105 protein-coding genes (2 of these 105 cut by a window edge) are annotated in these 115,343 nt (G+C 42.8%); 66 read left to right on the top strand and 39 right to left on the bottom strand.

Going from position 1 to position 115,343, the window contains the following annotated elements:
* Window positions 1-483 carry the final stretch of a cell division protein FtsZ gene (gene ftsZ, locus JFC08_RS01785; protein WP_045454113.1) on the top strand. The gene continues 723 nt to the left of window position 1, outside the view, so only the last 483 of its 1,206 coding nucleotides appear in the window; the start codon falls outside the window, past its left edge; its stop codon occupies window positions 481-483.
* A gap of 372 nt (window positions 484-855) precedes the next feature.
* Window positions 856-1,773, top strand: a complete 918-nt coding sequence (gene lpxC, locus JFC08_RS01780; protein ID WP_055124715.1) for a UDP-3-O-acyl-N-acetylglucosamine deacetylase — start codon at window positions 856-858, stop codon at window positions 1,771-1,773.
* Window positions 1,774-2,071: 298 nt separating this feature from the next.
* Here the strand turns inward: lpxC and JFC08_RS01775 are convergent, their stop codons facing one another.
* The gene (locus JFC08_RS01775) at window positions 2,072-2,587 is read right to left on the bottom strand and encodes a hypothetical protein (RefSeq protein WP_045454117.1); all 516 of its coding nucleotides are present in this window, start codon (window positions 2,585-2,587) and stop codon (window positions 2,072-2,074) included.
* Between the two features lie 262 nt (window positions 2,588-2,849).
* On the opposite strand from JFC08_RS01775, the gene JFC08_RS01770 reads away from it, so the two are divergent.
* On the top strand, window positions 2,850-3,578 hold the full coding sequence (locus tag JFC08_RS01770; protein ID WP_045444182.1) for a CHAP domain-containing protein: 729 nt from the start codon (window positions 2,850-2,852) through the stop codon (window positions 3,576-3,578).
* Between the two features lie 114 nt (window positions 3,579-3,692).
* Here the strand turns inward: JFC08_RS01770 and JFC08_RS01765 are convergent, their stop codons facing one another.
* Both JFC08_RS01765 and JFC08_RS01760 read right to left on the bottom strand, forming a co-directional pair.
* Window positions 3,693-4,421, bottom strand: a complete 729-nt coding sequence (locus JFC08_RS01765) for a DOMON domain-containing protein (protein WP_198329469.1) — start codon at window positions 4,419-4,421, stop codon at window positions 3,693-3,695.
* A 230-nt stretch (window positions 4,422-4,651) separates the two neighbouring features.
* A complete protein-coding gene (locus JFC08_RS01760) occupies window positions 4,652-4,963 on the bottom strand; it encodes a YhbY family RNA-binding protein (RefSeq protein WP_193012510.1) in 312 nt (103 codons plus the stop codon).
* A gap of 343 nt (window positions 4,964-5,306) precedes the next feature.
* Here JFC08_RS01760 and JFC08_RS01755 point away from each other — a divergent pair, with 343 nt between their 5' ends.
* The 7 genes from JFC08_RS01755 (at window position 5,307) to JFC08_RS01725 (ending at window position 13,010) form a co-directional block, all read left to right on the top strand.
* Window positions 5,307-5,939 carry an RlmE family RNA methyltransferase gene (locus JFC08_RS01755; RefSeq protein WP_045444188.1) on the top strand — a complete coding sequence of 211 codons (633 nt, stop codon included), beginning with the start codon at window positions 5,307-5,309 and terminating at the stop codon, window positions 5,937-5,939.
* A gap of 401 nt (window positions 5,940-6,340) precedes the next feature.
* Complete coding sequence (gene ftsH, locus JFC08_RS01750) at window positions 6,341-8,236, top strand: ATP-dependent zinc metalloprotease FtsH (protein WP_055124711.1); 1,896 nt, start codon at window positions 6,341-6,343, stop codon at window positions 8,234-8,236.
* Between the two features lie 220 nt (window positions 8,237-8,456).
* Entirely contained in the window at window positions 8,457-9,353 is an 897-nt protein-coding gene (gene folP, locus JFC08_RS01745) for a dihydropteroate synthase (protein ID WP_198329468.1), read from the top strand.
* A 29-nt stretch (window positions 9,354-9,382) separates the two neighbouring features.
* On the top strand, window positions 9,383-9,664 hold the full coding sequence (locus tag JFC08_RS01740) for an FAD assembly factor SdhE (RefSeq protein ID WP_045444191.1): 282 nt from the start codon (window positions 9,383-9,385) through the stop codon (window positions 9,662-9,664).
* A 92-nt stretch (window positions 9,665-9,756) separates the two neighbouring features.
* Complete coding sequence (locus tag JFC08_RS01735) at window positions 9,757-10,200, top strand: hypothetical protein (protein ID WP_198329467.1); 444 nt, start codon at window positions 9,757-9,759, stop codon at window positions 10,198-10,200.
* Window positions 10,201-10,501: 301 nt separating this feature from the next.
* A complete protein-coding gene (locus tag JFC08_RS01730) occupies window positions 10,502-11,245 on the top strand; it encodes a YidB family protein (RefSeq protein ID WP_198329466.1) in 744 nt (247 codons plus the stop codon).
* A 307-nt stretch (window positions 11,246-11,552) separates the two neighbouring features.
* Window positions 11,553-13,010, top strand: coding sequence for an anion permease (locus tag JFC08_RS01725; protein WP_198329465.1), 1,458 nt, complete (start codon window positions 11,553-11,555; stop codon window positions 13,008-13,010).
* A gap of 63 nt (window positions 13,011-13,073) precedes the next feature.
* Here JFC08_RS01725 and JFC08_RS01720 read toward each other — a convergent pair whose 3' ends face one another.
* The 3 genes from JFC08_RS01720 to trmB all read right to left on the bottom strand — a co-directional run bounded on the left by JFC08_RS01720 (window position 13,074) and on the right by trmB (window position 17,200).
* Window positions 13,074-14,192 carry a regulatory protein RecX gene (locus JFC08_RS01720; RefSeq protein WP_198329464.1) on the bottom strand — a complete coding sequence of 373 codons (1,119 nt, stop codon included), beginning with the start codon at window positions 14,190-14,192 and terminating at the stop codon, window positions 13,074-13,076.
* 74 nt (window positions 14,193-14,266) lie between these two features.
* The gene (recA, locus tag JFC08_RS01715) at window positions 14,267-15,319 is read right to left on the bottom strand and encodes a recombinase RecA (RefSeq protein WP_055124705.1); all 1,053 of its coding nucleotides are present in this window, start codon (window positions 15,317-15,319) and stop codon (window positions 14,267-14,269) included.
* Between the two features lie 1,029 nt (window positions 15,320-16,348).
* Window positions 16,349-17,200 (bottom strand): tRNA (guanosine(46)-N7)-methyltransferase TrmB, encoded by an 852-nt coding sequence (trmB, locus tag JFC08_RS01710; RefSeq protein WP_198329463.1) that lies wholly within the window; start codon window positions 17,198-17,200, stop codon window positions 16,349-16,351.
* A 298-nt stretch (window positions 17,201-17,498) separates the two neighbouring features.
* Here trmB and JFC08_RS01705 point away from each other — a divergent pair, with 298 nt between their 5' ends.
* Window positions 17,499-18,428 (top strand): pilin, encoded by a 930-nt coding sequence (locus tag JFC08_RS01705; RefSeq protein WP_045444200.1) that lies wholly within the window; start codon window positions 17,499-17,501, stop codon window positions 18,426-18,428.
* A 73-nt stretch (window positions 18,429-18,501) separates the two neighbouring features.
* On the opposite strand, the gene JFC08_RS01700 is transcribed toward JFC08_RS01705, so the two are convergent.
* The 8 genes from JFC08_RS01700 to gmk form a co-directional block, all read right to left on the bottom strand.
* Entirely contained in the window at window positions 18,502-20,388 is a 1,887-nt protein-coding gene (locus JFC08_RS01700) for a monovalent cation:proton antiporter-2 (CPA2) family protein (protein WP_193008574.1), read from the bottom strand.
* 75 nt (window positions 20,389-20,463) lie between these two features.
* Complete coding sequence (locus JFC08_RS01695; RefSeq protein WP_109591703.1) at window positions 20,464-21,168, bottom strand: hypothetical protein; 705 nt, start codon at window positions 21,166-21,168, stop codon at window positions 20,464-20,466.
* A 580-nt stretch (window positions 21,169-21,748) separates the two neighbouring features.
* Window positions 21,749-22,939 carry a cation diffusion facilitator family transporter gene (locus JFC08_RS01690; RefSeq protein ID WP_198329462.1) on the bottom strand — a complete coding sequence of 397 codons (1,191 nt, stop codon included), beginning with the start codon at window positions 22,937-22,939 and terminating at the stop codon, window positions 21,749-21,751.
* A 267-nt stretch (window positions 22,940-23,206) separates the two neighbouring features.
* Complete coding sequence (locus tag JFC08_RS01685; protein WP_198329461.1) at window positions 23,207-25,492, bottom strand: primosomal protein N'; 2,286 nt, start codon at window positions 25,490-25,492, stop codon at window positions 23,207-23,209.
* Window positions 25,493-25,741: 249 nt separating this feature from the next.
* Entirely contained in the window at window positions 25,742-26,122 is a 381-nt protein-coding gene (locus JFC08_RS01680; protein ID WP_198329460.1) for a RidA family protein, read from the bottom strand.
* 238 nt (window positions 26,123-26,360) lie between these two features.
* Complete coding sequence (locus tag JFC08_RS01675) at window positions 26,361-28,559, bottom strand: RelA/SpoT family protein (protein WP_198329459.1); 2,199 nt, start codon at window positions 28,557-28,559, stop codon at window positions 26,361-26,363.
* Between the two features lie 432 nt (window positions 28,560-28,991).
* On the bottom strand, window positions 28,992-29,252 hold the full coding sequence (rpoZ, locus tag JFC08_RS01670; protein WP_045444217.1) for a DNA-directed RNA polymerase subunit omega: 261 nt from the start codon (window positions 29,250-29,252) through the stop codon (window positions 28,992-28,994).
* A gap of 197 nt (window positions 29,253-29,449) precedes the next feature.
* Window positions 29,450-30,076, bottom strand: a complete 627-nt coding sequence (gene gmk, locus JFC08_RS01665) for a guanylate kinase (RefSeq protein ID WP_055124697.1) — start codon at window positions 30,074-30,076, stop codon at window positions 29,450-29,452.
* Between the two features lie 482 nt (window positions 30,077-30,558).
* Between gmk and ispH the strand changes: the two genes are divergently transcribed.
* The 12 genes from ispH to JFC08_RS01605 all read left to right on the top strand — a co-directional run bounded on the left by ispH (window position 30,559) and on the right by JFC08_RS01605 (window position 42,610).
* On the top strand, window positions 30,559-31,515 hold the full coding sequence (gene ispH, locus JFC08_RS01660; RefSeq protein WP_045444223.1) for a 4-hydroxy-3-methylbut-2-enyl diphosphate reductase: 957 nt from the start codon (window positions 30,559-30,561) through the stop codon (window positions 31,513-31,515).
* A 52-nt stretch (window positions 31,516-31,567) separates the two neighbouring features.
* Window positions 31,568-31,813, top strand: coding sequence for a hypothetical protein (locus JFC08_RS01655; RefSeq protein WP_045454149.1), 246 nt, complete (start codon window positions 31,568-31,570; stop codon window positions 31,811-31,813).
* A 14-nt stretch (window positions 31,814-31,827) separates the two neighbouring features.
* Window positions 31,828-32,646, top strand: a complete 819-nt coding sequence (locus tag JFC08_RS01650) for a thioesterase family protein (RefSeq protein WP_198329458.1) — start codon at window positions 31,828-31,830, stop codon at window positions 32,644-32,646.
* A 387-nt stretch (window positions 32,647-33,033) separates the two neighbouring features.
* Window positions 33,034-34,566 carry a catalase gene (locus JFC08_RS01645; protein WP_276509888.1) on the top strand — a complete coding sequence of 511 codons (1,533 nt, stop codon included), beginning with the start codon at window positions 33,034-33,036 and terminating at the stop codon, window positions 34,564-34,566.
* A 270-nt stretch (window positions 34,567-34,836) separates the two neighbouring features.
* Window positions 34,837-36,840: a molecular chaperone HtpG gene (gene htpG, locus JFC08_RS01640; RefSeq protein WP_227697580.1), complete on the top strand. Its 2,004-nt coding sequence runs from the start codon at window positions 34,837-34,839 to the stop codon at window positions 36,838-36,840.
* A gap of 346 nt (window positions 36,841-37,186) precedes the next feature.
* Window positions 37,187-38,668 (top strand): C13 family peptidase, encoded by a 1,482-nt coding sequence (locus JFC08_RS01635; protein ID WP_045444236.1) that lies wholly within the window; start codon window positions 37,187-37,189, stop codon window positions 38,666-38,668.
* Between the two features lie 221 nt (window positions 38,669-38,889).
* Complete coding sequence (gene fghA, locus JFC08_RS01630) at window positions 38,890-39,780, top strand: S-formylglutathione hydrolase (RefSeq protein WP_198329457.1); 891 nt, start codon at window positions 38,890-38,892, stop codon at window positions 39,778-39,780.
* 318 nt (window positions 39,781-40,098) lie between these two features.
* Entirely contained in the window at window positions 40,099-40,380 is a 282-nt protein-coding gene (locus JFC08_RS13980) for a TIGR03643 family protein (protein WP_420825202.1), read from the top strand.
* A 110-nt stretch (window positions 40,381-40,490) separates the two neighbouring features.
* On the top strand, window positions 40,491-41,183 hold the full coding sequence (gene rpe, locus JFC08_RS01620) for a ribulose-phosphate 3-epimerase (protein WP_055124691.1): 693 nt from the start codon (window positions 40,491-40,493) through the stop codon (window positions 41,181-41,183).
* Window positions 41,184-41,303: 120 nt separating this feature from the next.
* Window positions 41,304-41,681, top strand: a complete 378-nt coding sequence (locus JFC08_RS01615) for a hypothetical protein (RefSeq protein WP_227697579.1) — start codon at window positions 41,304-41,306, stop codon at window positions 41,679-41,681.
* Between the two features lie 120 nt (window positions 41,682-41,801).
* Window positions 41,802-42,113, top strand: coding sequence for a hypothetical protein (locus JFC08_RS01610; protein WP_045444243.1), 312 nt, complete (start codon window positions 41,802-41,804; stop codon window positions 42,111-42,113).
* A 185-nt stretch (window positions 42,114-42,298) separates the two neighbouring features.
* Window positions 42,299-42,610: a hypothetical protein gene (locus tag JFC08_RS01605; protein ID WP_045444246.1), complete on the top strand. Its 312-nt coding sequence runs from the start codon at window positions 42,299-42,301 to the stop codon at window positions 42,608-42,610.
* A 165-nt stretch (window positions 42,611-42,775) separates the two neighbouring features.
* On the opposite strand, the gene rpmG is transcribed toward JFC08_RS01605, so the two are convergent.
* Both rpmG and rpmB read right to left on the bottom strand, forming a co-directional pair.
* Window positions 42,776-42,931, bottom strand: coding sequence for a 50S ribosomal protein L33 (gene rpmG, locus JFC08_RS01600; RefSeq protein WP_045444249.1), 156 nt, complete (start codon window positions 42,929-42,931; stop codon window positions 42,776-42,778).
* Window positions 42,932-43,064: 133 nt separating this feature from the next.
* Window positions 43,065-43,301 (bottom strand): 50S ribosomal protein L28, encoded by a 237-nt coding sequence (gene rpmB, locus JFC08_RS01595; RefSeq protein ID WP_010201401.1) that lies wholly within the window; start codon window positions 43,299-43,301, stop codon window positions 43,065-43,067.
* A gap of 485 nt (window positions 43,302-43,786) precedes the next feature.
* Between rpmB and JFC08_RS01590 the strand changes: the two genes are divergently transcribed.
* Together JFC08_RS01590 and purU are read left to right on the top strand one after the other, a co-directional pair.
* The gene (locus JFC08_RS01590; protein ID WP_198329455.1) at window positions 43,787-46,186 is read left to right on the top strand and encodes an Ig-like domain-containing protein; all 2,400 of its coding nucleotides are present in this window, start codon (window positions 43,787-43,789) and stop codon (window positions 46,184-46,186) included.
* Between the two features lie 184 nt (window positions 46,187-46,370).
* Complete coding sequence (gene purU / locus JFC08_RS01585) at window positions 46,371-47,300, top strand: formyltetrahydrofolate deformylase (protein ID WP_227697578.1); 930 nt, start codon at window positions 46,371-46,373, stop codon at window positions 47,298-47,300.
* Between the two features lie 123 nt (window positions 47,301-47,423).
* Here purU and JFC08_RS01580 read toward each other — a convergent pair whose 3' ends face one another.
* The gene (locus tag JFC08_RS01580) at window positions 47,424-48,215 is read right to left on the bottom strand and encodes a cytochrome C assembly family protein (protein ID WP_055124689.1); all 792 of its coding nucleotides are present in this window, start codon (window positions 48,213-48,215) and stop codon (window positions 47,424-47,426) included.
* Between the two features lie 488 nt (window positions 48,216-48,703).
* On the opposite strand from JFC08_RS01580, the gene ffh reads away from it, so the two are divergent.
* From ffh to JFC08_RS01545, 7 genes are all read left to right on the top strand, one after another.
* Window positions 48,704-50,254, top strand: coding sequence for a signal recognition particle protein (gene ffh / locus JFC08_RS01575; protein WP_055124688.1), 1,551 nt, complete (start codon window positions 48,704-48,706; stop codon window positions 50,252-50,254).
* A gap of 204 nt (window positions 50,255-50,458) precedes the next feature.
* Window positions 50,459-51,142 (top strand): tRNA (adenosine(37)-N6)-threonylcarbamoyltransferase complex dimerization subunit type 1 TsaB, encoded by a 684-nt coding sequence (gene tsaB / locus JFC08_RS01570; protein ID WP_198329518.1) that lies wholly within the window; start codon window positions 50,459-50,461, stop codon window positions 51,140-51,142.
* 96 nt (window positions 51,143-51,238) lie between these two features.
* Window positions 51,239-52,081 carry an undecaprenyl-diphosphate phosphatase gene (locus JFC08_RS01565; RefSeq protein WP_198329454.1) on the top strand — a complete coding sequence of 281 codons (843 nt, stop codon included), beginning with the start codon at window positions 51,239-51,241 and terminating at the stop codon, window positions 52,079-52,081.
* A gap of 46 nt (window positions 52,082-52,127) precedes the next feature.
* Window positions 52,128-53,039, top strand: a complete 912-nt coding sequence (locus JFC08_RS01560; protein WP_227697577.1) for a class I SAM-dependent methyltransferase — start codon at window positions 52,128-52,130, stop codon at window positions 53,037-53,039.
* A gap of 77 nt (window positions 53,040-53,116) precedes the next feature.
* On the top strand, window positions 53,117-53,359 hold the full coding sequence (locus tag JFC08_RS01555) for a hypothetical protein (protein WP_198329453.1): 243 nt from the start codon (window positions 53,117-53,119) through the stop codon (window positions 53,357-53,359).
* Between the two features lie 121 nt (window positions 53,360-53,480).
* Window positions 53,481-54,398 carry a 4-hydroxybenzoate octaprenyltransferase gene (gene ubiA / locus JFC08_RS01550; protein ID WP_198329452.1) on the top strand — a complete coding sequence of 306 codons (918 nt, stop codon included), beginning with the start codon at window positions 53,481-53,483 and terminating at the stop codon, window positions 54,396-54,398.
* On the top strand, window positions 54,391-55,065 hold the full coding sequence (locus JFC08_RS01545; RefSeq protein ID WP_227697576.1) for a DUF4112 domain-containing protein: 675 nt from the start codon (window positions 54,391-54,393) through the stop codon (window positions 55,063-55,065). The genes ubiA and JFC08_RS01545 overlap by 8 nt, the downstream gene beginning before the upstream one ends.
* Before the next feature lie 119 nt (window positions 55,066-55,184).
* Here the strand turns inward: JFC08_RS01545 and JFC08_RS01540 are convergent, their stop codons facing one another.
* Together JFC08_RS01540 and JFC08_RS01535 are read right to left on the bottom strand one after the other, a co-directional pair.
* Window positions 55,185-55,814 (bottom strand): hypothetical protein, encoded by a 630-nt coding sequence (locus JFC08_RS01540; RefSeq protein WP_227697575.1) that lies wholly within the window; start codon window positions 55,812-55,814, stop codon window positions 55,185-55,187.
* A gap of 136 nt (window positions 55,815-55,950) precedes the next feature.
* On the bottom strand, window positions 55,951-56,583 hold the full coding sequence (locus tag JFC08_RS01535; RefSeq protein WP_198329450.1) for a hypothetical protein: 633 nt from the start codon (window positions 56,581-56,583) through the stop codon (window positions 55,951-55,953).
* A 195-nt stretch (window positions 56,584-56,778) separates the two neighbouring features.
* On the opposite strand from JFC08_RS01535, the gene yiaA reads away from it, so the two are divergent.
* Window positions 56,779-57,336: an inner membrane protein YiaA gene (yiaA, locus tag JFC08_RS01530; protein ID WP_198329449.1), complete on the top strand. Its 558-nt coding sequence runs from the start codon at window positions 56,779-56,781 to the stop codon at window positions 57,334-57,336.
* 17 nt (window positions 57,337-57,353) lie between these two features.
* Here yiaA and mnmC2 read toward each other — a convergent pair whose 3' ends face one another.
* From mnmC2 to ispZ, 4 genes are all read right to left on the bottom strand, one after another.
* Window positions 57,354-59,507 carry a tRNA (5-methylaminomethyl-2-thiouridine)(34)-methyltransferase MnmC2 gene (mnmC2, locus tag JFC08_RS01525; RefSeq protein ID WP_227697573.1) on the bottom strand — a complete coding sequence of 718 codons (2,154 nt, stop codon included), beginning with the start codon at window positions 59,505-59,507 and terminating at the stop codon, window positions 57,354-57,356.
* 56 nt (window positions 59,508-59,563) lie between these two features.
* The gene (locus tag JFC08_RS01520; protein WP_227676030.1) at window positions 59,564-59,938 is read right to left on the bottom strand and encodes an SH3 domain-containing protein; all 375 of its coding nucleotides are present in this window, start codon (window positions 59,936-59,938) and stop codon (window positions 59,564-59,566) included.
* A 62-nt stretch (window positions 59,939-60,000) separates the two neighbouring features.
* Window positions 60,001-60,330 carry a YciI family protein gene (locus JFC08_RS01515; RefSeq protein ID WP_109589571.1) on the bottom strand — a complete coding sequence of 110 codons (330 nt, stop codon included), beginning with the start codon at window positions 60,328-60,330 and terminating at the stop codon, window positions 60,001-60,003.
* Between the two features lie 138 nt (window positions 60,331-60,468).
* Complete coding sequence (ispZ, locus tag JFC08_RS01510; protein WP_198329447.1) at window positions 60,469-61,020, bottom strand: septation protein IspZ; 552 nt, start codon at window positions 61,018-61,020, stop codon at window positions 60,469-60,471.
* A gap of 222 nt (window positions 61,021-61,242) precedes the next feature.
* On the opposite strand from ispZ, the gene JFC08_RS01505 reads away from it, so the two are divergent.
* Both JFC08_RS01505 and JFC08_RS01500 read left to right on the top strand, forming a co-directional pair.
* The gene (locus JFC08_RS01505) at window positions 61,243-62,124 is read left to right on the top strand and encodes a PHP domain-containing protein (protein ID WP_193008596.1); all 882 of its coding nucleotides are present in this window, start codon (window positions 61,243-61,245) and stop codon (window positions 62,122-62,124) included.
* Between the two features lie 362 nt (window positions 62,125-62,486).
* On the top strand, window positions 62,487-63,944 hold the full coding sequence (locus JFC08_RS01500; protein ID WP_193008597.1) for a GGDEF domain-containing protein: 1,458 nt from the start codon (window positions 62,487-62,489) through the stop codon (window positions 63,942-63,944).
* 32 nt (window positions 63,945-63,976) lie between these two features.
* Here the strand turns inward: JFC08_RS01500 and truD are convergent, their stop codons facing one another.
* Window positions 63,977-65,146, bottom strand: coding sequence for a tRNA pseudouridine(13) synthase TruD (gene truD, locus JFC08_RS01495; RefSeq protein WP_227697595.1), 1,170 nt, complete (start codon window positions 65,144-65,146; stop codon window positions 63,977-63,979).
* A 384-nt stretch (window positions 65,147-65,530) separates the two neighbouring features.
* Between truD and JFC08_RS01490 the strand changes: the two genes are divergently transcribed.
* Together JFC08_RS01490 and JFC08_RS01485 are read left to right on the top strand one after the other, a co-directional pair.
* Window positions 65,531-67,183: an FAD-dependent oxidoreductase gene (locus tag JFC08_RS01490; RefSeq protein WP_198329445.1), complete on the top strand. Its 1,653-nt coding sequence runs from the start codon at window positions 65,531-65,533 to the stop codon at window positions 67,181-67,183.
* A gap of 91 nt (window positions 67,184-67,274) precedes the next feature.
* Complete coding sequence (locus JFC08_RS01485) at window positions 67,275-67,898, top strand: GNAT family N-acetyltransferase (protein ID WP_198329444.1); 624 nt, start codon at window positions 67,275-67,277, stop codon at window positions 67,896-67,898.
* Between the two features lie 30 nt (window positions 67,899-67,928).
* Here JFC08_RS01485 and JFC08_RS01480 read toward each other — a convergent pair whose 3' ends face one another.
* Entirely contained in the window at window positions 67,929-68,090 is a 162-nt protein-coding gene (locus JFC08_RS01480; RefSeq protein ID WP_227676031.1) for a hypothetical protein, read from the bottom strand.
* Between the two features lie 247 nt (window positions 68,091-68,337).
* Between JFC08_RS01480 and JFC08_RS01475 the strand changes: the two genes are divergently transcribed.
* Together JFC08_RS01475 and JFC08_RS01470 are read left to right on the top strand one after the other, a co-directional pair.
* Window positions 68,338-68,706: a hypothetical protein gene (locus tag JFC08_RS01475; protein WP_227697572.1), complete on the top strand. Its 369-nt coding sequence runs from the start codon at window positions 68,338-68,340 to the stop codon at window positions 68,704-68,706.
* 84 nt (window positions 68,707-68,790) lie between these two features.
* Window positions 68,791-69,252: a DUF2846 domain-containing protein gene (locus JFC08_RS01470; RefSeq protein ID WP_060491730.1), complete on the top strand. Its 462-nt coding sequence runs from the start codon at window positions 68,791-68,793 to the stop codon at window positions 69,250-69,252.
* Between the two features lie 79 nt (window positions 69,253-69,331).
* Here JFC08_RS01470 and gorA read toward each other — a convergent pair whose 3' ends face one another.
* The 3 genes from gorA to JFC08_RS01455 all read right to left on the bottom strand — a co-directional run bounded on the left by gorA (window position 69,332) and on the right by JFC08_RS01455 (window position 72,118).
* On the bottom strand, window positions 69,332-70,687 hold the full coding sequence (gene gorA, locus JFC08_RS01465; RefSeq protein ID WP_198329443.1) for a glutathione-disulfide reductase: 1,356 nt from the start codon (window positions 70,685-70,687) through the stop codon (window positions 69,332-69,334).
* Between the two features lie 188 nt (window positions 70,688-70,875).
* Window positions 70,876-71,328: a threonine/serine exporter family protein gene (locus JFC08_RS01460; RefSeq protein ID WP_198329442.1), complete on the bottom strand. Its 453-nt coding sequence runs from the start codon at window positions 71,326-71,328 to the stop codon at window positions 70,876-70,878.
* Window position 71,329: 1 nt separating this feature from the next.
* Entirely contained in the window at window positions 71,330-72,118 is a 789-nt protein-coding gene (locus JFC08_RS01455; protein ID WP_198329441.1) for a threonine/serine exporter family protein, read from the bottom strand.
* Between the two features lie 541 nt (window positions 72,119-72,659).
* Here JFC08_RS01455 and JFC08_RS01450 point away from each other — a divergent pair.
* Window positions 72,660-73,514: a M48 family metallopeptidase gene (locus JFC08_RS01450; RefSeq protein ID WP_198329440.1), complete on the top strand. Its 855-nt coding sequence runs from the start codon at window positions 72,660-72,662 to the stop codon at window positions 73,512-73,514.
* Between the two features lie 153 nt (window positions 73,515-73,667).
* On the opposite strand, the gene JFC08_RS14025 is transcribed toward JFC08_RS01450, so the two are convergent.
* The 6 genes from JFC08_RS14025 to uvrA form a co-directional block, all read right to left on the bottom strand.
* A complete protein-coding gene (locus tag JFC08_RS14025) occupies window positions 73,668-74,120 on the bottom strand; it encodes a TM2 domain-containing protein (RefSeq protein ID WP_227697571.1) in 453 nt (150 codons plus the stop codon).
* Between the two features lie 85 nt (window positions 74,121-74,205).
* On the bottom strand, window positions 74,206-74,574 hold the full coding sequence (locus JFC08_RS01440) for a double zinc ribbon domain-containing protein (protein ID WP_198329439.1): 369 nt from the start codon (window positions 74,572-74,574) through the stop codon (window positions 74,206-74,208).
* 133 nt (window positions 74,575-74,707) lie between these two features.
* Complete coding sequence (locus JFC08_RS01435) at window positions 74,708-75,724, bottom strand: hypothetical protein (RefSeq protein WP_198329438.1); 1,017 nt, start codon at window positions 75,722-75,724, stop codon at window positions 74,708-74,710.
* 33 nt (window positions 75,725-75,757) lie between these two features.
* Window positions 75,758-76,078 carry a hypothetical protein gene (locus tag JFC08_RS01430; protein WP_198329437.1) on the bottom strand — a complete coding sequence of 107 codons (321 nt, stop codon included), beginning with the start codon at window positions 76,076-76,078 and terminating at the stop codon, window positions 75,758-75,760.
* A 316-nt stretch (window positions 76,079-76,394) separates the two neighbouring features.
* Window positions 76,395-76,661, bottom strand: a complete 267-nt coding sequence (locus JFC08_RS01425) for a hypothetical protein (RefSeq protein ID WP_198329436.1) — start codon at window positions 76,659-76,661, stop codon at window positions 76,395-76,397.
* Window positions 76,662-76,979: 318 nt separating this feature from the next.
* The gene (uvrA, locus tag JFC08_RS01420) at window positions 76,980-79,886 is read right to left on the bottom strand and encodes an excinuclease ABC subunit UvrA (RefSeq protein ID WP_198329435.1); all 2,907 of its coding nucleotides are present in this window, start codon (window positions 79,884-79,886) and stop codon (window positions 76,980-76,982) included.
* A gap of 708 nt (window positions 79,887-80,594) precedes the next feature.
* On the opposite strand from uvrA, the gene JFC08_RS01415 reads away from it, so the two are divergent.
* From JFC08_RS01415 to JFC08_RS01350, 14 genes are all read left to right on the top strand, one after another.
* Window positions 80,595-81,959 (top strand): MFS transporter, encoded by a 1,365-nt coding sequence (locus JFC08_RS01415; protein ID WP_198329434.1) that lies wholly within the window; start codon window positions 80,595-80,597, stop codon window positions 81,957-81,959.
* A gap of 136 nt (window positions 81,960-82,095) precedes the next feature.
* A complete protein-coding gene (locus tag JFC08_RS01410) occupies window positions 82,096-82,695 on the top strand; it encodes a DUF3833 domain-containing protein (protein WP_198329433.1) in 600 nt (199 codons plus the stop codon).
* Between the two features lie 263 nt (window positions 82,696-82,958).
* A complete protein-coding gene (ssb, locus tag JFC08_RS01405; protein ID WP_198329432.1) occupies window positions 82,959-83,582 on the top strand; it encodes a single-stranded DNA-binding protein in 624 nt (207 codons plus the stop codon).
* Between the two features lie 698 nt (window positions 83,583-84,280).
* A complete protein-coding gene (locus JFC08_RS01400; protein ID WP_198329431.1) occupies window positions 84,281-84,892 on the top strand; it encodes a hypothetical protein in 612 nt (203 codons plus the stop codon).
* Between the two features lie 114 nt (window positions 84,893-85,006).
* The gene (locus tag JFC08_RS01395) at window positions 85,007-85,525 is read left to right on the top strand and encodes a BLUF domain-containing protein (protein ID WP_198329430.1); all 519 of its coding nucleotides are present in this window, start codon (window positions 85,007-85,009) and stop codon (window positions 85,523-85,525) included.
* Between the two features lie 62 nt (window positions 85,526-85,587).
* Window positions 85,588-86,025, top strand: a complete 438-nt coding sequence (locus JFC08_RS01390) for a BLUF domain-containing protein (protein ID WP_198329429.1) — start codon at window positions 85,588-85,590, stop codon at window positions 86,023-86,025.
* A 435-nt stretch (window positions 86,026-86,460) separates the two neighbouring features.
* The gene (locus tag JFC08_RS01385; protein ID WP_045453321.1) at window positions 86,461-86,784 is read left to right on the top strand and encodes an H-NS histone family protein; all 324 of its coding nucleotides are present in this window, start codon (window positions 86,461-86,463) and stop codon (window positions 86,782-86,784) included.
* Window positions 86,785-87,129: 345 nt separating this feature from the next.
* Window positions 87,130-87,957, top strand: coding sequence for a type II secretion system protein N (gene gspN / locus JFC08_RS01380; protein WP_198329428.1), 828 nt, complete (start codon window positions 87,130-87,132; stop codon window positions 87,955-87,957).
* Entirely contained in the window at window positions 87,958-88,854 is an 897-nt protein-coding gene (locus JFC08_RS01375; RefSeq protein WP_198329427.1) for a type II secretion system protein N, read from the top strand.
* Between the two features lie 183 nt (window positions 88,855-89,037).
* A complete protein-coding gene (gene gspD, locus JFC08_RS01370) occupies window positions 89,038-91,284 on the top strand; it encodes a type II secretion system secretin GspD (protein ID WP_198329426.1) in 2,247 nt (748 codons plus the stop codon).
* A gap of 237 nt (window positions 91,285-91,521) precedes the next feature.
* On the top strand, window positions 91,522-91,698 hold the full coding sequence (locus JFC08_RS01365) for a hypothetical protein (RefSeq protein WP_198329425.1): 177 nt from the start codon (window positions 91,522-91,524) through the stop codon (window positions 91,696-91,698).
* A 188-nt stretch (window positions 91,699-91,886) separates the two neighbouring features.
* Entirely contained in the window at window positions 91,887-92,873 is a 987-nt protein-coding gene (locus JFC08_RS01360) for a TatD family hydrolase (protein WP_198329424.1), read from the top strand.
* A gap of 168 nt (window positions 92,874-93,041) precedes the next feature.
* Window positions 93,042-93,893 carry a tRNA threonylcarbamoyladenosine dehydratase gene (locus JFC08_RS01355; RefSeq protein ID WP_227697591.1) on the top strand — a complete coding sequence of 284 codons (852 nt, stop codon included), beginning with the start codon at window positions 93,042-93,044 and terminating at the stop codon, window positions 93,891-93,893.
* A 21-nt stretch (window positions 93,894-93,914) separates the two neighbouring features.
* On the top strand, window positions 93,915-95,732 hold the full coding sequence (locus JFC08_RS01350) for a GAF domain-containing hybrid sensor histidine kinase/response regulator (protein ID WP_227697570.1): 1,818 nt from the start codon (window positions 93,915-93,917) through the stop codon (window positions 95,730-95,732).
* Window positions 95,733-96,026: 294 nt separating this feature from the next.
* Here the strand turns inward: JFC08_RS01350 and efp are convergent, their stop codons facing one another.
* A complete protein-coding gene (efp, locus tag JFC08_RS01345; protein WP_045444336.1) occupies window positions 96,027-96,602 on the bottom strand; it encodes an elongation factor P in 576 nt (191 codons plus the stop codon).
* Between the two features lie 167 nt (window positions 96,603-96,769).
* On the opposite strand from efp, the gene epmB reads away from it, so the two are divergent.
* The 8 genes from epmB to JFC08_RS01305 all read left to right on the top strand — a co-directional run bounded on the left by epmB (window position 96,770) and on the right by JFC08_RS01305 (window position 107,863).
* The gene (gene epmB, locus JFC08_RS01340) at window positions 96,770-97,777 is read left to right on the top strand and encodes an EF-P beta-lysylation protein EpmB (RefSeq protein ID WP_198329421.1); all 1,008 of its coding nucleotides are present in this window, start codon (window positions 96,770-96,772) and stop codon (window positions 97,775-97,777) included.
* Between the two features lie 220 nt (window positions 97,778-97,997).
* Window positions 97,998-99,773, top strand: coding sequence for a hypothetical protein (locus JFC08_RS01335; protein ID WP_198329420.1), 1,776 nt, complete (start codon window positions 97,998-98,000; stop codon window positions 99,771-99,773).
* Between the two features lie 325 nt (window positions 99,774-100,098).
* On the top strand, window positions 100,099-102,186 hold the full coding sequence (locus tag JFC08_RS01330) for an EAL domain-containing protein (protein WP_198329419.1): 2,088 nt from the start codon (window positions 100,099-100,101) through the stop codon (window positions 102,184-102,186).
* 289 nt (window positions 102,187-102,475) lie between these two features.
* Window positions 102,476-102,934: a c-type cytochrome gene (locus JFC08_RS01325; protein WP_198329418.1), complete on the top strand. Its 459-nt coding sequence runs from the start codon at window positions 102,476-102,478 to the stop codon at window positions 102,932-102,934.
* Window positions 102,935-102,990: 56 nt separating this feature from the next.
* On the top strand, window positions 102,991-104,031 hold the full coding sequence (locus JFC08_RS01320) for an AAA family ATPase (protein ID WP_198329513.1): 1,041 nt from the start codon (window positions 102,991-102,993) through the stop codon (window positions 104,029-104,031).
* A gap of 84 nt (window positions 104,032-104,115) precedes the next feature.
* Window positions 104,116-105,177, top strand: coding sequence for a hypothetical protein (locus tag JFC08_RS01315; RefSeq protein WP_198329417.1), 1,062 nt, complete (start codon window positions 104,116-104,118; stop codon window positions 105,175-105,177).
* 5 nt (window positions 105,178-105,182) lie between these two features.
* The gene (locus JFC08_RS01310) at window positions 105,183-107,516 is read left to right on the top strand and encodes a transglutaminase TgpA family protein (RefSeq protein ID WP_198329416.1); all 2,334 of its coding nucleotides are present in this window, start codon (window positions 105,183-105,185) and stop codon (window positions 107,514-107,516) included.
* A 68-nt stretch (window positions 107,517-107,584) separates the two neighbouring features.
* On the top strand, window positions 107,585-107,863 hold the full coding sequence (locus JFC08_RS01305; protein ID WP_198329415.1) for a DUF4031 domain-containing protein: 279 nt from the start codon (window positions 107,585-107,587) through the stop codon (window positions 107,861-107,863).
* A 230-nt stretch (window positions 107,864-108,093) separates the two neighbouring features.
* Here JFC08_RS01305 and JFC08_RS01300 read toward each other — a convergent pair whose 3' ends face one another.
* Both JFC08_RS01300 and JFC08_RS01295 read right to left on the bottom strand, forming a co-directional pair.
* Entirely contained in the window at window positions 108,094-108,612 is a 519-nt protein-coding gene (locus JFC08_RS01300; protein ID WP_198329414.1) for a DUF302 domain-containing protein, read from the bottom strand.
* Between the two features lie 173 nt (window positions 108,613-108,785).
* Window positions 108,786-109,679: a LysR family transcriptional regulator gene (locus tag JFC08_RS01295; protein ID WP_045453282.1), complete on the bottom strand. Its 894-nt coding sequence runs from the start codon at window positions 109,677-109,679 to the stop codon at window positions 108,786-108,788.
* 191 nt (window positions 109,680-109,870) lie between these two features.
* Between JFC08_RS01295 and JFC08_RS01290 the strand changes: the two genes are divergently transcribed.
* The gene (locus JFC08_RS01290) at window positions 109,871-110,995 is read left to right on the top strand and encodes an S-(hydroxymethyl)glutathione dehydrogenase/class III alcohol dehydrogenase (protein WP_045453279.1); all 1,125 of its coding nucleotides are present in this window, start codon (window positions 109,871-109,873) and stop codon (window positions 110,993-110,995) included.
* 74 nt (window positions 110,996-111,069) lie between these two features.
* Here JFC08_RS01290 and JFC08_RS01285 read toward each other — a convergent pair whose 3' ends face one another.
* Both JFC08_RS01285 and JFC08_RS01280 read right to left on the bottom strand, forming a co-directional pair.
* Window positions 111,070-111,798 (bottom strand): haloacid dehalogenase type II, encoded by a 729-nt coding sequence (locus JFC08_RS01285; protein ID WP_198329413.1) that lies wholly within the window; start codon window positions 111,796-111,798, stop codon window positions 111,070-111,072.
* Between the two features lie 57 nt (window positions 111,799-111,855).
* Entirely contained in the window at window positions 111,856-112,524 is a 669-nt protein-coding gene (locus JFC08_RS01280) for a DsbA family oxidoreductase (RefSeq protein WP_198329412.1), read from the bottom strand.
* Between the two features lie 326 nt (window positions 112,525-112,850).
* Here JFC08_RS01280 and nfsB point away from each other — a divergent pair, with 326 nt between their 5' ends.
* From nfsB to JFC08_RS01265, 3 genes are all read left to right on the top strand, one after another.
* Window positions 112,851-113,507, top strand: coding sequence for an oxygen-insensitive NAD(P)H nitroreductase (gene nfsB, locus JFC08_RS01275; protein WP_198329411.1), 657 nt, complete (start codon window positions 112,851-112,853; stop codon window positions 113,505-113,507).
* 298 nt (window positions 113,508-113,805) lie between these two features.
* Window positions 113,806-114,453, top strand: a complete 648-nt coding sequence (locus JFC08_RS01270; protein WP_198329410.1) for a 2Fe-2S iron-sulfur cluster-binding protein — start codon at window positions 113,806-113,808, stop codon at window positions 114,451-114,453.
* Window positions 114,450-115,343, top strand: partial view of an FAD binding domain-containing protein gene (locus tag JFC08_RS01265; RefSeq protein WP_198329409.1) — the 5' portion only. 99 nt of this gene lie beyond the right edge of the window; the window shows 894 of its 993 coding nt (coding positions 1-894); it begins with the start codon at window positions 114,450-114,452; its stop codon lies beyond the right edge, outside the window. Before JFC08_RS01270 ends, JFC08_RS01265 begins: the two co-directional genes overlap by 4 nt.

The raw sequence follows: 115,343 nt of genomic DNA, 5'->3' as shown, positions 1-115,343 counted from the left end.
GCGCGTCAAGCAACTGAGAAAGCCATCAGATCACCCTTACTTGATGACTTGCGTTTAGAAAATGCAAAAGGTCTGTTAGTTAACGTAATTTCTTCTGAATCACTCTCATTGGATGAGATGAGCAAAATCAGTGTTATTGTCGAAGAAATTACAGATATTGACGATGCACATATTTTCTATGGTTCAGTGATTGATGAGAAAATGGGTGATGACTTACATGTCACTGTTATTGCAACGGGTCTGACGTTAGATGAAAACGCTGGGCAAGAGCCAGAAGTAGTCGAGGCACCAGTTCCTTCTGTCAATAGCACTCAGCCTGTTGACCCTAACGTGCATACCAGTGCTTTAAACAGCCAGAAGCAATCGCAAGCTCAGATGTATCAAGAAACGGCTAGTGCTACTCGCTCAAGCGCGCCTCAAGAGCAGGCGAAAACCAAAACCAATAGCATTCAAGACTATCTAAAACGTCAACAAAATAAATAATATTTTCAGATGTTTGGGATAAAAAAAGCCAGTACTAAGTTGCTGGCTTTTTTGTGTGTATAGAAAATGTCCATATATTAGCAAACTGATTCAGCTATGAGCGCGCGCTATTTATAAGAATCGCTTCTCAATGCGAAAATCATCATTAATAAATTGGCGCATAAAACAATTTATGATTGTAACATTTGGCTGTTATTTCCCTGTGTTAACAGGGGAAATGTGATCAATAAGACATGACAACCATCAAAATTTATTGACGATAAGTGTTATCAATCAAGGAGATAAGGAAATTAGCGAGTTTTAACTATGGCGAACTAGGGGCGGGTAATGATACACTATGGCAATTGTAACAAAATATGTGAGAAGACAGCCATGAACCAAAGAACCATAAAAACTGCGATTGCTGTTACAGGTATTGGTCTCCATAGTGGTCAGCCTGTTGACTTAGAGTTTCATCCGCAACCTATTGATACAGGTATTGTTTTCGAGCGTTCTGATATCGAAGGCAGCCAGCCGATTCCAGCCAGTGCTTTTTTAGTACAAGACACTATGATGTCGTCAAACCTAGTGTTTGGTGGCACACGTGTGGGGACGGTCGAGCATTTACTTAGTGCCATTGCAGGACTTGGCGTGGATAACCTTTTAATCCGTGTATCGGCCTCAGAGATACCGATTATGGATGGTAGTGCCGCTCCTTTTGTAGCGTTACTGCTTGACGCAGGATTCTGCGAGCAAGACGCTTTAAAGAAGTTTATAAAAATCGTCAGACCTGTAAGAGTAAAAGTGGATGATAAATGGGCAGAACTGCGTCCTTATGAAGGGTTTGAGCTGAATTTTGAGATTGATTTTGATCATCCTGCTATCGACAAAGATTTTCAGCATGCACAGTTGCAGTTTTCGACGCAAAACTTCATTGAGCAATTGAGTTCAGCCCGTACTTTTGGATTTTTACGAGATATAGAAGCCTTACGTCAGAATAATTTGGCGTTAGGAGGCAGTATGGATAATGCTATTGTTATTGATGAGGCAAATATTCTTAACGAAGAAGGTCTGCGTTTTAATGATGAGTTCGTTCGCCATAAAATTTTGGATGCTTTAGGTGATTTATATTTGATTGGCTATCCGATTTTGGGTCGATTTAATGCTTATAAATCTGGTCACGCGTTAAACAATTTATTGGTACGTGAGATACTATCTGACCATAATAATTTTGAAATTGTAACTTTTGATGACAATGTAACATGCCCAATTCAGTATTTACCTCTCGAAGGTTTGACTGTTGAAGGATGAATACAGGAATATACACGAAGTATCGAAACATTTACGCAATATTACATAATCCGGCTGTAATTACATTCTAATAATATTCGTTTTTTTGAATGTATTGTTTAGATTATTTTAACAATTCTGCTCTAGAGTAGAGAATATCAAAGCTGTGGATAGTTTTTCAATCATCTGTTGGTGACGTTCATAATGTGAACGGAGCTAGCAGGTGATTTTTTTTGTTTGCACCATTACAAAATCGCAGCGTTATCAGCTGATTTTTACGGTTTTGTTTACACAACTTTACATAGTAACATTAATAATTTCAATGATTTGCCAGACGTAAAAGTGCTTTTTTGAGATTTTCATCAGTGGTGACATGCTCTGCGGCCTGTGATATAGTCCGCTTTGTGTTTTGGCTAAGCGCCTGATTTTCATTGGCTTTACTAGATTTTGACAAAGTTGCTGATACTGCTAATAGTTGTTTAGATGAATGATTATCAGCTGAATTTTTAGCGACGACGACGCGAATTTGCTTGAGTTGTTTAAATGTAATTGACTGCTCTGTTAAGACTTGCAAATAAGCGCTCTGCAAATAGCGAATATGATTGGCAGCAGTCATTGAGCCCACACTGAGTATTAATTGCTCGGAGGTGAGGCCTACGACCCAACAGGTATTAAGAATTTCTTCAGGTAGACAATCTACCAATAGCTCTTTTACCTCGTTGGTTGCTTCTATGTATAGCCGCATATTGTCAGCAAGCGTTCGGGGTAGTGCGCTACCAGCAAAAGCTTGATGGTCGATAAGTTGGGCAAGCCGATTTGGCTGTTTTTTTGACATCGTGATGACTCATCTAATAGGTGACAAAATCGATATTCATAATTGACATGCTAAAGGCAATTGATACTGAACGATTTGCGAGACAGTGAACTAAGCGGAATATGGTATTAACTGATAATACCAGCATTAGTCACTACAGAAGAAATAGCGGGCTGTTTTAACAAGGATTTTATCATGTTTTGTAATGATCATCTCCTCTAAACTAATTGATGCTTTGTCACGGATGACGAGCGGTCTTGTATTAACAATAGGTAGTAAATTTATGAAACAAGCTTTATTAATTTTGTCAGTATTGGGAATGGGTATAGCACAGACAAGTGGTGCTGTCGAAACAACCTTTCAACCAAATAATACCTTGAGTCATACCATCACTAACATCTCTGCTTCTGCGAACTACGGTTCTAGCCGCAATATCTATAGCACTAACAGTGGTGCTCATGTATATAGCAATGATGAGATCAGTCAAGCCATTGATAATTTAAGTGCGCATGCCAAGCAAAAAGAATACCAGCTTGCTTCGCTTACCAGCCGTTTGTCTTATGAGCAGCGTCAGCAGCAATCAAGCCGCGCTCCTGATCGCAATTCTGCTCCTGCTATCGCAGCGGCAAGTGCATCGCGAGTAGCGTTATCTAGAAGCTCTGGCTACTGTGCTCGCTATGTACGTAAAGCGCTACAATCAGCAGGTTACGAATTTACGCCTAACCCTTCAGCTTATCAGTATGCCTCTCGCGGCACACTTGCTCAAGCAGGTTTTACCAAGATCAGTAATGATATGCAGCCACAAGTGGGTGACGTCGTTGTTTATAATCGTACGTCAAACCGTCCACATGGTCATATCCAGATCTTTGATGGTAACGATTGGGTATCTGATTTCCGCCAAAACAGCATTAGCCCATACAGTGGCACTTACAGCTATACGACATGGCGTGATTCGCAATATGTCGATGATGCATCAGACCGTGGTATTTACCTCGCGATGGCTGACAAATAATAGCCAGTTAGATGTAACCTAAGTTAAAAGTTTTCTCCAAATCCAGTAATGCTCTTTATAGCGTTGCTGGTTTTTTTTGCGCTTTGAGTTGTGATGCTTAAGTTAAAAGTAGAGTTAAAGCTCAAATTTCGACCAGTGGCTACGATTGTGAAAGTCAGGCGGGGAGGCGTGGTTTGGGGCAAAATATAAAGCAATCTCACCAAACCATAAAATAACGCAAGGATGTATTTGCTCAATCACAGTATTTGCGATGGTGTATTGCTTATTGGATCGTTGGATTACTGGTACATTAAAGCTGCGCTCATAATGATGAGGTTTATTTGCTAGTGATGGATCATTAAATAAAGGATTCTCAACGTACCTTAATGTTGGCTTTACATTATTTATCCAATTAATAGACGCGCGCGCCTGTCCATCAGCTGCATATAAGGGTGTTGGCGGTAAGGTCGCAGGATTACGATAGCTTGCAAATTGATATAGCGCGTAACGACCGTCTGGATTGGCATTAATCTCGATATAGGGCGTTGCCTTTTGAGCATCCGTTAGATTTTCATCATTTGTCAGACGACCAGCGATAAAACACTCAAGGCAAGTCTCTTCCCACAAGTAATTATCGAATCTTACTTGCGCTTGCTGCCACATTGACCAGTTTAGCTGCTTTGCTAGCAGTTGGTTGGGCAGGGTGAGTTGATAGGTTAGCTGTAAGTATAGTGATGGCTGTCGAATAATCTGAGCACGCACATTTATACAGATGCGCTGCAACTCATCCACCGTTACACCCAGTTGCTGCGCATCGTTTACTATGGTTTCGGTGGCCACATAGAGATTGAATGATTGATTCATAAGTTAAGACCCGACAATGAAAATATAGAAGTAACTATAAGAAAAATGGTACCGACTAAGCGAGCTAATATTACACGCTAAGTAAATCTAAAACGAGCAGACAACATAAAAGCCGCGAGCAAGATGCATCGCGGCTTTTATGTCTATCGTCACCATGTGGCTATGATTTGAGTTGATATGGCATACCATACCATACCATCACATCACTCAAACCAGCTAGTCATCACATATTATTGTGCATGACGCGCTAAGTTAGACAATTTTGGGTTGGCGTTTGGATTTTTACGTAGTAACAATGCCATACGACCAATAGAATGAACCAAAGACGCGTTAGCCGCTTTGGCAAGTTCCGCACCGATGACATCGCGCTCTTCTTTTGTGCCAGCAGGCAGCTTTACTTTGATGAGCTCATGATCTGATAGCGCGCGATCAATCTCTTCAGTAATGGTTGGGGTAATACCTTTGTTGCCAATCATGACGATAGGTTTGAGGTCGTGACCAATGCCTCTTAGGCGTTTGATGGTAGCGTTATCGAGTTGCATAGAATTCCTAGGTGTTGGTAAAAATAAAAGACAGTGCTATTAAGAGCAGTTGATGACCATTATAGATAATCTGTGGTCATCTTGCATGAGATCAGCAGGATTTTGCACGATTTTACGTGATGAAAATGTTAAACTGAATGTTTGGGCACATTATAAACGCTACTGTCTGATAAATCAGTGTTTTAACCAATAGAATTTCGCCAGTTTAAGACTGCAAATGTAGAAAAATCTTGATTGATAGCATATTCGAATGAATTTAACCCATATCGAAAGTGCTTCATAAATCTTTTAGCTAATTCAGTAATATGTATGAATGTTTTGCAAAGCAATAGGAGCAGGTATTTTGGCCACGCGTATCGAAAATAAAAAACTGTCAAAGAGTAGTAGCGCTTGGATGAAAGAGCATATTGACGATCATTATGTGCAAAAAGCGCAAAAAGATGGCTATCGTGCCCGTGCCGCCTATAAACTATTAGAAATTAATGAAAAAACCAATATTATTAAAAAAGGCATGACGGTTGTAGATTTGGGCAGTGCTCCAGGCAGTTGGTCTCAAGTGGCAGGTCAGCTAGTAGGCGAAAAAGGCATTTTGATTGCCTCTGATATTCTGCCGATGGATACATTGCCTGATGTGACCTTTATTCAAGGCGACTTTCGCGAAGCAGAAGTGTTTGATGCGATCATGGCAGAGGTTGGTGATAGGCAGGTCGATGTAGTGCTGTCCGATATGGCACCAAATACGGCAGGAAACAGCGCAATCGATCAGCCACGTATGATGTATTTATGCGAGCTGGCAGTGGACTTCGCGCTTGCAACCTTACCAGAAGGTGGCGCACTTATTATGAAAGTGTTTCAAGGTGAAGGCACACAAGAATTACGCAAGCAGATGCAGCAGGATTTTAGTAAAATCCGTAGTATCAAGCCAGGTGCATCACGACCACGGTCAAAAGAGATGTTTTGGATAGCGATTAAATAATCATAACGTCGTTATGTTATAGCCATTGTAAGCGAGATAATGTGTCACCATAACATAGTCTCATGAGCGTATTGAACCCGCTACAATCGTTAACTGAATAATAGCGAAACCTGCTTGAATTATGCAGGTTAGCACCACATATCATGGTATATTAACTTTGTTTCAAGCATATGTTTTAGGCAAAGTCGTCTGACAATAAGCGCCTGATGTGCTCATCTACGATAGATATATAGGTCATTGATATTTATAACTTGTGAAAACAGTCCCCATGCAGCATTTGAGTTGTATGAGTCTGACTTATAAATTTTGGCTATGAATATATTTACTAAAAAATGAGCGATACGTTTATAGACGTCACGTGTTTAATAAACACACCAATAAGTAAGGGATGGGAATAACTAGTGAGCGACATGGTAAAAAATACCTTATTGTGGCTGGTGGTAATCGGCGTTTTGGTGCTGGTGTTTAGCGGCTTTGACCAATCATCCGAGCCGGATAGCCTTAACTACTCTGAGTTTGTGACCGCCGTGTCAGAAAACCAAGTAGCCAGCGTTGAAATCGATGGCGAGCAAATCACCGGCGAAAAGAAAAATGGTTCATCATTTGAGACCATTAGACCAGCTGTGTCAGATGATGAGCTCATGCCATTGCTGCGTGAGAACCAAGTCGAAGTCCAAGGGACTGCCCCAAAACGCCAAAGCGTCTTGATGCAATTACTGATAGCCAGTTTCCCAATTCTATTGATTATTGGTCTGTTTTTATTCTTCATGCGTAACATGCAAGGCGGCGCTGGCGGTAAGGGCGGCGGCCCTATGAGCTTTGGTAAGTCAAAAGCTAAAATGCTGACTGAAGACCAAATCAAGGTGAACTTTGAAGATGTGGCTGGTTGTGAAGAGGCCAAAGAAGAAGTGGTTGAAGTGGTCGAGTTTTTACGCGACCCTGATAAATTTACCAAGCTTGGTGCGACGATTCCACGTGGTATCTTAATGGTAGGCCCTCCAGGTACTGGTAAGACGCTACTAGCAAGAGCCATTGCTGGTGAAGCTAAAGTGCCATTCTTCTCAATCTCAGGTTCTGATTTTGTTGAAATGTTTGTCGGTGTCGGTGCCTCACGTGTACGCGATATGTTCGAACAGGCTAAAAAGAGCGCGCCTTGTATCATCTTTATTGATGAAATTGATGCGGTCGGTCGTCATCGTGGCTCTGGTATGGGTGGCGGTAATGATGAGCGTGAGCAGACACTGAACCAATTATTGGTCGAAATGGATGGTTTTGAAGGCAATGAAGGCGTAATCGTCATTGCCGCGACCAACCGTGCGGATGTGCTTGATAAAGCGCTATTGCGTCCAGGTCGTTTTGACCGTCAGGTACAAGTGGGCTTGCCAGATATCAAAGGCCGTGAACAAATTCTTAAAGTGCATTTGAGAAAGCTGCCGAATACTATCGGTGTGGATGCCAATGCATTGGCTCGCGGTACACCAGGTTTCAGTGGTGCGCAGCTGGCCAACCTTGTCAACGAAGCGGCATTGTTTGCAGCACGTCGCAACAAGACCAGCGTTGATATGAATGACTTTGAAGATGCAAAAGACAAGCTATATATGGGTCCTGAGCGTAAATCAATGGTCATCCGTGAAGAGGAGCGCCGTGCGACCGCTTATCATGAAGCAGGTCATGCCTTAGTCGCTGAGCTACTACCAGGTACCGATCCTGTGCATAAAGTAACGATCATGCCGCGTGGTTTTGCGCTTGGGGTTACTTGGCAGTTGCCAGAGCATGACCAAACCAGTATGTATAAATCAAAAATGCTGAGCGATATTGCTATCTTATTCGGCGGTCGTATCGCTGAAGAAGTCTTTATCAATCAAATGTCGACGGGTGCTTCTAACGACTTCGAACGTGCAACCAAGATGGCTCGCGCCATGGTGACGAAGTACGGTATGTCTGACGCACTTGGTATTATGGTTTATGAAGACGAAGACAGCTCGCAAGGCTATTTTGGCTCTAGCAGTCGTACGATTTCAGAAGCCACGCAGCAAAAGGTCGATGAAGAAGTTCGCCGTATGTTAGAGGAGCAATATGATATCGCGCGCGAATTGATTGAAGGCAATCAAGAAAAAATGCATGCGATGGTAGATGCTCTAATGAAGTGGGAAACGATTGACCGTGATCAGTTGCAAGATATCTTAGCAGGTGAAGACCCTCGTCCACCTAGAGTTTATCAGCACAATGAAGTCAACTTATCGAAAAATGATATTAAAACAACCAACTCAACACCGCCACCGTTACCAGCGATGTAGTTGTCAGTTGATTCATATCCAATAGGAGAAGCCCTTTATCATAAAGGGCTTTTTTTGTTGTCCATATTTCGTGAAGGGTTTAGTACAAAATAGAGTTTACTGGTATCATGAGCACAGCGCATAACAAGCACAGCGCATAACAAGCACAGTGCATAACAAGCACAGTGCATAACAAGCAGTCTGCAATAATTAGAATGTTTTGATGAGAGATAATTTGGTTATGTCCTTATTTCAGCCCTTACCCAGCTATAAGATATCAAGTCGTGATAAAACACTAGATCTATCGCAGCCTCATATTATGGGTATTCTTAATGTCACACCCGATTCGTTTTCAGACGGTGGACAGTTCAATGTGATAGATAAGGCTGTTGCGCATTGTCAGCAAATGATAGAAGAAGGTGCGACTATTATCGACATTGGCGGTGAGTCTACTCGCCCCAATGCGGATGCTGTGGGCACTTCTGAAGAGATGCAACGTGTTGTGCCAGTGGTTCGAGCCATTAGGCAGCAATGCGGGGAGGATATTTGGCTATCCATTGATACCAGTAATCCAGAGGTTATGAAAGCGGCTTTTGACGCTGGTGCTGATATTTGGAATGATGTACGCGCACTCAAACGCGAGGGTGCAGCAGTACTAGCGGCTGAGCTTGATATACCCATCATGCTGATGCACATGCGCGGTGAGCCAACAACGATGAATAATTTGGCACAATATGACGACATCATTAGTGACGTAAGGGCTGAGCTATTATCGCGTATTGACGAAGTAACAAGAATTGGTGTTAAGCGTGAGAAAATTATTATCGATCCAGGCTTTGGTTTTGCTAAAAATTATGAGCATCATTGTGCACTATTAAGCCAGCTTGGCAGGCTACAAGCGCTTGGTTTACCGATGATGTTTGGCATTTCACGCAAGCGTTTTTTAGCGGAAGTATTGAGTAAGAGTGGCGTCGAAGTCGTTGCTACTACTAACGCGGTAGATCGTGATGTGGTAGGTACGGCAGCTAGTATCTTTGCCCTACAGCAAGGCGCTGGCATTATACGCACCCATAATGTGGCGATGATGCAGCAAGCGGTCGCCTTGTGGCGTCAATTATCTGCGCATAATTATCCTTAATCCCAATTTAAAATAATGAGAGTACTTTTATGACCACCCCGATTCAGCCAGAACCAACCAATGAACAGCGCCGCATTATCTATCAAGCACGCCGCGGATTAAAAGAGTTAGACTTTTATATTGACCTTTATGTCAAAGAGATTTACTTAACGGCAGAGCCTGCTGAACAAGAGACGTTTGCAGAAATGCTGACTCATGAAGACCCTGATTTGTTGGATTATTTCACCAATCAAAATCGTCCAGAAAATGAAGAGATATGGGCGTTAGTCAATAAAATTAAAACATGGCGTCATACCAAAGATTTGACTTAAAGACTGATTTAGATATAAAAAATGGTTGTTCAGAGCTGGCATAGCTGGGTCTAAGTAACATAATAGTCTGCCGTTTTTTTTGGTGATAAAATATGACCTTGGCAAATTCGTTGCGTATTGATACGGCTATTCGGCCTGCCAGCTATTTGCGTTTGCTGCTTTATAGTGGGTTGACCGCCGTCATGGTTGTACTGGCATGGCTTGCTTCTTTACTGTTATGGCAATATGTGCTTATTTTAATCGTTACCGCCGCGGTGATTATTTATTTAACATTATCACGACCCATACTGCTGCACCTTAGCCAGCCACCACTTAGCCATCGTGTTGATCAATATTGGCAGCTGCTGCTCCGTACGGGTCGCGGTGATGAGCTATGGCAGGCACAATTAATCGCTGTCTCTGGATATCGATGGGCGATAAGCTTTGAATTCAATGTTATAGAGCCTTATCAGCGCTCTTTATCAGTAACCATCTTTCGAGATCAAGTGAGCCCTGAACAATGGCGAGAGTTGAATATTTTGGCTAGATTGTATTGAGTACTTATAAATAGTGCTTATCAGTGCCATGGTTGAATGTTCAATATGCCTAACATAAACGCCGAAAATACGAGTTAAGACAGCATTTTTTATAGCGCCCAATGAGCAGTTTTTTCCACGAATTTACGAACGCCTACATGTCATAACAAAACACCTATCTGGATAGCGAAAGAGATTTGTTATATTGCAAGAGAATTGTGAATCGCATAAGTAAATCGAGCTGTTGATTAATATATTAAATTAGCAGCGAAGTTTTTAGCGGTTTATAGATAATAAATAATATGACAAAAAGGAATCGAGAATGAGCTTATTAGGGAATTTGGTTAGTCAGGTGGCCCGTCGTGCGATGGATCCTGAAGATGTGCAGCGTAATCCTGTAAATCAACGCATTGATCCACGTCGTACAGGTGGTCTTGGGGATATATTGGGTAGCGTGCTCGGCGGTGGTAGTCAAACTGGTGGCTACAATCCACGCCAGTATGATCGTCAGCCAGACAATGGTTTTGGCTTAGATGATATTCTCGGTGGGTTAACAGGCGGTGGACTCACTGGTGGCAATCAAAGTGGCGGCGTTAATTCTAATGCTGGAGGTCTTGGAGACATATTAGGCAGTGTGCTAGGTGGTCAAGCCATGGGTAGTCAAACGAGAAAATCTGGATTCGGTGGTAAAGGTATGCTAATCGCTGCACTTATGCCAATGGTACTAAGCTGGATCAAACGCAATGGCGGCTTGAGTGGTGCATTATCAAAAATCACAGGTATGGGTTATGAAAACCAAGCGCGTTCTTGGATGAGTAACCAGCAAGACAATGACAACCTTGATCCAAATGATATCAGTCAGTTGTTCGATGAAAATGAGATTCAGCAGGTTGCAGCACATACTGGTGCTAATGACGTAGAAGTCCGTCAAGGTCTTGCTGAATTGCTGCCAGAAGTAATGAATCAGCTGACACCAAGTGGCAATTTGGATAATGAATCTGAAGCCAATGAAGAGATTGATCAAATCATTAATCAACTATCTAGTCGACTAGGTGCGCTAAAATAAATTTATTTTTTAAAGAAAGTCGCAATCGTTAATGCCACAAAGTTAATACTATGAAAAAGAGTACGTTATCCAACGTGCTCTTTTTTATGGCTGTTAGTTTAACCCTACTATTGGTACTCAATTACTGAATATTTACTCTTTGTTCTAAATAGATATGTTAAAAATGGTGAATAATAGAAAAATAATTCTATAAATCTTATAAGATGGTCATATGATTCATTGAGTCTTTTGTCGCAGTGGCTACTTTGATGATCCTTTATATAATATGACTGCGTGATGGTATAAGCATTTATAAGGATACTTAATCATGCCATTTAAGCCTATTCAAGCAGCGGTTGCCATTTTGGTCGGCTTGATCATTTGGTTTGTGATACCAGTGCCTACTGGCGTTACCCCTGCAGCATGGCACATGCTGGCGTTATTCATCGCCACTATTGTCGCCATCATCGGCAAAGTATTACCCATTGGTGCCATTGCTATCATTGCAGTCACCCTAGTCGCACTGACAGGCGTGACTAGTGATAGCCCAGCACAAGCCATTAGTGATGCATTATCAAGCTACTCAAGTCCGTTGATTTGGCTAATTGGTATTGCAGTCATGATATCGCGTGGCTTGATAAAAACGGGTTTGGGTCGACGTATTGCCTATTATTTTATTTCTATTTTTGGTAAAAAAACCATCGGCGTGGCTTATTCTTTGATTGCAGCTGAATTGATGATAGCACCTATTACGCCTTCTAATACGGCACGTGGCGGCGGTATTATTCATCCTATTATGAAGTCTATCGCGCAAAGCTTTCATTCGACGCCAGAAGAAGGCACTCAAAACAAAATTGGTCGCTATTTGGCGATGGTGAACTACCACGCCAATCCTATTACCTCTGGGATGTTTATCACGGCTACTGCGCCCAACCCTCTGGTTGTAGATTTAGTGAATAAAGCCACAGGCGGTGATATTCAGCTGTCATGGACCACTTGGGCAGTGGCGATGTTTGTACCTGGTATGCTATGCCTGCTTGTGATGCCGTTAGTCATTTATATAATTTATCCACCTGATGTTAAAATCACGCCCGATGCAAAAGGTTTTGCCAAGGAAAATTTGGCAGAAATGGGAAAAATAAGTAGCCAAGAAAAAATCATGCTCGGGGTATTTGCTCTGATGCTGTTATTGTGGGCGAATATTCCCGCATTGATGTTAGGTGAGCAATATAGCGTTGATGCTACAACCACAGCATTTATTGGTTTGACGACCTTAATATTGACTGGGGTACTGACTTGGGACGATATTTTAAAAGAGAAGTCAGCATGGGATACCATTATTTGGTTTGGCGCCCTTATTATGATGGCCGCTTATCTTAATAAGCTTGGACTGATAAGCTGGTTCTCTGGCAATATCGAATCGATGATTGGCACGACTGGGCTTGGCTGGATAGGGGCTGTGACTATTTTGACCCTAGTATACTTATATATCCATTACTTCTTTGCTAGTACCACGGCTCATATTACTGCATTATTTGCAGCATTTTATGCGGTGGGTTTAAGCTTGGGCGCACCGCCGATGTTATATGCCCTTATTTTAGCCGCAGCGGGCAACATCATGATGACGCTTACGCATTATGCAACTGGTACTGCGCCAGTCATTTTTAACTCTGGCTATGTGACGTTAAGAGAGTGGTGGAGTATTGGCGCGATTATGAGTGTGGTCAATTTGGTCATCTGGATCGGTGCTGGTTTGATTTGGTGGAAAGTGCTCGGCTATTATTAATAGATCGCTCAAGTCATATTGTCTTATGTACAGATAGGTGTTCTTAAAAAAGGTGAGGGTGGCTTAAAAGCGCTCATCTAATGTGTCTAATGTATAATTGAGCGCGGCAAAACAGATATCGCTCTGAAAGCCTCGATATTGCAAAAACCGTAGCTGCTTTGCTTTGTCTTTTTGTTCAGTGGGGATGTCATCGCCGTACTTCTTAGTGCGCGCTGTGACTGCCAGTTTGAGCCAATCGACACCATCTACCAGATTATCTGCACTATCATCTACAAACTCCCTAAACTCTTCTGACTCTGCATTTGCCATATCGATTAACTCATCGATATTACTGGGCATGGCAATCTTTTTACGATAAAACTCCTGCTTGATACGCCCACGTCCCCGACCTTTACGGATATTTTCACGAATGAGCATGAGCGTCGTGCGATAATCACTTTGGTAGCCTTTTTCTTCAAACTCATCGAGTAGCGCATCAATTTTATCTGGGGCTTGCTCTTTATCAATAAGCTTTTGCTTCAGCTCAGCCTTGCCGTACTCACGGCGCGATAAATAATAAAAAGCTAACCAACGTAAACGACTTTCGGCTTTGACCTCATCTATTTCTGCTTGTCGTTGTTCAGGCGTGCGCAAATAGGCTTTGAGAGCAGCAGGTAGGTTATCCATCTGACTGTCGACTGTGCCATACACAGAAGTGTTGGTAATGGCAGCATCGGTTGTATACTGTGATTCTTTGTTAAATTCATTATCAGTAGCCGCGCTATCGTCTGGTTCACCATGAATATTTTGTTTAACTTCAGCCAGCATCTCTTTGATACTTTGCGCTTCTGGTTGCTGATAAGCAGGCACGTCACTAGGCTCAGGGCTAAAGTTAGCCGCTGGGTGAAAACGTTTTTTACGTTTCTTGGTTTGAGCAGAATTTTTATTGGTAGAAGAGTGAGCCTCAACGGATTCTACTGAAAAGTCAGCATCGTCAGATAATGAGTGGTCTTCATGATAGTAAGTTGAATGTTTGCGCGTCTTAGTTGTTTTTTTAGGATCGCCTTGATAGGAATGCTGAGAAAATTTGGAGGATTCAGAGTGTTTGGAAGATTTGGACGGTTTTTTTGATTTGATAGTAGGACTACTCGCTGAATCGGCATCGGATTCAGCGAGTATTTCAGCTAAGGTTTTAATGTTCATAACAATTTAATTTTCATAACAATTTAATTTTCATAACAAGTCATGATTATTGATAACGATTAATCATTGTGCCGTTATTGTACAGGGTCAGAGACCAACGCTTCATTGGCTTTATCTTCAGCTTTGGTCTCTTTCTTTGATCCAAGCTTTTCTTCACGGATTTTAGCTTCGATTTCCTGCGCAATCGCAGGGTTTTCTTTTAAGAACAGCACAGAATTGGCTTTACCTTGACCGATTTTTTCGTCGCCATAGCTATACCAAGAGCCTGCTTTACCAACCGCACCAATTTCAACACCCAAGTCAATCACTTCGGCTAAGTGGTTGGTACCTTCACCATAAGTAATTTCAAACTCTGCTTGGCGGAAAGGCGGTGCCATTTTGTTTTTGATGACTTTGACACGGGTTTGGTTACCGATGATTTCATCACCATTTTTGACCGCACCGATACGGCGAATGTCCATACGCACTGAGGCGTAGAATTTGAGCGCGTTACCACCAGTCGTGGTCTCAGGGCTACCAAACATCACACCAATTTTCATACGAATTTGGTTGATAAATACCACCATACAGTTAGAGCGTTTGGCGTTACCAGTGATTTTACGTAGTGCTTGGCTCATGAGCCGTGCTTGCAAACCCATATGTGAGTCGCCCATCTCGCCTTCAATCTCTGCGCGCGGCGTCAAGGCAGCGACTGAGTCAATGACAATCATATCGATAGCACCAGAGCGCACCAACATGTCGGTGATTTCAAGTGCTTGCTCACCATTATCAGGCTGAGACAGCAATAGCTCGTCAGTATTCACGCCAAGCTTACGCGCATAAACAGGGTCAAGCGCATGCTCAGCATCGATAAAGGCGCAGGTACCGCCTTGTTTTTGACATTCTGCAATCGCCTGTAGCGTCATGGTCGTTTTACCTGAGCTTTCTGGGCCATAAATCTCTACGATACGGCCTTTTGGTAGACCACCAATGCCAAGTGCAATATCCAGACCCAACGAACCTGTTGATACTACATCGACATCCATAATAGCTGAGTCGTCACCTAAATGCATGATGGTATTCTTACCAAACTGCTTTTCAATTTGACCGAGTGCTGCTTTAAGGGCTTTGGCTTTATTGTCGTCCATACTGGATTCCTTGTCTTCAATCATTGGTTAAAACTATAAATTTGGTATGATAAATAAAATGTTTGTAGCTATGAAGGTTAACGGCTCAATAGTGCTGATGGCTATCTAAATAATAGGCAGCGTTCGTTCAATGTCTATCTATGATGAATGGGTTAGGGTATCGATGATGTAAACAGTAATATAGGATATATCACTCTACTATACAGTAAAATCAAATAACGATAAAAGTAAAATTAAGTTCATAATCAGCGGCAACAGATGTAATTTGTAGGTAAAATTATGCTCGTTAAGCCTTAACTGTTTTCTAAAGTGCGGTTGATTAGATAAGGTGATTATAACAAAAACCAAGGAGCATATAGAGGATTCAATGATGCTAAACGACACTAACTGTCGCATTGTATATAAGTGATAACTTGTGTAGTCTAGTTGCTGAATACATCCTAATTTTGGATAGGATAATGTCGCCCTTTGTCAATAGCATTAAAAGTTGTCCACAAGAAATAAAGCGTCTAAATTTAGCTTTTGTGAAACATCAGTGAGGATTAATTTAATTTAAAAATATATTAAAAATAAATTACAGTATTATGAAATACCGTTTAACTTACTGATTTAAAAGGTTTTTTAAATTGTATAAAAAATGAACGATTTTACCTCATCCTTTGAGCTATCTAGGGAAATTGTTGTCAAGTGCGTACTTATGCACAGGGTTATCCACAGCTTATGGGGAGAACTCATGAATCCCTTATACTATCAATGTTTGAGTAGGTAGGTGACCTGTGAGTGTGGCGCTGGAATATATTTTTTACCGCTATATGTAGCGTTATTTATTTAAAAATTCTATGAAAATAGACGATGTTTCACGTATTAAAAAAAATTATTATTTTTAATGAAAATACTTATAGCTTGTCTATTAAGGGTTGTAGCTGAAAAAAATCAAGTAATGTTGTCATTAGATAATTTGCAAGCACAAAAAAGCGGCTAAATAATTTAGCCGCTATGCAGAAGTCACCGAAGATAAGTGAGCCAAATCTAGTCTTTAATATAGATTAAATCCCAAACGCCATGTCCACTATTTATACCGCGGCGCTCAAATTTGGTCATTGGACGAAAGTCAGGGCGGTCGGTGAAGTGACCTGCGCCTGCTTGATTGGTTAAACCAGTAAAACCGTCTAAAACTTCAACCATCCAGAAGGCATAATGTTCCCAGTCGGTTGCGGTATGGAACCAGCCGCCTTGCTTTAGACTACGAGTCACAATCGCCATGCGTTCAGCACTGACGAAGCGGCGTTTGTGATGGCGCTTTTTTTGCCATGGGTCAGGGAAGTAAAGCTGGATACGATCAATATGGTTTTCTGGTAGTTGCTTGAGCAATTGGATGGCGTCACCGTTGATGATTTTGACATTAGTCAAATTTTGAGTACCTGCCATATAGGCGCATTTACCGATACCTGGCTCGTGCACTTCGATACCAACGAAATTGCGGCTAGGTTCTGCTGCTGCCATCTCAATGAACGAATCACCCAGTCCAAAACCGATCTCTAAGGTAAGCGGTGCTTCACTACCGTTAGGGCTATCAGCGAATAGCGTTCGTAGATTGTCAATACCATCAAGATTGCCATCACCGAAACTGTTATTAACCAGATACTCAGCAAATTCTGGCGCGGTCAGTGCCAGTTCGGCATTTTTATTCATGTGCGTACGTCGTTTCATAAAAGTATTGACGATACGTAGATGTTTGCTTTCTTCAGGCTCACTCTCATTACTAATACGGGATTCAATGTCAGTATGAGTAAGGCTTTCGGTGTTAGTACTGAGGACTTTTTGCTCATCAGTAGTACTCGTACTATCGATGTTATCATTAATATCAGGATGTGGAATCATAGGATTGACAAGGCTTCATAAAATGGGTGATGTATGCTCATTATAAGTTAAATCTATACAGCTGTGAACGGACAATACTTTTTTAATATTGTTATCGTTCATTCAGCATAAAAAAGTAAAAGCGCTGACCTTGTTTGACGTATCACATATAGATTGGCATTCGGTTACCTTGACTTTCTTTTACATTGAATTAACGGTATTTATCTGTCGTTTTACTATTCTGCACATCGGTTTTGGCGTTATCATATAAAGTGAGTAATGGATTTAAATTTTTCTTCATCGTTAATAGGGGTAATCTATGCTATTTATCGAGACGGATTCGCCGCCCCCTTTTTATCAAGAACAGCTGACTCCTGCTAAGCGTACACAACTTGATAAATGGTTCATCGGTCACCGTAGCCAGCATTATTATCTGAAACGTTTTGAGCAGTTCGATGCGCAAGGTTATCTGTCGCCAAAATGGCATTGGGCAGCATTTTTTGTGACGTTTCCTTGGCTCCTCTATCGCAAACGCTATATGGATGCGATTGTCTATAGCGTGGCTGGCTGGTCGTTTATTCAGCTCAATGTGGCACTGGTATTGGTTGCGTTTGAATTTTTGGCAATGTCCTTCATCCCTGATGCTTACCAGATGGCGACACGCATAGGTATTGCCGCGATCATTTGGTTATTTTGGTCGTTCATGGTGGCGCGTTGGACGGATGCGTACTATTACCGCATGGCGCGACGTGAGATTGCAGATGCTATCGATGATTATCCGCGTGATGAAGCAGCGCAAAAGGTGCATCTGCGCCGAGAAGGTGGGGTCAGTTTATTTGGGTTAGGATTGGGGTTTGGTATTTTTGCTTTTGCTTTAATGGTCATTAAGATACAGTTTCTGCCAATTATTGCCAAGCCAAAAGCCAATGAAGTGCTGTTCGATGCGTATGATATAGCCAAAACGGCACAAAATCGTGTGGCACTGATTTATCAACAGACAGGGCAATGTCCAATGGATTTGCCTATCGATACAGGCACTCAGCAGATACGAATTGATATCGATAAAGAGGCCGCTGGCGTAGTAGAAACAGATTGTGCAGTCATTGCGACCATACAAAATGTTCAGTTCCCTATCCGCTATCTAAATCAGCAGACACTGGTTTTTTACCATGTGCCAGACAGCGATAGTTGGAACTGTACAAGTTCACTAAATAAGAAACTGGCACCAGCAAGCTGTATGCCCGATTAGGGCATGTTTGATGATTTAACCATGACACTGACTATTTGTGAATCATCAAACACGCTTTAAAATATATAAATATTTAGGTGTTAGAGTCAGTTGCAACATCGTCCTTTTTATCAACGGGTGTTGCTTTACTTTTTAGCGCGTCATAAAAATCTGTTAAGTCCATTTTTCGGGCTTTATCAATGTCTTCATCAAACAAGCTTTCTAGCTCTGCCATCGCTGATTGTGCGGATTCAATCATGCTGGCTTCATCATCGTAGATCGCTTGCTGACGTTCAATCAGGTCATCGTCGTAATCGCGGAAAGTTTGCACCGTCTCGCGCGCTTTTTCTGGTGAGATGCCAAGCAGTTGTAGCGACTCACGCGACATATCCAAGGACGATAGGTAAGTCTCACGCCAAATATGACGCACACCGACCTCACGTAACCGATAATAATGCTGACGGTCACGTGCCCGTGCCAAGACAATCAAGTCTGGATAGTTTTTACGTAAGTATTGAGCCGTGGTGATAGAGCGTTCTAAATCATCAATGGCCAAAATAAACACACGGGCTTTTTTAATACCAGCCGCGCGCAATATCTCAGGGTTTTTTGGGTCGCCGTAATAGACTTGGTTACCAAATTTACGAACGAAATCGACGCGATTCGCTGAGCGTTCGATGGCGGTAAATTCGATGTTATGCATGCGTAGTACACGACCGATAATCTGACCGACGCGCCCAAAGCCAGCAATAATGACTTGATGTTCATGATCGGGAATGGCATCGTATTCGCGGCTGGGTTTGCTTTTGGCAAATAAAGGCTCACCGATTTTCTCAAGTAACAAAAATGCCAGCGGTGTGAGTGCCATGGAGATAGTGACGATAAGGTTCAGGGTATTGGCAAGCTCAGGTCGTAAGACATTTTGAGCAGTAGCGACACTGAATAAAACAAAAGCAAATTCACCACCTTGAGCGAGCGTCACACCCAGTCTGATACTGGTTGGCCAGCGATTGCCTGATATCTTTGCAATGGCGGTAATGACACCAAATTTGATAGCCATCAATGCCATTGCACAGCCAATGATAAACATAGGTTTTGCCAAGATAAGTTTGACATCAGTCAGCATACCGACCGACATAAAAAATAAGCCAAGTAGCAACCCTTTAAATGGCTCAATACTGGCTTCTAGCTCATGACGATACTCAGAATCTGCGAGCAGTACCCCTGTCAAAAAAGCACCCAATGCCATGGATAAACCAATTTGACCCATCAAAATAGACACACCCATCACGATAAATAGCGCAACGGCGGTCAGCAATTCTGATGCACCACTAGACGCTACAAACTTAAAGAAGGGACGAACGACATAACGACTAGCAAAAATCAGTCCAGCAAAAACCGCAAAAACTTTGCCAAAATAAATCAAATCATAACTTTGTTCGCGCACCCCTGATAGGAAAGGAATGACGGCTAACAATGGGATGACCGCAATATCTTGGAATAATAAAATCGTGAACGCTTCACGACCGTGGGTGCTAGAAAGCTGCTGTTTTTCCGTCAGTATTTGTAGTACAAAAGCTGTGGACGACAAGGCAAGGCCAAAACCGACGATAAAAGCAGTATCGAGCTGTAAGCCAAAAATTTGATGTAACAGCCCCATTAATAATGTGCCAGTCAGACCGACTTGCAAACCACCGAGGACAAATATCGAACGCCGCAGTGCCCATAATCGTGAGGGTTGCAGCTCAAGCCCGATAATGAACAGTAGCATGACCACGCCAAACTCAGAGAAGTGCAACAAGCTCTCAGCATCGCCTGCGACGTCCAGACCACTGGGCCCCAATATCAATCCTGTAATGAGATAACCTAAGACCGTCGCAATGCCAAAACGTTTACCAAGGGGTACAAAGAGCAGGGCTGCTCCTAAGAAGATTGTAGCTTGTAACATTAAATTTGGTGAGCCGGTGGCGGCAGCGAACATCTGGAATCCTTAGCAATCATGATAAAATAAGCAATACAATATGGGCATGGCAAAAATAAAAAATCTTAGCATACGTTATTTTTTACGATAAATCTTCCACACACCATTATCGGCAAGTGGATTGTTATAAGCATCGTTACGGCGCTTACGCGGGGTCTGGCGACTGTCTACGATTTTGAAATCGGGCAGCGCATGGACGATAAGCCCCGTTCGATAAAAACGCACGCGTTCAGGCTCCAGCATCTCGCCCTTGCTATCACGGCAAAATACATAGGCGCGCAAATCAATAAATTCACGATGCGCCACCAAACGCGCCTCATCATCATTATCAAATACTGCACTCATACGCGCAATTTCATCAGCACTATAATCACCACACTTATCAGTAAGCGCACCGACCGAACCGAAGCTTTTGGATTCTTTTGCACGAGTCTTGGTCAAATGTAGCCTTTGAACATGATAGATAAATTGCGGTATCTCAAGGCTGGCTGGTAGCGGCAGATGATCTGGCGGTAGGTTGGCCGCAGGATAAAACGCCATGGCGCGCTCAAGCAGATTATGCCAACGCTGCTGATAGGCTTGGACTTCGGCGATATTGCCTTCATAAATTGGCATGTCACGAACTTGACGCAAAATATCAGGCGGAAACTGCTCATCTCGAAAGCTAGCAATGTCTTCTTGCAATGTTGATAACAATGCTTTGGCATGCTTTTTACCCTCTGCTGAGATAGGGTCATCAATGTGGCTTGGAGCAACAAAAGGAGCTGAGCGTCTCGACATGACAGAAAATAATCCATTAGTGGTAAATTGGGTGCTTCAGCTTTAAGTATACAGAATTTATATGAAAAATATGGCGGCGAGGCTAAATTTCCCATCATTTTTAACATGCCATTACAATGCTAAAAATCGGTGTGATATCAGCTTATTTAAAATAAAGCCTATTTATGTTGGCGCATAATAAGTTATGTTCATGCATGATGATTCATCCGCTGATAGTAAGTTGCGCGGATTATTTAAGACTTTTAGCAAAATAATTTTAAGGGTTTTCGGGGCAGGACTGGCGCTATTATTTGAATTTTAGTTGCTAGTTGCGTCATATATGGCATCTGATTATTTGACATCTGATTATGTAACGCACATCAGGACTGACGTATGAGATTTTTGGATTCGAATCATATTCTTATCGTTGTGGTTAGGTATTTGGTTAATAACAGCGCTTTGGCTAATGTGGTGCATATGGCGTTATGATTGCCACCACTTGATAAAACGTCGCTAATCAATCATAGACGACGTTTAAATTGATATTTAAATGAAGAATGGTCTTTTCAATGTTTAATATCTGACTTTTAATGTCTCATGCTTAATGGTTGTGACCAATATGATTATTACCCTCTGTTTGTTGTTCTGAGATATCGCAGACCAGCGCATCGCTATGTGCCTCAGTCTGCGGATGTGATGCGCTTTCTACCTGAATGGTCGCATGATGGATACCAAGCGTAAGCAAGCTTTGTTCTAAACTGGCAATCAATATGCTTGATTCATGAATACTCATCTCGCCATCGACAACGACGTGACAGGATAAGGCATTTAGACCACTGGTAATACTCCAAACATGCAAATCATGGACTTCTTGTACTTGTGGATGGGTAAGCAGTTTTTTTTCGACATCCACTAAGGATATGCCTTCTGGCGTGCCTTCCATCAAAATATGTACGGAATCACGCACGACGCGATAACCACTAAATAATATCAGTATCGCGACAATCACCGAGGCTGCTGCATCCGCCCAAACCCAGCCGAAGCTCATCATCAAAAGCGCGGCAATGATAGCGGCAACCGAACCCATTAAGTCACTCAATACATGCAGGTAAGCGCTTTGCATATTAAGATTGACTGGTTTTTTACCCGCATTTTTTCCTTGAGTGTCTTCAAGACTGTCTTTATGACTACCAGCATGACTGTGACCATGTGCATCTTCGCCGCGACTGCCTCGATGCATCAGCCAAGCGACCAGAATATTGACCAACATACCGATAGTAGCAACGATAAGCATGCCTTGGGTAGCAATTTCAGGCGGTGTATTGAAGCGCTTAATCGCCTCATAAAAAATCATTAGCGCAATAATGACCAGCGTCGCACCATTGACTGTTGCGACTAAAATCTCAAAGCGTTTATAACCAAACGTCTTTTGATGAGTGGCTGCTTTTTCTCCAATTTTAAATGCCATTAACGTCGCGCCAAGTGCGATTGCATCACTGAGCATGTGACCTGCATCAGATAATAGCGCCAAACTGCCAGTCAGCCAGCCACCGATGGCTTCAATAAACATATAGCCTGTGATAATGATAAAGCTGAACAGCAAGGTGCGCTGATAGCCCTTGGTATCTCGCGGGGCTGTTGTTTGCTCTAAGTGTTCATCGTGATCGTGAGTGGCTTGATTGTTATGAGTGTAGTTGCTCTCATCATCTTTATGCAGATGGTTAGCCACATTAACAGTATCATTCTGATGAGAATGGTTGCCTTGTTCAGCGTTTGATTTATTTTGACTCATAACAACACTCAGAATGACAGAAGAGGAAATTTGATTGCTTATAAGGCTGGGCTTGCTGTACGCGGACTAGCCAGATATAAAGAATTTAGCATATTTAATAAATGCTTGCTGTATCTAGGCAGTAAACCATTGGTTACTATTTCGAATAGCGTTCTTTATGGTGTGTCCTCAATTCAATCAACTATCCTCTAAATGGGCACAAGTCCTAGTAGCGGACAGCGATAAAGTGATAATCCGAATTGAAGAGTGATGGTTAGGCGTTGGCGGCTACCAACCAACAGGGTCGATATCCAAAGTGAGTTTAAGGTACTTGGCACTTGGCAGAGCAAGTACGGGCTGCCACCAGTGCTGTAATACCCGATGTAGTTGCTGTCTGTCTTTGCCTAACAGCAGCAATTGCACATGGTAGCGACTGTTCTTTTTACTCATTGGTGCATCGATAGGTCCTAGTACGGCGAGATTATGTCCATTTGGCAGAATGGCAATGGTATCTTTAAGGGCTTGGGTAGTGGCAGCAAGGGTTTTACCCTCACAGCGTATCAAGGCAGCATAACTATGCGGCGGCAAGCCCATCATTTTACGCTCTTGCAATAGCTCGCGAGCAAAAGACAAATAACCGTCTTTGACCAGTTTTAATAGTAATTCATTATCTGGTTGCAGCGTTTGAATGAGTACACGACCAGATTTATCACCACGACCGGCACGCCCTGCGACTTGAATCATGAGCTGCGCGGTATGTTCCGGCGAGCGAAAGTCGGCGGATAAAAAACCACGATCGGCGTTTGGCAAGCAGACAAGCGTAACATTGGGGAAATGATGACCTTTGGCGACCATCTGCGTGCCAACCAAGATGGCAGGATTGCCTTGATTGATACGCTGATAGATATTCTCCCAGCTGTCTTTACGTCTGGTGGTATCGCGATCAATTTGGATAATGGGATACAACTGTTTGCTGGTTTGCGGATTGGCAAAAATTGCATGCAGGTTTTCGCTGAGCCTTGTCGTGCCCATCCCTTTGGCATCCAAATTTTGACTGCCACAATCAGGGCAAACTGTTGGAATATAGGCTTGCCAATCACAGTGATGGCATTTTAAATAGGAGCTACTATAAGCGTTGTGTTGGGACTGGCTATTGTAATGAACGGTTAAATGGGCGTCGCAGCGCGGGCAATCAGCCTGCCAGCCGCAAGCTTCGCAGAGCAAAACTGGCGCATAGCCGCGGCGGTTTAAAAATATCAATACTTGATCACCCGCTTCTAGTGTTTGCCGTATTGCCCCAATAAGCGCATCGGTCAGCCCAGTATCATAACGCGCGCCGTCGTCCGTTGTTTGTTGATGAGTACTTTGCAGGCGCGCATCAATCAGCTGCATGGTCGCAAGCTTCGCATTACTGGGTCGAGTTTGCAGTTGGCGCTCCACCAGCTTACCGTCATCGACCAGTTTTAGATGCTCAAGAGATGGCGTGGCCGTACCCAATACGACAGGAATATTGGCTTGTAGTCCACGATACAGCGCGACGTCAGCGGCATGATAGCGCAAGGTATCTTGCTGCTTATAAGAACCATCATGCGCTTCATCAACGACAATTAAGCCCAAATCTACAAAGGGATAGAGCACTGCTGAGCGCGTGCCAATAATGATTTGAGCGTGACCGGTACGGCAATCTTGCCAACCTTGTAAGCGATGGGTGTTATTCATACCTGAATGTAGCAAGACGATATGCGCAGCGAAGCGACTGGCGAAACGCGCGCGCGTTTGTGGTGTCAATCCAATCTCTGGTACCAAAATCAACACCTGCTTGCCAGCTTCCAATACGGCTTGCATCGCTTGCAGATAGACTTCTGTCTTGCCACTACCAGTGATGCCATTTAATAAAAATCCCGTGTAGCGATTGGCTTCATGAGCCGCAATAATGGCGGTAACGGCGAGTTGTTGCTCGTCATTGAGATCAAGGGGCATTTTTGCTAATTTAACAGGCGCAGGTGATTGTTTGGGCTGAATATAGCGCTCGATTAAACCTTTGTCTTCGAGCGCCTTTAAAAAAATCCTCTCCATGCCCTCTAGCAATAAAACATCTTCACTCGCGCCGCGCTCGCCATGCAGCTTAAGCATATCAAATTGTTGTTTTTGTTTTTTGGCGTTGGCACGAAAGTCATCGTCGCTTACCTGCGGCAAAATTCGCCAATGGGTAATCAGTAAATCCAGCGGCTTACCTTGACGAACGAGCGTTGGCAGCATGACTGCTAAAACGTCACCAAGCGGGTAGTGATAATAACGCGCCAGCCAATGTGCCAGCTTTAGCATACTGGTCTCTAAAATAGGCTCAGCATCTAAGCATTTATTGATAGGTTTTAGCTTATTAAGTGGCACGCTGCTATTTGCTTCTGGAATATGAGCGACGACGATACCGATTAAAGTTTGACGACCAAAGGATACTTCGACACGGCAGCCAATATGGGGTAAAGGAGGGCTTGATAAGGTGTTTATATCTGCTGGTACGCTATAGTCAAATACCCGATAAAGGGGCACGGGTAGAGCAACTTGTACCAACATAGAATGCGTTCCCAGTTTTCAGGTAAATGTTTTTTGGATAAACAGTTTTTAGGTAAATGGACTTTAGATAACCAGCTTTTAGATAACTAGATCGTAATATTGATAAGAATAATAGCAGTAAGCCCAAATAGTGATATTTGGGCTTACTCTGGCATGCGTTTTTAGCAGTTGCTTTTTTGACGTAACGACTTGAGAATTAAGTATGTCTATGTATTAAGCCTTACCATTTACATGATGATATGGCTTAAGTTACTTAATATATAAAATTGACTCAATCTCGACCACACCGCCTTTAGGTAACGCCGCTACTTGGACGGCTGCACGGGCAGGATATGGCTCGCTCAAATTGGCAACGAACACGTCGTTTAGTGCCGCAAAATCATTTAAATCCGTTAATGACACGTTAAATTTAACCACGTCATTTAAGCTGCCACCAGCCGCTTCACAGATGGCTTTGATGTTTTCGAACACTTGCTCAGCCTGTGCTTTAAAACCTTCTTTTAATTCCATGGTATCAGGGTCAAAACCCAATTGTCCTGAAATATAGACGGTGTTACCGACTTTGACGGCTTGTGAATAAGTACCAACGGCAGCAGGGGCTTTATCAGTTTGAATGGTTTGACGAGTCATATTATATATCCTTTTTATCTTTTTCTGGTTTGGTAGGTAAGGGCGCATTATTCATCATTTACATTTCATTTTTCACCGTGCAAATGATGACACGCTCTACGTTTATTTGCTAAAAATCAAAAAACACAGTTTATCATTATTTCAGGTCTTTCTAAAATTTTCTAAATCCATTATTCAGTGTTCTATTGAGTGAGTGTTGGTGGCGATGTATCACGCGCACTACACCTTGTTACCACCACTACAGCTGATACAGCCTGATGATGTTTGGGAAACCTAGCAAGGAGCGTAGCTCGCGAATGCCTTGAGCTAGATGATTGCGACTGCGAACGATGATATGGATGATGGTGTCACTACTGCGCACGTCTACTTTTTCTACCCCGATATTTAATTGGCGTAAATGATAGATTACTTCAGTAATCTGTTCGTCGCTGAGGGCTATAGATAGTTTTAAATAGGCTGGAAAGCGAATCTTTCCGGTATTTTTTATGTCATGCTCGCCAGCGTCACCTTGTTTTACGGCCTTGTCATTACGCCAGCGCAGTTGTATAACCTGATAAGGATTGTCTTTACGAATATCGTCAAGTGAAAAGCACTTGTGTCGATGAACAACCAGACCGTGACGGGACAAGTGACCGACGATAGGATCACCATAAATAGGATGACAACAATTGGCAAAATCAAGCTCAACCCCAGACGCATTGACTATCAGCTGCTGTGGTTGGGTCATATCATCGCTGTGTTCTTGTGCTTGTAAATCATTGACTTCATCGCTAAACAAGCGAGTTACCACCAGCTGTGGTAATAACGTACCAGAGCTTATTTGCTCAAATAGTTCGGATTTTTCGGTCAAGCCACGCCATTCAGTGAGGTTTTTCCAATCACTATCGGTTAAGTCATCGAGACTTTTTTGATAGGTTTTTAGCGCCCGATCTAAAGCTTGTTGACCATGGTGTTGCTTATCAGCAGGAGACAAATCTTTAAACCAACGCAAAATCTCTTCACGTGCTTTATTGGTCACGACAAATCCTAGCCATTCTGCTTTTGGTTCTGAGTGGCTATTGACTTCTATTTCAACCAGCTGCCCATTCTTAACGACTGTGCCAAGTTTGGCTTTTTTGCCATCGATATTGGCGCCAACGGCTACATTGCCGACCATCGGTCCGACAGCGTAAGCAAAGTCTAGCGCGGTTGCGCCTTGTGGTAGCTCATAAGCGCGACCCTTTGGACTATAACAGATGATTTTACTGGAGTGTAGGTAATCCATCAGCTCATTAATGGTAGAGACTGCCGCTGAAAAGTCTGGGCTATTTTCATCTAAGCTGTCTTCATCGACCAAGTCTTTCATATTGCGTAATGAGGCTTGGATAACCGATTGGCTAACGTCTGAGGCATGCTCTGCGCCGATGACACCAAGCCGCGCTGCGCTTTGCATTTGCTTGGTCAAAATCGTCACTTTGACGACATCGTTATCGCGCTCATAGATAAGCGTGAGTGATTGATTGCCACCCGGTAGCGGACGACGAATATTATCAGCGATATGAGAGTCATCAATCTGGTATTTTTTAATTAAGTAATAGGCCAATTTGTCACAGGCTTCGACATTATCGAGGACAATCTCAAAGGCATAATGACGGAGCAGAGCGTTGATTTCACCGCGATTGCGGAAAAACTGACGGTAGATGACCACGCGATTGTCTAAAACTTTGACCAGACCATTCAACCCCAAATTATTGAGGACAATACTCAAATAGCGATGTATGGCCTCTCTTTGAAAGTTACGCCCAAGCCCGTGCTGTAGTAGCTTGTCAGAAAGTTTGTTGTACATGTCAGAATCAAGGTTACGGTAACAGAGCACCTCAATATAATCGGCAATATCATTAAGCCCCATCAGCCGTGCAAACGGTACATAAAAATCCAACGTTTCTTGTGCTGTGGTGCGTTGTTTTTCTGGGCGTACTGCATCTAGTGTCGACATATTATGTAAGCGGTCAGCAAGCTTAATAATCAATACGCGTGGGTCAGCAAGGGTGGCTGTCAAAATTTTATGAAAGGTGGCTGCTTTGTTTTGCTGTTTATTGTGTGAGGATGATTTTAGCTTAGTCACACCGTCGACCAGTCTCGCCACTATTTTGCCATAGCGCTGCTCAATCTGCTCATCGCTCACCTCGGTGTCTTCGACTGTATCATGCAAAATCGCTGCAATAATCGTATCTCGATCCAAACGAAAACCTGCCAGTATCTCGGCCACCGCAATCGGGTGGGTGATATAAGGCTCTCCTGATTTACGCTTATCTTTGATGTGCGCAAGATCACCGAACTCACAGGCATCAATAATATCACGGCGTTCAGCAGCAGTGAGGTAACCTACTGAGCGCAGTAAATTGTATTGAGCCTCATCGACTAAATGATGGCTGAGTTTGGGTAAGGTTTGACTCATAAAGTAACGATCCTATTTTCCATTACCTGTTTGCCTGACTGTCTATCTATCGGGTAAATGGTGACTGAATGAATGCTGGAATACTATCAATATAAAAAATTTCGAGAAAAAAGATAAAAATAGGTAGACCATCCTCTAATTAATCGTAAATCGCATTCAATGTCAACTGCTAAGCGAACAGGTGCTATAAAAATTTAGAAATTCTAACTCAATGGTAGGTTTTCAGGTATAAATGGTGACTAAAACAGTCAAAGCAATATCACAGCAATTAGCCATTACAACCAAAAAACCACAGCCTATGCTGTGGTCTCTCGTCAATATGTCATCACTGTGTGGATTTGTCTTATAAGGCAGTGATTAGCTTTATAGGCTTCATACGACAAATCTTCAATGCTGTATCTTAATAATACGGTATCTTAATAATACAGTGTCTTAAAAACCATGATCGCCTGACAGTGCCAAATCTAATGAACTGGTGGCAAAGTTGTGCTCTGGCTGATTTAGGATATCGCGAGTGATTTTACCAGCAGCGATTTCACGTAATGCCAATACCGTAGGCTTGTCATTATCCACATCAACCAATGGTTCAGCGATACCTTTAGCCAATTGACGTGCACGTTTGCTTGCCACTAAAATCAGTTCAAAGCGATTATCAACATTATCCAAACAATCTTCAATCGTCACTCGTGCCATATGTAGCTACCTCGGTTGTTTTTATTAGTCACGGAGCTTGCCCGCCACTCAATAAAAATAATATCAAAATATAAAGGGGGATAGCGAGACATTATAGCATTTTTTGCCCAGCCGCGTAGTTGCTTTTTGCGTGTCTATTAACGTATCTATTAATAAGCGCTCATCGACTGAGTTGACAGTAGTATTTCGCTCTTGCTTTACTCTTCTACTTTATTACTAAGTAAATTGCTGATGGTGCGATGATACCGCTGCTGTTGACGCTTAAGCGTCTGCCTGTCCGCCACGATAATGGCTTTTAGCTCAGTCAAAGCGACCTCAAAATTGTCATTAATAATCACAAAATCAAAATGGACATATTGCGCCATCTCAGTCACTGCGCCGGCTAGGCGTTGCTCTATTACCTCCATAGTATCTTGCCCACGCGTCGATAAGCGCTGACGTAAAGTGGCAATGCTTGGCGGTAAAATGAAAATCATAATGGCGTCAGTAAAGATTTTTTTGACTTGTAGTGCGCCCTGCCAATCAATCTCTAAAATAACATCGACGCCTGCTTCTAATTGCGTCCGCACGCTTTGCTCCGAGGTGCCATAGTAATTACCAAAGACCTCAGCATGTTCTAAAAACTTGTTTTCACCGATGGCAGTTACAAATTTTTCGACATCGGTAAAATGATAATGGTGACCATCAATCTCGCCGGGACGCGGCGTGCGCGTGGTGTGTGATACGCTGACGGTTAAGTCATTAGTCGTGGCAAGTAGCTGCTTTACCAGTGAGGTTTTGCCCGTACCTGAGGCAGCGGTAATAATAAATAATGAACCTGTCATACAATTTGTCCTAATGGAGTGTGTGCTAGTCAAATCTGTGCGAGTAAAAGAGCCAAAGCTGTTTTAGTAAACAATTCAAAACTGGTAAAAAGAAAAATCGCCATCATGTATGGCGATAGACATTGTCATCGATGCACTATTATAAACTGCTTTTGTGGCTTTTATTTTAATTAAAGCCGCCTTTGACCAGTCGTTATCATCGAAGCGATCTAAAGATGGCATAGGGCAACTTATTATAAATCACATTTTTAGTGCATTAAGTGCAGTTAACGCTGCCACTATGGATAAATACTTTGAACGTATGAATATGTGTGTGCTTCTAGTTAAAACAGCCTCTAGTACCGTGCTATTTTCAAAGGCAATAAAAGTAAATTATGCTAAAGTAGCGTAATGAATTCATCCCAATTTTTGAGTTAAAGCTTTTGACAGTAATGTCGTGTATTTAAGCTTTAATAATAAATTATCTAATGATAGGCCCTCTTATGCAAATTTATCTTGCCAATCCACGTGGATTTTGTGCTGGTGTGGATCGCGCGATTGCGATTGTGAACGAAGCATTGACACGTTTTGAACCGCCCATTTATGTTCGTCACGAGGTGGTACATAATAAATTTGTCGTCTCTGATTTGGCCAATCGCGGTGCGGTCTTTGTGGAAGAACTTCATGAAGTGCCAGATGGCTCTATCGTTATTTTTTCTGCTCATGGCGTATCAAAAGCTGTCGAAGATGAGGCTGAGCGCCGCGATTTGACCGTATTTGATGCCACTTGTCCGCTGGTCACTAAGGTACATATCGAAGTCGCTAAATTTGCGCAAGAGGGTATGGATGCGGTATTGATTGGGCATGCTGGACATCCTGAAGTGGAAGGCACGATGGGGCGCTTTAACCGTCGCCACGGCGGTCACATTCATTTGGTTGAAAACGAAGCCGATGTGGCAGCATTGAGCGTACAAAATGCCGAGCGTTTGGCATTTGTTACCCAAACGACCTTATCTATGGATGACACAGCGCGCGTCATCGATGCACTGCGTGAAAAATTCCCTAGTATCCAAGGTCCGCGTAAAGACGATATCTGTTATGCCACGCAAAACCGCCAAGATGCGGTAAAAGACTTAGCCAGTCGCTGTGAGGTGGTCTTGGTGGTCGGCTCGCCCAATTCATCAAACTCTAATCGTCTGCGTGAGCTGGCTGAGCGGATGAATTGCCGTGCGTATTTAATCGATAATGCCAGTGAGATGGATAAAAGCTGGTTGGATGGTGTGCAGAGTATCGGCGTCACCGCTGGCGCATCAGCACCCGAAGTATTGATTCAAGAAGTGCTACAGCAGCTGCAAGATTGGGGTGGCGATTTACCGAGTGAGCTATCAGGCATCGAAGAAAATGTCACTTTCAGTCTCCCTAAAGCCTTGCGTATCCCAGTTACCCAAGTGGGTAAATAGATAAGGCTTTGTACAAGACATCTAATAGGTAACGTATAGTAGGGAACGCAAAATGAAAAAGCAAAAAAAAGGATTTGTATTGGCAGAAGCCACTCTCGGTGAGGTTAACAAACAATTGAAAGTGAATTTGTTTGTCATCGTGGTGGTGGGATTCGTGTTAGGTAGTAATATTCTGCATTTTATGCGAGAAAAGAGTGTTTTTTATGGTGTATTAATTGCCGCGATGGTCGTTGCATTATTTTTTGTCATTAAGAGTCGACAGGTTCTTAAACTAAAACAACAAGAGCTTATCAAATAAATCATAGGACAGTCATGTCAGCTTATTATAACTTTATCAAACGCGAACAGCGAGAAGACGGCGTCAACGTCGCACATTATCAGCCAACCAAACATGCCCAAGGGGCTTGGAATGAGCATGAACAGCATATGGCACCAGCGACAGGATTGCTCACGGCTGAGCTCAACGGTTATGCGCCGCAAGAAAACATGCGTATCGCTCGTATCAGTCTAGATATTTTAGGATTGATTCCACTGGATGACTTTACCATTACCACGCGTTGTATTCGTCCGGGCAAGACCATTGAGCTGATTGAATCAGTCATGAGCAGTCGCGGTCGTGATGCGATTATTGCGCGGGCATGGCGTCTAATGACCCAAGATACCAGCGAGATTGCAGGCATTGAAGACCAAAAAGCGGCACATAAGCCCGAAGAGTTGCCCATTTGGGAAGACATGAAAGGCTGGCCGGGCGGGTTTATTGAAAGTGTGCGTTTGGTCGCTGATGATACACAGCGTCGCCCAGGACGCGGTATGGTCTGGATTACTAATGATGTGGAAATGATCGAGGGCAAGCCGACTGATGACTTGGTGCATCTATTGGGCATGGTCGATACGGCCAATGGCGTTGTGCCTCGGCTTGGGCTTGGCTTGTCAGAATTAGAATGGATGTTTCCCAATACGGATTTGCAAATTCATATGCACCGCGCGCCGCAAGGTCGCTGGCTTGGCATCGAAGCGGTGCAGCAGTATGGCAATGATGGCATTGGTTTAACGAGCGCTGTGTTGCATGACGTTCATGGCCCTTTTGGTCGTAGTGAGCAAATTTTGACCATTCGTCCGATGCCGCGTTAATTGCTCGGTGGTATTTAATTAAGCTCTATTTAATATGGTCGATTCGCTTTAAAAAAGTAATAGCAAGACTGATAGAGAGTGCTTGCACTGTTAATATTTATCGATGTTAATAACAACCATCCTAAGGAGTAAAGTATTTGGATGAGTAAAAACAAGTTAAGTGGTTCTGAAAAACAAAACGAAAGCATGTAATTAATTAATTATACAAATCAATGGTAATGGGTTGTAATAGTATCTAACCACAGAACATGACTGTCATTAGACATTACTATGAAAAAAACAAACCATTTTTCGAACAAGCTGACAACTATTCTGGAACTATTAATAGAAGCGTATTCAGAATAGGTTTTGTACTTTAATCCATTTACTATTCACAGGAGTATGACTATGAGCAACGATATGAGCGATAAAAAATGTCCTTATGCACCGACCCAATTGACCATGGGCAATGGTGCACCAGTGGCAGACAATCAAAACAGCATGACCGCCGGCAAACGCGGTCCATTATTGGCGCAAGATGTTTGGCTCAATGAAAAGTTAGGGAATTTCGTCCGTGAAGTGATTCCAGAGCGTCGTATGCATGCCAAAGGTTCTGGTGCGTTCGGTACCTTTACCGTCACTCACGACATCACTAAATATACTCGCGCTGATATCTTTAACGAAGTGGGTAAACAGACTGAAATGTTTGCGCGCTTTAGTACCGTCGCAGGAGAGCGCGGCGCCGCTGATGCCGAGCGTGATATTCGCGGCTTTGCGCTAAAGTTTTATACTGAAGAAGGTAACTGGGACATGGTGGGTAATAATACGCCTGTGTTCTTCTTACGTGATCCGCGCAAATTCCCAGACTTGAATAAAGCGGTCAAACGTGACCCACGCACCAATATGCGTTCGGCGACCAACAACTGGGACTTTTGGACTTTATTACCTGAAGCCTTACATCAAGTTACTATCGTTATGAGTGATCGCGGTCTGCCAGCATCGTATAGAAATATGCATGGTTTTGGCTCGCACACGTATAGTTTTTGGAATGAAGCTAAAGAACGTTTTTGGGTCAAATTCCATTTCCGCACGCAACAAGGTATTAAGAACTTAACCGATGCAGAAGCAGCAGAGGTGGTTGGTTCAGATCGCGAAAGTCATCAAAAAGATTTATATGATGCCATCGAAAATGGTGATTTTCCAAAGTGGAAAATGTATGTGCAAATCATGCCGGAAGCTGAGGCGGATACTGTTCCTTATCATCCGTTTGACTTGACCAAAGTATGGCCAAAAGGGGATTATCCGCTGATTGAAGTGGGTGAGTTTGAGTTAAATAAAAACTCTGACAACTACTTTGTCGATGTGGAACAAGCCGCATTTGCCCCAAGTAATTTAGTACCGGGTATCAGCGTTTCACCAGATAAAATGCTACAAAACCGCTTGGTTAACTATGCTGATGCTCAGCGTTATCGTGTCGGTGTCAATCATCAGCAAATTCCGGTAAATAAGCCGCGTTGCCCTGTGATGAGCAATCATCGTGATGGTCAAGGCCGTGTCGATGATAACTATGGCAGTCGCCCGCATTATGAGCCAAACAGCTTTAGCCAGTGGCAAGAGCAGCCTGATTATGCTGAGCCACCATTAAAAATTGACGGCTATGCGGCGCATTATGACTTCCGTGAAGACGATAGCGATTATTTTAGCCAACCTCGCGCATTGTTTAATTTGATGAGTGCTGAGCAACAACAAGTGCTATTTGAAAACACAGCGAATAATATGGCTGGTGTGCCGGACTTTATTCAGTATCGCCACATTCGCAACTGTAACTGGTGTGATGCTGCTTATGGCGCAGGCGTTGCCAAAGCACTAGGCTTAACGGTTGAAGATGCGATGAATGCTCGTGAGTCAGATCCAGCGCTGCATTTGCCTAGCTGCTTATAGTTGATAGGTCTATCTAAAAACGTATTACTAAATCTATTTGCTGAATATACTTGCTAAACCTATTATCGATATAACGACACCGCCTTAGGAAACTAGGGCGGTGTTTTTGTTGAATTGTGCTTTTTAGCTTGAAATTTTCTGCTGCGCCCCTATTAGTATAAACAGCTTAGCGATATTCGAAATTGAACTGCTTAATTTGTAGCTGAGTAGAGACAGTCAAATGATTGCTATTTTATGATACGTTTTTGACATAAATTAAAGGAGTTTTTTATGAGTGAACAGACCCCAGTTGATAACCAAAAAGTTGATAGCATCAATGTTAATAAAAGCAGCCCAGAATTAAAAAAACATACCTTTGAGGCGGAAGTAGCGCAACTGCTGCATCTAGTCACACATTCGCTTTACTCTAATTCTGATATCTTTGTGCGTGAGCTGGTTTCAAACGCCTCTGATGCTTGTGATAAATTGCGCTTTGAAGCGACCAATGATGGCAGTCTTTATGAAGACGATGGCGAGCTAAAAATTCGCATTGCTGTCGACGAAGACGCCAAAACCATCACCTTTACCGATAATGGTATTGGCATGAATGAAGCCGATGCCATCGAAAACTTGGGTACGATTGCCAAGTCCGGTACTAAAGCATTTTTAGACAAGCTGTCTGAATCACAAAAGCAAGATGGTCAATTAATCGGACAGTTTGGGGTTGGCTTCTATTCAGGTTTTATCGTTGCCGATACGATTAGCGTCGAATCACGCAAAGCGGGCGAACCTGCGGATAAGGGCGTGCGCTGGGTATCAGATGGTACGGGTAGCTTTACTGTTGAACCTATCACGAAAGAAACTCGTGGCACCGCCATTACTTTGCATTTAAAAGAGCAATATAGTGAGGGTGAAGACAGCTATTTAGACCGTGGCAAAATTAAGCAGTTGGTTAATAAATACTCAGACCATATCAGCTTGCCGATTCAGATGCGTAAAGAAGTTTGGCAAGAAGATGTCAAAGAAGATGAGAACGACGACGCACCTGCTGGTGGCGAGATGGTATTGACTGATGAATGGGAAACTATCAACAAAGCCAGCGCGCTATGGACACGTACGGCATCTGAGATTGAAGATGAAGAGTATATCGATTTTTATAAAAATATCACCTATGACATGGACGCGCCACTAGCATGGACGCATAACCGTGTCGAAGGTCGTGTTCAGTATACTCAGCTACTATATATTCCGAAAAAAGCCCCTGTCGATTTATATACTCGTGACCAGCAGCATGGACTAAAGCTATACGTGAAGCGCGTCTTTATTATGGATGAAGCTGAGCAATTATTGCCAATGTACCTGCGTTTCGTCAAAGGGGTCATTGATTCAGCCGACTTGCCATTGAACGTCAGCCGCGAGCTATTACAAGAGTCGCGTGATGTGAAGTCTATCCGCGATGGTAACGCCCGTCGTATTTTGACGTTGCTGGCCAGTCTAGCCAACAGTGAAGACAGTGATAAGCAAGAAAAATTCGCGCAGTTCTACGCTGAATTTGGTGATGTTATCAAAGAAGGCGTTGGCGAAGACATGGGCAATCAAGAACGTATTGCCAAATTGCTACGTTATGCGACCAGTACTCAGGATAGTGTGACCACCAGCTTTGAAGACTATAAAGCGCGTATGAAGGAGGGTCAAAAAGCCATCTATTATCTAACGGCTGACAATCTAGCGGCTGCTAAAAATAGCCCACAGTTAGAGCTGTTTAAAAAGAAAGGCATCGAAGTTATCTTGATGACTAGCCGTGTTGATGAATGGGCAATGAACTTCTTGACCTCATTTGATGAGACACCGCTACAAAACATCGCCAAAGGTGCCGTTGATTTGGGCGACTTGCAAGACGAAGCCGAAAAAGCGGAAGCTGAAAAAGCGCAAGAAACCATGAAGCCAGTCGTTGATAAACTTAAAGCAGCGTTAGGCGAACGTGCCAAAGACGTTAAAGTATCGACGCGTTTGGTTGATAGTCCTGCCTGCCTAGTCGTTGGGGAAGGTGAGCTATCACCACAAATGATTCAGATGCTGAAGCAAATGGGTCAAGATGTGCCAGAGAGCAAGCCGACGTTAGAGGTCAACCCTGATCATCCATTGATTAAAAAGTTAGAGACTAGCGAGCAATCTGACGTCGATTTTGATAAATTGGCGCAAGTAATTTTTGACCAAGCATTGTTAGCAGATGGCGGTCAGTTAGATGATCCAGCCGCTTATCTAAAACGTGTGAATGAGCTTTTGATGAGATAGTAGTGAGTCTTTGATACAGTCATTATTGAGAAAAAAGGAGGTCTTGGATTCAAGATCTCCTTTTTTATATGTTCTTAGCCAAATTTAAGCGAATTTTACAAATCAGCCTTATCCTCTTGACCGACAATCCGTTACAATCGCGTTATATTAGCGAGCTAAACTGTTTAGTCATATTTTTAGTCTTTGCTATTCGTCTCTTAAAATCATCTCATTGTGAATTGCATGTAATCTTGATGTCCATATGCTATATAAAAAATGTGAATTAATGACATTTCGTAGGTAGCTGCCACACCAAAAATCATCATCAACTCACTTTCTTTTCTCGACTGGCTAGAGGTTTAAGTCTTTGTCACTTGCGTCGTTAAAAACCGTATCGCTTCAGCGTTTTTCGCTCAATTTCGCTGCCAATATTATTGCAACCTTGTGGATGCTAGTGGGGTCGACGCGCGCGTTTTCTTGGGTAAAACCTACCTTTATCCAGTTTGCCGTATTTGCACTATTGGCACTCGGTAGTAATGTACTGTTTTCTTGGTTAGCCGCGGAAAATGGCAGTATCTTTAATGAGCAAGGGTTGGTCAGCTACTTGATTTGGCCGATGATAATTTTATTGGGCGGCATCATTTTGGCACGGCGTTCTGGCAATCAAACGTTGGTGTTTGTGCCCGTGGTATTGTGGTTAGTGGCTGATACCTTATCTGCATTATTACAAAGTTTGGTGCAGTTTTTGGGCAGTTATGGTTGGTTGCCAGATTGGAGCTATTCACTTTTACCCATACTGTTTTTGGTGCTGTTTTTATGGCAGACCTTGGCGTTATTATGGATTTTTTCTCGTCGTCTACGCATACCGTGGTGGGAGCGGGTCATTGTATTGGTAGGTGCAGTCGCACTGTTGACGATTTGGCAGCGTAATGTCGCGGATCAGCCTATATTTAAGCAGATTCCTGTAGAGCCTGTTTTAGCCGAAGCGGCATTATATGAGCAGCCTCGTTTGTTACAGCAAGCATTAAATAGTATCGATCCTAGCACTTCGGGCAAGACCGACTGGTATTTTATGGGTGTGGCAGGATTCTCTGGTCAAGACGTTTTTCGCTCTGAGATTAATAAAGTGCGTGAGCTATTCGATGTGCGTTTTGGCACTAGTGGACATTCACTCTCGTTGATCAACAATACTTATAGTTGGCTTGATGAGCCAATCGCTACCAAAACCAGTATTCTGCGTGGATTAAAGAAAATTGGTCAGCAGATGAATGCCGATGAGGATGTGTTATTCCTAACCTTGTCTTCACACGGCAACGAAAATATCATTCAATTAGCAAATCCACCATTAGCAATGGAGAATCTAGACGCCGCATGGTTACGGGAGGCGCTAGACGCTTCAGGTATTCGCTGGCGGGTGATTGTGGTATCTGCCTGCTATTCAGGCTCATTTATCGATGAATTGGCCTCCCCAACCACGGTAGTGATTACTGCATCAGCCGCTGACAAAGCATCGTTTGGCTGCACCAACACAGCTGAGATGACCTATTTTGGGCAAGCGTTTTTTGCTGAAAGCCTGCGTGGTAATACCAGTTTTGAATCTGCCTTTAAAGATGCCCGTTTGCGTGTGAATGAGCGTGAAAGTGCGATGGGTTTTGAACCCTCAGAGCCGCAGATGGTGATTGGTAGTCTGATGGAGACTGCTTTGCCAGCGTTCGAACAAGTATTGTTTGATAAAACCCGACCACCAGTCGCCAGTATTATTAATGACAGTGATCCTATCGCCATTAATGTCGTAGAGGATAGTGCTTCTGGTCAGCCAGTGGCTAATACTGCGATCACTGCCAATTAACAGTAAACCCAAAACCCGCAACCCAAAAATCACGATGAGCCGTATTAAGCTCGTTCAGTCTAGAATCTGTAATACTGACACTCGCTTTCCTTACTACTTTAATTCTTGTGAATGGTATAATGATTGAGTACTAAGTGAGTTTGGAGAAGTACTAGTATTACTTTACCAATGCTTTTTATAAGTCATCGTGTACTTTACTTTGGATAAAAAGGATGTCGCTTATGAACAACTCTTATAAACACAGTTTATCTACCAACTCAAAAATCACGCAGATCAGCGTCAACCGCTGTTTCGATGGTGAGCAGCATTACTATAGCCATCAATCATCATCGACCAAAACGCCGATGACCTTTAGCATTTATCTGCCAGATGAAGCGCTTGCTGGTCGCCGTTGTCCAGCGATTCTATATTTATCAGGTCTCACTTGCAATGCTGATAACGTCACCCACAAAGCGCACTTTCAGCAAAAATGCAGCGAGCTTGGTATGATACTTATCGCGCCTGATACATCACCTCGAAGTAGTGATGACAGCGATGTGCCAAACGACGACCGCTATTTTGTTGGTCAGGGTGCCAGCTATTATGTCGATGCGACGCAAGCACCTTGGTCAGAGCATTTTAATATGCAAAGCTATATTGTTGATGAGTTATATGACTTGTTACGCTCAGAATTTCCTATTGATAGTATCGGCGTGACAGGGCATTCGATGGGCGGTCACGGAGCATTACTATTGGGCTTTAAGTTTCCAGGCAAGTTTGTGAGTGTCTCAGCATTATCGCCTGTGTGCGCGGCCAGTGAGTCGGCATGGGGGCAAGCCGCTTATACAGAATACTTCGGCGATGATAAATCACCATGGGCGCAGGCAGATGCTGTGCAGATGATTGAAAAATCGGGGCAGCAGTATGCAAGTATCTTGGTAGATCAAGGCGCGGCTGATAATTTTTTAGCAGAGGGTCAATTACAAACCACCAAATTACAACGCGCTTGTGACAAAGCCAATCAGCCCTTAACCTTGCGTTATCAAGCGGGTCACGATCATAGCTACTATTTTATCCAAACGGTGATTAACGATCATATTGAGCATCACTGGCGTATGGCACAAATGAGCTAAGTCCAGTATTAGAATGATGATCTGATCGATAAATTGACAGACAGTTACGCTGATTATTTAGTCAAGCGTACTTATTGATATAAAATAGATTCATATAAAATAGAAGTTGGCTGAATATCTGTTAAGCCTCTTTAAAGGTAAGGTTTTATGGCAAGTAATCTGACAGCATTAGTAGCCGATGGTTTGGCTTGTAAGCAGCAAACCGTTCAGTCATCGCTTGCGACCATGCAAGCCGATATGACCGCGGCTCTAAAAAATAATCAGCATGCTGATATTAGTACTGAATCAAATGACAGACAGACACGTTCAGATGAGCTTATCGCAACTGTAGTCAATGAGTCGGGTGATAAAGTGCTAGATGACGCGCAAGTCTCACGAGTAATAGAAATGGCGTGGGAGGACAGAACACCGTTTGCGGCGATAGAGCATAGCTATGGTCTCAATGAAGCAGGCGTGATTAAGCTGATGCGCCAAACGCTAAAGCCGTCATCTTTTCGCTTATGGCGTCAGCGTGTCAGTAATCGCGCGACCAAATATCAAGCTAAGCGAGGCTTCGAGGTCGGTCGTGCTTATTGCAAAACCCAGTATAAGCAGCGCTAGTGGTTTGAGTTCTTAATATTATTGCTTTAAAGGCTCAGTTTTTTAAGCCAGTCCTTAGTTTCTTTTTATTTTATTCGTATTTTATTTCAACAGAATCAGGTAGCTTAACTATGATTATTCCTTCTAAACCTTATCTTATCGCTCCATCAATACTCTCAGCTGATTTTGCACGTCTAGGTGAAGAAGTTGAAAGGGTGTTGGAATCAGGTGCTGATGTGATTCATTTTGATGTAATGGACAACCATTATGTACCCAATCTCACCTTTGGCAGTATGATTTGTAAGGCGCTGCGTGATTATGGGATTGATGCACCAATCGATGTGCATTTGATGGTCTCGCCAGTTGACGGCATGATTGAGCAGTTTTTGGAAGCAGGTGCGAGTGTTATCACTTTTCATCCAGAAGCCAGTGGGCATATTGATCGCTCTTTACAACTGATCAAAGATGGCGGTGCTGAATGTGGTTTAGTATTGAATCCAGCAACGCCATTACATTATTTAGACTATGTGATGGACAAGGTAGATCAAATTTTATTGATGAGCGTCAACCCAGGTTTTGGCGGTCAGTCATTTATTGAAGGGACGTTAGAAAAAGTGCGCCAAGTTCGTCAGCGCATCATCACCAGCGGTCGTGATATCAGATTAGAAGTAGATGGCGGTATCAAAGCCAGTAATATCCGAGCCATTGCCGAAGCGGGTGCTGATATGTTTGTGGCAGGGTCGGCGATCTTTAACCAAGATGACTATAAAGTGGCTATTGATGCTATGCGTGCTGAGCTAGCTTTGGCTAATGGTAACGAATAACCACGGTCTTATGTGACTGGTAAATACGTTCGTCAGTCATTTTCGTCATAAAAGAATAGTAGAAAAATGTGCTGTATAACGGATAACGATGCATAACGGCAAGTTACGTAAAGGTGAAATATGGACACAAAAAACTCAATCAATTCGTCAGAATCACCTGAGTCAGAGCAAAGCACTGAGCAGCCAATTCAGAATGAGATACAGCAACGCAGTCTGGTGCCAAAGGGTATTACTATTGGCTTGGCTGTATTTGCCTTGGTTCTAAGTTTGGCAGGTTACGGCTTTCGGCTAATGGTGGGTGATGATACTGGTGAAGTATTACGTCATGCTGCGATCATTGTGCCTGCATTTATGCTGGGCATTCCCCTGTTTTTTTGGCTAGGTTCGAAGATACTTAACAAAGTCAAAGGCATGCATATAGAGAGCTGGAATGCCATTAGCTTGGGTTATTTAACCTCTTGTATATCGATGCTTTGGTTAATGGGTACTTACAGTTAGAGTCTTATGAGCAGAGATAAAGCTGTTTGGTAAATAGTGCACTGCAATATTTATGATAGGCTGTTTTTATACAATTTTTAATTATTAAGTCACGCGCTGCAAGCGTGACTGGAATTTTACATGAGAATCATACCGACCAAGATTGCCAATATCATCTATCCAAAAGACCTACCCAATGGCTTATTCACCAGCTTAATTATCGCCTGTTTGCTGCTAGGGCTGGCATCATTACGTAACGGTACTGATTTACAAGGCTGGCTCAATGTCATCGAAAACTGGCTGCTTATGCTGTTGATATTTCCGACCGCCACCGCCACTGTAGCCTTACCGTTTAAATATCGAGATCCGACATTAGAGTTAAAGCTCATGTATTATCTCGGCATGTTTGTTGCCTTCTTATTTACTGTGGCAAAATTACGCTACTGGCGCTAATACTATCAGTGATAGCACACCCAAAGAGCCTTTATGTAGAAGACTTATGTGACAAGCCTTGAATTTCAAGACCAAAGCGTCCATTGTATGACTAAGATAGTTTTACCCGTATTACTGTAAAACAATAATGTTGCGGTGCGCGATTTTTCTTGCAAGTATTAGACGGGACAATGAGGAAGCAATTCATGCCATACGATATCGATAATGATATAGAAGTAGATAACGAAAGTACGGATCAATTTGCAGGATTTGCCAAAGAGACTACCCTTGAGTTGGTAGAGGCAGAAGATGGTCGCTTATTGTTACGTGACGCGGAACAAGACGAAGCGCCGCTGATGACCATTGATTTTTCTGAAAAGCTTAAAGAGCTGCTCGGTAGTGACACCCAAGCGATAGGTCAGCATATGATTCATGCCGCGATTCAGGTCATTATGCAAAAGCAGATGAGCCAATGGCATGCGCATGTTTATGACAAAGAGCCGACGCACTATAGTTAGTGATGAGATGGGTTGCTGTTAAGTTGGCTAGTAGTCGTTAATTAAAATAATCATCATTAAAAGTAGCAAGCGTAAAAAAGGGTATATCAATTGATATACCCTTTTTTTTCAAGTAACTTATATATAGAACGTATTTATAAAAATATATTCTATAAATTATAGCAATTATTTGATTTTAGCTTCTTTAAACATCACGTGCTGACGAATTTTTGGATCGAATTTCTTCATTTCCATTTTGCCAGGCATAGTGCGTTTGTTTTTAGTAGTGGTGTAGTAATACCCAGTACCAGCTGTTGATACTAATTTAATTTTATCTCTCATGATAGCTTTCCTGTAAATGAGGGGTCTTCAAACGATAGGTACGGATCTAAAATATTAAGTAACTACATAAGATGTAGCAGAAAAGCAGCTTAAATCACGAAAATTATCGAAATATTAAGCTGCTATTCTTAACTTATACTTTTTGACCTTGTGCGCGCATATCTGCTAACACTTTATCGATACCAAGTTTGTCAATAGTGCGCATACCTTTGGTAGACACACGTAGACGTACAAAACGATTTTCAGACTCTACCCAAAAACGATGGTTATGAAGGTTTGGTAGAAAGCGACGACGGGTTTTGTTGTTTGCGTGCGAAACATTATTACCCACCATAGGGCGCTTTCCAGTCACTTGGCAAACTCGAGACATGGCGAACTCCTAATCTATGAGGTATGAGTTTTTCTCATACCAGTCTGGGCAAGTTGCACGTTTTTGCGGCATGGACACAGCAAGCGGCAGCTTTGCACCAAACAAAACTATATGAATGTTGAGTTGATATTGCTGTTATCTAAAGGCAAATAACAAGCGTACCAATTCAGAAAATTTTAAAGCCGACATTTATACCATAAAAGAGATGAATACTCAAATATTTTTATGATTATTGTCGATCTAAAGGATGGCTATTATACCCTGAAATTCACTGGCTATGTTGTTGATTATTTAATAGTAAAAATTAATTTTTAGTTGTAAGTTATGACAAAAGTCAGTAAAGTTGCTGTTATATATTTAATACAATCTGTTAATACAACGGGTGTTAATGTAAATCTATGTATCATTACCAATCTGTTATGATTCTGTGTAATGATTTTTGTTTATTTGCTCGAATAAATTACTGCTGACGCGGAGTCCAAAACATGTCATATAGCTCATTACCTTTTACCTCTAAATTATTTCAGCTTACGGCGTTAACAATATCACTAACTCTAGCTGGATGTGGTGGTGGCGGTGGCGGTGATACTGTAGATTCTATTGCACCCACTCCTGATACAGGTTTGGTGCAGGTAACCCCTGATGGTCAAATTCCAGGTGATTCTGCTACTAAAGCAAGTGAAATATATATATCTTCCAATTATAGTGGGATTAAAATGACTAAGGGAGCTTCTATAGAAGTGACTGCCTTAGTGTTAGATGCAAACAATGGTAATCTAGCAGAGCAACCTGTAACTTTTAAAATTACTGACCCTAAAGCTACAGGTGTATTTAGTAACTCTCAATCCAAGATTACTACGGATGAAAATGGCAAAGCAGTAATCAGATTAGAGGTGCTAAATCAATTATCTACAGAGCAAAGTGATTATCTTATAAACAATGGATTGATAGTAGAAGCTAGTATTGGTAATGTAACAAAATCTATTAAACTATATGGCTCGAATGACAACGCTGATATTGAAAAACAAAATGTATATGATGTTTTTATCTCCTCTGATAAAAATCAGCTATTGACTGGCCAAGATAAGACAACAGTTAGTATTAGAGTAACTGATAAAAAAGGCGGTATTATTGCAGGAGTGCCTGTCATCGTCAGTATTGCTGATGCTGCATTATATGGCTTGTCATTGAATGGAACTTCTCGGCAGCTCACAGATAATGAAGGGCTAGTCGAAATCGAGCTGATACAAAGTAGAGTAAGTGTTGATGCTCAACTGAACCACGAGAGTGTATTGAACGTTGTTGTTGATGATGGCAAAAACAGTATTGTTGAACAAAACTTACCAATCATAGCTTCAGGTACTCGTGTAAGTAACGTGGTATCTTCTAAGAATGCAGTAAATGCAGGAGATAATTTTAGAGTATCTGGGCAACTCTTAGATGGCGCAGCAAAACCAGTTGCGAATGCTAATTTTATTATTTATAGCAACGATACGGAAGCTGGGGTTGGAAAGTCTGACAATAATGGTAATTTTGCAGTTGACTTAAATGCTTCTAGTTTAAAACCAGTAGATGATAACTATTTATTCGGTCTTGAGGTAAAAGGCGTTGAAGTTAGCCAGCGTATTCCTGATATTTTAACGGTAGTATCTACGAGTAGCTCAAACATAGGGTTTTCTCCAACTACAGATATTATTGTCGGTGATCGACAGAAAGTCATCTTGAGTGTGCCAGATGCTGTTGATGGAGATAGCGTTAATGTCTCAACAAATAAGGGCAAAATATTTGCATCAGTGAATGACGTTCAAGGAAGCTCGCGTCGTACATTGACTGTTACGGGTAAAAAAGTTGAGTTTTATGTAGAATCTAATGTACCTGGAACTGCAACTGTAAGAGCGGAATATGGCAATGATAGTAAAGAGACAGTATTGAGTTTTGTCTCTATCGAGCCGAAAAAATTGATTCTACAGATTGAGCGTGCAGTCTTAAGTGTGGGCGGCTCTACCTCTGTAATGGCTAGAGTTTTGGACAAGGATGATGCTCCTGTCAAAAATGCTATTGTACAGTTTACGACGACCAGAGATGCATCTGGTGGAAGTTTAAGCCAAGCGGTGGCGTATACTGATGATAATGGTCGAGCTGTAACGACTTATAATGCAGGCCAAAACTCAACAAGTACAGATGGTGTTGTCATTGAAGCACAGGTTCAGTCAATTAGATTACCAGATGGTAAGGAAAAAGCAGTAAACACACTCTTAGATAATTCAGCAATCACAGTCCAAACAAAGTCGACCTATATTAGTTTTGCATTTGCAGACAAAGTTTCTGCAGGTAGCAATCAAGTATATTACTTCCAGAAAGGATCAATTAGTGTGCTCAATAGTGCTGGTAAGCCAGCTATTAATCAACCAGTCTCTATTAATTTGATTCCTGATAGTTATTTAAAAGGTGAGTTTAGTATCATTAAGGATATATTTGGCAGGACTGTCTGGTTCCAAGATTCGGTTTCTTGTGGCAAAGAAGATAAAAATAATAATGGCATTTTAGATCCTAATGAAGATTTCAACAATAACGGTCAATTAGATCCTGTTAACGTGGCGGCAGTTATCAATGAGAATGGTCAAGAAGTAACTTCTAGCCAGAATTTTAATTTTATAACAGATGATACTGGTAGAGTAGATTTCTCTATACGTTACCCTAAAGAGTATGCAAACTGGTACAAAGCTAGTGTTACAGTCAATACTAGTGTAGATGGTAGTGAGTCACAGCAATCTCGTGTGATAGGTTTCCCTACTCTAGTAACTGACGTGAATATTGGCATACCAATTCGACCAAACTGGACAAGTCCATTTGGTACTGATTTAAGTTGCTCTAGTTCTAAATAGAATCCATTATAAATACAAAAACCCCCAACCACGCGTTGGGGGTTTTTGTATTTATAATCTCAATAACGAAATACAACCAACTCAATCAGCAAAGTTAGGTAAAAGCGATTAGAATAGTCGGTTTCCTATGCTAATGACCGTATTGAAAGTCAGTAGCAAGTTTAATTTTTTGATTGGGCGCACTATGTCAGACACTGTAACGATTACTTCAGCAAAAAACTCATCTCATAAACTATCTAATAACCTGCCTAACAAGACGGCAATCGATACTGCCACGCTATTGATTAAATGCCGTGACCAAGCCGGTATCGTGCAAGCGGTATCTGAGTTTATTCATCGCTATGGTGCTAATATTATCACTCTCGATCAGTATTCAACTGCTCATGAGGGTGGTCAATATTTTATGCGTTTAGAGTTTGCTTTGGCAGGATTGAGCGAGATCATTGAGAATTTTGAAGCCAGTTTTTCGCATACGGTAGCCAAGCGCCATAACATGGCTTGGCGTTTACATGATAATGCGATTAAGACGAAAGTTGGTATTTTAGTATCAAAGTTTGATCATGCATTGTTGGATTTGTTATGGCGGCATCAGCGAGGTTTACTTGACTGCGAGATTACCTCTGTCGTTAGTAATCACGAAGACTTGCGCCAATCGGTAGAGAACTTCGGTATTACTTTCCATCATGTGCCAGTGACCAAAGACAATAAATCAGAGGCAGAAGAGCAAATTCATGAGTTGATGGCAGGCAATGATTTGCTAGTGTTGGCGCGTTATATGCAGATATTATCGTCTGATTTTGTCAAGCGATGGCCGATGCAAGTCATTAATATTCACCATTCATTTTTGCCTGCATTTGTGGGAGCTGACCCTTATCGTCAGGCTTATGATAAAGGTGTGAAACTCATTGGCGCGACCGCGCATTACGTCACCGCTGAGCTTGATCAAGGCCCTATCATTGAGCAAGATGTACACCGAGTCACTCACCGTCAAGGTGTGACGGAGCTGCGCGCTATTGGTCGTGATATCGAGCGTAATGTCTTGGCACGCGCTGTGAACTGGCATGTACAAAACCGCGTGATTGTAGCGGGTAATAAAACCGTGGTTTTTAATTAGCATTTAATTAGAGCGAGTTCAAATTGAGAAGTGCTGGTTAACAGAAGGTTAAAAAAAGCCGTGAGTATTATTCATTAATACTCACGGCTTTTTTCTGGACCTATTGCTATTGCAGCGCTGATTTTATATCAGCATCTCTAACACAAACTTGCTGCCCACAAAGCCGATGGCTAATAGGATAAAAGCATAGATAGTCATATTGGCGGCACGTTTGCCCCGCCATCCAGCACGCCAGTTACCGACCAGTAGCGCCCCAAACAATAACCAAGACAGCAGGCTAAATACGGTCTTATGCACAATATGCTGCGCCATCAAATCCTCTACATAGATAAAGCCAATGCCCAATGCGATACTTAGTAGGACAAAACCGACCAATAGCATATCGAATAATAGACTCTCCATACTTTGTAGTGATGGTAGTTTATTGACCCAAAAACGATGAATAGAGTGGTGCTTGAGTTCGCGTATTTGTAGGCGCAAAAATAGCGCTTGCACCGCTGCCATCAGCAGCACACAATAGGCGGCAAGTGATAGTAATATATGAGCTTCAAGCCCAATACTGATATTCGTAATGGGTTGATAAGGCGCACGGCCAATATAGCCAATTGTCAACCCTACCAATGCTGTTGGCGCTGCTAGTATGCCCAGACTAACAATGGGGCGATACAAACAAAATAAAAAATAGAAGAACAAAAAGAATAAGCTGATTAAGCTAATGATATTAAAAAGATTGAAGTTTAGCCCGTAAAGCGTCACAACATAAGGATAAAGTAGCGCCGCATGCGCGAGCATGCCGACCATCAATAATCCCAAACTGATGCCTTTATGGATAGGCTTATCCCGAGTCAGTGCCCAACTAAGGTAAGCGCTGACTAAGATATAGGCTAGGCTAGCAAGTAAGAATGCAAAGTGCACAGATATAATGCCTCATCTCATACTGAGCGCAAAATAGCCGCTCAATTTAATGCTAAAGTGGTATTATCGGAATGATTAGAATAATCGTCCAATTTATCATAAAATGGGTGCCAATTGAGCACCAACTTGCTTATTCCTTATAAATGCTTGGCCAAGTTTGCTTGAATGAGCGCTCATATGCCTAGCTTATAAAGCGATTGTCTATAAGTCATAAAGCGCCGCGCCAAGCTTTGGTAATGCTGTATTTGCAAAACCGATATAATTTTGGCATTGTCTTGGTGCTATAGTGTTGATAATAGACTGTTTTTTATCATTGTTTTTATGAAGATACGATTAAATACTTTACAGTATTCCCTAATAATATTTATCCGCTATTTAAGCTGAAGCCAGTTTCACTAAGTATTGTTTTAAGTAAGTATTATTTTAAGTAAGTATTATTTTAAGTAAATATTGTTTTCACCAAGAATTATTTTAACTGAGAGTTATTTATGTTTGATACCTTAACAGAACGTTTATCGTCGAGCCTGCGCAATATCGTCGGTACTGGGCAGTTGACCGAAGACAACATCAAAGATACCCTGCGTGAAGTGCGTATGGCGCTACTAGAAGCCGACGTCGCGCTACCCGTCACCCGTGACTTTGTAAAGCGCGTCAAAGAGCAAGCGCTTGGTGCAGAAGTACTTAAAGAGTTGGCACCGGGGCAAGCCTTTGTCAAAATCGTCCATGACGAGCTGACCGAAATGATGGGCAGTGCCAATCAGCAGCTTGAGATGACGGGTAAGCCACCAGTTGTTTATTTACTGGCTGGTTTGCAAGGGGCAGGTAAAACCACGACTGCCGGTAAATTGGCGAAGTTTTTACAAGAGCGTCATAAGAAAAAAGTGATGCTGGTATCCGCTGACGTCTATCGTCCAGCGGCGATTGCTCAGCTTGAGCAAGTGGCAGGTCAAGTGAATGCCAAGTTTGTTAATTCAAGTAGCGACGAAAACCCGATTGATATTGCGCTGCGTGCTATCGAAGAAGCAAAGATTCAGTACCAAGATATTTTGATTATTGATACCGCTGGTCGTCTGGCTATCGATGAGACTATGATGGCTGAAATTAAGGCGTTAACTGCAGCGGTCAATCCGTCTGAAACGTTATTTGTCGTCGATGCGATGACGGGTCAGGATGCGGCAAATACTGCCAAAGCCTTTAATGATGCGCTGCCATTAACGGGTGTGATTTTAACTAAGACTGATGGTGATGCGCGCGGTGGTGCGGCACTTTCTGTACGTGCGATTACTGGCAAACCAATTAAGTTTTTAGGTCGCGGTGAAAAATTAGACGCGTTAGAGCTGTTCCATCCTGAACGTATCGCTCAACGTATTCTTGGTATGGGTGACGTACTGAGTTTGGTCGAAGAAGTTGAACAAAAAATCGACCGTGATAAAGCCGAAAAAATGGCGAAAAAGATGCAAAAGGGCGGTGATTTCGACCTTGAGGATCTATTGACCCAGTTCCAACAAATGAAAAGCATGGGCGGCATGGCAGGCTTCTTAGATAAGATGCCAGGTATGGGCGGCTCGGATATGCAAAAAGCGGTCGAGGATGCCAAGCCAGAAGAAAAAGTACGTGAGATGGAAGCGTTGATTAATTCGATGACGCCATTTGAGCGCAAAAATCCCGATAAAATTAATCCAAGCCGTAAGCGCCGTATTGCCGCAGGTTCTGGACGTGAGATTCAAGACGTCAATCGTTTGCTTAAACAACACAAGCAAATGGCAAAAATGATGAAAATGATCTCCAAGCCTGAAGGCATCAGTAAAATGATGAAGTCGATGCAAGGGCTAATGGGTGGCGGTGCTGCAGGTGGCGGCGGTGGCGGTCCTTTATTTGGTGGCGGCGGTCAGCAAGGCGGCGTCAAAGATGTGAATCCACAACAAATGGCTAAGCAGATGGGTCTGGATCCAAACAACATGCCAAGCACCGAAGAGATGCAAAAACAAATGCAGGAAATGCAGAATCAAGCGCCAAAAAAGTTTAAAACCCGTTTTTAATTGATAGATGCTTAGATTGCTATAGTATTGAATTCTTAATGAAAACCCCAAGGTGCAAGTCGCTTTGGGGTTTTTTATGTCTGTCATGTTCCCATAAATATTGATGGATTAAATATGAAAATTTATAAATTAATAAAATTTGCCTATCCTAAATGCTATGATAGGCGCTGTTTTATAATGCTAAGTCAATAGGTCGAGGTTATGATGTTTTTAGCAATGGATACCGTGTTTGATCAGTGTTCGATCGCGATTTTAGATGTCAGTGGTCAAGTGCTATCGAGTCATACGGAGACGGGTAAACGCCAGCAAACCCAGCAAATTCTGCCAATGATTGACGCCGCTTTGTCCGAGGCTAAGCTCAACCTTGCTGATTTACAAGCCTTGATATTTAACCGTGGTCCTGGTGCCTTTAGTGGCATACGGATTAATACGGCAGTAGTACAAGCATTGTCTGTCGCCCATGATATTCCTTGTGTCGGAGTCTCAAGCTTACAAGCGATTGCGCAAGCAGCGTATCAAAAATATGGTGTGACCGAAGTGTATAGCGCCCTTGATGCGCGTATGCAGCAAGTGTATTTTGGGCAATATGTGCTAATAGACAACCTTATGCAGGCGGTTAATCAAGAAAATGGCGAAGATACCGAGCAGTTGCTCGATTATGACAGCCAGACGGTGCTCAATATTCCCATTGCTGGCAATGGTGCGCCGTTATTAACATTACATGATGGTCAGATCATTCAGGTAGATATTCACCCTGATGCTACTGTGATAGGGCAGCTTGGTATTGCTCAATTTAGGGCGACAGGCGGCACAGAAGCCTCGCAAGCGTTGCCAAAGTATCTGCGCAATCAAGCGTGGAAAACGCTAAAAGAGCAAGGTAAGGCGTAACCATCATATTAATGCCAGCCATTATCAGCGCTATATAAAATATAAAAATACTCTAAAACACTATTAGCCAATAGATCCATATTTAGGAAAGCCATCGTGGATATCATTTTATTAATTCAAGCTGTTATCATGGGTATCGTTGAAGGTATCACTGAATTTTTACCCATCTCTAGCACTGGCTACTTGATTTTATCAGCGGATTTGCTGGGCTTTTGGACCAAAGAAAAAGTCGATTTATTTGTGGTAGTGGTGCAGCTTGGCGCTATCTTAGCGGTCATTTATGATTACTGGGACAGACTATGGCAAGCGCTGATGGGTCTGCTGACAGGCAAAGCTGAAGGCATGAGTAATCCACGCCAGCTAGGACTTAGCTTGATTGTGGCGACTATTCCGGTGATGATCGTTGGTTTTACCTTCGCTGATGAGATTAAATCATATTTATTTAATCCCATCGTCGTGGCAATTATGCTGATTATCGGTGGTTTATTGATATTCTATGTAGAAAATCGCCCTAAAACGATTATTGCGCAAGAAGCAGAAGACGTCAATCTAAAAACCGCGTTGATGATTGGTCTGCTGCAATGTCTGGCATTGATACCGGGAACATCACGCTCAGGCGCGACAATTATCGGCGCGCTATGGCTCGGCGTCTCACGTAAAGCTTCCGCTGAATTTTCTTTCTTTTTGGGTATTCCAGTCATCGTGGGCGCGGCATTATTAGATTTGCTGAAGCATCATGATGTATTGACTAATAGCGAGGATTGGCTGGTATTAGGTATAGGTACGGTGGTGTCATTTATCGTCGCCTTACTCTGTATCCGTTTGCTAGTAGAATGGGTCAGTCGTCGTGATTTTAAAATCTTTGCGTGGTTACGCATTATTACTGGCATCATTGTATTAATAGCGGCTTGGGGTTTTGGTTATCAAATGGCAGGCTAGAGCCGATTGTAGGATGAGTCTATAAGCCGCGAATAGGAAAGTAGAGATGACCGCTTCACGCCAAGGGTGCAAAGAGAGTAGTAACATTATGCACTGCCAACTATACTATGTCAGCGAGTCGCAGCATAGTCAGGTTGCAGATATACAAGCGCTGATAATCGCACATCAGCTGCCCATTATTTTACACCTTGAGCTGTTTACCGATAAGCTTAGTCAAAAACGTCGCCAGCAGTTAAGCCAGACAGCTACCCAACCTATATTGTTGTTGGATGAAAAAAATAAGCTATCATGGCTGAGCGATGGGTTAAGCGTTGCACCAGAATGGGATAAGCTGCAACGCCGTGTGGTGAGTGCGGGGCGTAAGTCTGAGTTATTATTACAAGCAGTCAAAATCACATCTGACAGTCATGTTATCGATGCTACAGCAGGCTTTGGTCATGACAGTCTGATATTAGCCAGTACGGGCGCACAGGTCATTATGCTCGAGCAGCAGCCCTTGATGGCATTGTTATTGTTAGTAGAGCAGCAGCGTATGAGTGGGCTAGCAAATTGGCAAAAGCTGATGAGCCGTCTGCATATTATCAATACCGATGCGCTTGGCTATTTTGCAACTCTAGCAGCAGATGCGATAGATGACACTAAAGAAATCGATATGAAAGCAGTCGATGTGGTGTATCTGGATCCTATGTTTCCGGAAGACAGTTATCAAGATAGCAAAACGGGTAAAGGCGCTAAAGTAGGCAAGCACATGCAAGCCTTACACCAATTGGCTAGCCCACCAACGCTAGAACAGGAAGAACAGTTGCTACAAAGTGCGCAAGCAGTCGTCCGTCAAAATGCTCAAACGTCTGGCCGCGTGGTCGTTAAGCGTCCGCAATTTGCGCCGTTACTTGCGCATCAACAACCAAGTGAGAGCTGGCATAACGAAGCCGTACGCTTTGATGGTTATTTTGTTTAATAGCCATTTTTTATGATAATTACTGTGCTCAGTTAACAAGTTTGTATTTTTAGAATTAGGGAATTTAGGAGCAGGGAATGTCGACGTTAATTATTTGGATCATGGGTGCAGGATTATTATTAATCAACATTATTTTGCGCACCCGAATATTAAGGCTAGAAGCTCGTTTAAAAGAGCTCAGTCGTCCTGAAGATTATGTGGCATTTTTGCGTCAACAAGCCGCACAAAAAGACAAAATCCCTGCTATTAAAGCTTTACGTAAACAATATCCTGAGCTGTCGCTCATCGAGGCAAATAAACTGTGGCAGCAAATTCAGTAGCTCGCCAATCTATTAGCTTAATCTATTGGCTTAATCTATTGGCTTAATCTATTGGCTTTCAGACAGTTATATAAATACAAATAGGCATACAGAATATTCTATCAGTGATAATTAAAATACCATGACATTCGATGACAAACTACAAGCTTACCTGCAGCTGACGCGCTTTGATAAACCAGTAGGTATTGAGCTATTATTATGGCCAACGCTATGGGGCGTAATGCTGGCGGCGATGGGTCAAGCGCAACAGCAAGGTGCAAGTGCAGGTCTACCAAGTCTTAAGATGTTGGTGATTTTTGCGCTGGGCGCGATTTTTATGCGGGCGGCAGGTTGCGCGATCAATGATTTTGCCGATCGTAAGGTCGATGGTCATGTGACCCGCACCAAAGGCCGTCCATTAGCTGATGGGCGTCTGTCTGCTAAAGAAGCAATCGCTGCTTTTTTAGTATTGGTATTACTCAGTGCCAGTTTGCTATTCTTTTTGCCGATAGCCGTATTTTACTGGTCGCTTGGCGCAGTGTTATTGGCATTCATTTATCCATTTATGAAGCGTTTTACCCATTTGCCGCAGGTGTTTTTAGCAGCGGCTTTTGGTTGGGCGATACCGATGGCGTATGTGGCGATACAAGGCGCGCCTGATATATGGTGTTGGCTGTTATTTGTCGCTTATATGTGTTGGACTGTGGCTTATGATACCCAATATGCTATGGCTGACCGTGAAGATGATTTAAAAATTGGGGTCAAATCAACGGCAATATTATTTGGTCGCTATGATGTGATTATCATCTCGCTGCTACAAACATTGTTTTTGCTTATTATGGGCGCGGTCATTTGGCATTACTTTGCACCGACAAGCTTAGGCCTGACGCCAGTATTTGGCTTGGCGTTAGTGGCGATGATGTTTGCTAAGCAAAATAGCGCTTGTGCTACTCGTAATGCAAGAGCCTGTTTCCAAGCGTTTTTAGCCAATATATGGGTAGGGCGTTACGTCTTTGCTCTCATTGCAATCGCTTGTCTATGGACGACTTTTAATGGATAACTTCAAAAAGCTCTCAAAGTCAAAAGCGAAAAAATCTTCTGATGCCAATGCACCTGTCATCGATTATCAATCAAAGCTAGCTGAGCATGGGCTAACACGCGAACAAGTGATCGCCACCGAGCGTAAATTGGCTAAGTTTGCTAATACGATGGATTCGCTGGTACGTGTGCCTTTTACCAAACAAGGCATGGGTGCAGATGCAGCGCTTTCGACGATTCCGCTGGCAGGAGATTTAGCGGGACTGGCTTTAACCAGCTATGCTTTTGTATTAGGGCGTCAGCTGGGTGTGCCAGCGCATAAAATGACGCCTGCTGTCAGACTGGCACTCATTGATATGGTCGTTGGTATCGTACCGGGTATTGGGACGCTGCTTGATATTTTTATTCGACCCAGTCGTAAGACTTTGGGCATCGTGCATGAGCATCTGCACGATGAGTATGGTATCACCGAAACCATGCATATGGATCGACCATTTTTGCATCAATCGCTAGAAGACAAACAGCGTAGCCGTTTTGGCGCTTTTTGGCATAACCCTATCATTGCATGGCTGTATTTGCACATTCCTGATCTATTGGGATTAATCGTTATTGTAGTGATTGGTTGGGGACTGTGGGCAGTAATCAGTTGGCTGGTCAGTCTGTTTGGCAAAGTAACTGGATTTGGCTAGAGAAAAGTTAATAGCATTAAAAAGGCGGCAAATATCATAAATATTTGCTGCCTTTTTAATGCTCAAGAGATTTCTTTTATGTAAATTTTTAAAGGTGCTAAGCTGTATTTTTTAATCAATTACTCAGTGATGACTTCTGCTTCGGCACTGACTGCATCAAAGCTAGTAATTTTGTTATTTTGGACAAGATCGATAGTACCACCACCAGCATGACTGACCAGTTGGATGCTGCCATCGCTTGATCGATAAGTTGGGTTATTGCCTTGGCCTTCTGGCGCACTTAGTGTCATTTTTGGTTTGTTCGGTAGGCTAATGATAGCGTTGAGTACGCCTGCTGCTGAGGTTTCAAAAACGACCGAGAGTGATTCACCAGCCGCATTTTTATAACGGACATCAGTAATTTGCGCGCCTTTAATGGCTTGTTCTGGATTTGGTGCTGGTGCTGGTGCAGTATTGTTTACTGCCGAGTCTGTTGCACCAAGGTCATTCTCTAGCTCAGTTAAGCTTACATCTTGTTCTGAACCTACTTCAGGATTTGCGATATCATCACCATTATTAGCGGTCGTATCAACATTAATATTGGTAGTCACGGGTGTGGTTTGTACTGCCGCTTCAGAGATTGTTTCGTTATCTGTCTCAGGCTCTGGTGCTTTTTGGCAAGCACTCAATAGTGAAAGACTTAAAAAAATAGCAGAAATCGCCTGAAAAAAGGGTTTTGATTTTGCAATTGTAAGAGCATCGATTTTCATGATAATACGGCTATCCATTGGCAGAGTTTTTGTTTAAAGTATAGTGAACGACGTAGACTTATTTATCCCTCAAAGTCAAATATGATCGTCATTTGCTATTATTATCAATTTCTTGCTTACTATCTACAGGCATTACTTATTTCAGTTTTAGGTTGTCGGCTGCCATACCGCTTTCTTTATACACGTCATCTAAGTATCGACGGCTGGCAAGTAGCTTGTCTACAACGCCACTTTGGCTTTGAATATTGAGCTTTTGAGAAAAATCTAAAATCGAGTTTAATTGATCTAATACCATGTCATAGCTGGTATTTTGTTTGTCGGTATCGATAATGACTGTTTTGGCATAATGTTGATCAAGGCTAAGGTAGTCGCCCATCAATTCTGGAACACGTGTGGTGATGAGTTTATTGAGGGTAAATAGCTGTGATTCAGTGATTTCTTCATGATGGGTGGACTCATATTGTTGTCCAATATCATCCATCACAGATCGAAACGCCTTAGGTACTTGCTCGTCATAAAGTAGCTTGATAAAAGGATGTCGAGCTGAAAAATTAATCATGCTGAGCCCGTTAGCTCGCTCATGATTTACTTCGTTGTTCACAGTCATATCTGCTTTAGACTGGGTAGCGACAAGATTCGCAGAAGCCAAGTATTCTTGATGCCGCTGTATAGAAGCAATCTGTGTGTGCTTAGATTTTTCTTTCATCACAAAAAATATGGGCACAATAACAATTAGGCTAAGCAAAATGAGTAAGGTAAAAAAAGACATGTCGGGACTCTGTCATAAAAAATGCTATTTATTAAAAAAAATTTTTTAGATTACAATATAACATGCTTGTGTTATGTTAAGGCAAAATAGCGGTCGATAAAAGTTGTATCTTGCTACTGTTTATCTCGCTATTATGTATCTTACCACTATATCTTTTACGACTAAGTGCTTGCCTATTTCTAATTAAGGAAGATGATGAATAATGACACGATTACTAAGAGTCAGCTAGCCGCTTATAAACCAACTACTGCTTATGTCGGTACTTCTTGGGCGGTGATGTTGGTGGGTGTCCTAGCGTATTTACTTGGCTTATGGAATGCACAGAGTATGTTATTAAATGAAAAAGGCTATTATATAGCGGTGCTGGCGCTAGGTCTTTATTCAGCAATTAGTTTGCAAAAAACCCTTCGTGATCGTAGTGAAGGTATTCCAACAACCAATATGTATTATCTAATCAGCTGGGCGGCTCTTGGATTATCCATTGCGCTAATCGCTATTGGTTTGATGAATGCGGGAAGTTTAAGCTTAAGTGAAAAGGGCTTTTATATGATGGCATTTACCATGAGTTTATTTGCTGCAGTGACCATCCAAAAAAACACCCGTGACGAAGCACAGATTCGCACTTTAACTGCACCAATGATTATGACTGATACTCAAAGTAGTACTAAAATTGGTCATCAAGAGTCCCGCGACTCTGACACTGGAAAATCACTTTTTGGCGCGGTTAAATCTAGAATGGAAGGCAGTGATTAAACCTTTGACTAAAAATCTCAAGTAAGCGGTGTTTGTAAACGCGTACGATTTGGCGACAGGCGCGCAAGCATCGCTATTGATAAGGGGGCAAATGCTCCTAACATCATATCTGTTAGCGCTTCAGCACATATTGGTGCGATGGCATACCCCTTAGCTCCCATGGCACTCATGACCCAAGTTCGTTTACTGTCTGCTAACGCTCCAACGATAGGATGGTAATCAGGCGTTTGCGTACGAATCCCCACCCGTCCTTGCCACAAACTAATATCTGTTGGAATAATCGAGTCCATCTCAGGAATGGCAGTCACTAGTTTGTCGCGGCTAATCTGATGCTCTTCTGTGCGGATATCTATGTCGGTATCATTACGTATAAAGCTTGCGCCTAATAAAAACTGAGATTGCTGTTCTACAACATCGTTCAATTGTGCATCGCCTGTTTGCGCGGTAAATAACGCACAGTAACCGCTGTATTTAAGCGGTATTTTGGGCAATATGGTGAGCTGCTCGGTTGTGGGCGTAAACCAAGAAAGCTGACCACGAATTTTACGACAATCAAAAATACGCTTGTCCAGGTGATGACTCTCAAAAGCTGCGCAAATGACCACATTATCAGCGCTAATGGATATCGTCTGCTTATCCTGATTATTGCCTTCGATACAAACACTTTCTTCTGTTTCGCTAATACTCTTAACGTCTACTTGCTGAAAGTGGATGAGCGGATGCATTAGGATAGTATCTTTTAATGCTTGCGGATTGACCAAGCCAGACTGCGGTAAATACAAATTCTCTGATAAATCTTGTGTTTTTAACCCGCTGACAGTTTGCGCCTGCTCATGGGGTAGTGTGGTGGCCATCTCATCGGGATAATCAGCGATTTGCTCTGTGCCAATATTGGCTTTCATAAGCAGATCAAGAGCGCCCGTTGGTTCAAGTATTGGCACTAATCCTGATTTTTCAACACCTACATTTAAGCATCGATATAGCCTGCTGCTATAGAGATAGCCTATGGTATGCAAATGTTCATCGACATGATGAATGGGCGTCATCTTGGGAGCGAGCAGAGCACGAGGGTTGCCTGATGCGCCTGCCAAAGGTGCTGATTTATCTAGCAAAGTCACTTGAATACCACGATTGGCCAATGACCAAGCCGTTAATAGCCCTGAAACGCCAGCGCCAATGACAATGCTATGGGCGGGCAGGTTGTCAGTGGGTTTGGCAGATTGGCTATCGTTGTCGGGCGCGGCGATGCTAGCATTATTGTAAAAGGTGATGTCTTTACTATTTATGTCTTTACTATTGTTGCCATTATTATTGTCAGTTAAATTTATGGTATCTAGCATGACCGCCGTTAGCATTTCGTTCTTACGACCAAAGCCTTTCACTTTTTTAATCTGAAAGCCACAATCTTGCAGCGCACGTTTGACGATACCGGCACAGCTATAGGTGGCGGCAGTTGTATTGGGTCGTGATAAACGCTGTATTTGTGCAAAAATACTATCCGCCCACAAGGTACTATTGCAAGAGGGCGCAAAACCATCTAAAAACCAAGCGTCAACATAAGGTGCATGCGAGCTAGAAGAGTTATTTGCCAGTTTGGCTAAGCTCTCAGCTGCGTCACCCAACCATATATCAACGGTCAAATTATCATCAAAGAAACTCAAACGATGACAGCCCGCGATAGGAGGCGGATAGGCCGCTAATAATAGCTCAATCAGTGTTGTCAATTCAGGCGCGCGCTGTCCCCATAAGGCAAGTATTTGGGTAAGGTCGGTAAGGGGTATCGGGAACTTTTCAGTGGTAATAAAATGCAGTTTTGCAGTTGCTAATTGAGGGTGTATATCTCGCAGCTGTCGCCATAGCTGCCAAGTCGCTAAGAGGTTCAACCCAGTACCAAAGCCCAATTCAGCAATCGTAAAGCATTGCTTTGGTGCAAGATTGGTCAGTCGTTCAGGCAATTGATTGTGCGTCAAAAACACATGACGCGATTCCGCTAAACCATCAGCATTTGAGAAGTAAACATCACCAAACTCACCCGATACAGGCACTTTATTACCCGTATCATCCATCTGCCAATTAATCTTGGCAGGGGTGATATTTGATGAGTGAATGCTTAGTGACTGAGTGTTTTTGGAGGGTGTCGACGATGTATCAGTATCTTTTGATTCGAACATGGATTTAGACATAGACAGTCACATAAGATAAATCAATAAAAAGCGCGTGGTATTAGTTACCAGCGTTCACGGCGGACAAACACCAACCAAGAAATAAAAATACCGACCAGTAAGCTAATTAAGACAGTAAATGCACCGTATAAAAAAAGCTGACCTTTGCTCTCGTAGACCAAAACATTCACTTGAGTTTGCAAGTCATTCAACTCGCGCTGCAACTGTGCATTACGGCTTAATAACTGCTGATTGGCATCGGATAACGCCTTATCAGATGGTTGTAATTGCGCCGCCAATGTATCGCTGATATTCATCACTGAGTTTTTCGTTGGTTGAGCGGTCGATATTGGTTGAGCTGGCACGGGTGTCGTGAGTGTTGGATCAGCCACATCGATAGCTGTCACCGTCGGCGCAGCCTGTGCTGAAACAGTAGCCATAAAAATCATACTAACAATGCTACGCTGATAAGAGCGACTTTTTAACAAAGATAGGCACTGAATCACGATTTTGCTACTTTAACTGATGCGCTGTCATCCGCTTTTGGCAATGTATGGATAAAGGGTTTGATATCTACGTGACTGTACACGCCATCACGTAAGTAAGGCTCATCATTCGCCCATGATTGCGCTGCTTCTGCAGAGTCAAAGTCAGCAATAATTAAGCTGCCTGACATCTCGCCTTTGCCATGCTCGATAGGTGTTGGACCAGCGATAATCAGTCGATTGTCATGATCTAAAGCTTGCAAGCGTTCGACATGTTCAGCGCGGGTAATCTGACGTTGTGCACTGCTATTGGCCACGTCATGACCAATAATGGCAAATAAGGACATGAGACTTCCTTGATTAATAAAAATTATGATTAATTTAAAGCGTTTTGCTTAATGCGCCCGAGCTAATTGCGATTAATGATTGTCGCTATCGGCATTTAGAAATAGCATTGGCTTTATTATAAAATGATAAATTGAGTATTATTTGACGGTTTTATCCGTGAGCGCAGGGTTGAGGTGCTTTTTTAATATGGCAAACTGGGCGATGACGAATACCAACATAATCGGAATCCAGCCATAAGTTTTAAAGTTAATCCATGCCTCATCTGACATCGTAAACGCTGTGATATAATGCAGTATGCCCATAAAGGCGAAGAATAGTGCCCAAGCGAGAGTGAGTTTTTTCCAACCACTCATCGTCAGCAAAAAAACATCTTTCATTGCCAGTTGCATCAGTGGCTTATTAATCGCAGCACTGACTAAAAGTGTTAGTGCAAAGATACCGTTGATAATGGGTGACTTCCAACGCAGATAGATATCATCACGCAATAATAAAGTACCACCACAAAACAAAATGGTTAATAGTAAGACAACCCATTGCTGTTTATCAAAAGTGCCTTTTTGGCGAATAAAATGAATGGCATAAACAATGATAGTGGCGATGAGTAATGCACCTGCCCCCGCTAGGATACCACTGTAGCGAGCAGCAATAAAAAAGGCAATTAAGGGAATAAAGTCTAATAAAGCTTTCATAGCAAAGGGGATGTCCGACAAAAACGTATGGGGTAGTTTACACGTCTACTGCGCCAAAAAAAAGCAATCAACACGATAATCATGCTATATCACGGGCCTGCGTAGCAATACCTGATGATTATGACTCATAATCATGACAACTGCCAAATATAACGGCTTATTGCCAATGTGCTCATTTTTTTATTTTCTACACTTTTAATTTTTAATGCTAAGGCTTCTCTTATGAAATTCGATTTACATTGTCACAGCACTTGCTCTGATGGTACTTATGCACCAACGGAAGTAGTGCAGCGCGCCCATGCGGCCGGCGTCAATGTATTGGCATTGACCGATCACGATACGCTGGCAGGAATTGATGAGGCGCGTGCGGCTGCCATTGCCTGCGATATGCAGCTGATTAATGGGGTCGAGATAAGCTGTGAGCATACACTTATTGGTGGTTATGGCAAAAATAAATCAACCAATAAAATCATCCATGTGCTGGGGCTGGATTTTACCGATCGCGAAAAAATGCATGCAACGCTGCAACAATTACAGGATAGCCGTGCCACGCGTGGTCAACGAATCACTGAAAAGCTCAGTGTGCTATTAGATATTAACTATGACGAGCTGTGGCAAGCCGTACTTGATAAAGCAGGCGGCAATCCACAAGCGGTCGGGCGCGCGCATATTGGTCAAGTATTGTTTGAGCGCGGTGAAGTCAAGACGGTACAAAAAGCCTTTGATAAGTATTTAGCAGACAATAAGCCTGCTTATGTGGCGATTGATGCACTGAGCATGGCTGACGGTATTGAGCTGATTCAGGCTTGTGGTGGCAAGGCGGTGTTGGCGCATCCCACACGTTATCAGCTTTCAGCAACACGAGTCCGTAAACTGATTGAAGAGTTTGCTGGTCTTGGTGGCGATGCTTGTGAGCTGCCGTCGAATAGCGAACCGGTTAGTACTCGCAGAATGGTCGATCGCAGTATCGCTGCTCACAATCTTGTCGCCTCGATCGGTAGTGACTTTCATGGTAGCAATATGCCGTGGCGTCGTTTGGGTGATGTACCGACAATGAACCCTGATCAGCAGGGAGTTTGGCAGTCTTTTGCAATGTTTTCTTAGCCGAAAATTTATTGCTGAATACAGTTTTGAATGTTAACTCAGCTGAAATATCAATTGACAGGTTATCCAAAAACCATGCGTCATATATTGACGCATGAAGGCACTAAATAGATTGATAACTGCGACAGAAATTGCCACACTAGATAAGTGGGATTTATTTTTAAAAATGAAATTGTCGGGGTTAACTCCCATTTAGTTTACAAAATGTAGTACCGACACTCGCATTCTTATCTACTTAAGTTTTTGGGAATGGTATAAGGTAAAAATTCATATCATTTATTATTATTGATTCAGGCTTTTGATTTTTATTTAATGGTTTTAATGTCGACTTAATAACTTTCAATATTTGCGGTAGCCCTACTATGGCTGTATCGATATCTCATCTAGGCTACACCAAGCTATCTCAAGCAATTTTTGAGTGGCAAGCTGCTGATAAAACGTCATTACTGGCTTTATTTATGGTGATGGAGGTATCTTTACACTGGCTATGGTGTTTGTTTGTTTGGTGGCGCCGCGATGTTTATGACACCTATGTCGATATAGCCCTGTTGTATCCACTATGGTTCGGCGTGACACTGGTAGCTTTGTTTTTATTATGGATGACCAGTCGTTTTTCACCTGTCAAAAAAGCCAATAGCAATTTGTATAAATGGCAAGGCATACTAATTACGGTTTATAGTGCCTATATTGCAATGGTTATTTTAGTTTTAGGACATAGTAGCTTGGTCGCGGGCGTCTCTTTAGTCGGCGGTGCGATACTGGGGATGATGCTTATACGTCGGCGCTATGTATGGAGAGCGTTTTTAGGGCACGCAGCCGTCATTCTGGCAGTCACATTTATTCCTTATCTTGGCGTTACTTTACCCAATCTGCGTCAAATGACGCTCACGGTCATTCCTCTTGATACCTATTATAGTTATATCAATTATAGTGAAATTACGACAATCGAAAACGCCATCTCTGCCTCTATTTTTCAAAATGGCACGCTAAATTGGGACAGTGTTGATCAATTGCGCCGATCTTCCGCTTTTTTTTGGCGTTCTACACATATTTATATGGCGCTACCAAAAGCTATTTTTATTATCTATATGTTTCGTACTTTGTTACTAATATTAGATGACAGTAAAAAGGAAATTCTGCAGCATGCCAATCAAGATGAGCTAACCCAACTCAAAAGTCGCCGTTACGGGATGATGCAAATGAAGCAGGTGCTGAAGTCAGTAGAAGACCATCAAGATATCAGCGTTATTTTATTGGATTTGGATTGGTTTAAAGAGGTCAATGACAGTTACGGTCATGAGATCGGGGATCGAGTATTGGTGGAGGTCGCGCAGACGCTCTTGCAGTCTTTAACTGATGAAACAATCGTGAGTCGCTATGGCGGTGAGGAGTTTTTGATTGTATTGCCAGATACGAAGCACGACACAGCTATGATAATAGCTGAACAATTACGGCGCGTTATCGCCAAACACGTCATCATTCTCGATGACGATACAGCCTTTAGTGTGACTGCCAGCTTGGGGCTATATACACTGACCCATGGTGAGCGTAATTGTATAAAACAAGCCTGCGAAACTCTGAATAAAAAGGATGCCTCGCAGTCGCTTGCTAAACCGCAGAGAATCCCCTCGTATAGTAGCAAACGCGTGAATCGTAAAATTCCCGCAGTGCAGCTACCTCATGATATTTGCCAGCGCTTAATTTGTATGGCAGATAAGGCTTTGTATGAAGCCAAAGGCCGTGGCCGTGATCAAGTGGTGAGTGCCAACGAGATGTTGGCAGCAAAAAATAATAATATTGAAGCGCTTTATGGCACATAGCTGGCTGCCATAGTCGAAGGGTCAACTACGTTTTAGTGTATTAATTGTTTTACTAAGCTTGCCAAGACACTGGTGGCAAAGCTACCTGTCGTTAACGTAAAGCTCAGCACCAATGTCTGTTCATTATCTTTATCCTGCCATTCCCAAGACAGCGCTTCAATAGGTAGGCGCAGCGCGCGTCGCTGTGCTTTTACATCGCGCTGCTCTAAGCCATTGGCTAAGCGAGCCAGTAGCGGATTTTGCTGAATCACATTTTTCTCAGTACTTGCCGCCATGCCGCTGACTTTATCATTATCCTTGCCCCATAATGCAGCAGTGGGATGGATATCACCCGTCTCAAGGCGTTCACGCAACGTGTCGTCTATGGCTTCGCTAGTAAATATTGACCCTGAACCCTCTAAGTTAAACACTTCGCCTGCCAGCCCAGTATTCCAGCTGCCATCACGTACACGTAACGCCAATATCTCATTGAAAATTAAGCTACGTGCGGCAGACAGCTCCATTGTATTCTGCTCACGTGGCGCGTGCTTGCGTTTGCTCTTTTTGGGTTGTGGTCGACTTTGCTGTAGTGGGCGGGCAAACAGCGATAATGCTTCTCTAATATTATTGCCATTACGTCCAAAACGCTGAGGGCCGAAATAATTGGGCACGCCATTTATAGCGATGCTTGCTAAATGCTGCTCGACATCTTGCTTCGCCGACAATAATTGCTCAGGTGCTGGCAATGCTGTATCAAAATCAGCAAATTGGATATCACGCAAGGTGATGATAAATTGATTGGCGCGATGCGTGCCGCGATTGAGCTTTTTGTTGTGCCATTTCTGGTCGATGATCGTGACCGATTCATCGGCTCCGATATCGACTGGTGCAAACTCAGCAGCAGGCAGTTGTTTTTTTGGGATTCGCAAGCTAAACCACTGGGTTGTCAATGCATGGCGATCCTTAAGACCTGAATAACCAACATCGCGCAGAGGAATCTCTGCCCACTCTGATAGAAGTTTGGCAAGATAAGCGGTATTCATCCCTGATTTTTGGATATGCAGCCATAAATGCTCACCTTCACCGATGAATTCGAGCGGCAATAGCTCATTAACGATAAAGTCTGTTGCGTGGGCTTTATAGGTTGCTTGCTGTACAGGTGGTTGAAGAGGCTGCGGTAACTGCGCAGTATCCGTCGCTACGGTAATATCGATACTTGCCATATCAAACTGCTCATTATTAAACGACCCATTAGCAGGTAACTCGTTATCAGGTTGAGTACTTTCAAGAGCGGATTGAGGGCTAGCATTAATATCGGTCATGTCATCACGAGAAGTCATAAAGTCGTCTTTTATGTTGAGGATAAGATTTAAAAAGAATAGGTAAGCATAGGGATTAACAGTTAACGATTACGTTTTGCAACGCAGGAAACATACAAAAAAACAGCGTGTGCGAAAGTGTCTTGTTACTATCAATGGATAGCGTTTTAAAAAAACATTTAAATAAACGTATCGGGAATGGTGTTTTTCGTTGAAACTGGCTGATGCGATAGAGTTATTTTCAACACGTTTGATTCAGGGAACCATTATAACTGTTAAGGAAGACTTATGACCAATGCAACGATTGACACAGTGACTATTAATAAGGCTGATATTGCCAGTGGCGGCATGAAATCTTACAAGCAAGATGATGATAGTATCATTTTAATCACCCGCGACGACGATGAGTTTCAGGCGTTCGATGGCAAATGCCCGCACGCAGGCGCAGATTTAGGCACAGGATTACGTTGTGGCAATCGCGTGGTCTGTCCTTGGCATCATGCAACTTTTGATAGCCGCGATGGGACGCTATTAGAGCCAGTCGCGACAGCAGGATTGACTCAATATGAAGTGACCGATAATGGCGACAGCTTGACGGTGAATACTTCAGCGAAGAGAGATAAACAGATTGCAAATGATAAGCTTATCGATACGCATACTCTCATCGTGGGCGGCGGCGCAGCAGGTTTTATGACAGCGCATCAGCTGCGTAACACTGGCTATGGCGGCAAAATCACCTTGATTAGTGCTGATGATAAAGCTCCTTATAACCGTCCATTATTGTCCAAAGCATTTTTAGCGGGCAATATGCCTGAAGAGAAGCTTCTACTAGGGGGTGCAGATTGGGCGAGCAAACACGATATTAATTTACGCTTGAATCAAACTGTCAGCGAAGTATTGCCCAATGAACGTACCATTATCATTAAAGATAAAAAGGGTCGTAGTGACAGACAAACTGCTGATTTTTTAGTGGTTGCAACAGGCGCTGAGCCAAAGATACCGCCTTTTAAAGGGGCTGAGCTTGATGGCGTTTATACGCTGCGTAGTATGGATGATGCCAAATTGATAAAAGCGGCCAGTCATGACCAGCGTGTGGTTATTATCGGTACTGGCTTTATCGGTATGGAGGTCGCTTCCGCATTGGCACAAGCAGGCACGACGGCTTCTATTACCGTCATCGGACAAGATCATCGGGTAATGGGAAATATCGTCTCCGAAACCGTCAGTAATGCGCTGATCAAGCTGCATGAAGAAAATGGGATTCAATTTGTCTTTGATGCCAGGGTCAATGAAATCACTGAGGTCAAAAGGGTTGTTAACCAGTCTGAGAATGAAGAAGAAAAACAAACCTTTTCACAAGTGGGCGGCGTCACGCTGGCGAGTGGTGAGCAAGTTGATGCAGATATCGTTATTTTAGGGACTGGCGTAGCACCACGTATAGAGCTGTTCGAAGAAGTAAACGCGCCAGATGGCGTGCAAGTGGATGAGCATTTACAGCTGCGTGAAAGGGTTTATGCATTGGGTGATATTGCAAAAGCTTCTGGGCAAATGGGGCGCATGCGCATCGAACATTGGCGCGTGGCCTTGCAACATGGCTTAGTGACTGCGTCTGCGATATTAAATGATGATAGTGTCAGCTCGCTCGCCGCGCGCATCCCTTTCTTTTGGACGATGCAATATGGCAAAAGCCTACGCTATAGTGGACATGTCGCGACACCCGATCATAATATCTTGTTTGGTTCGCCAGATACATTAGATTATATCGAATACTACTTTGATGATGACGGGGAAGACACACGTGCTAGTGCGGCTAGCACTTTAGGGCGTGATAAAGAATTGGTTGCCTTTTCTGAACTGCTCCGCCGTGGTCATGCGCCAACGCGTGCACAGCTTAAGGCAGGATTTAATATTATCGACCAAGCACAGGCGTTATCGCCCTAGTACTCAAGATGGATACATATTACTATTAAGGCTGACCTATCGATTTGGGTCAGTTTTTTTTAATACAAACAAGGAAAGGAAAAATTATAATATGAATAAAAACATTATAGATAAAAATAACTCGGAGAGAGAGTCCGTGTTTTTGCGACAAGCGCAAGCCGATGATATTAGTGCACTTGAGCAATTATTAAATCGCTGTTATCGCGAGACCGCAGGTTGGACCAATGAGGCAGATTTAATTGGCGGTATTCGAACCACGTCAGCCGAGCTCGCTGCCGTGATTAATGACCCTAATCACTATTACTTCGTTTATCCAAAAACGACAACGGGTGACCGTGATGGAGAGGAAACGGGTGAGATACTCGGTTGTATCGCTGTCGATATCAAAACCGATGCTGACTCAAATAACAAAGCCTACATCGGCATGTTTGCGGTAGATCCAGAGCTGCAGGGGCAGGGCGTTGGCAATGTAATTTTGCAAGCAGCAGAAACCTTTGCGACTCGTCATCTACAGTCAGATGAGCAAGCCGCTGATAAAAGTCCCGCTCGTTTGACCATGTCTATTTTGAGTCATCGTCCTGAGCTGTTGGCTTACTATCAGCGCCGAGGTTATGAGCTAAATGGTAATAAAATGCCATTTCCAAATGACGGCAATAATGGTGAGCCAAAACGTGAGGATTTGGAATTGTTAGAATTAGAAAAAATGGTTCATTGAAAAATCTTGAATGTTTAAAGGCTGATTTTATTAACCCCAAAAATGACCAAAGGTCATAAACAGCCCAACACTTAGCAAGATAAATGCCACGATAATTAAGCGCTTGAACCAGTTAAAAGCGGGCAAGCGCGTGGCATTGTCATCAGACATCAGATAAGCAAACAAAAACAACAAACTTGCTGCCAAGGTCATAATTCCCAGACCAATCGGTAATATAAAAAAGTACACCTGCCACACAGTTATCTCGCAACGGTTTTGAATACCACATCATAGCAGTATCGTGAATGTACTGTCAGTATGCACCGCCCGTTAATTCCTTCATCTCATTAAATTATTAAATCTATTCATCATAAATCTAACCTTTTATTCTAAAATTAAGTTGGGTATTTATAAGTAATTCTGTATAGTGAAGTAACATTATAGGTACATTGAGATTGAGATGACTAATCTGAAAAAACTGGCAGTCATGGCATTACTAACACCGCTATTTGTCGCATGCTCTAATGCACCTTCTGAAAGCACAGTTGAAGCGTTAATCGAGGCACAATACGAGCAAGCCAATAGTATGATGGACGATGCGATGGCGAACGCAGGCAATGATGAGATGGCAAAGGCGATGAGCGGCATGATGGAGGGTATGATGCCAAAGCTTGAACGCGTCGAGAATATCAACTGTGATACTGTTGAGGGCGACAATACTTATATGTGTACCGCTGATATCACTCAGACAATCGCGGGGGAGAGCCGCACTAACAAGACCAATTTCAAGGTTTATCAAGTGAACGATGAATGGGTATTAGGTAATTAAAGCAGAGCTATGTTTTTTAAAGTTACTCATAACAAAATCATCAGAATTTTCAAGTCACATTCACTTTATTCTTAGAGAGATAAAATGCTAAAAAAAATCGCTTTTCTAACGATTACATCAATACTATTTGCCGGTTGTGCTTCTGTACCCACTGAAAATATCGAAGTATCTAGCGTACTCAAGCAAGTGAAAGCACCTAGTGCCAACAATGCTGGTCTATATATTTATCGTAGCAATAGTGTGGTGGGTGGAGCTCTAAAGAAAGATGTGTGGGTAGATGATGAATGTATTGGTGAAACTGCACGAGGCACTTTTTTCTATCATGAAGTACTGGGCAATATGCAGCACAAAGTTTCTACCGAATCTGAATTTTCTCCTAACGATTTAATGATTGATACTACAGCGGGTAATAACTACTTTGTAAAGCAATATATTAAGCCAGGTTTAATTGTTGGTGGTGCGGGTGTTAAACTGGTACCTGAAAGTGAAGGCAGGGAAGCAATCGCTGACCTCAAACTCGGCATAAAAGGGACTTGTAGCAAGTAGTGCAAGTCATTATCTATAAAGAAAGGCTACCTCATTAAGGGTAGCCTTTCTACTAATTTAGCCCGGTCTTTCTATCAAACTAGCGCATTGTCACAAACTCTTCTGAGCCAGTTGGGTGAATGGCAACCGTATTGTCAAAGTCCGCTTTAGTCGCGCCCATTTTGATGGCGACGGCAAAGCCCTGAATCATCTCATCGACACCAAAGCCAAGACCGTGTAGACCAATGACTTTTTCCTCATCGCCCAAGCACACCAGTTTCATCATACACTTCTGACGATGCTGGGTCACCGCGCTATACATAGAGGTAAAGGTCGATTTATAACATTTGATATTTTCTTTGCCATAGCGCTCAACCGCGTCGATTTCAGACAAGCCAATCGTTCCGATGGCAGGGTGGGTAAAGATAACCGTCGGTATTAACGTATAGTTCAAATGCTCATTAGGCTTGTTGTTAAACAAGCGCTCTGAAAGACGACGACCTGCTGCAATAGCTACTGGCGTCAAATCCACACTGTTTTCGATAATATCGCCGACCGCATAGATGTTCTTAACATTGGTATTTTGAAACTTATCGACTTTAATTTTGCCAAACTTGGTCGTCTCTACACCCGTCACTTGCAGGTTGATATTGTCTGTCGATGGCGCACGACCAATCGCCCAAATCAAGCAATCTGTCGTGTCTAGGCTGCCATTTTCGGTACACAAAGTCAGGCTGCCATCTTCGTTTTTATTGACTTCCGTGAGCGTGGTATTGGTATGCAACTGAATACCGTCTTGCTCCATCTCTATGAGCAATGCCTCTACTACACTGTGGTCAAATGAGCGCAGCGGCGAGTGCTGGCGTACATACAAATGTACCTCAGCGCCTAAACTGTTCAATACGCCTGCGATTTCAACAGCGATATATCCAGCTCCTACAATTGCCACGCGTTTTGGCAAATGATTCAACGCAAAAAAGCCGTCAGAATCGATGCCGTATCCTGCGCCCTTGATATCTGGCTGAATCGGGTGACCGCCGGTGGCAATTAAAATATGGTCAGCGGTAATCAGTTCGCCATTCACTTCTACAGTATTGGTATCGACAAATTTGGCAAAGCCTTTGATCACTTCTACGCCATTTTTGGCTAAGTTATTGTCATAAGAGCGATGGATATTTTCGATATATTGTTGACGGCTCTGTACCAGTTTTTGAAAGTCAAAACCTTTAATATCCACATCAAAGCCATAGTCTGGCGCATATTTATGAATCGCCTCGGCAACTTGTGCGCCATACCACATTACTTTCTTAGGTACACAGCCCAAATTCACACAAGTGCCGCCCAGCTGGTTAGCTTCGATAATGGCGCATTTTTTGCCATAGCTCGCCGCACGGTTGATTGAAGCAATGCCACCGCTGCCGCCGCCAATGGCGATATAGTCATAATGTTTTGTCATGGTTAAGTCTCTTTAGTCAATGCATGTTGGTGCAATTTTGCCGTCTATTATTTTTTAATTCTGTTGTTTTGAACTCTATTGTAATGGGTATCATTATTAATCTTACAAGGTTTTGCTTATGAGGATGTACCAGCTAGCATCAGAATATAAAAGCATTTAGGCAGAAATAGCCCACCATTTAAACTTACTTAAACAATGGCACGTCGTCTATAAAATAACAGCCCTGGAATAGACAAGCCAAGTACCAATCCTGAGGTCACAAATAGTGCCTCAAACAAATACACCATCATTTGGCTAAATAACTCGTCTGAAAAACCGAAATAACCAATCTGCACCATACTAACCATTGCTTTATAGGCGGCGATACCAGGCATCATACAGATGACACTGGGCGAGATGAGCGCTTTAGGTGGCAGAGTATATTTCTTAGAAAAGTATACACCCAAAAAGCTAGCAAGCATCGCGCCAAAAAAACTAGCAACCACGATATGGATGTGTTGATAAACGAGCGCTGTCTTTAACCCAAAGCCAAATGCGGTCATCAGTAAACACGGCAAGATATAGCGTTTGGGTACGCTAAACATTAGCGTCCAACCAAGGGTGATGATACAAGACAGTATGACGGTTTTGATAAACCACATTTTAAAACCCCCAATGCTGTATGCGAAGTAAAACCAGCGCCATTACGATACCGACGCACGCGGACAGGGTCAGCATATAGGTAAAGACCGCACGCCCAACGCCAATATTGACATAGCCTTTGAGGATATCGGATAAGGAGTTAATCAACGGAAAGCTGGGCACCAGTAGCAATACGCTGGAGGCAACAGCGATATCGGCGTTATTACCAATATCAAAATAATAGGTCGTCGCCCCAATCAATGAGGCGATAAATGCGGTCACAATGACCGTGATAAAAGAGTTAAAGTGGTGCTTGGATAAATAAATACGGGTGAGCATCGCCACCATACCCGCAATAAATGTCACGGCGGTAATCGACCAACTGCCACCATTCAGATAAGCAAACGCTGCGCAAGACGCACCAACAAATATGCCCACCAGCCACGTTGGGTATACGGTCTTATCTAACTCATCAAAGGCAAGGGTAGTGCGGTCAATCAAATCGGTACTGTCTACGATGGCTTCGGTTTTATTGATAATTTGCTGAATTTGTACCAATAAATTGACATTGATGCTTTGATTGATCGTGTCTCTGGTGGTGGTGATACAGCGCTCGTCACAGATGGTCGTCAGGGTGATGGCGTTAAAATTCAGTGAACATTCGACGCTGTTCATCCCCAAGGCAAGCCCCAAGCGTTTGGACAAGTCCACCACCACGGCAGACTCAGCGCCATACTGCATAAGGAGTAAGCCGCAGCGCACGCATAGTCGAGTAATGCGCTGCTGCTTTACGTAGCTGATAGAAGTCATGGGTGAGATACGCAGGTTGGTTGGTATTGATACGCTATTATAAAGGGTCTGGGAGCTGACGCGCAGACATTATCGGATATTATGTTTGATGCTACGATAAATTATAAACTTTTCTGGCAAAGAAAAAATAGAACGTACGGTAGCTGCGTGAGTGATCAATGTGATACGAGCGTTTATTTAGTGGGATCTATTGCAGGCTGCTCTCTGAGCAGCGATTCTAATTAAAAGAATAAAGTTGTAGGATTCAAATGGAGGTTGGCTGGGGCTTGTCATATCAAACAAATAATATCAAACAAATAATAGATTATAAAATTAATAGACTTTTGTTTTCTATAGTGATAATCTCTTTCTCGATAATTTAGACACATTACTTACATGATAATTACATATTGATTGAATTTTAGTTACGTTATCAATTATATGTCGCTCTCAATTAATGTGTTGCAAGACATGAATTTCGATAGTGGAATGTTAAGTCTATCAATTCATTGCCTTTAGCTCAGTTATTTAACTCAATTGCATCTCTCAACCAGGACGTCTAATGACCACTTTTAATAACATAAAAAATGCTTTACTGCTGACTACTATTACTACTTTAGCAGGGTGTACTACGGTCGCCGATATGGCAGGGTACGATACGGCTACATTAAATACCGATGCGGCTAAAAGTTACTCTCAAGTGGTCTCTAAAGCCAGTAGTCAAGGCGCGGTAGATAATACTTCTGCTACCGCCATTCGAGTTAAAAACGTCTTTAATCGTATGAAGCCCTACGCCGTTCGCGCTAATACAACAGGCGTTCCTTTTGATTGGCAGGTCACGGTTATACGTTCACCTGAATTAAACGCTTGGGCAATGCCGGGTGGTAAGATGGCTTTTTATACCGGTATTGTAGAAAAATTACAGTTAACAGATGCAGAGATCGCTGCAATCATGGGACACGAAATGACTCATGCGTTATCTGAGCACAGTAAAAAAGATGCTGGGCAAAAAATTCTGACAGGCTTAGCGCTGCAGTTAGGTGGTGCTGAACTACAGTCAAGAACAGGGTTAAGTGATGATGCGTTGGGTTTGATTAGTGACTACGGACTTGATAAGCCATTTTCTCGTAGTCAAGAGTCACAAGCCGATGCGGGTGGTTTACGCTTAATGGCGCAGGCAGGCTACAATCCAGAAGCTGCCGTTGCAGTATGGCAAAAAATGGAGGCTGCCAATGGTCGTAGCAACACCATAGCTACTTTAATGTCTACCCATCCAAACTCTGGGCAGCGTATCGCTAAAATTCAGGCACTCTTACCTGAGGTTACGCCAGTTTATCAAGCGGCTGCTAAAGCACCTGCTAACGCAACTAGTGGGGCAACGACTGGAGTAACTACTAGAACCATTAAACGTAAATAACTCAGTAAATGCTATCAAATCAGTAAATACTAACAAAAAAGGTAAGTCAAACGACTTGCCTTTTTTTTGCGAAGAAATATCGAAAAGTGGTTGGTTTGGACTTTATCTGACGTCTGGATATTGGGTGTTGTACATCCAGCTAGCCTACGCTGGCTAACCAAAACGTCTATTGAACTCAGACTCATTCATAAACAATAGTATGATTACTTCGAAAAGAGAAATTACTGCTGGTATAAATGTCCAACAGAACAATAGATATAAGATACCCCAAAAGACCTGATTTAAATAAAATTTATGTATCCCAAAACCTCCTAAGAATAAAGCTAACAATATTGCAACACCTTTACTTTTTCTACTACTGTTTAGTCGTACGATAGTAGTAGAATTTTGAGTCGGCAAAGGAGGTGGGACAGTTTTAAACGGTGCAGGTTTAGCAATAGGAAAGCCACAATTAGTACAAGAGGCGCTTTGATTACTAATAGACTCAGAGCATTCAGGGCATTTAATTAAAAACTTCATTTTAGAAGTTGGGAGCCCACAGTTAGTACAAGAGACGCTTTGGTCGCTAATTTTGTGTGTGCATTCAGGACAATCAATAATGGCCATATATTTTCCGTTTCTTACAATTTTTTAGTTATAGTTTTAATATCAATTGTTACTTATGCTGTGTTTCTTCAATTTGAGAATAGACCTAAAAACTTTGTAAAATATAGTGAATCTCTTCTTTAGCTAGAAAGTAAATGATGATGCAGCTAATGATAAAAATATTTGCATGATTGAAAAATCCGTAATCGTCAGGTTCCCCAACTTCTTCGAGCTCTTTAAGAAGTTTAAGCTCTTTAAGTTCCTCAGATGAATGTTGAATATTTTTGAACGGTGCAGGTTTAGCAATAGGAAAGCCGCAATGATTACAAGAGGCGCTTTGATTAATAATCGACTCAGAGCATTCAGGACATTTAATTAAAAAATTCATTTTAGAAGTTGGGAGTCCACAATTAGTACAAGATACGCTTTGGTCGCTAATTTTATGTGTGCATTCAGGACAATTAATAATTGCCATATTTATTCCTGTATTTAGCTAATAGATGGCTTATTCCCACAGCCAAAATTGACTATATTCGTTCTGTCTAATTCGCTTCTGGACTTATTTTGATACATCACTTACAAATAACACCGATTTGTATCCACTAATTTTACTCATATAGTTTATCTTGCATACAATTGGCACGCTCAATTGCCTTCCACTGACTATATTCCGGTTCGTCCTTCCCTAGGTAAGCACTGTTTACTTTTATAGCTTGTTCACATATTGCTCGATCATCACTTTTTCTGCGTTCTATATCACTCTCTTTTTTATAGTCCGCTGCTTTATTAACTACTTTTTCGTTGTAAGATTCTTTTGTTTTTATTGGTGTTTCGCGTACTTCATATTCTTTCTCACTACCCGAAGGGGCATTTGATAATAAAACTTCCCTCGATCTTGCTTCTACTGACATGACCGGCTCTGGCTTGAATTGCTCCAATGTTACCTTTTCAACTACTTCGTTCTTTGGAGCTTCTAGCGTTACTACTTTCTCAACTACTTCATGATGTTCTATGTTTTTTGACACTACTCTTTTGGTTTGACATATGAAGTTAACAATATCTTGATCTGTCCAATCTGGTGTTGGCGTATACCAATCCCCTAGGTCTGCTGATATTAAGGCCTCAAGATTATCTGATGAGGTTTTTCTTATCTTATCGTTTGCGCAGTCAATTTGCATTTCTCCATAAGCATCACTCTCGTTCCCTCTACGTGCATACTTAACATTTTCAATGCCATAAGATGCAAAGTGAGAGATGAGGAAATAGCGCCCATTTTCACCTGAACCAGAAAGTAACATTGGTATCTGTGTTAATGGAGAATTAAATACTGATTCTTGGACTTGTGGTGATTCTTTATCAGGTTCTGACTGCTCTTCATCATATTGTCTTGCTTTTTCTGTATAGCCATCATAAGCACTTACAAGCCAAAAGCCGATAAGAATTATAATAATGATTAGGAAGATAGTTGCGCCAGAACAGCCACTATTCTTTTGTCTTTGACGAGTGCTTGCTAGCGAATTATTGTTATCTATCTGTTTTGAAGGAGTAGGGAAACCGCAACTAGGGCAAGAAGTACTTTGATCACTAATACTTTTAGAACATTCAGGACAGTTAATTAGAGCCATGATTTTTCTTCTTTCAATCACATTTTTAATAGTTTAACTACATTGACTGACTGCTGTTTCAACAGCTGACACATAAGTTCCAAAATCATCTTCTTCCATAGCTTTCGTGCTCCAATTACTACCTACTGAGCTAGAAAGTACTGGATCCATTACATCAAACTGACAACTACAAAAGCTCTCATCAGATGTCTCTATACAAGACTGTACATAGTTTTGTTTTTCTACTGAGTAAGGTTTAGGGTCTGAGACTTCACTTGTAGGTGCTGAACTATCATCATAAACAGCTGTCTCGTTAGAAGATGAACAGGCAACTAGAAAAACTGGAACAAGTAACAGTGATAACTTCCATTTCATAAATTTTGTCCTATATGAGGCCTATGCGAGAATCGGAAATTCTCGATTATAGTTTATTTTTTTTATGGATTTATAAGGAAAGGATTGTAACTTTTTAGCAATATTTCAGCAATAAATGTTAAGTTTGTGCATTTGCTAAAATACAACTAGCTAGTTTTGATTTATCGGAAAATAATTAGGCTGGTATCTAAAATAAGAATTCTATCTGGTTGTCGTTGCATAGAGTGTACCCTAAATCTAAATCCCACCCAACAAAAAAAAGACCACTCCCTAAAGAGTAGCCTTTTATCAATGATCATCTAACAAATACCAGTTATTAGTGACGACCTTGGCCTGCAGGCTTCTCAAACCCTTTTGCACTCATGCATGAATCTATTTTCTTCATATCGCTTTTACTTGGACGACTGTCTTTATTCATTTTTACGCCAACTCGTTGAGCACAATCATTCATGGCTTGTTTCATGTCTGCTGACATCGCAGGTCTTTGATGGTTGCGATCGCTTGAGCCATTTGATGTGCCGTTTGACGCACAGGCACTAATGCCAACAGTAGATGCTAAGACAATGAACAGTAATTTTTTCATAAAAAGTCCTTGAGAGTTTTAGGGATAGGATAGGGGTTAGCTGTGTCAATGTGTACGTGCTATTGCTTGCTACACAGTTTTTAACCAGATATTTCTATATCGTATGCGTCTACGCATCATATCTAACCCTTTAAATATTAATATAATCAACGTTTAAGTATCTTTAATAAAGATTAAGAAAGGTAACGCAACGCGCTATATGTCTTGATATATATTAATCAAAACATATAGCGTGCAGGCTAGACAAAGCCTTATTTCACCCAATAAAAAGACCGCCCTATAAAGAGTGGCCTTTTATCAATTATTCACTAACTTGTATTAGCTGACTTCTTTCATGCCTTGCTCTAGCATCGGCTTTAAGAATATACCCGTGTATGATTCTTTGACTTCCGCCACTTCTTCAGGCGTACCTTCAGCGATAATCATGCCGCCACCTTTACCACCTTCAGGACCTAGATCAATCACCCAATCCGCCGTTTTGATGACATCCAAGTTATGCTCGATGACGACGATAGTGTTACCTTTATCACGTAGGGCATGCAAGATATGCAGCAGCTTATCGATATCATGGAAATGCAAACCAGTGGTTGGCTCATCCAAGATATAGAGCGTCTGTCCCGTATCGCGCTTGGCAAGCTCACGCGCCAACTTCACCCGTTGTGCCTCACCACCTGATAGCGTCGGTGCAGACTGACCAAGACGGATATAGCTAAGTCCAACATCCATCAGTGCTTGCAGACGACGATAAATCGCTGGAATCGCTGAGAAGAATTCAGTGGCATCTTCTACAGTCATATCTAGGACATCGGCAATATTTTTACCTTTATAATGAATCTCTAGGGTCTCGCGGTTGTAGCGCTTGCCCTCACAGGTATCACACGGCACATACATATCAGGCAAGAAATGCATCTCAACTTTGATTAGACCATCACCTTGGCACATCTCGCAGCGTCCGCCTTTTACGTTGAAGCTAAAGCGACCCGGTTTATAACCGCGAGCACGCGCTTCTTGCGTTTGCGCAAACATCTCACGTACCGGCGTAAACACACCGGTATAAGTCGCTGGGTTTGAGCGCGGCGTACGACCAATCGGGCTTTGATCGATATCGACCATTTTATCCAAATGCTCAAGACCACTAATGCTGTCATGCTTATCCGCGATGAGTGTTGAGGCATTGTTTAACTGAGTCGCTGCCAATGGCATAAGGGTACGGTTGATCAAAGTTGATTTGCCCGAACCTGAGACACCAGTCACACAAGTCATAATACCAATGGGAATGGTCAAATCTACATCATGCAAGTTATTGCCTGAGGCACCTTTGAGCTCAATCGTCATCGGAAATTTTTGAGCTTTGGCCTTACCTGTGATTTCAACATCCATCGTCTTGGCTTTATGACGAATGCTTGGAATCTCGATTCTCTTCTTACCAGACATATATTGTCCAGTCAGCGATTCTTTGTTTGCCATAATGTCATCGACGGTACCTTGAGCGATAATATGACCGCCATGTACACCTGCACCAATACCGATATCGATGACGTGATCTGCTTGGCGAATGGCATCTTCATCATGCTCAACGACCAGTACGGTATTACCCAAATCACGTAAGCGCGTTAGAGTTTTTAGCAGACGATCATTGTCGCGCTGATGTAGACCAATCGATGGCTCATCAAGCACATACATCACGCCCATCAGTCCTGCGCCAATTTGGCTAGCCAAGCGAATACGCTGCGCCTCACCGCCTGATAATGTTTCAGCAGAGCGGGCGAGTGATAGATAATCAAGTCCGACACTGACGAGGAAGTTCAGACGCTCATTAATCTCTTTAAAGATTTTCTCCGCGACTTCACCTTTATGACCGCTAATTTTAATAGTCTTATAATATTCAGCTGCATCACCGATAGACAGCTTCACGATTTGAGCAATGGTTTGATCATCAACACGCACGTTACGTGAAATCTCATTAAGACGCGCACCATCGCAAACGTTACAAGTGGTATCCGCCAAATATTTAGCCAGCTCATCACGCACAAGATTGCTTTGGGTTTTGGCATAACGGCGCTCTAAATAAGGCAGTACGCCTTCAAACGGTACAGTCTTATTAGTTTTACGACCACGCTCATCAGTAAAGTTAAAGGTGAGCTTTTCTTTACCAGAGCCCTGCATGATGAGGTCTTGCTGCTCTTTAGCAAGATCTTGCCATGGGGCATCCATATCAATTTTGAAATGATTGCAGACCGTGCTAAGCAAGCCGAAATAGTACGCATGACGCTTATCCCAACCATTAATCGCCCCTTGATTAAGCGATTTTTCATGATGGGTAATCAGTTTCTCAGCAGAGAAATACTGACGTTTACCGAGACCATCACAGCTTGGGCAAGCACCATACGGATTGTTAAAACTGAACATACGTGGCTCAAGCTCAGGCACGGCACGGTCACAGACAGGGCAAGAGTGCTTAGCTGACATGACTTGATTGTCATCGCCGCCTTCTTTTGGATTGCCATCCATAAAGTGTAGCGTCACCAGCCCTTGACCCAAACGCAGAGCGGTTTCTAAGCTTTCAGCGACGCGATTGCCTAAGTCATCACGGACTTTAAAGCGGTCAACCACCACTTCGATGGTATGTTTTTTCTTTTTATCGAGTGTCGGTAGCTCATCGGTATCGTAGACATCACCATCGACGCGCACACGTACAAAGCCTTGACCAATTAATTGCTCAAGCAACACCGTATGCTCACCTTTACGTTCACGAATCACTGGAGCTAAGATCATGATTTTGGTGTCATCTGGCAACGCCATGACTTGATCGACCATTTCAGTGACTGACTGCGCGACCATTGGCTCGCCATGCTCAGGGCAAAAGGGCGTACCGATACGCGCATAAAGTAGGCGCAGATAGTCATAAATTTCGGTAATCGTCCCGACCGTTGAGCGCGGGTTATGGTTGGTGGATTTTTGCTCGATAGCAATCGCAGGGGATAAGCCCTCGATACTATCGACGTCTGGCTTCTCCATCTGTGAGAGGAATTGACGCGCATACGCCGATAAGCTCTCGACATAACGGCGTTGCCCTTCAGCATACAAAGTATCGAATGCCAATGATGATTTACCAGAGCCTGATAAACCTGTAATTACTACGAACTTGTCGCGTGGAATGTCTAAATCGATATTTTTTAGATTATGAGTGCGTGCGCCGCGAACCTTAATATACTCGTGTGCCATCGGTGTTAGGTTTCCTATTTGCTAAAAGGGGATTGAAAATATCTCAAATTAAAAGCTAAATACAGATCAATAGAATGGTTGGTTAAAAACGTGAATATTTCGTAAGTTTATAATGTGGTTATAAATAGTTTTATTATCAAAGATTTTGTTATAAATAATATTTTTATAAAGTGTTCATACGTTGATGAAGTGAGAGCTATAGATGCCTAATTTACTGTTTTAATTTTTATAATTGCTGAGCAGTATGCTGCTTGGCGTTCATTTTGCTGTTTTCTTATTCTACAGCCTTTGAGGTGATTGGTTTTCGTATGACTAAGCAAATCTAAATCAAATCAATGTTAAGTAGTAGTCATCTTTTGTCATGGTTTTGACCAAAATGTCATTTTATAGAGGAGTTTGTCATCTAAGCGATCGCTCTAGCTGACGAGTAATAATGTTTATGACGCCTTACTTTATTGTCATGGCGACCGCATTATTCAAGGTGTGATTGCGCATCCGATGCAGTTGGTAACAAAATAATCGCGTAATATGAATGGCTTGGGTTGAGACGGTATAGGAGGCTGCACCAATAAGACAAAAGTCTCGGCAAGCAAACGGCTAATGTCTTATACTAGTGGGCTTAATTTGTAGCTAAAGTCTTGATAGCATCACAATAGTATAAGCAGCGCAGTAGTGATAAATCAGCAATGACGAACCAGTGAGGCAAGTATGAATAGCGTAGAGAAACGGGCAATCCTCGGGGTCGGTGGTATATTTGCTTTGCGGATGATTGGTCTGTTTATGATTGTGCCTGTGTTTTCTGTATATGGTGACAATTATGCGCACGCGACGCCGTTTTTGATTGGTTTGGCGGTCGGTATTTATGGGCTAGGGCAGGCGATATTTCAGATTCCCATGAGTTTGGCTGCGGATAAATTCCCGCGTAAGCCGATTATCTTTTTAGGACTGATCTTATTTGCTCTCGGCGGTATCATTGCCGCCAATGCGACTGATATTTACGAGGTTATCATTGGTCGGGCGCTGGCGGGTAGTGGCGCGGTATCTGCGGTATTGATGGCATTATTGGCTGATGTAACGCGCGAAGAGATGCGTACCAAAGCGATGGCAACGATGGGCTTGACCATTGCGACTTCTATCATGCTCGCTTTTGCCTTTGGTCCGTTATTGGTTGGCTCACTAGGTATCTCTGGTTTATTTTGGTTGACATCAGGCTTTGCTATTTTGGCGATGCTATTACTGTTGTTTGTGCCGACACCGCTACGAGTGCTTAAACACAATTTAGACAATAAATCGATTGGTCAACAATTAGCAACCGTCCTCAAAATCGGCGATTTAAACCGCCTACATATCGGTATCTTTGCTCTGCATCTGACCATGACGGCGATATTTGTGATATTGCCGCATCAGCTTAATGAAGTGATGGGTTTATCGGTACGTCAGCAAGGCTTGGTTTATTTGCCGCTGTTATTCATTGGTTTTGCCGTCGCCATTCCTTTTATTATCATCGCTGAAAAGAAACGCAAAATGCGCCAAGTATTCTTAGGTGCGATTGCGCTAATGACCGCTGCTTTAGCGATATTGGCTATTGGCAGTCAGGTTGGCATTGGTATTATATTAGGTCTGTTATTGTACTTTATGGGCTTTAACTTACTTGAGGCAACGATTCCCTCATGGATATCTAAGCGCGCCCCAGTCGCCAATAAAGCCACTGCTATGGGGCTTAACTCATCCAGCCAGTTCTTTGGTGCGTTTGTCGGTGGTGCGATGGGTGGTTTGTTATTAAGTCAGCCGAATTTTCTGGCGTGGGGTATTTTAGCCGTCATTATGGGCGTGGCACTACTCATTATCATTCCGATTGCTCAGCCGCCTTATCTATCGAGTACTACTGTGACCATCCCTAAAGATATTAATATCCAAGACTGGTCACGCCAAATGCTGGCGGTAGATGGCGTGGATGAGCTGGTCGTGATGGCGAAAGAGCAAGTCGCCTATCTCAAGCTAGACAAGACACAACTGACAGATGACTCGCGGCTGCAGCTATCGAGTTTGGCACAGAGTCCACTAGATATTTAACAAAGGGTATAGACAACGTACTTAGGCGAGTAGAGATAAGGTTGAATAGGCAAAAACTGAGTAGACAACGACTAGATAGACAGCCATTATTAATAAGTAAACGCTAAATCTTTATCTCTATTTAAAAGGAATTAATATGAGTAAGTTTACGATGTTGTCGCACGGTGTTGCGCCTCGAGTAATGGCCAAGCTGGCAATAGGTGCTGGTCTATCAGCCACGTTACTACTCTCAGGTTGCGCCACACAAAATATCCAAGCCTATCAGAACAGCACGCCGACGCTCGATATGCATGAATTCTTCTCGGGTCAAATCGATGGTTGGGGCATGTTTCAAGGTCGCAATGGCGAGGTCAAAAAACGCTTTTACGTCGATATTGATGCCACTCACGAAGGCGATAACGTCATCGTTTTAGATGAGAAGTTCGCATGGGCAGATGGGTCAAAATCACAGCATATATGGCGATTGACCAAGCAAGCTGATGGTAGCTGGAAAGGCACAGCAGGCGATGTCATTGGCGAGGCAACAGGGAAAGTGGTTGGCAATACCTTGCTTTGGAATTACTTGTTAGAGCTACCCGTTGAGGATAAAACCTACAAAGTGCATTTTGATGACTGGATGTATCTGGTCGATAAAGACGTCATGCTCAATCGCTCAGTGATGAAAAAATTTGGCGTAGAGCTGGGTAGCGTCACCTTGAGTATGCATCGCAATAACGAGAGCAATGATTCTAAATAAGTTTATAAAAGACAGAGTGAGTTTATGAGTCAGTAACTGGTAATAGTATTAATTCGCTTAATAAAATGGCAAAATAGCAATATCATGGTTTTTAAACCCAAAAATTATAATATATATCTAAACGACATAGATTGTCGTCTTTAATAGATAGCTTGTAGATATTCCAATAAAAATTGATTACAGTAAAATCATTAATGAATGCGCTTAGCTGCACAGTCATTAAAGCGATTCATAAAATTATTCATAAGTAAAAGGACGGTATCATGCGCGGAGTTAATAAAGTTATCATCATCGGTAACCTTGGAGCAGACCCTGAGGCACGTCAATTTAATAACGGCGGTAGCGTGACCAATATCTCGGTTGCAACGTCAGAGCAGTGGACCGACAAGCAAAGTGGCGAAAAAAGAGAAGCGACGGAATGGCATCGTATTTCTCTATTTAATCGTTTGGGTGAAATTGCCGCGCAGTATTTGCGTAAAGGCAGTAAAGTTTATATCGAAGGCAGTTTGCGTACTCGTAAATATCAAGATCCCAATGGTCAAGACCGTTATATTACTGAGATTCGTGCTGAGCAAATGCAAATGCTAGATGGTGCGACTGGTGGTCAAAGTGATAATAGCTTTGGCGGTCAAAATCAGGGTCAAGGTGGTGGCTATGGCAATCAAGGTAGTCAAAGCAATCAAAACAACTTTGGTCAGCAAGCAAACAATCAGCTAGCACAGCAAGGCGGTTACAACCAGTCAGCTGCTCAAGGTGGTCAAAACAGCTTTAACAATCAAGGCGCACCTGCTCAGCAGAATCAGTTCAATCAACCTGCGCAAAAGCCTGCACAGTCAAAGCCAACAGCAATGCCTGACGGTCCTGTCGATGATGATATTCCGTTCTAGGATGCACCTTAGAGTTATCTGTTAAGAATAATCTATAGAAGACCCTGCAATTGCAGGGTTTTTTTATGGCTAGGGATAAATGACTTAAAAAAATAAATTTTCTATAGTGCCCATAAAGGTCGTATGAGAGTGAGCGCGTTTAGAAAGATATACTTTATCAATTGCTATATTATCTCGCTAAAAAAGTAAAACGTTTGTCGGTTTTTATAGTTGTAACCTGATAGTTATTTGAAAGAATAGAAAATTAATTATTGGTCGGCAAACGATTTAGTAAGAAGATAAAGCGGATAAACAGTAGCCTGATTCATTGATTTTATCGATTTTTTTATTCTCATTATTTTATCAAATTTTATATTGAAATTTATGAAAACTACCTTTCATATCCTATATAGACCGTCTGTTCTATTGGATTTAATTAGTGCTAACGGTTCATTAAATGGGTTGATATAATCCACTCGAATCAATAATTCAAACAATATTAAATGTGGGGCTTTGATTTAAAGTGATTTTTATTAACCAATAAAAAGTCAAAATTTGACTGTTCAATAGTCGAAATAATAAAAATTCATTTGGTCGACCGCTTACGATAGGGTTGGTTCAATGTGAAAGGTTAAAGCTGTCACGCTTTTATAATCAATTGACTATAAAAGTGCCCACCTTACTGCTAGTGCTGAGTACAAAGAATGAAAGATAGTGATGTGTTTCAAAAAACTGATTTGGGCAGAGAAGAGATTAAATCTCAGAGTCTCGGCATATTGCCGCGTGAAGCGAGAACATTGCTCATTATGATCGATGGCAAACGCACGTATCAAAGCTATCTTGATACGCTTGACCGTAGCAAAATGTTTGCCGATTTTGGCGGTGTTGCACCACTATTTGAGTTGCTGTTAGGGCTTGAGTGCATAGAGATAGTGGGCGCTGATAATGCTGCCTCCCAAAAATTCACTGCGCCGCAAGCATCGACGGCTTATCAGTCTCAAGCATCGTCGTCTGAAAGAAATATTGAGACAGAGTTTGATCGCACCTTTAATGATAAAGGTCTCAATAAAATGGCAGCATTAGGCAAGAAATCAATCACTAGTATTTTCAAGGCTAGGTTGTCTAGTGCGAGCTACGAAACGATAAAGTCAGAGTTGGCCAACTATATTGAGAAAAACGCACCACCAGTAGAAGCTTGGGGTTACTTGTTGAGTTTAGAACAATGCACGGATAGCTCGCAATTATTGAGCTTGGTCAAAGAAATACAGAGTACCAGTAGTAGTAATTTATCGCGTGGCATGAATGATTTTATAAAAAAAATTCAACGTTAATATATACGCGACTTATGTTATAAAAAAATGACTTATACCACAAATACTTGGTTATAAAAGACAGTAGCTGGGTAGTGATAGGTGAAAAATTTAGCAAACTAATTGGAGTGTTTTGTGGAATCAGCTGAGCTTTCAGAATTAAATCGTCTAAAACTGCATCACGGCGAGCATATTATTCTACGTTTAACTTATATTAGCCGTTATAACACCGACAATCCTAAAGGTGAAGTAACGCGCATCCTGACACAAGCTCAGCAAAACAATGAGCGCAATGGTATTACGGGTGCTTTGGTGTTCAATCACAATTATTTTTTGCAAAGTATTGAAGGGGCGAGACCCATCATCAATGAATTGCTCAGAAAACTGGTTAAAGATAATCGGCATCATGGCTTACAAATCATCGAATGCCGTGAAGTAGAGCTGCGCCATTGGAGTAAATGGTCAATGAAGTATTTGATTCCGAGCGATGAAAACAAAGGACTTGCGCTTAAATTTTCAACAGGTACTCAGTTTAATCCTTATTTGATGAACACCAATCAAATCATGATGTTAATTGAGACGTTATCAGATCTTCAAGAGCAAGAAGCAGTGAGCGCCGCCAAAAAGAAGAAACCATGGTTTTCTATTGGCTAATTGACTGACGTTTATAAACGCTAAGAACCATCACACCCATGACATTTTACAAGAGATAAGATATGACATCAGCAATGGAAGATGCACACATTTTGATGAGCATGACATACGCTAGCCGTGCCAACCCAGATGTATCGGCCAACGACTTCAACGAAATCTTGCAGCAAGCACAAGTAAATAATGCCGCCAATGGCATCACTGGTATGCTGACGTTTAATAAAGATTATTTTTTGCAAATCATTGAAGGGCCAAGAGCACAGATCAATCGTCTGTTATATAGTTTAATTGCTGATCCGCGTCATCATGACTTACAGGTTATTGAAACACGTGAGTTAAAGCATCGAGCATGGTCTAAATGGTCTATGAATTATGCTTCCCCGACTGAAAAAAATGCGGCGATTTATTTAAAATATTCGACAACGATTGATTTTAATCCCTATTTATTGAGCGCCGAAGCAGTCTATAATTTGATGAATGAGCTTAGCGATCAGCATGATTAATGAATGGCGCTTTTAACTAATTGGTAGGTATATATATGGAAACAATCGGTTGCTATTTTTTATGGATTTATGTTTGCTGAGTTATTCGTTTAACCGTTTTTAGGACATTGTTTATAAAGACTGGTTTTATCTTAAAATTAATAACTGTTTACGAATAACTATTAAATAAATAGTAGTTTTTCATTTACCCGATTTTACTATTCACTGACTTTTGTTATAGAAGATATAATAATCTACTGTTGTGATAGCAAGGTTTTTTGTTTATATTATCTATGCCCTTAGGTAGTATTGTGTCTAACAATATTTTATTTGGTTGAAAAAATATCGATTTTTGACATTCATCGTTGTATTTAATGATGAATAAGTCATTCTTAGTTCTTAATAGTGAATAATATCTATTAAGGTTATATTTTTTATCTTACAGTTGGATTTATTATGAGCAAAAATACCGCCATTGATTTAGAAAACCTGAACGTTGATGAGCTACGTGCCATCACTGAAAATGCCCAGCAGCTTATTGCCAAAAAACAACATCAGCGTTTGTATGACGCTTATATGCAGTTTGAGAAAATTGCAGAAGACAGTAATGCCTCTATCGAAGAGATTCTAAAAGCTGGTGAAACGCTAGAGAAAAAACGTAGCATCAAGTATCGCAATACTGACAATAACGAAGAAACATGGACTGGCCGTGGTCGTAAGCCAACGTGGTTGGTTGAAGCGCTAGCAGCAGGTCGTAGTATCGAAGATTTTGCTATCTAATAGTGTGGTGGCTAACAAGATGATGTCGGTTTAGATTTAGCAAGGTGCAATTTTTACCAAAGGCTATTTAAAATAAGCGCTCGTCTAAATAAGAGCTTGTTTAAATAAGTCCTGTTTTAAAAAAGCGCTATGTTACATCTACTCTGATCATCGGGCTTGTTTCTCATGATTTGTGTGCAATCATAGCGTTTGATCGTGATAGTCCCTTCGTCTTAGAAGCTGATAAAAGCCAGTATCTTTATTGCCATTATTTTGGTAAAAAGATACTGGCTTTTTTTCTGTCATCTGTATGCCATTGTTTGTTATGATAATGACGTTTTTGTCTTATATAAGAGTTATGCAACCGTGCCCCAAGTATCTGCGTCGTCTCATAAGCGCCCTCGTAAGCTGTGGTGGCTGGTTGGGTTTGTATTATTTGCATTATTTGCTGTATTGCAAATGCCAGCGGCGTGGCTGCTTGAAAAGTATGCTCCCAAAACGCCTTATGTACAGCATGTGTCGGGTAATTTATGGCAAGGCTCCGTTATCTGGCAGATGCCTTTAGCAGCGACACCGCTCACAGGTACGGCAGAATGGTCGTGGCAGCCATGGCATTTGTTATTGGGTAAGATAAGTGCAGAGGTCGATATCAATTCAGCACAAACCCGCCTCAATGGACAAGTAAAAATAGGCACCAACTCATGGCAAGTGGATAATATGAGCGGCAAGATAGCACCTGAGACGTTGGCAAGTTTGGTTGATTGGCAATTGCCCAATACACCGATTCAGGTCAATAACGTTTCGCTCAGCCGTCAGTCTGGCTCAAGTGCTGCCGCAGAAAACGCTTCAACAAAAGATCCATCTGGTTTTACTCAAGCCGATGGTCAGCTGACATGGGTCGGCGGTGAGATAGGCTATCCTAGCGGTGGCAAGGTTTTTTATCTGACCATGCCTGCGATGCGTGCTGAGTTAAGTGCCGAGCAAAAAAACAATAAAAACCTGCTCCATATCAATTTATTAAACAATCAAGATAAGCGCTTGGGCGACTTATATATCGATGGCGATAATATGTTGGATGTCAGTTTGACGCAGCGTTTATTAGAAAGTATGCCTGAGTATAAAGGGCAAGCACCCCAAGATACCCCAGTTGTCAGTGTGCGTCAGCCGCTATTAAATGGGCTGGGGACACGCTAGATGATGAATGTTTCTACAACTTTAAAACCTGTGCTTAACACCCTTAATCGATTCTCAGGTTGGGTATTGTTATTGGCTGTTGCTTGGTTATGTTGGACAGCGGTTCGATTACTATGGTTGTTGCTCGCAGCACCATTGGCACCGATGTTGCCACCAGCAGCTTTGCAAAACACATCGGCATCTGGCAAGGACTATAGTGGATTATTTGCTATTTTTGCAGACCCTGATCCTATTGCAGCAGCAGTGCAGCCACCGCCCAATGTCAATCTAAAAGGCGTTCTGTTAGCAATGCCAGAGAGCATGTCCTCGGCACTACTGGATGTCAATGGTGAAGTGAAAAACTATCGAATCGGTGACGCGCTAAAAGACAGTGGCTATACCCTTGTCGCTGTCGACTGGAACTCGGTTGTCATCGCTGATGCCAGTGACAAGCAAACCGTCATTAGCATGCCAGCCGCGATGCCATTAGACCAAAGTGACATGATCGCAGGTGCCGTGAGTAATCAGCGCTTGCCAGAGAACAGCATGTTGCCTAACGCTCCTCAGCCTACACAAAATACTGAGGAAGAGTCCGCTGCGACAGGCAGTGACAGTAGCCCGCAATCTGCTATCGATGAAGCGGTGACAGAATTGCAAGAAAACCCCGCCAGTTATTTGAGTAGGATGGGGGTTATGGCAGCAGGGGAAAGCTATCAAGTAACGCCTGCAATGCCAGCAAAGCTGCGTAATCGACTAGGGCTTGAGCCAGGCGATAAAGTGCTAACGGTTAATGGTCAAAGCGTGGGTAGTAATCCTGCCCAAGATGCTAGTGTGCTGCAACAGGTACAGCAATCAGGTGAGGCGCAAATAGAGGTACAACGCGGCGATCAAGTCATTACCATTCGTCAGCAGTTTTGAGCACAATAAATGGGTGAAAACTCTTATTTTAAGCAAATAAGTTTTAAGTAAATAAGTATTTAGATAGTGCCACTTAAATAATGCCATTGTGGGCAGAACGTTAAGTGAGCAAAGCAATCATTGAGCACAGCACACAATAAATCCAGTACATACTAAGCGACATCACTGTAGGTAATCATCAATATGGTAAGTTTTCATAATTTTTCAGTCACGCCTCTGTACCATGTTTTGCAGCGCCTGATGCGCCTGTGTCGTCCTCTTTGCCTCACCGTACCATTATGGGCTGCCAGTACGGGTCTTGCGAGTGCTGAGAGCTGGAAAGTCAACTTACAAGATGCCGATATCAAAGCCTTTATTAATGAGGTGGCAACCATCACTGACCAAAACTTTGTCCTTGATCCACGTATTAATGGCAATGTGACGGTGATTTCTAACAAAGCCTTGTCGCGTGACGAAATCTATCAGCTGTTCTTGAGTGTGATGCAAGTCAACGGTATTGCAGCGATTGACTCGGGAACGACCATTAAATTGGTGCCAGATAATGTCGCCAAACAATCTGGCGTGGCTGTTGATTTACGTGGTGACAGTGTTGGTGAGGCATTAGCTACTCGTGTTATTTATTTAACCAATACTCAAGCTGCAGAAGTGCTGGGTGTCATCCGTCCGCTTATGCCTCAATCGGCTCATGCCGCTGCCGTGCCTGGTGTCAATGCCTTGGTATTGTCCGATCGTGCAGATAGTCTTAATCAGCTGACGTCGCTTATCCGCGATTTAGATAGCAACGTCAATGACAGTTTGCAAGTGATACCACTACGTCACGTCGATGCTGAGCGTATGATGGAATTGATTAGCGCCTTGGTTGCAAGCGCTGGTAGCGGGCAAGCACAAGGTGATAATAACCAGCTTAAAGTCATCGCTGATACCTCTAGTGATAGATTGTTGGTGAAAGGCAGTCCGGAGATGATTGCTAAAGTCAAAGAGATGGTCAATCAATTGGACACCACGCCTACAAGGCGTTTGAGTGGCCTGCGCGTCTTTCGATTAAAATACGCCAGTGCAGGTCATATTGCAGATATGCTACGCGGGTTGCTCGCCAATCAATCTATTAATAGCGCTGGAGCAACGTCCTCGTTAGAGTCGGCATCATTGAACGATTCCAGTAGCACGGGCGCTACTTTGACTAATGAGTCTAGTGGTAGCACGACTAACAATGCGACGACCTCAGCGACCTCTGGTGCCAATTCGAGTAGTACTGGTACAGGTGTTGGCGGGCGACCTTTTAGTATTATCGCTGATGAAACCCAAAATGCCGTTATCGTCAATGCGGCACCTGAGCTAATGTTTGAGATTGAAGATGCGGTCAATCAGTTGGACAGTCGCCGCGCGCAAGTATTGATTCAAGCGGCTATTGTAGAAGTGTCAGGTGATGATGCGACCCAGCTTGGTGTGCAATGGGCGCTTGGCAATGCCAATAGCGGCTACGGAGTCGTAAACTTCAATAACGTAGGCGCGAGTGCTACAGCACTTGCTGCCGCGGCGTTGGGTGGCGGTGCCGCCAGTATCAGTGCAGCAGCAGGCTCGATAGCTGGTGCTTTGATTGGTATTGGTGATAGCAGCAAAGACAGTCAGGGAAACACCCAGTTTTATGGGGCTATCTTGCAAGCGCTTGATTCTTCTACCAGTGCCAATCTGCTGTCTATGCCATCAATTTTGACATTGGATAACGAAAAAGCCAGTATTTTAGTGGGTCAAAACGTGCCTTTTGTGACAGGTTCCTTTACCACCAGTGGCAACGATTCTAGCAACCCCTTTCAAACCATTGATCGTCAGGATATTGGTATCAACCTAAATGTCATTCCTCATATTGGCGACAATGGCACCGTACGCTTGGAAGTCTCACAAGAAGTCTCATCCGTCGTGCCTGGTAGCACTGGAAATGCTACTGGTTTGGTGACCAATAAAAGTCTGATTAACACAACGATTCTGGCTGATGATCAGCAGACCATTGCTCTCGGTGGCTTGATGCGTGAAAACAGCACCACGCGCCAACAAAAAGTCCCTGGCTTGGGTAATGTACCAGTCATTGGTCGACTGTTCCGCTCCGACAATGACACGACGCAAAAAAGCAACTTAATCATATTTTTACAGCCAACCATTTTACGTGATGGTAGGGCAGTCGCCAGTGTCACCGAGCGCAAATTTAACCAAATGCGCGTCCTGCAGTTGGTCATTGATAAAAACGGTACCATCAAACAGCTGCCATTGAGCGGTACGGAAGGTTGGAATGGCGATGTTAGCGCAGATTATGAGTTGATGCCGCTCAATCCCCTTGTTCCTAAGCGCGATCAGACACCAAAGTCTCAGTCTCAAGGTTTTACCAAAGTAGACAGTCCTAATAATGGTATGACAACTTACCCTTTAAATCGTTAAGCACTCAAAAAAGCGCTTTATTAATGATAGGTTAATAAAGCGCTCGCCTCCTATTCTTATAGCATTTAGAGACACGGTGTAATAAATAAACTACGCCGTACATTAGCTTGCGTATTCATAACACAGATAAACATAGCAGTTTTTATATCGCAGTATACTAATGAGTAATTGAGTAGTAAGTATGAACACTTGCTGATAAATATAGTAGATAATGATATAAAGGTAGGGGTGGAAGCAATGACACATCATAGAAATGCTAAAAAGTGGTTTTTATTAGCAGTCGCTGCCACCGCCTTATTGGTGATTCCTCGGCGTAGCAGTCGACAGGCTGATACCAGAGCGTTAGATGAGCACAATGTATCAGATGAGTACAATGTAAAAGCCAATCATGATAATACTAATAGGGCGTGTTGAAGGTCTACTTACTTATCAAAAGCTCTTTTGTTGATTGGCATGTTTTTAACTGTCGAAATCATTTTAAATAAAGTTGCCATCCTAAAGTGTTCATTGACGTAGTTCTTGCTACAAAATGACAAATAATGTCTATTGAATGACAAATCACGGAATGCCTCACTGAAAACTATTAATTTTGGAGTCTATCAATGACCCCTATCGATTCACCTAAGATGATTAAACAGCCCTTATCTACTATTTATCCTCTCATTGACACGCATACTCATTTTGATGCCCCAATATTTGATGATGATAGAGAAATACTGACGCAGCAGGCTCACAATCAGGGAGTACGCCATCTGGTATTAGTGGGTTATCTATATCAGCATTTTGAGCGGATGTATGAGACTGAGCGCCTGTTAAATACGCTGTCATTACCTACGACAGCCAATGTCGATAGACAAAAAGTGTCAAATTTTAGTAGCCATATTGCGGTCGGTTTGCATCCTTTTTATATTAAACAACATACTGACGATCATTTAATCGCCATGGCAAAAAGGATTGCTGATAAACGCCCATTAGCAATCGGCGAGATTGGTTTGGACACCTTTACTGAGGCGATGAAAGCGCCTGACATATTTGCCAAACAAGTACGATTTTTTAAGGCACAATTGGACATGGCGGTGACTCACCAGCTGCCAGTGATGCTGCATATTCGTAAAGCCCATGCAGAAGCGTTGGCCATACTAAAAGCGCATGACTACGATGCACACAAACTTGGCGGTATCGCGCATAGTTTTAGTGGTGGGACGCAAGAAGCCAAAGCATTTGTTAAGTTGGGATTTAAGCTTGGGGTTACCGGTCAAATCACTAATCCCAATGCTAAGAAACTGCGCCGTGCCATTCAAGCAGCGGTTGATAGCTATGGTGTTGAATGTTTGGTGATAGAAACGGATTGCCCTGATATGACGCCTATCATGTGTCAAATATCTGACCATGATTCATCAGTGCCAACTCAAAACTCAGACAGTGCACGGAGGAGTACAGCCGTACATAATAGAAATGTACCTGCCAATCTGCCATGGGTATTGCTAAGCTTGAGTGAGTTGCTTAATGTACCACCCGCCAGTTTTGCTAAGCAATTGTGGCACAACAGTTGCAGTGCTTTGCAAACAAAATGGGATTATCCGTCGTAGTAGTGCCACATATTTTAGTCAATGACGGTTTATTGTATGGCTAGCCATTGATATGATAGTGAATGAGATAGCCGTGAATAAAGAAATTAACGTAATATAAGCGTCACCAAAATAATTTAAAAGAGCATTTAATCTGTTATGAGTGAAATACAACCATTTGAGCAAACAATGACAGAGTCCATTGGCATAGAAGACGTTACAAAGACAGAAGAGCTGAGCGAAGACAATGTGCAATATGAACGCCGTTTTCAAGGTACGCGCACTCTTTATGGTACGACAGCTGTCACTACTTTTGCCGATGCGCATGTATACGTTATTGGCGTTGGAGGCGTTGGTTCTTGGGCAGCTGAGGCTTTGGCAAGAACGGCAGTGGGCACTATTACGTTGATCGATTTGGACGTTTTGGTTGCGTCCAATGTCAATCGGCAGTTGCCTGCACTAGACAGCACCTTTGGTGAGAGTAAAATTGCAGCGATGGCCAACCGTATTCGTGAAATTAATCCCAAAGTAACGCTAAACTTGATCGATGATTTTTTAACTGTAGAAAATGTCGCCACTTTATTGCCAAGTCGCGATGAAGCAAAAGCCGCTATCGCTCAAGGCAGACCTATGGTTATTTTGGACTGCGTAGATGATATGAATGCCAAGCTTGCCATCGCGCTACATTGTCGTTTTAATAAATTAAAACTGGTTTGTGCAGGCGGCGCAGGTGGCAAGATAGACCCTAGTCAGATTAGGGTGAGCGACTTGCGTGACAGTTACCAAGATCCTTTACTTGCCAAATTACGCAATAAGCTGCGCCACGAAAAAGGCATTAATAGTACACTAAAAGAAAAGTTCGGTATCAAATGTGTCTACTCTACAGAGCCACCACGGGTAGATAAGAGTTGTCAGACAGGCGGTTTGCAGTGTGGTGGTTACGGCTCAGCAGTAGTGGTCACATCGGTGGTTGCGATGATTATGGTGAGTGAAGCATTACAATTATTAATAAAACAGGCGGGCATCAAGCCGAGCGTCTGATCTTATTTAATGGAGTCTATCTTGTCTATATTGAACGCACCTAAACACAGCTACCCAGTGGCGGCAGATGAAGTAGAACGCATCAATAAGCTTAGGAAGTATCAGGTGCTCAATGACAATGATGAGCCTGCATTTAAGCGCCTAATTGATCTGGCGAAGCTATTTTTTGATGTGCCAGTTGTGACCATTACTTTCATGGATGAAGAAACACAGTATCTAAAATCTGTCCAAGGACTGGGCGGTGTTTGCCGAACGACGCGTGAAGTAGCTATTTGCAATTATACTGTGCTTTCTAACGACGTCTTTGTAGTATCGGACTTAACTAAAGACAGCCGCTTTAGCCACAATCCCCTAGTGACAGAATCGCCATACCTACAGTTTTATGCTGGTGCGCCAATTATCTTGCATGAGGACAATAAAAGCTATCGTTTGGGCTCGCTGTGTGTGATGGATATGAAGCCCAATCATGACTTTGATGAGCAAAAAGCAAAGGTGTTGGCTCAATTTGCGATGATGGCGGCAGATGCCTTGCAGCTACAGGATAAGCAGCGTGATGCCAAACATGCCAATGAGATGAAATCAGACTTTTTGGCCAATATGAGTCATGAAATTCGTACACCGATGAATGGCATTATTGGTATGGTGGAGATGCTCGGTGAGACCAAACTTAGCAGTGAACAACAAGAATACGTGGACAATATCAAAGTTTCCAATGAGCATTTGATGGCGATCATTAACGGGATTTTAGATTTATCGAAAGTAGAATCTGGGAAAATGACCATTGATTCTATTCCTGTTAACTTATCCGCATTATGTAATGAGGTGGTCAGCCTCTTTGCTGTCAAAGCACGTCAGCGAGGGCTTATTTTAGACTACCATTATACCGAGTCGTTATCGCCCTATGTACAAGGCGATCCGGTACGCCTCAAACAAATTTTAGCAAACCTTGTTAATAATGCGATTAAATTTACTCGTGAGGGCGGGCGAGTCACTATTGATGTCAAACATGTACCCAATTGTCATTGTGATGGTTTTGACGATGACAGCGCTGACCAATATCGCGCTCAAGGTATTTCGGCAAGTGATCTCAGCAAAATAACGGCTCAAGAAGCTATCAGTAATACCATCTATCATGAAGTCATGACCTTATGCATTGAAGTCACAGATACGGGTGTCGGCATCAAAGCTGAGTCATTGGATGCGATATTTGATGCTTATGACCAAGCAAATAAATTCACCCACCGTCTTTATGGTGGCACAGGTCTAGGGCTCTCGGTTTGTAAGTCTTTGGTTGATTTGATGGGTGGTTATATCGATGTGGATAGCGAAGTGGGTGTGGGCACTACGTTCAGTGTTTTATTGCCGCTACCGACTATCGATGAAAACCAGTATGAGATGTGGCAAGAGTCAAATGACTTTACGATGATTGAGCCGACCCATGAGCGTGCTGGTCATATATTGTTAGTTGAAGACGATACCGTCAATGCCATCATCGCTAAAAAAGCCCTGAATAATAGTGGTCATACGGTCACGCATGTCACTGATGGGCAGCAGGCTATTGAGATTTTTGCGCTCTCACCTGAGCGTTATGATGTCATTTTAATGGACCATCACATGCCTATTTTAGATGGCGTACAGGCCACTATTAAATTGCATGAACTCTATGATCCTCAATCATTACCACCTATTATTGCGTTGACCGCCAATGCAATGGATGGTGAGCGTGAAAAGTATTTAAAAGTTGGAATGCAAGATTACTGTACCAAGCCTTTTAAACAAGAGCAGTTGAATGCATTGGTACAATATTGGCTGATACAGAAACACTCATCAGCAGAGTAGTGGTTTGGTAGATATCTATAGAAGGTTATTTATCATCGCTGTCATCAATAGCGACAGTTCATCCACTATAAAAAAACCGCAGCGCTGACCTTGTTTGACATACTCCATATGAATTTTACTCGGTTGCGTTGGAATACTTTTCAATCAAATTAACTACAGAGACAATATTCATAAATAAAAAAAGCTGAACCGCTTTATCAGTGGTTCAGCTTTTTTGTGGAATAACAGCTAGAGGCTAACTGTTAAGTTCTATTATATAAGTCCTATTATGTCGAGCGCTATGACTTTTACATACTATTGGCTAACGCGAGTTTGATAGTCACCTGTGCGAGTATCAACACGTACGACTTCTTCTTGTTGTACAAACAATGGCACACGGACGACAGCACCTGTCTCTAACTTGGCAGGTTTGCCGCCACCACCTGAAGTATCACCACGCACACCAGGATCTGTTTCAGTGATTTGCAACTCAACAAAGTTAGGCGGTGTTACTGAAAGAGGAGTACCGTTGAATAAAGTGATGGTACATAGTGCATTGCTGTTTTCTTTTAGCCACTTTATTGAATCGCCCATCGCTGTTTTGTCCGCTTGAATCTGCTCAAAACTTTCAGGGTGCATGAAATGCCAAAACTCACCATCGTTATATAGATAGTTCATTTCAGTGTCCATGACATCAGCAGCTTCTAAGCTATCGCCTGACTTAAAGGTTTGTTCCAATACTTTACCACTACGAAGGTTGCGCAATTTAACACGGTTAAAGGCTTGACCTTTACCTGGTTTAACAAACTCATTTTCAAGAATGGCACAAGGGTTGCCATCGAGCATGACTTTTAGACCAGCTTTAAATTCATTAGTAGAAAAACTTGCCACAAGAAACTCCTAGGGGTTATAAATAGGGTGGTAGATAAGGGAATGAATAGCTTGCTGCGTTAAAATCGCTTATTACGCTAAGTGTTTAAAGGATAGGTCGTATGCTTTGATAGGCTACGCACTAAGCGCGTATAATAGCGACTTTTGGGCACAGGTATTAGGTTGTCATGATAAACCATTTAATCACACAAAAAAACTGGCAAACGCAATTATCCGAGGCCATTACGTCTATCGATGAGCTGTTAAGCATCCTAAAGCTAGAATCATTGCGTGCAGAGGTTTATGTACCTAAGCATTTTGAGCTGCGCGTACCACGTGGATTTGTGGCAAAAATGAGTATCGGCGATAGCAATGATCCTTTACTGAGACAAGTATTGCCTGATCAGCGCGAGCAAATCAAGGTAACGGGCTATGTGGCGGATCCTTTGAGCGAGAATACGCAAAATCCAGTCAAAGGTATGCTGCATAAGTACCAATCCAGAGTATTATTGACCGTGACAGGTGCTTGTGCCATTCATTGTCGTTACTGTTTCCGTCAGCATTTTGACTATAGTGCCAATATGCCGACGGCTGATGCCAAAGAAAATATTATTGATTACATAACTTCGCACCCTGAGATCAATGAGGTGATTTTGAGTGGCGGTGATCCACTGAATGTGACAAATAGACGCCTGTTTGCTTGGCTAGATACTTTAGAGTCACTTCCGCAATTGACCACTATTCGTCTGCATACACGCTTGCCGCTGGTCATACCAGCACGTTTGGATGATGCATTATTGACCAGACTGTCTCAAAGTCGCTGTCATATTGTGATGGTCATCCACTGCAATCATGCCAATGAAATCGATGCCTTAACAGCAGAGCATCTGCAACGTGCTCGAGCGGCTGGCATAACGTTATTGAATCAAGCGGTGCTATTAAAAGGCATCAATGATAGCGTTGCTGTTCAAACACAATTAAGTCAGCGTTTGTTTTCCGCTGGTGTGTTGCCTTATTATTTGCACGTACTGGATAAAGTGGCTGGTGCCGCACATTTCGATAATGATGAGCGCTTCGCAATTGAGCTGTATTGGTCATTGTTGGCAGCACTCCCTGGTTACTTGGTACCCAAGCTGGTACGTGAGCTACCAAATAGACCGTTCAAGGTACCGATTGATATTTACAATGATCGTTAATATAGGCACTATGGTATATTGAAAAATTAGTGAACAAAGCGTGGTTTTTAGAAGATGGGAGTGCGGTTAGATGATGCTATAGAACGTAATCGTTACTAAAAATGGGTGCTGTCGATTTTGATGGTTGCTGCTGATTTGTATCTTTTATCTTGTGTTGTTGCATACGGCATGGTTGAATATTTGCCTCCTGCCAAGTTACTCAAGATTACTAGGAATACTGATGATAACTTTATCGACGTTTCAAGAGCACCTATCTTCTACAGAGGCATTGCCCCTAGTTTCTAAGCGATCCGCTAATGGCCAAGAAGGTTATTTGCTAAAATTGTTGGCAGCGTTACCTTCGCAAACGCAAGCACAGCAAGCTGAACAATTAGCAAAAATACTTACGGTACTACGCGTAGCTAATATAGATGATTCGCAACGTCTTACCCTTATGGCGACAGTGATAGACGCCTCAGATCAGTTAATTGCCACTTTGCGACAGTCTTATATTTATGAAACAGGTGCGCTTAGCGACATTCAAATGGGTTATGTGGCTCAAATAAAGTCGCTATATTATTCAATGATTATGGTCTATGACAGAGTGATACGTCATAAAACTTCATTGCTCAATAATCAGCGAAAATATGCTGCAAGTAATGGCTGGCAGCGCTATTTTAATGTTGATAAGTCTTCATCAACGACACTCGCCATTGCTATTTACCAGACGCTGCAGATGTATCAGAAGCTATTGGGCGAAGAAGCACTGTGCTATCAAAAACCCTCATCTTACTTATGGCACAAAATCAATCAGCTGTATTACCTTGCTTATCAGTACCATGCGGCTGAGATTAATATGAGTGTTACGGCAGGCACCCAGCGTGCCAAGACGGTTCATCAGCTGTATTGCCAAATTTGTTTATACAGTCTATTAAATGTACGTGCCATGCGTCGTCCCAATATTCTGCTCGTCCAACGTTTGTTACCTGAATGGGCTAAGCATATCGTTGCGACGATTGAGCCAACCACCGAGACCCGCGTGTTCGTTGATTTACAAAGTGACAATCCGCCAACTTACCTGACGGCCAGTTCTACAATCAACCCATACGATGATCGCTATCACTGTTTATTTATAGAAATTGCCCCGCTGGTTGAGTATCTTAAACGACGCAAACAGGCTTTAGTTAAGGAAGGGGGTGACGGCGTTGAGAGTCACTTGCTTAATAAAATAGCGATGACGCTCAATTACCGCTATTTACAGCCGCCGCTCACCCTAGCGACTAAACATAGTGCGAAAGAAGACGCTGTTTTGATTACAGGTTTTAATAATATTCATTACCGGGTGAGCCATTCACATAGCTTTACCAGTTTAATCGCTATAAAAGAGTTACCAGATGAGCAGCGTCCTCGTTATGATACCGTGAATAAAAAACAAGACAGCAGCCACGTATTAGCCAGTGAAACCTTTGATCATAATGATGATTTATCACTATTTCGCACCCTGCGACTATCACTAACAGTAGATACTTTAAATAAAGACCGCTTTCATGAAGATGTCTTTCATAAAAACAGTGTTCATAAAGACAGTCTTAACATAGTGGCTGATGAGGATACATCTGCGACGACTGCACCGCCAGCATTACATATGATGAGCCTTTTTTTAGTCTGTCGATCTGATACAATCACGCCGCCTGATTGGTCGATGGGCGTGGCGCGCTGGCTTGATTTTGATAGTAAAAACCCGGAGATCGAGTGGCAAGTACTTGGACATCAGCTAGTGGCTTGTGGCTTGCGTTTAGAAGGTAAAGAAACGCGTAGTCGCCATTTTGTGCCAGCATTTATTCTTGGTAGAGATGAGCGGCTACAAACCACTGGTACTCTGATTGTACCGACTTCTTACTTTCAGACCGATGATAGAGTCATTATGCGTATTAATAGCAAACAAACCCCTTTACGTTTGGGACAGAGGTTGCTGATTACGGATGAGTTCAGCCAGTATGAGGTGGTGCAGCTATAGTTTAATGTCAATAAATACTGGCTTAAAGGCTACTTCATTGAATTTTTTATTCGATAATAGCAGTGAATAAATGTACTGAATAATGATGATAAGTTAGTCTGCAATCAGTCAAGTTATTGTCTATAATGATTGATACAGTTATGTTCGTTTATACGATGTTTTTGCTTCACCAAGATGTCGCCTTGATTCGAAAGACGATGCCAATCTACTAAAAACCGCTAAGCCTATCCCTGATAGTATTCTCCTTGCTGGGTTAATGCTTGGAAAAGGTGTAGGGTATCAAACCAAACATAAAAATAAGATCACAAGATCCAAAAGGCTTCTTATGCGTACTCAGTCCATCTTAAATCTCTTAGTCATTGATGACGATCAGCTCTATGCTGAGCGCCTTGTGCACTTACTAGGTTGCTATTATGACACCATCAATTTAGGGTTTTTGGACGATAAAGAGGAGCTGTTAAAGTCACTTCGACAACCGTGGGATGTCTTGGTGTTTGGCAATGCTTATGATATGAGTTTCACCGATGTGGTGGGCGTCGTTCAAGAGCAAAGTATTGATTTGCCTATGATCTGCCTATTCAATGAAGAGATGGCAGCGTCCGCCAATAACGATGAGGGGCTACCTGATATTATTAGCGGCACGATGGTCAAAACGCTCAAAGTAGACCAAGAGATGGCAGTAGTGATGTCTATCTGTCTACAGCATGATAATTTACGCAGTCGTCGTGAGCTTAGAACGTTGCGCCATGTTCTCTCTGAAGCAGAGCAACGCGCCAACGTATTGATTAAAAACTCTAAAAGTGCGGTCGCCTATATTGATCAGGGTATCCATATTTTTGCCAATGACCCTTATCTTCAGCTTTTTGGTTTTGAGTCGATGAATGATGCCATAGGCGTGCCTGTTGTTGACCTGATTGCAGGCGGTGATAACGTTAAGGGTTTCAAACAGTTTTTACGTCAATTTGATAAAGGTAGCCGCCAAGAAGTCGAGTTCAATTTTGAAAGTAAGCGGATGGATGGCAGTACTTTTGAAGCAAAGCTACAATTGGCAGCCGCGACCTTAGATGGCGAGCCAGTGACGCAGGTTATTATCCAACAAAACCATAATAATAGTGCGGAAGTCGCTAAGCGTTTGGCAGCCGCTGAATGCAAAGACAGTCTGACAGGAATCAACAACCGCCGCGGCTTTGAAGAACAAATGGCAATCGTGTACCAGCAAGCACGTCAAGGTGTACTGACGGCTGGGCTTTTATATATTCAGCTCGATAATGTCGGTAAAATAAGAAGCAGTCTAGGTTTGCAAGGGGTAGATGCGACCGTCAAGCAAGTCGCCTATGCATTAGATGAGCTGATATCAGACGGGCATGTGAGTCGTTTTAGTGATACCGCCTTTACCATACTGGTCGAGGACAAGAGCACCACAGAGCTTGAAGAACTGGCTAAGCAAATTGGTTCACGTATCAGTGATATGCTCATTGAGGTAGACAAGCGTACGACCAGTACGACTGTCAGTATTGGTATTGTCAAAATCGAAACCAATACAGCAGAGCCAAGTATCGTGCTCGAACGTGCGATGGATGCCATCAATCAGATTATGATAGAGACCTCTAATCATGGCGGCACTTATCATTTGTACGATCCAAGCGAGCATGCCAATAGTGATGATCATGCGCTTGCCGAATCTTTAGTTGATGCTATTGCCAATAGCCGTTTTGAGTTATCTTTCCAGCCAATATATGATATTAACAATGACCGAAGCGACTTTTTTGAAGTATATCTGCGGTTGCCATTGGCGGATGCGGACAATACGATATTGACGCCTGATCAATTTATGGCAGTCGCCAAGACGCATAAATTGCTCGAAAAAATAGATCGTTGGGTGCTCATCAATGCCTGTAAAAAGGTCAATGAGGTACGTAAAACACATCCTGAAGCCAGATTGCTAGTGCAATTGACTAGTGCCTCATTGATAGACAAAAAACTGCCTAGTGTTGCCAGTCAGCTTATAAAAGCGGTGGGCGGTGCAGCTGGTGTGCTCACCTTGCAATTCAACGAAAAAGACGTCTCAGACCATCTTACAGTGGCAAAAACACAATTTGCCGCCCTTAGCCAAGTCAGCTGTCAGATGGGCATCAATAACTTCGGCTCTTCTGCCAAATCCATAGAGATTGTCAGTTTTGTGCAGCCAGATATGGTGCGTTTAGCACGCAGCTATGTGGATGGCATTGACTCAGCAGACAATTTAGAAACTGTCAAATCACTTATTATGCATACGAATGAAGTCAATGTGGACGTATTGATGCCTTATATTGAAGATGCGGCGACCATGTCCGTTGCTTGGAGCGTGGGCGCGCGCTATTTACAAGGCTATTATTTAGAAGAACCCAGCAGTACGATAAAAGTTGCGACCTAAAGTCATTTAGGGCGCGTTTGATACGCAACTATCAACAGCGCCTATTTATGGAATACTCGATACGGCTTAATATTTCATAAATTCTTTATTGTCATACATTACAAAAGCCTTACTCAAACTGTCCTATAAGCGTTGTTTATTGGCTCGATATGCCCCAATAAATAACGTTATGTTTTTACAAGCAGCTGTTTAGATGTGAAGAGGGTTCCACTTTGCATGTGTTTGACCCTACCTTATTATCTATATTGTTCATCTATAGCTGACATTCCTTAACCAAAGATTGCCGAAAATGCCCATCATTAATAAATATCAAATAAGCAGTATATTTGCTGCTGTTCTATTGCTCAGCGCTTGCGGCGAACGTACACCACCTGACCACCGTGCCCCTGTGACATTACCGTTATATACTGAGGGTGATGCCGATAACGGCGCTATTATTTATCAAGATGCCTGTGGTCAATGTCATCAGCTGAATGCTGGCCTCAATAAAAAAGGGCCACAGCTGATGAATATATACGGTGCAAAAGCAGCAGAGCTAGACGACTATACTTATAGCGAAGGGCTTAAGACATCAGGTTGGATATGGGATGCTGAGACGTTAGATCCTTATATCGCAGATGCTCCCAATACTATGCTAGATTCAAAGATGCTTTCGGATCCGATGCCTGATGCTCAGGAGCGAGCAGATGTGATTGCTTATTTGTCCACGCTTCGTGCAGCGCCGCCGATTGAAGAGAATGCTAAGTAACTACTGACTTAACAGTCTTATAATTATTAATCAAAAAAACGAGCCAATAATTGACTATGATTCATGCAGCTATAGATAGAAAACAGACCTCCGTATCTCAGTCAGTATCGTCAGCAGTCAATGATTCTGCTCCTGATGCTGCCCATGGCGCTGCCAACTATCCCCGCAACCAGCAAAAAATTGCTCAGCTCATGCTGCAGTTAAATAAAATCGTCCTAGACAAACCGCAGGCCATCAAGTTGGCGCTGAGCGGCATACTGGCAGGTGGGCATCTATTGTTGCAAGATTTGCCGGGTATGGGAAAAACGACGTTGGCACAAGGCTTAGCGCAGCTGCTCGGTCTAAGCTTTAGCCGCGTGCAGTTTACCAATGACATGCTGCCGGCAGATATTTTGGGTATGAGCATCTACGATCAAAGCAAACAGCAGTTTGATTTTCGTCCCGGCCCCATCTTCACTCAGCTATTGCTGGCAGATGAAATAAATCGCTCTAGTCCTAAGACCCAAAGTGCATTACTAGAAGCGATGGAAGAGCGTCAAGTGACACAAGATGGGCAAACCTATCCGTTACCACAGCCATTTTTCGTCATTGCTACGCAAAACCCATTGCAGCAAGCGGGTGTTTATCCATTGCCTGAATCGCAACTAGATCGGTTTTTATTGTGTCTGTCGCTAGGATATCCATCACCTGCCGCTGAGCGCGAGCTATTAAAAGGTCAAGACCGCCGCGAGCTATTAAAAGAGCTGCCCGCGGTGCTTGATACGCAGGCTGTATTATTAGCGCAACAAGGTGTCAAGCAAGTGTATGTCGCGGATGTAGTGTTAGATTATCTGCAAAGACTGGTCGCCAAAACACGTGCAAGCTCTGAGTATCATGGTCTTTCACCACGTGGCGTCCTGTCGCTACAGCGTGCTGCGCAGGCTTATGCTTATGTATCAGGGCATATGGAGGTCACGCCTGAAGATATCCAAGCCGTATTTGCTGCCGTCACCGATCATCGCCTCGGTCAGCGTTTTGTACCCGCACATGTGACTGGTGGGCAAGCGATGCAGACCATCGCCCAACGTATTTTGGCAGAAGTGCCTGTTATTGTTTGACCATTTTTTTACTCATAATAGATTCACTTCCAAAGCTGCTCGTTTATTAGCGATAAGACTATTAATTTTGAAAATAGGGTAGTCATGAGTCTTTTGCCAAAAGTCTTCACCATACCAGCTAGTTCCGCATTACGCCGTTGGTTTGCCGCGCGGGCACCAAAAAGCGATAGCGCCACGCTCAATTTGCGTAATGTCTATATCTTTTTTAGCCGCGAAGGGATGCTATATGCGGTGTTATTAATTGTCACTTTTATTGCTGGTATCAACTATGGCAATAACTTGGTGTTGGGTCTGTGTTTTTATCTGGTCAGCGTTTGGCTTATCAGCTTTCATGTGACCTTTGCCCATATCTCAGGTCTTAAAGTACAGTTAATAGAAGTGACCATGGCAGAAGCAGGTGCGCCTGTCTGGGTGACCTTGCAACTGATTAGTGAAAGCCGTCAACCAAGACGGCAGCTATTATTTAGCTTTGAGCAGGCTGACGGCCAAGCGAATAGTAAGGCTAATAGTAAGACAGATAAAAAAGCCAATAAGAAAATCAAAAATAGCGCTAGTACTCAAGAGTCGATACTGGTGACACGACTGCAAGGCGAGCAAGTGATTCGTTTGCCTGTACAAACGCACAGTCGTGGGCAGCTGATATTACCAAGATTAACCATCAAAACCGTTTATCCGTTAGGTATTATGCGCGCATGGTCTTATGTCTATTTTGCCCGTAGCGCTTGGGTATATCCAAAACCTGAAGTCTTTGATTGGCAGGCCCAGTATGCTGTTGCCAGTCAGGAAGATTTACCAACTGGTGGACAGAATAGACAAGGTCAGGACGATTTTGAGCGGCTAGATAACTATATCGAAGGTGAGTCCCTAGCAAGGGTTTCTTGGGGTCATGTGGCGCGCGGTCAGGGGATTTTTACCAAGCATTTTGCCGACCCAGTCGGTCATGAGCAAACGTTAGATTATGCGGATATGCCAGCAGCACATCATGAACAAAAACTCGCACAACTGGCTTATGGCGTCGTGACATTAGGTGAGCTGGGTGTGCCATTTAACATGCGCTTAGCCGGCGACGCGCCTTCTGCTGCAACAATGGGCGAAGGTAATGGCTTTGCGCAAGCGTGCTTGCTAAGGTTGGCAAAAGCGCCATGACTAATATGACCAATTCTAAAAGATTTTTTTCAAAAAAAGCAATCGATGCCTCTATTGTCTCTACCAAATCAGACTTTATAGACTCCGCGAGCTTTGAGCAGTTGGCTTTGGGTCAAAATATCAATGCTCATACCTATGCTCATGCTATGCAGGGCAGCAATGCTAAATGGACTCACAAGCTACTCGCCTTACCAGCCTATTATTGGGTATTAATTGCTCAAGTTGTCATTATCTTACCGCATGCAGCGCACTTGCCATTATGGCTAATGGGTTTTGCGGTGGTCAGTATCATTGCTCAGATGCCGCGTGTAAAAGCGCGATTTAAAAAATTAGCGCATCTAAAACGTGTCTATCAAAGCATGCAAATGCTTGGCTTCTTATTGGGGCTTACAGGTCTGTGGCTGACTTATAATACCGCTTTCGGCCTCGATATGGGCGTAGCGTTTTTAGTGCTATGTCTCATCAGTAAGCTGTGGGAGTTGTATAAGCGCCGTGATGCTTATGTGGTATTGAATCTTTCACTGTTTGTCCTTGCCGCGCTATTCTTAATGGATCAAGGTCTTGTGACGACGTTAGAAGTAATTGTCGGGGCAGTCATTGTGTTATTGGCATTTATTGCGCTAAATGACGATGGCAATACTCATGGTGATGGTCGCTTGCGTACTTTAGGTGTATTAGGTCTTGGGGCATTGCCGTTATTGGTCGTGCTATTTTTGTTCTTTCCGCGCTTGCCACCGCTATGGTCAGTGCAGCTCTCAGGTCAGCAAGCGACCACGGGTGTCTCTGATAGCATGTCGCCCGGTGATTTTGCCAATTTAGGACAATCGACTGAGCTTGCGTTTCGGGTAGAGTTTGTAGATAACCGCGCACCACAGCAGCAGCTCTATTGGCGTGGTTTGGTCTTTAGCGACTTTGATGGAGTCACTTGGCGTCCTAGCCCTCAGCAACGACAATGGCAGCCTGCTCCGCAACCACCTGCTTGGATTGAGAATGCCTTTGCAACCATCCCTGATGAAGTGAAAGTTGCGCCGACCAACTATGAGATTATCCTAGAGCCAACTCAGCAAAACTGGCTGTTTGGACTTGATTATCCTTTTGCTCAGCGCCAAGATGTCAGTATCACCTCAGACTTTACCTTATTGAAAGATCAGCCGGTTACCCAACAGCTGCGCTACGAGGTATTGCAGTTTGCACCGATGCGTATCGATCCGATTCTCTCTGATGAGTCGCGCCGTCTAAATCTTACCCTACCAGCTGACGGTAATCCGCAAGCACGAACACTGGCGCAGCAGCTGTTTGTTCAATCAGACTCAGACCCCGTGCGCTACATGCAAGCACTTGAGCGCTGGATTAACCAAACGGAATTTCGTTATACACTGTCTCCGCCACGGCTGAATAATAACCGTATTGATGAGTTTTTATTTGAGACCAAAGCGGGGTTTTGTGAGCATTATTCTTCCAGCTTCACCTTTATGATGCGCGCCGCTGGCATTCCAGCACGCGTCGTGGCGGGCTATCAAGGTGGCGAGCTGAGCCGCGGTGGTAATGTTTGGGAAGTACGGCAAAAGGATGCGCACGCTTGGACGGAGGTTTGGCTTGACGGTCAAGGTTGGGTACGTGTCGATCCGACGGCTTTTGTCGCGCCTGAGCGTGTCGAGCAGGGTATGGATGCACTGACGCAGGCACAAGGGGCAGCAATGTTCGGTGATGGCGCTGGGGCACAAATCAGCTATCAGCAGTATCAAATGCTACAAACCTTACGCCGCCTCTCCGATCAAGCCAGTTACTATTGGCAAAAAGATGTCGTTGGTTACGATCAGGACAAGCAAGCCGACTCGCTACTCAAATGGTTTAATATCCGTTCAATCATGCAGCAAATTATTTGGCTAGCGGCAAGTGCTATTACTGTCATGGTGATTTTGGTCTTTGTTATTTGGCAACGTCGCCGTAAGCGTTGGCATCCAGCAGACCTACCACTTGCACAGCTATCAAAACGTATTGGTAAAAGTGATAAAGAGTTGGCTCGTCAAGAAAGTGAAGGGCAGCTGGCTTGGCTTGAGCGCTTGGCAATAGCGGTTGATGACCGAGAAAATGATTCAAATACTGATATCGACGCTGAGACCAACGCCGATACCAATGCTAAAAGTAGTAATAAGAGCAGTAAAGTGAGTAAGCTAACAGATAGCGGCCATCCAGAGATTGTACAAGCAAAAATCTTGCAAATGAGGCAGGACTATCGTCAACTGCGTTATGGACGTCTAAGCAGCCTTGAAACTAATGATAGCGAGTACCAAACTATCCTAAAGCAGCTTAAGAAAGATGCACGTGAATTGTTCTAATGGCTGTTTTGTGAAAGCGTTGTTTAGCACATCATAAAATAGCTATTGATAATAAAGGAGGCGACTCTATGGCGATATACGTTGATTTTATGCAGATAGAATTTAAAGGCTATAAGTGGTGCCACATGCTGGCAGATACCCTGCAAGAGCTGCATGATTTTGCAGCGCTGATTGAAGTGGATAAGCGTTTATTCCATCGTCATGCCAGTTATCCACACTATGATGTCACGGTGCAAATGCGCGAAACGGCGATTGAATATGGGGCTATTCCTGCTGGTCGAAAAAAGATTATCGAATGTGCAAAGAAGTTAAAAATAGAGCTACACGATCTAAACAGCGCTATATGAGCAAGTAGCACAGTCTGAAGATTGCTAATACGTTAATTTTTTAAAGGCAAATAAAAGGTGGGAGTGCTTTTGCATCCCACCTTTTTATATCTTTAGATTTTCACCCAACGCTTACACCCTCTCAAAAAATTAGAGTAGCAAGGAAAAAGAGTGCAAGTACTACATCTAGTAGACTAAGCGAGCGGAACAAGCAAAAATGACGTCGTTAATCGTATTTTTTGGGTTTGGTATTACTTTGCAATAGCGGCTTTACTGACACCATCAAGGGCTTTTGCGATATTCGCCAATTGGGTATCACAACCCTTTATATTATGGCGGTCTTTGAGATATTCAGGATTATTGTACGACAACCAAACTTTTTTATCAGCATCTTCACTGATGAGAATTTTTTGCGGCAAGTCGATAGCGACGCTTTGCTCACAATTCATCAATGGCGTACCCGCTTTCGGATTACCAAACATAATTACTTGCGTCGGTCTTAATGTTAAATTGACACCTTGGGCGTTTTTCTGATGATCGACGCGTGCAAATACTTTCATACCTTTGCTTTCAATAATTGCCGCCAGTTTATCAGCAGTATCTTGCACGGAACGATTGCTTTGCAGCGTAACCAAGCCTTTTTCGGCATCGATAGCAGTCATCGTTTTTGGCGTTGATGGCATCTTATCTGGCGCGTTTAAAATATTTTCAACACTGGCGCAAGAGGATACGGCCAAAGCTAGGGCAGCGATAGAGATAATTTTAAGCATAAAAAGTCCTTTTATTGTCATTGTTTATTCAGCGAATGATGGCTGACAACATCGAATATTTAGTGTGAACCATAATATTCCTTGTGCTTAGTAGCATTGTGCGTAATAAACCGTGCATAGTAAAGCCTCGCATTGCAACACACCTTAAAGAATGCCTAAGCCAAAACGCATAGCTAAACCAAATGCTCTGCTAGATAATCGACGAGCAGTCTAATCTTTGGCGATAAATGACGGTTGTGCGGATAGATGGCCCAGATACTTTCTTCAGGCTCTCGATAGTTATTCAATAAGCTGACCAGCTCACCTGATGCTAAGTATTTTTGCACATAATAATCAGGTAGCTGCACGATACCCAGACCTTTTAACGCCGCATCGACTAGACTGTGACCGCTGTTATATTGGACACTGCCAGACACGCGCAGGTTTTTTTCTTTATCAGCATTTTTTCCAGAATCTATTTTGCCATCTTCTATAAAGTGCCAATAGTCACGCGTGCCAAGTAAGCAGTTATGCTGACTCAGATCGCTCAAAGAATGTGGTATGCCGTATTTTTCGAGATAAGCAGGCGCGGCACAGACGAAATTGGTACGACGGCTGAGCTTTTTTGCCATCATCGTCGAATCACTTAATTTTCCGATACGAATCGCCAAATCATAACCGCCATCAATGAGGTCGATTTTTTGATTGCTCAAAAATGCCGTCACTTCGATATCGCGATATTGCACCATGAAATCATTGACTAATGGCAATAATTGCTGCTCGCCATAAGTGACAGGAGCGGTCAGCTTAATCCTACCTTGCGGCTTTGATTGTAAATTGCTTACTGCTTGCTCAGCGGCATCCAAGCCATCGAGCACACCGCGGCAGTGCTGATAAAACACGCGACCTTCTTCAGTCAGTGATACCTTACGCGTCGTGCGATACAGCAGTTTAATATTCAGTCGCTTCTCTAACGCGCTTATCTGCCGACTGACTTGCGCGGTAGAAATGCCCAATTCTTTTGCCGCGCGCGTAAAGCTTTCGTAATCTGCTACATAAACAAATTCGCTAATACCATCCCAGCGCATTATTATTACCACTGTGTAAAAGATATTTGCAAATATAGCACATTGTTATCGCTATAGAAAAAACTATAATAGTCAGTATAAAGCTTTACAGACTGCTACAACTGCCGCTTGCCTCCATTCAACAAGCAAGATAAGCTGAATAGAGGTCCGCGCTTAATAACCCATAAAATGAATTAAAAAGAGAGATAACGATGTCAGATAAATTTATTAAATCAAAAGCCGCCATTGCTTGGGGTCCAAATGAGCCACTATCTATCGAAGAAGTGGATGTGATGCTGCCAAAAAAAGGCGAAGTATTGGTAAAAATCGTGGCAAGCGGCGTCTGTCATACTGATGCATTTACGCTCTCTGGCGAAGATCCAGAAGGTGTGTTCCCAGCGATTTTGGGTCATGAAGGCGGCGGTATCGTTGAGCAAATCGGCGAAGGCGTCACCAGTGTGCAAGTTGGCGATCATGTCATTCCTTTATACACAGCAGAATGTGGCGTCTGTAAAATGTGTACCTCTGGTAAAACCAATCTTTGCTCGGCGGTACGTGAGACACAAGGCAAAGGTCTGATGCCAGATGGCACCACGCGTTTTTATAAAGATGGTGAGCCTATTTATCATTATATGGGCTGCTCAACCTTCTCTGAATATACCGTGTTGCCTGAGATTTCTTTGGCAAAAGTGAATAAAGAAGCACCGTTAGAAGAAGTTTGTTTGCTTGGCTGCGGCGTGACTACCGGTATGGGTGCAGTCATGAATACGGCAAAAGTCGAAGAGGGCGCTACCGTTGCTATCTTTGGTCTGGGCGGTATTGGTCTATCAGCGGTAATTGGTGCTGCGATGGCAAAAGCCAGTCGTATCATTGCTATTGATATCAATGAGAGCAAATTCGAGCTGGCTAAAAAGTTAGGCGCAACTGACTGTATCAATCCAAAAGATTACGATAAACCAATTCAGGAAGTGATTGTTGAATTGACAGATGGTGGAGTAGATTACTCATTTGAATGTATCGGTAATGTCGATGTCATGCGTTCGGCGCTTGAGTGCTGCCATAAAGGCTGGGGCGAGTCGGTCATCATCGGTGTTGCTGGTGCTGGACAAGAAATCTCTACTCGTCCGTTCCAGTTAGTGACTGGTCGCGTCTGGCGCGGTTCAGCGTTTGGCGGTGTTAAAGGTCGTAGCGAGTTGCCAGGTTATGTTGAGCGTTATTTGGCTGGTGAGATTCCACTGCAAGATTTTATTACCCATACCATGCCATTAGAAGATATCAACGAAGCGTTTGATTTGATGCATAAAGGCGAGAGTATTCGTACGGTTATTCATTTTTAAAAATCATTATTAATAATAGTGATTATAGATTTAGCCTTATAAAATAGCAGTATGCTAAACCAAAAATGCCGTCCTTATATAGGGCGGCATTTTTTTGGTATTGGTAATTGTTTTTTAGTGGAAAAAATTATCTGTTCGGCAAGCGTGGTTAGATCTGCTGCTATAAAGTCTGGCGCTGAAACGTTTGGCGCTGCTAATAAAGCATTATATGGTCGCGTGAGAAACGCCCCTCGGCAGCCAGCTGCTTGCGCGCCAATCGTATCCCAAAGATGACAAGCGACAAGGCACAAATCCGATACGTCAACAGACAATGCATGAGCGACCATTTGATAAGTCTCAGGCGCAGGCTTGAACTTTGCAACCTGCTCAACACTAAAATGCTGTTCGAAAAAATGGCTGATGCCGGCTTTTTCAAGCGGGGTCGGGGAAGCGCTATTTGCTGAGTTGGTCAACGTTACCAGTCGAAACTCTGCCTCACGCAGCTTGGTTAATGCTGGTACTACATCAGGGTGAGCAGGCATTTTGCTCATACGCTCTTGTAATTCGTCGACATCGCTATCTATCAGCCTGACGTTATGAATATCAGCGGTCATCTGTAAGGCACTGACGCCAAGCTCGCCAAAAGGCGTATAAAGTCCTGACAACGTCATGGTTTGTGAATATAGCACCAATTGGGCAAACCATTCTCTTAGCATCTGCCTGTCATCAAACAATCGGGTAAATAATGGCTCAAGCGTGGTAATGTCGAGTAGCGTCTCATTGACATCAAACACGATAATAGGAAGGGATTTATCAGAGGACATAAGGGATCCTTTTATGAATAGCTAACGAAATCTTGCCAAAAAATCTCGTCAGGAAAACTAGTCTGGCATGTCAGCCAACTGCTGCAAGATATTTTTGAAATTTTCCACGCCTTGCGCACCGCTAACCAGATGACGCTTATTAAAAATTACCGCTGGGACGCTTTGAATGCCTTGTTGTTGCCAATGTTGCTCTTCTGCGCGCACCTCTTTAGCGAACCTTTGGTCTGCTAACACGGCTAATGCCTCATCACGATCTAGTCCAATCTCTGCGGCGATATCAGCAAGCACGGCATTGTCAGAAATATTGCGACCATTGGTAAAATGAGCGATGAATAACGCCTGCTTTAAGTCATGCATGCGACCTTGCTGATCTGCCCAGTGCAGCAATTGATGCAAGTTGAACGTGTTGTGCATACGCGTGTCATCGTTAAAATTAAACGTAAAGCCAACCTCATTACCCGCTTCCATTAATCGAGCACGGCTAGCATCAGATTCTTGCTTGCTCGAACCATATTTCTCCATAATATGTTCACGCATATTTTGTCCTGCGCTTGGCATATTTGGATTAAGCTCAAACGGATGCCAGTGAATCTCGTGTTCGGTGTTGGTTTGCTTGAGGGCTTCTGCCAGCTGGCGGTAACCAATGACGCACCAAGGACAAACAACGTCTGAGACGATATCTATGCGTAGTGGCTGCTCTGAGAATAACTGCTTTGAATGTTCCATATCTATCTGCCTAATTCAGTATTTATTTTATATATAAGCTGTCTGTGGTCGACCGCCTTATAAATCAATGCTCATTATCAATACTAATTAACTAATGCTAAGAGAATGAGTGAGCGATTACAATATCGTCTAAGTTACTGTTTAATGAGTGTCCGTCTAATAAGTATCTGCTTAAATAACTGTTCAAATACCTGCTCAAATAACTCAGCGATGCACTGAATCATCAGTAACGTAATAACAAAATAGGTGACTACTTAACCAATCTGTAACGGTCATCAAACGGGTTTTTGCTTAAAGTGGCGGTACTAAAAATCTTGGAGTCATAAATGAAAAATATCACTGAAGCCATGAACTGGCGTTACAGCACCAAAGAGTTTGACGCCAATAAAAAAATATCAGCAGCAGACTTTCAAAGTTTAAAGGATATCCTACGACTTAGCCCATCAAGCACTAATATTCAGCCTTGGCATTTTGTGATCGCTGATGATGAGGCTGGCAAGGCACGTATCGCAAAAGGTACACAAGGGATGTTTGATTTCAACAGGGCAAAGGTGAAAGATGCCTCCCACGTCATCATTTTCTGTAGTCGTATCTATGCTGATGATGAATTTTTGCATGAAGTATTGGATAAAGAAGATGCTGATGGTCGCTTCGCAGAACCAAAATTCAAAGAGCAAATGCATCAAGTCCGCAAAATGTTTTTGGACATTCGTCGTTATGAGCAAAAAGACGAGCCACATTGGCTGGTCGAGCAAGTGTACCTAAATATGGGCGCATTATTACTGGGTGCTGCTACTTTAGGCATTGATGCTGTACCGATGGAAGGTGCTGATTTAAAGGCACTCGATGAAGAATTTGAGCTACGTAGCAAAGGCTACACAGCCGTTGCCGTTATCTCACTTGGTTATCGTAGTGAAGACGATTTTAATGCAGATTTACCCAAGTCTCGATTGAGTGAAGCGAGCATTATTACTAAAGCCTAATGCCCGACTGGTATTTTTAACTGACTATATTGAACTCAAATAGCGTTATAAACGGCATGTTTATAGCGCTATTTTTTGCTAATAAAATGAGTTTTTGAGTTTCATTTATAAAATTGATAGTGAATAAGCGAGATAGAATAGTGAGAAGAAAAATTTTTTTAGATTAAAAACTACACTGTAATAACTACAAAGTGAAAACAAATCGACATTTCTAATAAGTCATAATAAATCGATTGGCGCGACTTTTAAGGAGCGTTTAACCCTATTTTTTTTGATTATCTGCCAGCGAGAAGCCAGCATGTCTACCTTGAACTTAACCATTAATAAGCAGGATTATCAGCTCGACAATCTTGATTCACGCACGACATTACTCGATGTCTGTCGTCAGCACCTCAAAATTACGGGGCCTAAAAAAGGTTGTGACCATGGTCAATGTGGCGCTTGTACCATACTTATCAATGGGCGTAGGGTCAATGCCTGTTTGACCTTAGCAGTTATGCACGATGGTGATGAGATTACCACGATTGAAGGTATTGGCATGCCCGAATCATTATCGGAGCTACAACAAGCCTTTAAAGATAATGATGCGTTTCAATGTGGTTACTGTACCCCTGGGCAAATTTGTTCAGCAACAGCGCTGATCGATGAAATTAAACAAAACTGGCCCAGTCATGTCACTACAGATTTGCAAAATCCTGATGGATTGCTGGTGCAAGAAATCGCTGAGCGTATGAGTGGCAATATTTGCCGCTGTTCTGCTTATCCCAATATTATTAAGGCCATTTCACAAGTTTTAGAAAATGAAATGAATGATTCATCTAAAACTGACACAGCACAAAAATCAGAGGTGACGGGTATTTGGTCGCCACCACCTAGTGAAGCGCAATTAGGAAGCCAAACGAAAAGTAATAAGACGGCAACTAGCACGTCAGGAGGTCGCTCATGAAACGCTTTGAATATAGCCGTGCTACCGCGCCAGAGCAAGCAGCCCAATCTGCTAGTGTAAAAGACGCCTCATTTATCGCAGGGGGTACCAACCTTTTAGACTTAATGAAGTTAGAGATTGAGACGCCAATTAAGCTGGTGGATATCACTCGCTTAGCATTAGCTCAAATTGAGAAGACTACAGATGGTGGCCTACGCATCGGTACGCTGGTGACCAATAGCGACTTGGCCGCGCATCCTGAGGTCATTGCCAATTACCCAGTGCTATCACGGGCGATTTTGGCAGGTGCGACAGGACAGTTGCGCAATAGGGCGACGACGGGCGGTAATCTATTGCAACGTACGCGTTGTTATTATTTTTATCAGACAGACAGCGCCTGCAATAAACGCAACCCAGGTTCTGGTTGCCCAGCGATAAATGGTGAAAATCGTACGTTGGCAATTTTGGGTACTAGCGAGTCCTGTATTGCCCAGCATCCATCTGATATGGCCGTCGCGATGCGCTTATTAGATGCCACTATTGAGACGTTAAAAAGGGATGGTTCAACGCGTACAATTGCAATCAAAGACTTTTATTGTCTACCAAAAGACACTCCGCATATCGAAAACGTTTTAGAGTCTGGTGAGCTTATCACTCATGTGGTGTTGCCAGCGCCTGCCAGCGGTATGCACACTTATGACAAAGTGCGTGATCGCGCGTCCTATGCTTTTGCCTTAGTGTCTTGTGCCGCGATCATAGACGTGACTGATAATGGGCTTTTGGGCACAGTGCGCCTAGCATTCGGCGGTATTGGTACTGAGCCATGGCGCAACGAAGCCGTTGAGGCATTGCTGACGGGTACTGATGGCAATGAAAATGTCATCAAACAAGCAGCGGACTTATTATTAAAA

Source organism: Psychrobacter cibarius (assembly GCF_016107535.1).
GTDB lineage: Bacteria > Pseudomonadota > Gammaproteobacteria > Pseudomonadales > Moraxellaceae > Psychrobacter > Psychrobacter cibarius.
The sequence above is the reverse complement of the archived record's forward strand: the minus strand, read 5'-3'. Positions and strand labels throughout refer to the sequence as shown.

Coding starts and splice junctions, on each gene's coding strand:
- lpxC (WP_055124715.1), top strand. CDS start 856: ATGAACCAAAGAACCATAAAAACTGCGATTGCTGTTACAGGTATTGGT.
- JFC08_RS01775 (WP_045454117.1), bottom strand. CDS start 2,587: ATGTCAAAAAAACAGCCAAATCGGCTTGCCCAACTTATCGACCATCAA.
- JFC08_RS01770 (WP_045444182.1), top strand. CDS start 2,850: ATGAAACAAGCTTTATTAATTTTGTCAGTATTGGGAATGGGTATAGCA.
- JFC08_RS01765 (WP_198329469.1), bottom strand. CDS start 4,421: ATGAATCAATCATTCAATCTCTATGTGGCCACCGAAACCATAGTAAAC.
- JFC08_RS01760 (WP_193012510.1), bottom strand. CDS start 4,963: ATGCAACTCGATAACGCTACCATCAAACGCCTAAGAGGCATTGGTCAC.
- folP (WP_198329468.1), top strand. CDS start 8,457: ATGTCCTTATTTCAGCCCTTACCCAGCTATAAGATATCAAGTCGTGAT.
- JFC08_RS01740 (WP_045444191.1), top strand. CDS start 9,383: ATGACCACCCCGATTCAGCCAGAACCAACCAATGAACAGCGCCGCATT.
- JFC08_RS01735 (WP_198329467.1), top strand. CDS start 9,757: ATGACCTTGGCAAATTCGTTGCGTATTGATACGGCTATTCGGCCTGCC.
- JFC08_RS01730 (WP_198329466.1), top strand. CDS start 10,502: ATGAGCTTATTAGGGAATTTGGTTAGTCAGGTGGCCCGTCGTGCGATG.
- JFC08_RS01725 (WP_198329465.1), top strand. CDS start 11,553: ATGCCATTTAAGCCTATTCAAGCAGCGGTTGCCATTTTGGTCGGCTTG.
- JFC08_RS01720 (WP_198329464.1), bottom strand. CDS start 14,192: ATGAACATTAAAACCTTAGCTGAAATACTCGCTGAATCCGATGCCGAT.
- recA (WP_055124705.1), bottom strand. CDS start 15,319: ATGGACGACAATAAAGCCAAAGCCCTTAAAGCAGCACTCGGTCAAATT.
- trmB (WP_198329463.1), bottom strand. CDS start 17,200: ATGATTCCACATCCTGATATTAATGATAACATCGATAGTACGAGTACT.
- JFC08_RS01705 (WP_045444200.1), top strand. CDS start 17,499: ATGCTATTTATCGAGACGGATTCGCCGCCCCCTTTTTATCAAGAACAG.
- JFC08_RS01700 (WP_193008574.1), bottom strand. CDS start 20,388: ATGTTCGCTGCCGCCACCGGCTCACCAAATTTAATGTTACAAGCTACA.
- JFC08_RS01695 (WP_109591703.1), bottom strand. CDS start 21,168: ATGTCGAGACGCTCAGCTCCTTTTGTTGCTCCAAGCCACATTGATGAC.
- JFC08_RS01690 (WP_198329462.1), bottom strand. CDS start 22,939: ATGAGTCAAAATAAATCAAACGCTGAACAAGGCAACCATTCTCATCAG.
- JFC08_RS01685 (WP_198329461.1), bottom strand. CDS start 25,492: ATGTTGGTACAAGTTGCTCTACCCGTGCCCCTTTATCGGGTATTTGAC.
- JFC08_RS01680 (WP_198329460.1), bottom strand. CDS start 26,122: ATGACTCGTCAAACCATTCAAACTGATAAAGCCCCTGCTGCCGTTGGT.
- JFC08_RS01675 (WP_198329459.1), bottom strand. CDS start 28,559: ATGAGTCAAACCTTACCCAAACTCAGCCATCATTTAGTCGATGAGGCT.
- rpoZ (WP_045444217.1), bottom strand. CDS start 29,252: ATGGCACGAGTGACGATTGAAGATTGTTTGGATAATGTTGATAATCGC.
- gmk (WP_055124697.1), bottom strand. CDS start 30,076: ATGACAGGTTCATTATTTATTATTACCGCTGCCTCAGGTACGGGCAAA.
- ispH (WP_045444223.1), top strand. CDS start 30,559: ATGCAAATTTATCTTGCCAATCCACGTGGATTTTGTGCTGGTGTGGAT.
- JFC08_RS01655 (WP_045454149.1), top strand. CDS start 31,568: ATGAAAAAGCAAAAAAAAGGATTTGTATTGGCAGAAGCCACTCTCGGT.
- JFC08_RS01650 (WP_198329458.1), top strand. CDS start 31,828: ATGTCAGCTTATTATAACTTTATCAAACGCGAACAGCGAGAAGACGGC.
- JFC08_RS01645 (WP_276509888.1), top strand. CDS start 33,034: ATGAGCAACGATATGAGCGATAAAAAATGTCCTTATGCACCGACCCAA.
- htpG (WP_227697580.1), top strand. CDS start 34,837: ATGAGTGAACAGACCCCAGTTGATAACCAAAAAGTTGATAGCATCAAT.
- fghA (WP_198329457.1), top strand. CDS start 38,890: ATGAACAACTCTTATAAACACAGTTTATCTACCAACTCAAAAATCACG.
- rpe (WP_055124691.1), top strand. CDS start 40,491: ATGATTATTCCTTCTAAACCTTATCTTATCGCTCCATCAATACTCTCA.
- JFC08_RS01615 (WP_227697579.1), top strand. CDS start 41,304: ATGGACACAAAAAACTCAATCAATTCGTCAGAATCACCTGAGTCAGAG.
- JFC08_RS01610 (WP_045444243.1), top strand. CDS start 41,802: ATGAGAATCATACCGACCAAGATTGCCAATATCATCTATCCAAAAGAC.
- JFC08_RS01605 (WP_045444246.1), top strand. CDS start 42,299: ATGCCATACGATATCGATAATGATATAGAAGTAGATAACGAAAGTACG.
- rpmG (WP_045444249.1), bottom strand. CDS start 42,931: ATGAGAGATAAAATTAAATTAGTATCAACAGCTGGTACTGGGTATTAC.
- rpmB (WP_010201401.1), bottom strand. CDS start 43,301: ATGTCTCGAGTTTGCCAAGTGACTGGAAAGCGCCCTATGGTGGGTAAT.
- JFC08_RS01590 (WP_198329455.1), top strand. CDS start 43,787: ATGTCATATAGCTCATTACCTTTTACCTCTAAATTATTTCAGCTTACG.
- purU (WP_227697578.1), top strand. CDS start 46,371: ATGTCAGACACTGTAACGATTACTTCAGCAAAAAACTCATCTCATAAA.
- ffh (WP_055124688.1), top strand. CDS start 48,704: ATGTTTGATACCTTAACAGAACGTTTATCGTCGAGCCTGCGCAATATC.
- tsaB (WP_198329518.1), top strand. CDS start 50,459: ATGTTTTTAGCAATGGATACCGTGTTTGATCAGTGTTCGATCGCGATT.
- JFC08_RS01560 (WP_227697577.1), top strand. CDS start 52,128: ATGACCGCTTCACGCCAAGGGTGCAAAGAGAGTAGTAACATTATGCAC.
- JFC08_RS01555 (WP_198329453.1), top strand. CDS start 53,117: ATGTCGACGTTAATTATTTGGATCATGGGTGCAGGATTATTATTAATC.
- ubiA (WP_198329452.1), top strand. CDS start 53,481: ATGACATTCGATGACAAACTACAAGCTTACCTGCAGCTGACGCGCTTT.
- JFC08_RS01545 (WP_227697576.1), top strand. CDS start 54,391: ATGGATAACTTCAAAAAGCTCTCAAAGTCAAAAGCGAAAAAATCTTCT.
- JFC08_RS01540 (WP_227697575.1), bottom strand. CDS start 55,814: ATGAAAATCGATGCTCTTACAATTGCAAAATCAAAACCCTTTTTTCAG.
- JFC08_RS01535 (WP_198329450.1), bottom strand. CDS start 56,583: ATGTCTTTTTTTACCTTACTCATTTTGCTTAGCCTAATTGTTATTGTG.
- yiaA (WP_198329449.1), top strand. CDS start 56,779: ATGAATAATGACACGATTACTAAGAGTCAGCTAGCCGCTTATAAACCA.
- mnmC2 (WP_227697573.1), bottom strand. CDS start 59,507: ATGTTCGAATCAAAAGATACTGATACATCGTCGACACCCTCCAAAAAC.
- JFC08_RS01520 (WP_227676030.1), bottom strand. CDS start 59,938: ATGGCTACTGTTTCAGCACAGGCTGCGCCGACGGTGACAGCTATCGAT.
- JFC08_RS01515 (WP_109589571.1), bottom strand. CDS start 60,330: ATGTCCTTATTTGCCATTATTGGTCATGACGTGGCCAATAGCAGTGCA.
- ispZ (WP_198329447.1), bottom strand. CDS start 61,020: ATGAAAGCTTTATTAGACTTTATTCCCTTAATTGCCTTTTTTATTGCT.
- JFC08_RS01505 (WP_193008596.1), top strand. CDS start 61,243: ATGAAATTCGATTTACATTGTCACAGCACTTGCTCTGATGGTACTTAT.
- JFC08_RS01500 (WP_193008597.1), top strand. CDS start 62,487: ATGGCTGTATCGATATCTCATCTAGGCTACACCAAGCTATCTCAAGCA.
- truD (WP_227697595.1), bottom strand. CDS start 65,146: ATGGCAAGTATCGATATTACCGTAGCGACGGATACTGCGCAGTTACCG.
- JFC08_RS01490 (WP_198329445.1), top strand. CDS start 65,531: ATGACCAATGCAACGATTGACACAGTGACTATTAATAAGGCTGATATT.
- JFC08_RS01485 (WP_198329444.1), top strand. CDS start 67,275: ATGAATAAAAACATTATAGATAAAAATAACTCGGAGAGAGAGTCCGTG.
- JFC08_RS01480 (WP_227676031.1), bottom strand. CDS start 68,090: ATGACCTTGGCAGCAAGTTTGTTGTTTTTGTTTGCTTATCTGATGTCT.
- JFC08_RS01475 (WP_227697572.1), top strand. CDS start 68,338: ATGACTAATCTGAAAAAACTGGCAGTCATGGCATTACTAACACCGCTA.
- JFC08_RS01470 (WP_060491730.1), top strand. CDS start 68,791: ATGCTAAAAAAAATCGCTTTTCTAACGATTACATCAATACTATTTGCC.
- gorA (WP_198329443.1), bottom strand. CDS start 70,687: ATGACAAAACATTATGACTATATCGCCATTGGCGGCGGCAGCGGTGGC.
- JFC08_RS01460 (WP_198329442.1), bottom strand. CDS start 71,328: ATGTGGTTTATCAAAACCGTCATACTGTCTTGTATCATCACCCTTGGT.
- JFC08_RS01455 (WP_198329441.1), bottom strand. CDS start 72,118: ATGACTTCTATCAGCTACGTAAAGCAGCAGCGCATTACTCGACTATGC.
- JFC08_RS01450 (WP_198329440.1), top strand. CDS start 72,660: ATGACCACTTTTAATAACATAAAAAATGCTTTACTGCTGACTACTATT.
- JFC08_RS14025 (WP_227697571.1), bottom strand. CDS start 74,120: ATGGCCATTATTGATTGTCCTGAATGCACACACAAAATTAGCGACCAA.
- JFC08_RS01440 (WP_198329439.1), bottom strand. CDS start 74,574: ATGGCAATTATTAATTGTCCTGAATGCACACATAAAATTAGCGACCAA.
- JFC08_RS01435 (WP_198329438.1), bottom strand. CDS start 75,724: ATGGCTCTAATTAACTGTCCTGAATGTTCTAAAAGTATTAGTGATCAA.
- JFC08_RS01430 (WP_198329437.1), bottom strand. CDS start 76,078: ATGAAATGGAAGTTATCACTGTTACTTGTTCCAGTTTTTCTAGTTGCC.
- JFC08_RS01425 (WP_198329436.1), bottom strand. CDS start 76,661: ATGAAAAAATTACTGTTCATTGTCTTAGCATCTACTGTTGGCATTAGT.
- uvrA (WP_198329435.1), bottom strand. CDS start 79,886: ATGGCACACGAGTATATTAAGGTTCGCGGCGCACGCACTCATAATCTA.
- JFC08_RS01415 (WP_198329434.1), top strand. CDS start 80,595: ATGAATAGCGTAGAGAAACGGGCAATCCTCGGGGTCGGTGGTATATTT.
- JFC08_RS01410 (WP_198329433.1), top strand. CDS start 82,096: ATGAGTAAGTTTACGATGTTGTCGCACGGTGTTGCGCCTCGAGTAATG.
- ssb (WP_198329432.1), top strand. CDS start 82,959: ATGCGCGGAGTTAATAAAGTTATCATCATCGGTAACCTTGGAGCAGAC.
- JFC08_RS01390 (WP_198329429.1), top strand. CDS start 85,588: ATGACATCAGCAATGGAAGATGCACACATTTTGATGAGCATGACATAC.
- JFC08_RS01385 (WP_045453321.1), top strand. CDS start 86,461: ATGAGCAAAAATACCGCCATTGATTTAGAAAACCTGAACGTTGATGAG.
- JFC08_RS01375 (WP_198329427.1), top strand. CDS start 87,958: ATGATGAATGTTTCTACAACTTTAAAACCTGTGCTTAACACCCTTAAT.
- gspD (WP_198329426.1), top strand. CDS start 89,038: ATGGTAAGTTTTCATAATTTTTCAGTCACGCCTCTGTACCATGTTTTG.
- JFC08_RS01365 (WP_198329425.1), top strand. CDS start 91,522: ATGACACATCATAGAAATGCTAAAAAGTGGTTTTTATTAGCAGTCGCT.
- JFC08_RS01360 (WP_198329424.1), top strand. CDS start 91,887: ATGACCCCTATCGATTCACCTAAGATGATTAAACAGCCCTTATCTACT.
- JFC08_RS01355 (WP_227697591.1), top strand. CDS start 93,042: ATGACAGAGTCCATTGGCATAGAAGACGTTACAAAGACAGAAGAGCTG.
- epmB (WP_198329421.1), top strand. CDS start 96,770: ATGATAAACCATTTAATCACACAAAAAAACTGGCAAACGCAATTATCC.
- JFC08_RS01335 (WP_198329420.1), top strand. CDS start 97,998: ATGATAACTTTATCGACGTTTCAAGAGCACCTATCTTCTACAGAGGCA.
- JFC08_RS01330 (WP_198329419.1), top strand. CDS start 100,099: ATGCGTACTCAGTCCATCTTAAATCTCTTAGTCATTGATGACGATCAG.
- JFC08_RS01325 (WP_198329418.1), top strand. CDS start 102,476: ATGCCCATCATTAATAAATATCAAATAAGCAGTATATTTGCTGCTGTT.
- JFC08_RS01320 (WP_198329513.1), top strand. CDS start 102,991: ATGATTCATGCAGCTATAGATAGAAAACAGACCTCCGTATCTCAGTCA.
- JFC08_RS01315 (WP_198329417.1), top strand. CDS start 104,116: ATGAGTCTTTTGCCAAAAGTCTTCACCATACCAGCTAGTTCCGCATTA.
- JFC08_RS01310 (WP_198329416.1), top strand. CDS start 105,183: ATGACCAATTCTAAAAGATTTTTTTCAAAAAAAGCAATCGATGCCTCT.
- JFC08_RS01305 (WP_198329415.1), top strand. CDS start 107,585: ATGGCGATATACGTTGATTTTATGCAGATAGAATTTAAAGGCTATAAG.
- JFC08_RS01300 (WP_198329414.1), bottom strand. CDS start 108,612: ATGCTTAAAATTATCTCTATCGCTGCCCTAGCTTTGGCCGTATCCTCT.
- JFC08_RS01295 (WP_045453282.1), bottom strand. CDS start 109,679: ATGCGCTGGGATGGTATTAGCGAATTTGTTTATGTAGCAGATTACGAA.
- JFC08_RS01290 (WP_045453279.1), top strand. CDS start 109,871: ATGTCAGATAAATTTATTAAATCAAAAGCCGCCATTGCTTGGGGTCCA.
- JFC08_RS01285 (WP_198329413.1), bottom strand. CDS start 111,798: ATGTCCTCTGATAAATCCCTTCCTATTATCGTGTTTGATGTCAATGAG.
- JFC08_RS01280 (WP_198329412.1), bottom strand. CDS start 112,524: ATGGAACATTCAAAGCAGTTATTCTCAGAGCAGCCACTACGCATAGAT.
- nfsB (WP_198329411.1), top strand. CDS start 112,851: ATGAAAAATATCACTGAAGCCATGAACTGGCGTTACAGCACCAAAGAG.
- JFC08_RS01270 (WP_198329410.1), top strand. CDS start 113,806: ATGTCTACCTTGAACTTAACCATTAATAAGCAGGATTATCAGCTCGAC.